The 115,343-nt window shown below is 44.7% G+C and carries 106 protein-coding genes, 3 tRNA genes and 1 pseudogene (1 of these 110 running past the window's edge); 51 read left to right on the top strand and 59 right to left on the bottom strand.

The features are described 5' to 3' along the window. Window positions 1-2: 2 nt before the first annotated feature. The 3 genes from OPS25_RS09515 to dnaQ form a co-directional block, all read right to left on the bottom strand. Window positions 3-79 (bottom strand) — tRNA-Asp (locus OPS25_RS09515). Window positions 80-245: 166 nt separating this feature from the next. Further along, window positions 246-1,700 carry a TIGR03503 family protein gene (locus OPS25_RS09520; protein WP_407080228.1) on the bottom strand — a complete coding sequence of 485 codons (1,455 nt, stop codon included), beginning with the start codon at window positions 1,698-1,700 and terminating at the stop codon, window positions 246-248. Between the two features lie 46 nt (window positions 1,701-1,746). Then, window positions 1,747-2,457: a DNA polymerase III subunit epsilon gene (gene dnaQ, locus OPS25_RS09525; protein WP_265617476.1), complete on the bottom strand. Its 711-nt coding sequence runs from the start codon at window positions 2,455-2,457 to the stop codon at window positions 1,747-1,749. A gap of 87 nt (window positions 2,458-2,544) precedes the next feature. On the opposite strand from dnaQ, the gene rnhA reads away from it, so the two are divergent. After that, entirely contained in the window at window positions 2,545-3,012 is a 468-nt protein-coding gene (gene rnhA, locus OPS25_RS09530; RefSeq protein WP_265617477.1) for a ribonuclease HI, read from the top strand. 223 nt (window positions 3,013-3,235) lie between these two features. On the opposite strand, the gene OPS25_RS09535 is transcribed toward rnhA, so the two are convergent. Then, on the bottom strand, window positions 3,236-4,213 hold the full coding sequence (locus OPS25_RS09535; protein WP_265617478.1) for an NAD(P)H-quinone oxidoreductase: 978 nt from the start codon (window positions 4,211-4,213) through the stop codon (window positions 3,236-3,238). Window positions 4,214-4,343: 130 nt separating this feature from the next. Here OPS25_RS09535 and OPS25_RS09540 point away from each other — a divergent pair, with 130 nt between their 5' ends. After that, window positions 4,344-5,534 carry a class I SAM-dependent rRNA methyltransferase gene (locus tag OPS25_RS09540; protein WP_265617479.1) on the top strand — a complete coding sequence of 397 codons (1,191 nt, stop codon included), beginning with the start codon at window positions 4,344-4,346 and terminating at the stop codon, window positions 5,532-5,534. Window positions 5,535-5,573: 39 nt separating this feature from the next. Here OPS25_RS09540 and OPS25_RS09545 read toward each other — a convergent pair whose 3' ends face one another. From OPS25_RS09545 to OPS25_RS09560, 4 genes are all read right to left on the bottom strand, one after another. Then, window positions 5,574-5,876: a PilZ domain-containing protein gene (locus OPS25_RS09545; RefSeq protein WP_265617587.1), complete on the bottom strand. Its 303-nt coding sequence runs from the start codon at window positions 5,874-5,876 to the stop codon at window positions 5,574-5,576. Between the two features lie 112 nt (window positions 5,877-5,988). Next, window positions 5,989-9,894 carry an ATP-dependent RNA helicase HrpA gene (gene hrpA, locus OPS25_RS09550; protein ID WP_407080232.1) on the bottom strand — a complete coding sequence of 1,302 codons (3,906 nt, stop codon included), beginning with the start codon at window positions 9,892-9,894 and terminating at the stop codon, window positions 5,989-5,991. Window positions 9,895-10,014: 120 nt separating this feature from the next. Continuing rightward, the gene (locus OPS25_RS09555; RefSeq protein ID WP_265617480.1) at window positions 10,015-10,437 is read right to left on the bottom strand and encodes a CBS domain-containing protein; all 423 of its coding nucleotides are present in this window, start codon (window positions 10,435-10,437) and stop codon (window positions 10,015-10,017) included. 251 nt (window positions 10,438-10,688) lie between these two features. Then, window positions 10,689-11,726: an isoaspartyl peptidase/L-asparaginase family protein gene (locus OPS25_RS09560; RefSeq protein WP_265617481.1), complete on the bottom strand. Its 1,038-nt coding sequence runs from the start codon at window positions 11,724-11,726 to the stop codon at window positions 10,689-10,691. An 84-nt stretch (window positions 11,727-11,810) separates the two neighbouring features. Here OPS25_RS09560 and sbcB point away from each other — a divergent pair, with 84 nt between their 5' ends. Further along, complete coding sequence (gene sbcB / locus OPS25_RS09565) at window positions 11,811-13,295, top strand: exodeoxyribonuclease I (RefSeq protein ID WP_265617589.1); 1,485 nt, start codon at window positions 11,811-11,813, stop codon at window positions 13,293-13,295. Window positions 13,296-13,385: 90 nt separating this feature from the next. Beyond that, on the top strand, window positions 13,386-15,041 hold the full coding sequence (locus OPS25_RS09570) for a FapA family protein (RefSeq protein WP_265617482.1): 1,656 nt from the start codon (window positions 13,386-13,388) through the stop codon (window positions 15,039-15,041). Here OPS25_RS09570 and OPS25_RS09575 read toward each other — a convergent pair. Together OPS25_RS09575 and OPS25_RS09580 are read right to left on the bottom strand one after the other, a co-directional pair. Then, window positions 15,038-16,405: a diguanylate cyclase domain-containing protein gene (locus tag OPS25_RS09575; RefSeq protein ID WP_265617483.1), complete on the bottom strand. Its 1,368-nt coding sequence runs from the start codon at window positions 16,403-16,405 to the stop codon at window positions 15,038-15,040. The two genes, OPS25_RS09570 and OPS25_RS09575, sit on opposite strands and share 4 nt — an antisense overlap. Window positions 16,406-16,711: 306 nt before the next feature. Then, window positions 16,712-17,887, bottom strand: coding sequence for a thiolase family protein (locus tag OPS25_RS09580; RefSeq protein WP_265617484.1), 1,176 nt, complete (start codon window positions 17,885-17,887; stop codon window positions 16,712-16,714). Between the two features lie 280 nt (window positions 17,888-18,167). Here OPS25_RS09580 and OPS25_RS09585 point away from each other — a divergent pair, with 280 nt between their 5' ends. From OPS25_RS09585 to OPS25_RS09610, 6 genes are all read left to right on the top strand, one after another. Then, window positions 18,168-18,575: a MerR family transcriptional regulator gene (locus OPS25_RS09585; protein WP_265617485.1), complete on the top strand. Its 408-nt coding sequence runs from the start codon at window positions 18,168-18,170 to the stop codon at window positions 18,573-18,575. Then, window positions 18,572-19,741, top strand: a complete 1,170-nt coding sequence (locus OPS25_RS09590; RefSeq protein ID WP_265617486.1) for an isovaleryl-CoA dehydrogenase — start codon at window positions 18,572-18,574, stop codon at window positions 19,739-19,741. Before OPS25_RS09585 ends, OPS25_RS09590 begins: the two co-directional genes overlap by 4 nt. An 80-nt stretch (window positions 19,742-19,821) precedes the next feature. Beyond that, a complete protein-coding gene (locus OPS25_RS09595) occupies window positions 19,822-21,429 on the top strand; it encodes a carboxyl transferase domain-containing protein (protein ID WP_265617487.1) in 1,608 nt (535 codons plus the stop codon). A gap of 16 nt (window positions 21,430-21,445) precedes the next feature. Further along, complete coding sequence (locus OPS25_RS09600; protein ID WP_265617488.1) at window positions 21,446-22,246, top strand: enoyl-CoA hydratase/isomerase family protein; 801 nt, start codon at window positions 21,446-21,448, stop codon at window positions 22,244-22,246. Window positions 22,247-22,248: 2 nt separating this feature from the next. Then, window positions 22,249-24,261: an acetyl/propionyl/methylcrotonyl-CoA carboxylase subunit alpha gene (locus tag OPS25_RS09605; RefSeq protein WP_265617489.1), complete on the top strand. Its 2,013-nt coding sequence runs from the start codon at window positions 22,249-22,251 to the stop codon at window positions 24,259-24,261. Then, window positions 24,254-25,156: a hydroxymethylglutaryl-CoA lyase gene (locus OPS25_RS09610; protein ID WP_265617490.1), complete on the top strand. Its 903-nt coding sequence runs from the start codon at window positions 24,254-24,256 to the stop codon at window positions 25,154-25,156. The genes OPS25_RS09605 and OPS25_RS09610 overlap by 8 nt, the downstream gene beginning before the upstream one ends. 52 nt (window positions 25,157-25,208) lie before the next feature. Here OPS25_RS09610 and OPS25_RS09615 read toward each other — a convergent pair whose 3' ends face one another. Then, complete coding sequence (locus OPS25_RS09615; RefSeq protein ID WP_265617491.1) at window positions 25,209-25,745, bottom strand: SRPBCC family protein; 537 nt, start codon at window positions 25,743-25,745, stop codon at window positions 25,209-25,211. A gap of 46 nt (window positions 25,746-25,791) precedes the next feature. Then, the gene (locus OPS25_RS09620) at window positions 25,792-26,775 is read right to left on the bottom strand and encodes a nucleoside hydrolase (protein ID WP_265617492.1); all 984 of its coding nucleotides are present in this window, start codon (window positions 26,773-26,775) and stop codon (window positions 25,792-25,794) included. A 104-nt stretch (window positions 26,776-26,879) separates the two neighbouring features. Here OPS25_RS09620 and glgC point away from each other — a divergent pair, with 104 nt between their 5' ends. Next, entirely contained in the window at window positions 26,880-28,157 is a 1,278-nt protein-coding gene (gene glgC, locus OPS25_RS09625) for a glucose-1-phosphate adenylyltransferase (protein ID WP_265617493.1), read from the top strand. Here the strand turns inward: glgC and OPS25_RS09630 are convergent. Next, window positions 28,141-28,971, bottom strand: coding sequence for an alpha/beta fold hydrolase (locus OPS25_RS09630; RefSeq protein ID WP_265617494.1), 831 nt, complete (start codon window positions 28,969-28,971; stop codon window positions 28,141-28,143). The two genes, glgC and OPS25_RS09630, sit on opposite strands and share 17 nt — an antisense overlap. An 86-nt stretch (window positions 28,972-29,057) precedes the next feature. Here OPS25_RS09630 and OPS25_RS09635 point away from each other — a divergent pair, with 86 nt between their 5' ends. Further along, entirely contained in the window at window positions 29,058-29,876 is an 819-nt protein-coding gene (locus OPS25_RS09635) for a thioesterase family protein (RefSeq protein ID WP_265617495.1), read from the top strand. Here OPS25_RS09635 and OPS25_RS09640 read toward each other — a convergent pair. Then, window positions 29,873-30,718 carry an HDOD domain-containing protein gene (locus OPS25_RS09640; protein ID WP_265617590.1) on the bottom strand — a complete coding sequence of 282 codons (846 nt, stop codon included), beginning with the start codon at window positions 30,716-30,718 and terminating at the stop codon, window positions 29,873-29,875. The two genes, OPS25_RS09635 and OPS25_RS09640, sit on opposite strands and share 4 nt — an antisense overlap. A 156-nt stretch (window positions 30,719-30,874) precedes the next feature. After that, complete coding sequence (locus OPS25_RS09645) at window positions 30,875-31,912, bottom strand: 2-dehydropantoate 2-reductase (RefSeq protein WP_265617496.1); 1,038 nt, start codon at window positions 31,910-31,912, stop codon at window positions 30,875-30,877. A 65-nt stretch (window positions 31,913-31,977) separates the two neighbouring features. On the opposite strand from OPS25_RS09645, the gene OPS25_RS15920 reads away from it, so the two are divergent. Next, window positions 31,978-33,210, top strand: a complete 1,233-nt coding sequence (locus tag OPS25_RS15920; protein ID WP_265617497.1) for a glycosyltransferase — start codon at window positions 31,978-31,980, stop codon at window positions 33,208-33,210. Window position 33,211: 1 nt separating this feature from the next. Here the strand turns inward: OPS25_RS15920 and OPS25_RS09655 are convergent, their stop codons facing one another. After that, on the bottom strand, window positions 33,212-33,619 hold the full coding sequence (locus OPS25_RS09655) for a SufE family protein (protein ID WP_265617498.1): 408 nt from the start codon (window positions 33,617-33,619) through the stop codon (window positions 33,212-33,214). A 12-nt stretch (window positions 33,620-33,631) separates the two neighbouring features. Next, complete coding sequence (locus OPS25_RS09660; RefSeq protein WP_265617499.1) at window positions 33,632-34,030, bottom strand: DUF2750 domain-containing protein; 399 nt, start codon at window positions 34,028-34,030, stop codon at window positions 33,632-33,634. A 465-nt stretch (window positions 34,031-34,495) separates the two neighbouring features. Here OPS25_RS09660 and OPS25_RS09665 point away from each other — a divergent pair, with 465 nt between their 5' ends. Next, a complete protein-coding gene (locus OPS25_RS09665) occupies window positions 34,496-35,347 on the top strand; it encodes a hypothetical protein (RefSeq protein WP_265617500.1) in 852 nt (283 codons plus the stop codon). Between the two features lie 3 nt (window positions 35,348-35,350). Next, the gene (locus OPS25_RS09670) at window positions 35,351-35,812 is read left to right on the top strand and encodes a hypothetical protein (protein ID WP_265617501.1); all 462 of its coding nucleotides are present in this window, start codon (window positions 35,351-35,353) and stop codon (window positions 35,810-35,812) included. Between the two features lie 4 nt (window positions 35,813-35,816). Here OPS25_RS09670 and OPS25_RS09675 read toward each other — a convergent pair whose 3' ends face one another. Both OPS25_RS09675 and OPS25_RS09680 read right to left on the bottom strand, forming a co-directional pair. Beyond that, window positions 35,817-38,177, bottom strand: coding sequence for a two-component system response regulator (locus tag OPS25_RS09675; RefSeq protein WP_265617502.1), 2,361 nt, complete (start codon window positions 38,175-38,177; stop codon window positions 35,817-35,819). A gap of 9 nt (window positions 38,178-38,186) precedes the next feature. Then, complete coding sequence (locus OPS25_RS09680) at window positions 38,187-40,754, bottom strand: HWE histidine kinase domain-containing protein (RefSeq protein ID WP_265617503.1); 2,568 nt, start codon at window positions 40,752-40,754, stop codon at window positions 38,187-38,189. A 149-nt stretch (window positions 40,755-40,903) separates the two neighbouring features. Here OPS25_RS09680 and OPS25_RS09685 point away from each other — a divergent pair, with 149 nt between their 5' ends. From OPS25_RS09685 to OPS25_RS09695, 3 genes are all read left to right on the top strand, one after another. Continuing rightward, window positions 40,904-41,455, top strand: coding sequence for a heme oxygenase-like domain-containing protein (locus tag OPS25_RS09685; RefSeq protein WP_265617504.1), 552 nt, complete (start codon window positions 40,904-40,906; stop codon window positions 41,453-41,455). Between the two features lie 64 nt (window positions 41,456-41,519). Beyond that, on the top strand, window positions 41,520-42,329 hold the full coding sequence (gene xthA / locus OPS25_RS09690; protein ID WP_265617505.1) for an exodeoxyribonuclease III: 810 nt from the start codon (window positions 41,520-41,522) through the stop codon (window positions 42,327-42,329). A gap of 13 nt (window positions 42,330-42,342) precedes the next feature. Next, window positions 42,343-42,987: an energy-coupling factor ABC transporter permease gene (locus OPS25_RS09695; RefSeq protein ID WP_265617506.1), complete on the top strand. Its 645-nt coding sequence runs from the start codon at window positions 42,343-42,345 to the stop codon at window positions 42,985-42,987. A gap of 13 nt (window positions 42,988-43,000) precedes the next feature. Here OPS25_RS09695 and OPS25_RS09700 read toward each other — a convergent pair whose 3' ends face one another. Next, window positions 43,001-43,564, bottom strand: coding sequence for a phosphoribosyltransferase (locus OPS25_RS09700; RefSeq protein ID WP_265617507.1), 564 nt, complete (start codon window positions 43,562-43,564; stop codon window positions 43,001-43,003). Between the two features lie 89 nt (window positions 43,565-43,653). Continuing rightward, the gene (locus OPS25_RS09705) at window positions 43,654-44,859 is read right to left on the bottom strand and encodes a lipoprotein-releasing ABC transporter permease subunit (RefSeq protein ID WP_265617508.1); all 1,206 of its coding nucleotides are present in this window, start codon (window positions 44,857-44,859) and stop codon (window positions 43,654-43,656) included. Between the two features lie 166 nt (window positions 44,860-45,025). On the opposite strand from OPS25_RS09705, the gene OPS25_RS09710 reads away from it, so the two are divergent. From OPS25_RS09710 to OPS25_RS09735, 6 genes are all read left to right on the top strand, one after another. After that, a complete protein-coding gene (locus tag OPS25_RS09710; protein WP_265617509.1) occupies window positions 45,026-45,622 on the top strand; it encodes a PilZ domain-containing protein in 597 nt (198 codons plus the stop codon). A gap of 58 nt (window positions 45,623-45,680) precedes the next feature. Beyond that, window positions 45,681-49,178: a transcription-repair coupling factor gene (mfd, locus tag OPS25_RS09715; protein WP_265617510.1), complete on the top strand. Its 3,498-nt coding sequence runs from the start codon at window positions 45,681-45,683 to the stop codon at window positions 49,176-49,178. After that, window positions 49,175-50,539 carry a CsiV family protein gene (locus tag OPS25_RS09720; RefSeq protein WP_265617511.1) on the top strand — a complete coding sequence of 455 codons (1,365 nt, stop codon included), beginning with the start codon at window positions 49,175-49,177 and terminating at the stop codon, window positions 50,537-50,539. Before mfd ends, OPS25_RS09720 begins: the two co-directional genes overlap by 4 nt. A gap of 2 nt (window positions 50,540-50,541) precedes the next feature. Further along, the gene (locus tag OPS25_RS09725) at window positions 50,542-51,066 is read left to right on the top strand and encodes a cob(I)yrinic acid a,c-diamide adenosyltransferase (protein WP_265617512.1); all 525 of its coding nucleotides are present in this window, start codon (window positions 50,542-50,544) and stop codon (window positions 51,064-51,066) included. Next, window positions 51,044-51,532: a DUF6265 family protein gene (locus OPS25_RS09730; RefSeq protein ID WP_265617513.1), complete on the top strand. Its 489-nt coding sequence runs from the start codon at window positions 51,044-51,046 to the stop codon at window positions 51,530-51,532. The genes OPS25_RS09725 and OPS25_RS09730 overlap by 23 nt, the downstream gene beginning before the upstream one ends. A 359-nt stretch (window positions 51,533-51,891) precedes the next feature. Next, window positions 51,892-52,446 (top strand): hypothetical protein, encoded by a 555-nt coding sequence (locus OPS25_RS09735; RefSeq protein ID WP_265617514.1) that lies wholly within the window; start codon window positions 51,892-51,894, stop codon window positions 52,444-52,446. A gap of 63 nt (window positions 52,447-52,509) precedes the next feature. On the opposite strand, the gene nagZ is transcribed toward OPS25_RS09735, so the two are convergent. Then, entirely contained in the window at window positions 52,510-53,505 is a 996-nt protein-coding gene (gene nagZ, locus OPS25_RS09740; RefSeq protein WP_265617591.1) for a beta-N-acetylhexosaminidase, read from the bottom strand. 88 nt (window positions 53,506-53,593) lie between these two features. On the opposite strand from nagZ, the gene OPS25_RS09745 reads away from it, so the two are divergent. After that, window positions 53,594-55,867, top strand: a complete 2,274-nt coding sequence (locus tag OPS25_RS09745) for a penicillin acylase family protein (RefSeq protein WP_265617515.1) — start codon at window positions 53,594-53,596, stop codon at window positions 55,865-55,867. A gap of 40 nt (window positions 55,868-55,907) precedes the next feature. Here OPS25_RS09745 and OPS25_RS09750 read toward each other — a convergent pair whose 3' ends face one another. From OPS25_RS09750 to thrS, 8 genes are all read right to left on the bottom strand, one after another. Next, window positions 55,908-56,480, bottom strand: a complete 573-nt coding sequence (locus OPS25_RS09750) for a hypothetical protein (protein ID WP_265617516.1) — start codon at window positions 56,478-56,480, stop codon at window positions 55,908-55,910. A 483-nt stretch (window positions 56,481-56,963) separates the two neighbouring features. After that, a complete protein-coding gene (ihfA, locus tag OPS25_RS09755; protein ID WP_265617517.1) occupies window positions 56,964-57,260 on the bottom strand; it encodes an integration host factor subunit alpha in 297 nt (98 codons plus the stop codon). A 3-nt stretch (window positions 57,261-57,263) separates the two neighbouring features. Continuing rightward, window positions 57,264-59,651, bottom strand: a complete 2,388-nt coding sequence (pheT, locus tag OPS25_RS09760) for a phenylalanine--tRNA ligase subunit beta (RefSeq protein ID WP_265617518.1) — start codon at window positions 59,649-59,651, stop codon at window positions 57,264-57,266. A 12-nt stretch (window positions 59,652-59,663) separates the two neighbouring features. Beyond that, on the bottom strand, window positions 59,664-60,644 hold the full coding sequence (gene pheS / locus OPS25_RS09765; RefSeq protein WP_265617519.1) for a phenylalanine--tRNA ligase subunit alpha: 981 nt from the start codon (window positions 60,642-60,644) through the stop codon (window positions 59,664-59,666). A gap of 211 nt (window positions 60,645-60,855) precedes the next feature. Further along, complete coding sequence (rplT, locus tag OPS25_RS09770; RefSeq protein WP_169209315.1) at window positions 60,856-61,212, bottom strand: 50S ribosomal protein L20; 357 nt, start codon at window positions 61,210-61,212, stop codon at window positions 60,856-60,858. Between the two features lie 17 nt (window positions 61,213-61,229). Continuing rightward, complete coding sequence (rpmI, locus tag OPS25_RS09775) at window positions 61,230-61,427, bottom strand: 50S ribosomal protein L35 (RefSeq protein WP_018981376.1); 198 nt, start codon at window positions 61,425-61,427, stop codon at window positions 61,230-61,232. Window positions 61,428-61,543: 116 nt separating this feature from the next. Then, window positions 61,544-62,083, bottom strand: a complete 540-nt coding sequence (gene infC / locus OPS25_RS09780; protein ID WP_265617592.1) for a translation initiation factor IF-3 — start codon at window positions 62,081-62,083, stop codon at window positions 61,544-61,546. A gap of 115 nt (window positions 62,084-62,198) precedes the next feature. Further along, on the bottom strand, window positions 62,199-64,112 hold the full coding sequence (gene thrS / locus OPS25_RS09785) for a threonine--tRNA ligase (protein WP_265617520.1): 1,914 nt from the start codon (window positions 64,110-64,112) through the stop codon (window positions 62,199-62,201). Between the two features lie 247 nt (window positions 64,113-64,359). Between thrS and OPS25_RS09790 the strand changes: the two genes are divergently transcribed. From OPS25_RS09790 to OPS25_RS09800, 3 genes are read left to right on the top strand one after another with little or no spacing between them, the layout of a single operon-like run. Then, the gene (locus tag OPS25_RS09790; protein WP_265617521.1) at window positions 64,360-65,241 is read left to right on the top strand and encodes a fructosamine kinase family protein; all 882 of its coding nucleotides are present in this window, start codon (window positions 64,360-64,362) and stop codon (window positions 65,239-65,241) included. An 8-nt stretch (window positions 65,242-65,249) separates the two neighbouring features. Beyond that, window positions 65,250-65,996, top strand: coding sequence for a pteridine reductase (locus OPS25_RS09795; protein WP_265617522.1), 747 nt, complete (start codon window positions 65,250-65,252; stop codon window positions 65,994-65,996). A 53-nt stretch (window positions 65,997-66,049) separates the two neighbouring features. Next, window positions 66,050-67,033: a DUF3080 family protein gene (locus tag OPS25_RS09800; protein ID WP_265617523.1), complete on the top strand. Its 984-nt coding sequence runs from the start codon at window positions 66,050-66,052 to the stop codon at window positions 67,031-67,033. Window positions 67,034-67,225: 192 nt separating this feature from the next. On the opposite strand, the gene OPS25_RS09805 is transcribed toward OPS25_RS09800, so the two are convergent. Beyond that, the gene (locus tag OPS25_RS09805; RefSeq protein ID WP_265617524.1) at window positions 67,226-68,299 is read right to left on the bottom strand and encodes a mechanosensitive ion channel family protein; all 1,074 of its coding nucleotides are present in this window, start codon (window positions 68,297-68,299) and stop codon (window positions 67,226-67,228) included. A 350-nt stretch (window positions 68,300-68,649) separates the two neighbouring features. Here OPS25_RS09805 and OPS25_RS09810 point away from each other — a divergent pair, with 350 nt between their 5' ends. Beyond that, on the top strand, window positions 68,650-69,216 hold the full coding sequence (locus OPS25_RS09810; protein ID WP_265617525.1) for a DUF924 family protein: 567 nt from the start codon (window positions 68,650-68,652) through the stop codon (window positions 69,214-69,216). Window positions 69,217-69,234: 18 nt separating this feature from the next. On the opposite strand, the gene OPS25_RS09815 is transcribed toward OPS25_RS09810, so the two are convergent. Then, window positions 69,235-69,648 carry a rhodanese-like domain-containing protein gene (locus OPS25_RS09815; protein WP_265617526.1) on the bottom strand — a complete coding sequence of 138 codons (414 nt, stop codon included), beginning with the start codon at window positions 69,646-69,648 and terminating at the stop codon, window positions 69,235-69,237. A gap of 272 nt (window positions 69,649-69,920) precedes the next feature. Here OPS25_RS09815 and OPS25_RS09820 point away from each other — a divergent pair, with 272 nt between their 5' ends. The 3 genes from OPS25_RS09820 (at window position 69,921) to OPS25_RS09830 (ending at window position 72,237) form a co-directional block, all read left to right on the top strand. Next, a complete protein-coding gene (locus tag OPS25_RS09820) occupies window positions 69,921-70,493 on the top strand; it encodes a hypothetical protein (RefSeq protein ID WP_265617527.1) in 573 nt (190 codons plus the stop codon). 227 nt (window positions 70,494-70,720) lie between these two features. Continuing rightward, a complete protein-coding gene (locus OPS25_RS09825; protein WP_265617528.1) occupies window positions 70,721-71,479 on the top strand; it encodes a DUF2034 domain-containing protein in 759 nt (252 codons plus the stop codon). A 17-nt stretch (window positions 71,480-71,496) separates the two neighbouring features. Then, a complete protein-coding gene (locus OPS25_RS09830; RefSeq protein WP_265617529.1) occupies window positions 71,497-72,237 on the top strand; it encodes an NYN domain-containing protein in 741 nt (246 codons plus the stop codon). Window positions 72,238-72,351: 114 nt separating this feature from the next. Here the strand turns inward: OPS25_RS09830 and OPS25_RS09835 are convergent. The 4 genes and pseudogenes from OPS25_RS09835 to OPS25_RS09850 all read right to left on the bottom strand — a co-directional run. Then, window positions 72,352-72,767, bottom strand: a pseudogene (locus OPS25_RS09835) (DDE-type integrase/transposase/recombinase); the annotation flags it as partial. A 142-nt stretch (window positions 72,768-72,909) separates the two neighbouring features. Further along, window positions 72,910-72,986 (bottom strand) — tRNA-Val (locus OPS25_RS09840). Window positions 72,987-73,097: 111 nt separating this feature from the next. Then, window positions 73,098-74,207 carry a patatin-like phospholipase domain-containing protein gene (locus OPS25_RS09845; protein WP_265617530.1) on the bottom strand — a complete coding sequence of 370 codons (1,110 nt, stop codon included), beginning with the start codon at window positions 74,205-74,207 and terminating at the stop codon, window positions 73,098-73,100. 79 nt (window positions 74,208-74,286) lie between these two features. Further along, the gene (locus OPS25_RS09850) at window positions 74,287-74,655 is read right to left on the bottom strand and encodes a VOC family protein (protein WP_265617531.1); all 369 of its coding nucleotides are present in this window, start codon (window positions 74,653-74,655) and stop codon (window positions 74,287-74,289) included. Between the two features lie 286 nt (window positions 74,656-74,941). Here OPS25_RS09850 and OPS25_RS09855 point away from each other — a divergent pair, with 286 nt between their 5' ends. Together OPS25_RS09855 and OPS25_RS09860 are read left to right on the top strand one after the other, a co-directional pair. Continuing rightward, the gene (locus OPS25_RS09855) at window positions 74,942-75,328 is read left to right on the top strand and encodes an ACT domain-containing protein (RefSeq protein ID WP_265617532.1); all 387 of its coding nucleotides are present in this window, start codon (window positions 74,942-74,944) and stop codon (window positions 75,326-75,328) included. A gap of 75 nt (window positions 75,329-75,403) precedes the next feature. Continuing rightward, window positions 75,404-75,847, top strand: coding sequence for a PTS sugar transporter subunit IIA (locus OPS25_RS09860; protein WP_265617533.1), 444 nt, complete (start codon window positions 75,404-75,406; stop codon window positions 75,845-75,847). 3 nt (window positions 75,848-75,850) lie between these two features. Here the strand turns inward: OPS25_RS09860 and OPS25_RS09865 are convergent, their stop codons facing one another. Further along, on the bottom strand, window positions 75,851-76,282 hold the full coding sequence (locus OPS25_RS09865; protein WP_265617534.1) for an OsmC family protein: 432 nt from the start codon (window positions 76,280-76,282) through the stop codon (window positions 75,851-75,853). A gap of 556 nt (window positions 76,283-76,838) precedes the next feature. Here OPS25_RS09865 and OPS25_RS09870 point away from each other — a divergent pair. Genes OPS25_RS09870 through OPS25_RS09885 form a run of 4 tightly spaced genes read left to right on the top strand, consistent with a single transcriptional unit; the run spans window position 76,839 to window position 79,133 of the window. Further along, on the top strand, window positions 76,839-77,186 hold the full coding sequence (locus tag OPS25_RS09870; protein WP_265617593.1) for an ArsC family reductase: 348 nt from the start codon (window positions 76,839-76,841) through the stop codon (window positions 77,184-77,186). Further along, on the top strand, window positions 77,183-78,310 hold the full coding sequence (dapE, locus tag OPS25_RS09875) for a succinyl-diaminopimelate desuccinylase (protein ID WP_265617535.1): 1,128 nt from the start codon (window positions 77,183-77,185) through the stop codon (window positions 78,308-78,310). Before OPS25_RS09870 ends, dapE begins: the two co-directional genes overlap by 4 nt. Beyond that, window positions 78,307-78,984 (top strand): M15 family metallopeptidase, encoded by a 678-nt coding sequence (locus OPS25_RS09880; protein WP_265617536.1) that lies wholly within the window; start codon window positions 78,307-78,309, stop codon window positions 78,982-78,984. The genes dapE and OPS25_RS09880 overlap by 4 nt, the downstream gene beginning before the upstream one ends. After that, window positions 78,981-79,133, top strand: coding sequence for a DUF2897 family protein (locus OPS25_RS09885; protein WP_265617537.1), 153 nt, complete (start codon window positions 78,981-78,983; stop codon window positions 79,131-79,133). Before OPS25_RS09880 ends, OPS25_RS09885 begins: the two co-directional genes overlap by 4 nt. 17 nt (window positions 79,134-79,150) lie before the next feature. Here the strand turns inward: OPS25_RS09885 and OPS25_RS09890 are convergent, their stop codons facing one another. The 8 genes from OPS25_RS09890 to seqA form a co-directional block, all read right to left on the bottom strand. Continuing rightward, entirely contained in the window at window positions 79,151-79,477 is a 327-nt protein-coding gene (locus OPS25_RS09890) for a heavy metal-binding domain-containing protein (protein ID WP_265617538.1), read from the bottom strand. Window positions 79,478-79,481: 4 nt separating this feature from the next. Beyond that, a complete protein-coding gene (locus tag OPS25_RS09895) occupies window positions 79,482-79,892 on the bottom strand; it encodes an HIT domain-containing protein (protein ID WP_265617539.1) in 411 nt (136 codons plus the stop codon). Next, window positions 79,885-80,925 carry a succinylglutamate desuccinylase gene (astE, locus tag OPS25_RS09900; protein WP_265617540.1) on the bottom strand — a complete coding sequence of 347 codons (1,041 nt, stop codon included), beginning with the start codon at window positions 80,923-80,925 and terminating at the stop codon, window positions 79,885-79,887. The genes OPS25_RS09895 and astE overlap by 8 nt, the downstream gene beginning before the upstream one ends. Before the next feature lie 102 nt (window positions 80,926-81,027). Further along, window positions 81,028-82,338 carry a putative bifunctional diguanylate cyclase/phosphodiesterase gene (locus OPS25_RS09905; protein ID WP_265617541.1) on the bottom strand — a complete coding sequence of 437 codons (1,311 nt, stop codon included), beginning with the start codon at window positions 82,336-82,338 and terminating at the stop codon, window positions 81,028-81,030. Window positions 82,339-82,661: 323 nt separating this feature from the next. Continuing rightward, window positions 82,662-84,638 (bottom strand): hypothetical protein, encoded by a 1,977-nt coding sequence (locus OPS25_RS09910; RefSeq protein WP_265617542.1) that lies wholly within the window; start codon window positions 84,636-84,638, stop codon window positions 82,662-82,664. A 207-nt stretch (window positions 84,639-84,845) separates the two neighbouring features. Beyond that, window positions 84,846-87,326: a glycogen/starch/alpha-glucan phosphorylase gene (locus tag OPS25_RS09915; RefSeq protein WP_265617543.1), complete on the bottom strand. Its 2,481-nt coding sequence runs from the start codon at window positions 87,324-87,326 to the stop codon at window positions 84,846-84,848. A 208-nt stretch (window positions 87,327-87,534) separates the two neighbouring features. Then, window positions 87,535-89,187, bottom strand: coding sequence for a phosphoglucomutase (alpha-D-glucose-1,6-bisphosphate-dependent) (gene pgm, locus OPS25_RS09920; protein WP_265617544.1), 1,653 nt, complete (start codon window positions 89,185-89,187; stop codon window positions 87,535-87,537). 28 nt (window positions 89,188-89,215) lie between these two features. Next, complete coding sequence (gene seqA, locus OPS25_RS09925; RefSeq protein WP_265617545.1) at window positions 89,216-89,776, bottom strand: replication initiation negative regulator SeqA; 561 nt, start codon at window positions 89,774-89,776, stop codon at window positions 89,216-89,218. Window positions 89,777-90,113: 337 nt separating this feature from the next. Between seqA and OPS25_RS09930 the strand changes: the two genes are divergently transcribed. The 3 genes from OPS25_RS09930 to OPS25_RS09940 are packed head-to-tail and all read left to right on the top strand — an operon-like array spanning window position 90,114 to window position 94,063. Then, a complete protein-coding gene (locus OPS25_RS09930) occupies window positions 90,114-91,031 on the top strand; it encodes an AAA family ATPase (protein ID WP_265617546.1) in 918 nt (305 codons plus the stop codon). A gap of 9 nt (window positions 91,032-91,040) precedes the next feature. After that, on the top strand, window positions 91,041-92,018 hold the full coding sequence (locus OPS25_RS09935) for a DUF58 domain-containing protein (protein ID WP_265617547.1): 978 nt from the start codon (window positions 91,041-91,043) through the stop codon (window positions 92,016-92,018). Then, entirely contained in the window at window positions 92,015-94,063 is a 2,049-nt protein-coding gene (locus OPS25_RS09940) for a transglutaminase family protein (RefSeq protein WP_265617548.1), read from the top strand. The genes OPS25_RS09935 and OPS25_RS09940 overlap by 4 nt, the downstream gene beginning before the upstream one ends. On the opposite strand, the gene OPS25_RS09945 is transcribed toward OPS25_RS09940, so the two are convergent. The 6 genes from OPS25_RS09945 to OPS25_RS09970 all read right to left on the bottom strand — a co-directional run bounded on the left by OPS25_RS09945 (window position 94,050) and on the right by OPS25_RS09970 (window position 99,774). Then, window positions 94,050-94,274 (bottom strand): hypothetical protein, encoded by a 225-nt coding sequence (locus tag OPS25_RS09945; protein WP_265617549.1) that lies wholly within the window; start codon window positions 94,272-94,274, stop codon window positions 94,050-94,052. The genes OPS25_RS09940 and OPS25_RS09945 overlap by 14 nt on opposite strands. A 262-nt stretch (window positions 94,275-94,536) precedes the next feature. Further along, window positions 94,537-96,621 (bottom strand): elongation factor G, encoded by a 2,085-nt coding sequence (fusA, locus tag OPS25_RS09950; protein ID WP_265617550.1) that lies wholly within the window; start codon window positions 96,619-96,621, stop codon window positions 94,537-94,539. 185 nt (window positions 96,622-96,806) lie between these two features. Continuing rightward, on the bottom strand, window positions 96,807-97,877 hold the full coding sequence (gene rlmM, locus OPS25_RS09955; protein WP_265617551.1) for a 23S rRNA (cytidine(2498)-2'-O)-methyltransferase RlmM: 1,071 nt from the start codon (window positions 97,875-97,877) through the stop codon (window positions 96,807-96,809). Further along, window positions 97,870-98,247: a DUF423 domain-containing protein gene (locus tag OPS25_RS09960; RefSeq protein WP_265617552.1), complete on the bottom strand. Its 378-nt coding sequence runs from the start codon at window positions 98,245-98,247 to the stop codon at window positions 97,870-97,872. The genes rlmM and OPS25_RS09960 overlap by 8 nt, the downstream gene beginning before the upstream one ends. Beyond that, complete coding sequence (locus OPS25_RS09965; protein WP_265617553.1) at window positions 98,244-98,885, bottom strand: alpha/beta family hydrolase; 642 nt, start codon at window positions 98,883-98,885, stop codon at window positions 98,244-98,246. Before OPS25_RS09965 ends, OPS25_RS09960 begins: the two co-directional genes overlap by 4 nt. Then, window positions 98,875-99,774, bottom strand: coding sequence for a transcriptional regulator GcvA (locus OPS25_RS09970; RefSeq protein ID WP_265617554.1), 900 nt, complete (start codon window positions 99,772-99,774; stop codon window positions 98,875-98,877). The genes OPS25_RS09965 and OPS25_RS09970 overlap by 11 nt, the downstream gene beginning before the upstream one ends. Window positions 99,775-99,990: 216 nt before the next feature. Between OPS25_RS09970 and OPS25_RS09975 the strand changes: the two genes are divergently transcribed. After that, window positions 99,991-100,275 (top strand): hypothetical protein, encoded by a 285-nt coding sequence (locus OPS25_RS09975; RefSeq protein ID WP_265617555.1) that lies wholly within the window; start codon window positions 99,991-99,993, stop codon window positions 100,273-100,275. A 60-nt stretch (window positions 100,276-100,335) separates the two neighbouring features. Here the strand turns inward: OPS25_RS09975 and kdsA are convergent, their stop codons facing one another. Genes kdsA through hemA form a run of 6 tightly spaced genes read right to left on the bottom strand, consistent with a single transcriptional unit; the run spans window position 100,336 to window position 106,459 of the window. Continuing rightward, the gene (gene kdsA / locus OPS25_RS09980) at window positions 100,336-101,202 is read right to left on the bottom strand and encodes a 3-deoxy-8-phosphooctulonate synthase (protein ID WP_265617556.1); all 867 of its coding nucleotides are present in this window, start codon (window positions 101,200-101,202) and stop codon (window positions 100,336-100,338) included. A 17-nt stretch (window positions 101,203-101,219) separates the two neighbouring features. Continuing rightward, a complete protein-coding gene (locus OPS25_RS09985) occupies window positions 101,220-101,594 on the bottom strand; it encodes a SirB2 family protein (protein WP_265617557.1) in 375 nt (124 codons plus the stop codon). A gap of 10 nt (window positions 101,595-101,604) precedes the next feature. After that, on the bottom strand, window positions 101,605-103,161 hold the full coding sequence (locus OPS25_RS09990) for a response regulator (protein ID WP_265617558.1): 1,557 nt from the start codon (window positions 103,159-103,161) through the stop codon (window positions 101,605-101,607). A gap of 53 nt (window positions 103,162-103,214) precedes the next feature. Further along, window positions 103,215-104,054, bottom strand: coding sequence for a peptide chain release factor N(5)-glutamine methyltransferase (prmC, locus tag OPS25_RS09995; RefSeq protein ID WP_265617559.1), 840 nt, complete (start codon window positions 104,052-104,054; stop codon window positions 103,215-103,217). Window positions 104,055-104,060: 6 nt separating this feature from the next. Next, window positions 104,061-105,146 (bottom strand): peptide chain release factor 1, encoded by a 1,086-nt coding sequence (gene prfA, locus OPS25_RS10000; protein ID WP_265617560.1) that lies wholly within the window; start codon window positions 105,144-105,146, stop codon window positions 104,061-104,063. 38 nt (window positions 105,147-105,184) lie between these two features. After that, a complete protein-coding gene (gene hemA / locus OPS25_RS10005; protein ID WP_265617561.1) occupies window positions 105,185-106,459 on the bottom strand; it encodes a glutamyl-tRNA reductase in 1,275 nt (424 codons plus the stop codon). A 119-nt stretch (window positions 106,460-106,578) separates the two neighbouring features. Between hemA and lolB the strand changes: the two genes are divergently transcribed. The 5 genes from lolB to OPS25_RS10030 all read left to right on the top strand — a co-directional run bounded on the left by lolB (window position 106,579) and on the right by OPS25_RS10030 (window position 109,652). Further along, complete coding sequence (gene lolB / locus OPS25_RS10010; protein WP_265617562.1) at window positions 106,579-107,187, top strand: lipoprotein insertase outer membrane protein LolB; 609 nt, start codon at window positions 106,579-106,581, stop codon at window positions 107,185-107,187. Beyond that, window positions 107,172-108,041 (top strand): 4-(cytidine 5'-diphospho)-2-C-methyl-D-erythritol kinase, encoded by an 870-nt coding sequence (gene ispE, locus OPS25_RS10015; protein ID WP_265617563.1) that lies wholly within the window; start codon window positions 107,172-107,174, stop codon window positions 108,039-108,041. Before lolB ends, ispE begins: the two co-directional genes overlap by 16 nt. A gap of 11 nt (window positions 108,042-108,052) precedes the next feature. Beyond that, window positions 108,053-108,128, top strand: a tRNA-Gln gene (locus OPS25_RS10020). Window positions 108,129-108,160: 32 nt separating this feature from the next. Beyond that, window positions 108,161-109,108, top strand: a complete 948-nt coding sequence (locus OPS25_RS10025) for a ribose-phosphate pyrophosphokinase (protein WP_265617564.1) — start codon at window positions 108,161-108,163, stop codon at window positions 109,106-109,108. A gap of 124 nt (window positions 109,109-109,232) precedes the next feature. Next, a complete protein-coding gene (locus OPS25_RS10030; protein ID WP_265617565.1) occupies window positions 109,233-109,652 on the top strand; it encodes a hypothetical protein in 420 nt (139 codons plus the stop codon). Between the two features lie 32 nt (window positions 109,653-109,684). Here OPS25_RS10030 and OPS25_RS10035 read toward each other — a convergent pair whose 3' ends face one another. Both OPS25_RS10035 and OPS25_RS10040 read right to left on the bottom strand, forming a co-directional pair. Beyond that, window positions 109,685-110,275 carry a hypothetical protein gene (locus tag OPS25_RS10035; RefSeq protein WP_265617566.1) on the bottom strand — a complete coding sequence of 197 codons (591 nt, stop codon included), beginning with the start codon at window positions 110,273-110,275 and terminating at the stop codon, window positions 109,685-109,687. A 56-nt stretch (window positions 110,276-110,331) separates the two neighbouring features. Further along, entirely contained in the window at window positions 110,332-111,708 is a 1,377-nt protein-coding gene (locus OPS25_RS10040; RefSeq protein WP_265617567.1) for an amidohydrolase family protein, read from the bottom strand. 211 nt (window positions 111,709-111,919) lie between these two features. Here OPS25_RS10040 and OPS25_RS10045 point away from each other — a divergent pair, with 211 nt between their 5' ends. The 4 genes from OPS25_RS10045 to OPS25_RS10060 all read left to right on the top strand — a co-directional run. Next, window positions 111,920-112,585 (top strand): 50S ribosomal protein L25/general stress protein Ctc, encoded by a 666-nt coding sequence (locus OPS25_RS10045; protein ID WP_265617568.1) that lies wholly within the window; start codon window positions 111,920-111,922, stop codon window positions 112,583-112,585. Window positions 112,586-112,590: 5 nt separating this feature from the next. Then, window positions 112,591-113,181 carry an aminoacyl-tRNA hydrolase gene (gene pth / locus OPS25_RS10050; protein ID WP_265617569.1) on the top strand — a complete coding sequence of 197 codons (591 nt, stop codon included), beginning with the start codon at window positions 112,591-112,593 and terminating at the stop codon, window positions 113,179-113,181. A 27-nt stretch (window positions 113,182-113,208) separates the two neighbouring features. Then, entirely contained in the window at window positions 113,209-114,300 is a 1,092-nt protein-coding gene (gene ychF, locus OPS25_RS10055) for a redox-regulated ATPase YchF (RefSeq protein WP_265617570.1), read from the top strand. Between the two features lie 414 nt (window positions 114,301-114,714). After that, window positions 114,715-115,343, top strand: partial view of a peptidylprolyl isomerase gene (locus OPS25_RS10060; protein ID WP_265617571.1) — the 5' portion only. It continues 211 nt past the right edge of the window; the window shows 629 of its 840 coding nt (coding positions 1-629); it begins with the start codon at window positions 114,715-114,717; its stop codon lies beyond the right edge, outside the window.

Raw genomic sequence — 115,343 nt, forward strand, 5'->3', positions numbered from 1 at the left:
AGTGGCGGAGCGGACGGGACTCGAACCCGCGACCCCCGGCGTGACAGGCCGGTATTCTAACCAACTGAACTACCGCTCCAGTTACTTTAATAATTTCAGCGAGTTACAGAATTTGCTAAAAACCCCTGCCCTCACTGCGGCGCAGATAATAAAGTTTCACCCCGGTAGAGTCAATGGTTTTTTTACAGAAACTTTATTGCATGGGTTTGTTTGGCTGAATAATCATCATACTGCTCAGAGATTATTCAGTCAGGCTTTTTGTCGTCGCCTTTTTCTTTCGTCTTTTTGTTCAGCGCTGCCGCTATTTTTTGTTTAGTGGCTGCGAGCTTCTCTTCAAAATTAAATTTGGTCAGCCATCCCTCAGCAGATTTACCTGAGGCATTAACCTGACGACGCTTCATGACCACAAAAACCAATGCTCCACCGCCAAAAAGTAAAATTGCCCCATTGACCAGTAAAACCGTCAGTAACACATTTTCTTCTTGTGCAGGAGGCGAATGCTCCACTGCTTGTTGCATGGAAAGAGGATTGCTATCGATGGCAGCAGGCTGCAGGAGAGGCTCCCCATCTACACCCACTATAGGAGGCTCGACAATTTCAGGTTCAACTTCAAAATTATATTCAGGTACATCTAATATGAAATCGCGCCCATCCACGGTCGTGCCATATACGGTCAGCTTAACGCGGAATAAACCATCTTCGAAGGCGACAATTTTATAGCGACGGGTGTCACTGGTGGTTTCGGTTAATGAAAAGTTTTGAATATCACCATTGGGATAACGTACTCTGCCATCCACCAACAAAGAATTTATATCAACGAGTTCCCGTTCAACATCCACCAATAAATTATGGTAGCCCCGTTGCCCGTCATCAAGCTCCATCTCTAACTTTACCGGATTACGATGTAATACAATTAACGGATGAGTCTGTTCACGGCTATACATGGGAGTAACTACCCTGAATACAGGCTGCCATTCACCCGCGGGGATCATAAGATTGAATTGGCCGGTAAAAACGCCATCCATAGGCGTTTCATCCATCCCCATGCCATTGTCCTGAAATGTTGCAATCAATTGATCATCCGCGCCAAAATTATCGTAATTGGGGTTATTGGTGCTGAGTAATTCAATAGTCAGGTCAACTGCGTCTCTGAATTCTTTGTACTTAATAGGCTCATCGCCATTCGTCAATCTAGCAGTTAACTTTAGAATTTCACCTGAAAATAATAATTCAGGCAATGGTTCTGCATGCAATTTGACTTCGGATAAAATCATCACTCGGCTGTCAGGCAAGACCTGTCCCACCGCTTGCCAAGGGCCTGGAACTGGGTTAGACAGCTTAATCATGTCGTACGTAGCGGTATCGTGCCACTCAACATTTTGATCTTCCGCCTGGCTCTGAAAAATCTTAGAACCATCGGGTTTCACCAGCACCACAGGTGTGGAACCATATTCGCGAAAAAACACCAAGGTGATTTCATTTACATGATGATCAACGCGAAAGCGATTACGTAATAGCTCAATGGAGTTCTGGTAATTATCCCCAAGGGCAGAAATGGGAGAAGACTTGTTAGAAGATGACTGGGATGGCTCAGCTGACTGTGCGTTCCCCATTAATGGCACCAACGTTAGCAGCAGTAAACACATATAAAAATGCTTAGGATAGACTAACAATACATGCTGTATATGGTAACTGCGCAAAAAAATTCCTGTTAGCAAATGCTTCATATATGGGCTTTAACGTATTTTAATTGTTTCGCCACAGACATTGACCACCACTGTTTTGAACAATATCCAGACGCGCTTCATGTTGTTTTAACTCATCGGCCGTTGCATGAATAATCTTTAATTTATTTGCACCACGCTGGACTCTACGGATCTGCTCCGACTGGTTGCCACTGCCATCGCCTTGCTTACCCGCCAAATTAAGTTTGGTCTGGCCGCCAGTCATCATCAGATATACGTCAGCGAGGATCTCCGCATCCAACAATGCACCGTGAAGCTCCCGATGACTGTTATCAATACCATAACGTTTACACAATGCGTCCAGATTATTTTTTTGTCCGGGATGCATTTGGCGCGCTAACACCAGGGTATCCAGCACGTCACAGACGTCTTTCGTGACTACCCGCGTCGAAGCCGGCCCCATGGCAAATTCATGATCCATAAACCCTACATCGAAAGGCGCATTATGAATAACTAACTGTGCGCCCTTAATAAAGGCAAGAAAATCCTCCGCGATATCAGCGAACTTAGGTTTGTCGACAAGAAACTCATTAGTAATACCGTGTACCTCAATCGCTTCCTGTTCTATTTCGCGCTGAGGATTGATATAGACGTGAAAATGATTGCCGGTGAGTTTACGGTTAACAACCTCAACGCACCCGATTTCAATGATTCGGTGGCCTTCTTTTGGCTCAATACCTGTAGTTTCTGTATCCAATACTATCTGGCGCATGTATTTTTGCTCTTTGGCTGACGTTTTTCTGATAGTATATCAGGCTGCTGCATTGAAGCCATGACGAGTTAAAAAAAAGGGTCTTACGTGTCAAAAAAGTCAGTCAGAATCTATACCGATGGGTCTTGTTTGGGCAACCCAGGGCCAGGAGGTTACGGCGCGGTATTACTTTACAAAAATCATCGCAAAGAATTAGCCGATGGCTTCGCGCACACTACCAATAACCGAATGGAATTGTTAGCCGCGATAAAAGCTCTGGAAAGTTTGAGTGAGTCGTGTCATATCACGCTGACTACCGACAGCCAGTATGTAAAAAACGGAATTAACCAATGGATCCATAACTGGCGCAAAAATGGCTGGAAAACAAAAGACAGAAAGCCGGTAAAAAATGCAGATTTATGGCAACAACTTGATGAAGCGGTAAACCGCCATGACATTGACTGGAAATGGGTAAAGGGTCACTCTGGCCATCCAGAAAATGAACGCTGTGATGAACTGGCAAGAGAAGCCGCCACCGCTAATCCGACAAAGGTTGATACAGGGTTTGCTGACTGACATTGGCGCTGATTTAATGCTATGCCTATTCAGGTACAATCCGTCCATCGACAAAGGGGGTAATGTGTTTCTCAGCCATTGACGTTTTTGAGCACAATTTTCGTTCCTGCCACGTTGGCAGACTATGAACCGGTCTGTGCATTGTTAAAAATTCATCCTCGTACCTGGATCACACCCGAATTTCAGTCTTTTCATTGGAGGCGCAACTTCCTTCTTGACGATTTTACCAAGTAATAATCAACTTACCTTTGGTATCGTTGCTCTCAATACGTTGATGGGCTAGGCCGATGTTCGATACACTATATATGGTGTCGATATTGCTGGTTAATTTTTTATTCCTGAACGCGGGTAAGCAGTTCTCACTGAAGTTCGCTATCAATTCGCTCTTGTATTCATCGCTGCGATTACGCAACGTAGAGGCAGATAATGTAGCGCGTTTTTTAAGCATCATGCCTATATCCAGCTTATCGGTAAAACGCCCGGCCAGCATCGCTAATTGCACGACCATGCCATCATACGCCAACACGTTCAAATTACGGTTTACGTATTCTCCACCCACAAAATCTAAAATGAAATTTATTCCCTGATTAAAGTGCGTCTTCAGTTCATCTACAAAATTCTGCTCTTTATAATTGATCTGCACACAGGCGCCCATTTTTTTGCACAGCTCTAATTTGGCAGAGGAGGAGGCAGTCACTGCCACATTTCCCCCCTTCATCTTCGCAAGCTGGATTGCAGCTAAGCCAACGCCACTTGCCCCAGCATGAACTAATACATTATCACCTTCTGTTACATTCCCTACTACAAACAGACTCTGATAGGCGGTAAGGAATACCTCGGCGATACCGGCGGCATCAGTAAATGATAATCCTGCCGGAATGTGCATTACGTGATCGGCATTTACCACCACCTGCTCCGCGTAACCTCCTCCTGGGACCAGCGCAAAAACGCATTCTCCCGGGAGCCACTGCGAAACGGCACTTCCTATTTCATCCACTTCACCGGCTACTTCTAAACCAAGAATTGGGCTTTCCCCCGCTGGTGCCGGATATTTACCCAGACGTTGCAGCGTATCCGCACGATTAACCCCAAAAGCGTGTACCTTGATTCTAATTTGATGGGGAGCAACATCGGGAGCAGCACAGTCATCCACAAACATTTCGTCGGAATTAGCGCCTGAGTTGAAATTAATAAATTTCATAACATGACTTGATCCAAAGGTTTTATCTCAGCCTATCACGGGTGAACAGCGTATCAAATTAAACTCAGGGTGCATTCGCTGATTAATTCGCTATACTTCGCGGCCATCCAAGTTAATTATTTTAGCCATTATGTCAGCAACAGCAATTCTCGCTCCGCAAAGAGAAAAATCTTTGCTTCGTCGTCACCCCTGGGTATTCGCCAGCGCCATAGAGAAAATTCAAGGGCGTTGCAATAGAGGCGATACAATCGATGTGGTAGATAGCACAGGAAAATGGCTAGGTAGAGGGGCTTACTCCCCTGATTCCCAAATTCGCATTCGGATGTGGACATTTGAAAAAGATGAAAGCATTGATAATGTGTTTTTCGTGCGCCGCATCGAGCAGGCTTTGCGCCTGAGACAACGCCTTTTTGACCCAAACATCACTAACGCTTATCGACTGATTGCTTCAGAATCTGACGGATTGCCCGGCGTGACAATTGATATATACGCTAATATTGCAGTGTTGCAATTACTCAGCGCAGGCGCAGATAAGCACCGCGACAAGCTTGTCTGGGCATTACAAAAACTGCTTCCGGGGACAAAATTATACGAACGCAGTGATGTGGACGTTCGTTTGAAAGAAGGGCTGGAACCCCTTGTCCAGCCGCTTAGTGAGGATGTGCCGGAATCGGTTGATATAATCGAAAATGGGATTAGCATCCGGGTAGATGTGGCAACGGGCCATAAAACCGGATTTTATTTAGATCAACGGGATAGCCGACTGGCGGCCATGCGTTACGCCAACAATGCGACAGTACTAAATTGTTTTAGCTATACCGGGACATTTGCCTGCTATGCGCTAAAAGGTGGGGCTAAGCATGTAACCAATGTTGATGTTTCGCAACCTGCACTAGTACGCGCAAGCGAACACTTGGTTCTAAACCATTTGGATGAAAGCAAGTGCACTATGGTAAACGATGATGTATTCAACGTCTTACGCAACTATCACCGGGATCAACAACAGTTTGATATGGTGATTTTAGATCCCCCAAAATTCGTTGACAGTAAAGCATCGTTAAACCGTGCCGCCAGAGGGTATAAGGATATTAACATGTACGGTATTCATGCGGTAAAACCGGGTGGATTGTTACTCACATTCAGTTGTTCAGGCTTAATGAGCGCTGATTTATTTCAAAAAATTGTTGCAGATGCCGCTCTGGATGCAGGAAAAAATATTAAAATTATCGAAAGGCTGGCGCAAGCGACGGACCATCCCGTTTTGGGCGCATTCCCTGAAGGGTATTACCTTAAAGGGTTAGTATGCGAGGTAACTGACTGATGTAGTCGATCAGTTTGGCAGGCCCAAACTGATCATCTCTTATTTCATTTCTGAAATTTCAACACCAATAATGCAACTGTTCTCAGACTCTGGTACACAACGCACTACAGTTGCCATTGCCGACAATGAGGGGATTTGAGAACTATTTGAGTCGATAGACACTTCCACATGTGTCCCCACTTCCACAGATGTTTCGGCTACTTCCAACGACATCCCTGTTGCACTGATATCCTTACATACCGCATGCAAAGTACGGCTAGACTCTTCGTCATTCACCTGCAGCTGGCATGGGGAATTTACCATCATGCGAAAAAAGTTACGCTTATCATCGTATCCCAACATCTTTACCTCTCCCGACTCTACCTGATGTTTAATTGGTATAAACAAACGCTAATTACACCGTTATAGGGTGCTAGCTCCTGCTTGTCAATGTGAAATTAGCTTTAACAAAACTTTAAAATTCTGCTAGTACATTTTGAATACGCTTTGCCGACACAGGGTATGCTGCTTTAAGTTGCTGTGCAAAAAGCGAAACGCGTAACTCTTCCAGCATCCACCTGACTTCTCGCAGCGGCTGCGGTACTTTTTCCTGTGGATATTTCTTCAAAACCAGATGGTAAGCATGGGTTACTTTTTCTACTTCTAATTGCGCCAACCTATCTTTATTTGGGTCAACTGGTAATTTTTCTAATCGCCTGGCCAGCGCTTTCAAGTATCGATTCCAGTCACTTAACTTCTCTGCACCGATAGAAAATACAAAGCCCGGGTAGACTAAGCCATTTAATTGCTGTTTAACGTCGCTAAGTGCGTTTATCATAGTAAGGGGTACGTTTCCTTTCATCTTTTTCTGACACTCATGCGCCACAGTCAGACCAGCTTCAACCTGCTGGGCAATTGCTAGCACGGTGTCATTGATACGCCCTCGAACGTATTCAACGCAGCGCTCAAATGTCTGCTTATCTCTTATCTGATCGTTTCTACCCTCGCTAAACTCGGAAACCAGCTGGTCAATCCCAGCAAGAATACAATCATCGATAAGCGCATTCACCTGACCAAATGGGTTAAAGTACAATCCTAATTTTGCTTTATTGGGCAATTTATTTTGCAAATAGCTCAGTGGCGAAGGCATGGCTTTTTTTATCAGATGAGCCAACCCTTCCCGGTGCTTTCGTTGCGCTTTATCTTTATCGTCAATTAATTCGATATTGATTTTGTTATGCTTGACCACCAACGCTGGGAAAGCCTGAATTTCAAAACCGGCTAAACTTTGCGTAAAAGTTTCAGGTAATTTTTCAAAGTCCCACTGTTCAATATCTTTGCGTTCCAACTCATCCGTGGCAGCCGCTTCAAAGGTTTGCTTGACCTGCCCCTGGCAATCGCGTTTAAGCGTCGGGAGGTCATCACCTGTTTCGATAACGGCACCCTTTTCGTTAACTACGGCGAAGTGCATTTTCAGATGTTGTTCGAGCTGAACTTCCTGCCAGTCTTCTTCTGTCACCTGAATGCCGGTCATCCGTCTTAGTTTGTCCGACAAAGCAAGGGTAAGCGCTACCGGATTCCCTTTCTTATCCTGCATACTGATATCGGCAATACACGCTTGTGCATAATTCGGCGCTGGCACAAAATTCTTTCTTAGGCGTTTAGGAAGCCCTTTGATCAGTGCCACTATTTTTGCTTGTCGAAGTCCGGGTACTTGCCAGTCAAAACCAACATTCTCTACCTGATTTAACACCGGCAGCGGAATATTAACCGTGACTCCATCTACCGCTGAATTAGGTTCGAAATGGTAAGTGAGAGGCAATGTTAACCGGCCTTGCTGCCACTCATCGGGGAACGCATTAGCGATGCATGTATCCGCTTGTTCGGTGAGTACATCGGCTTCTGTCAGCAGTAAATCAATTTGCTGATTATGTTTATACCATTTTTTAAATGCAGCCTCATTGTTGACATGCGCGGGTATGCGTTGCGCATAAAAATCTATCAATGTCTGCTCTTCAACAACGAGATCGCGGCGCCGTGTTTTTTGCTCAAGCTCGTCCGCTTGTTCCAGCAGGGCCATATTTTCACTTAAAAAATCCGCCTTTAGTTGCGTTTGCCCGTTAATCAAAGCTTCTTGAATAAACAACTGATGACACAGCGCTGGATCTATTTGGCTATATACCACCGCACGTTTTGGCACTATGGGTAAACCAAACAGCGTGACCTTTTCATACGCAATAACAGCCCCCCGTTTTTTTGACCAGTGAGGCTCTGAGTAAGACGACTTGGTTAAATGTTTTGCTAACGGTTCGAGCCACTGTGGTTCGATGCGCGCATTGAGGCGCGCAAATAGTTTGGAAGTTTCCACCAGCTCTGCTGCCATTACCCACTTTGGCTGGCTTTTGGCTAAGCCTGACCCCGGGAAGATGGCAAAGCGGGTATTGCGTGCCCCCAAGTATTCCCGCTCTTTATCTTTTAAACCAATATGAGAAAGCAAACCGGAGCAGATGGCGCGGTGTATGCTGTCGAAATCGGCTTCATGTTTGGCAATACCTAAACCGATATCCGCCAAAGATTTTTTCAACTGGCTGACGATATCTTGCCATTCACGCATCCGCAGGTAGTTAATAAAGTACGCTTTGCACCATTTACGTAGCTGGTTGTTAGTCAGCGCTTTTTGTTGGGCACTGAACATATTCCACAAATTGAGTAAACTGATAAAGTCCGAGGCTTTATCATGAAATTCGCTGTGCTTTTCCTCGGCCTGCTGACGTTTATCCTGTGGCCGCTCTCGCGGATCTTGAATAGATAACCCTGCTGCAATTATCATGACTTCTCGCACGGCATTAGTAGATTTTGCTTCGATAACCATTCGTGCGTAGCGTGGGTCAATTGGCAGGCGCGCCACGTGTCGGCCCAACTGAGTCAGCACATGTTTACCATGATGCCGAGTGGTCGCTTGTATTTCTTCAAGTAGTCTGAAGCCATCGTTTATATTCCTATCCTCGGGGGGCTGCACAAACGGGAACTTGCTAATTTCCCCCAAGCCCAGTGCCAGCATCTGCAAGATAACTGAGGCTAAATTCGTACGCAGAATTTCTGGATCAGTAAACTCGGGCCTTCCCAAATAATCTTCTTCACTGTAAAGACGAATACATATACCGTCAGAAACCCTCCCGCATCGCCCTGCTCGCTGGTTCGCGGAGGCTTGCGATATAGGTTCGATGGGTAAGCGTTGTACTTTACTGCGCGCACTATAACGTGAGATCCGCGCCATTCCAGGATCAATTACGTACTTGATGCCGGGGACAGTTAGAGAGGTTTCTGCCACGTTAGTGGCCAGCACGATACGACGACCGCTATGGGATTGGAAAATACGATTCTGTTCTACTGCGGATAAGCGTGCATACAGCGGCACGACTTCGGTATGCCTGTACTGTCGTTTCTGCAAGGCCTCCTGTACGTCGCGTATTTCCCGCTCACCACTCAAAAAGACCAGAATGTCACCCGGCGGTTCGTGACCTAATTCGTCCACCGCTTGCATGATAGAATCAGCTAAATCGGGAGTTTCCTCTTGCTCAGTTGGGTCTCGGTAACGAATTTCAACCGGATACGTACGGCCACTTACCTCAATAATTGGTGCGTCATTAAAATGCCGGGAAAAACGCTCAGGATCAATGGTGGCCGACGTGATAATAAGTTTTAGTTCGGGACGCTTTGCCAGTAATTGTCTAAGATACCCCAGCAAAAAGTCGATGTTCAGACTTCTTTCATGTGCTTCATCGATAATGATTGTATCGTATTGGTTTAAAAACCTGTCCTGCTGCATTTCAGCCAATAAAATACCGTCAGTCATTAATTTGATGTACGTACTTTCACTGACCTGATCAGAAAAACGAATTTTGAAACCCACCTTTTCGCCCATTGGCGTATTCATTTCCTCGGCGATACGGCTCGCCACGCTTCGCGCTGCGAGTCGGCGTGGCTGTGTATGCCCAATAAGGCCAGCTACCCCTCGTCCCAATTCAAGACAGATTTTAGGCAGCTGGGTAGTTTTACCTGAGCCGGTTTCGCCAGCAATGATCACTACCTGGTGTTGGCTGATCGCCTGCTTAATGTCTTCCCGTTTGTCGCTAACGGGTAAAGAAGGATAATCTATGGTGGGAATATTTTTCTCACGTTCACTTCGTCTAAGCTGAGATTGCTGTATGTCTCGGGCCAATTTTTCCAGCTGTTCATTTTCGTCACTTCGCTTTTGGTTTGACGCAATCTGGCGGAGGCGTCGTTGAAAAGCAAACTGGTCGATAATCATGCATTTATTGATAGCACGTTTTAACTGTTTAATTGAAGTTGGCGATGATGATATTTCAGGCAAATCCAGGCTCCTTATGCTTAGCGCAGCGATCCTAGAAGATGCGGATAAGGAATACCAGAAAAGATTAAAGCAGCACAAACATTATAGCTGCTTACAAAATTAGTCAGGCAAAATTCAAGAATGAAGTTAACTGGCCATTTTTTGATAACCAGAACGCAATTGCAGGTCAATCGCCCGCAAGACCGCCGCACGGTTGATGGTTCCAACCAGCACACCATCATCATCAACGACCGGATAGATGCGAGGCCGAGCCTGCAATAACATCTGCGCCAGTTCAAGCACAGAAGAATAGGGTTTGACCGTCAATGCTGGTGTCGTCATCACTTCCTTCACACGGCACACCTGTTCACGGTAGTAGCTTGATTCAATCATGCGTTGCAGGCAGTCCTGTTCTGAAACGAACCCGACGACCTTACCTTTTACATCGATCACTGGGCCCCCGGTCTGGCCACTTTGAAGTAACCTTTCAACAGCTTCAGCCACAGGCATTTCTTCACCCAGCTTCACTGGGTGAGTATTCATGTAGTCGCTTACTTTTAAAGATTCCATGTTGTTTCCCCTTAGATTTCATCGCATCATCGTGAAATCTTGCGCTTGTAATTATCATTACTGCTAAATTATCAGACAGGATTATTAGCGAACGCAAAATCTTGTCTGTTTATACACAACAGTAAGCCAAACTACACAACAGGCTGAGAGAACATTTCTTTTTTCATGCAATTTTCAGGGAGCCTGTTCAGGCTAGACCGTGCTAACGTAAGTTTAGTTGATAGACACGTACCCAGCCATCTATAAACTGATTATTTTTCCGTTTTTTGCCAGTCGTGTTGTAGCTGCCACGTTTGGTAAATGCCTACAGCCATTTGTCCATCAGCATCAATGCGCGCACGGTACATTCCAGCCGAATTAAACGGCATAGATATATTACCTTTACTGTCTATGGCAATAACACCCCCTTCCCCTTTCGCCTGCGCCAGCACAGAATTGATCACTTCATCTGCGGCATCCTGTAAACTCACTTTTTGATATTTAACCCGCGCGCAAATATCCGCTGCAACGTGATAGCGAATAAAGAATTCACCATGCCCGGTAGCGGAGACTGCACAACTTTCGTTTTCGGCGTACGTTCCGGCACCGATAATGGGTGAGTCACCTATGCGACCGTAGCGCTTTGCGGTCATTCCACCAGTAGAGGTACCGGCAACCAGATTGCCTTCGCGATCCAGCACCACTGCCCCCACTGTGCCAAATCGTTCATTTCCTTGCTGAGCACTATCATACACGCCTGCCTTTGCCATTCTGGCTTTCACTTTTTCCAGTGCCTTTAGGCGATGCGGCGTATCAAATACTTTGTTATCAACCAATTCAAGCCCTTGCTCTTTAGCAAATTCTTCTGCGCCCGTGGCAGACAACATGACATGAGAAGAGTTATTCATTACTGCTTGCGCAAGTGAGATGGGACTTAACACCGTTTTAATGCCTGCCACCGCACCCGCATTTTTAGTTCCACCGTGCATAATGGAAGCATCCAGTTCATGTTCGCCATCAAATGTATAGACAGCCCCGATCCCTGCATTGAATAAAGGCGAAGATTCCAGAATTTTAATGGTTTCCACCACGGCCTCTTCCCCAGGTTTACCTGCCTTTAACAGTGCATATCCATGCTTCACGGCTCGAGAGAGCGTTAGGGTAAAATCGGCTTCCATTTCTGGTGTCATGTTTTCCTTTACGATGGTCCCCGCACCACCATGAATTGCGATGGCGACAGGAGCGGGCTTCTCAGTAGCATGCGCCACGAGACTACATAATAATGCGAGAGTACAAAGCGATAATTTCATTAAAAACTAGCCTTAAATGTTATTGTTTCAACATAGGTTAGCATGAATTTATCAAAGCTGGTCATTGGTATAGATTTAGGAAAGATGTACACTGCCGGCTTTAGATTTTTCAATGGCATTGAGGGACAGGTGAACACGCAGGCGCCAAGTTTATTATTTCACGACTATGAAACATTCGGTACCAGTCCTCAAAAGGATTTACCCTGCCAGTTTGCAGCTATCCGTACCGATTTGGATTTGAATATTATTGCCAAGCCCATCAATATCATGTGTCAAATCGCAAATGATTATCTACCTCACCCACAGGCTTGCCTAGTGACCGGCATAACACCTCAACAAACGTTACGGGATGGGATGGTGGAAGCCGAATTTGCACGTAAAATTCAGCAATACATGAGTACGTCCAATACGTGTGTAGTGGGCTATAACAGCATTAGATTCGACGATGAAGTCAGCCGTTACCTTTTTTATCGAAATTTTTACGACCCGTATGCCAGAGAATGGCAGAATGGTAACAGTCGCTGGGATATTATCGATTTAACTCGTGCATGCTATGCGTTGCGACCCGAAGGTATAAACTGGCCAACGCGGGAAGACGGTTTCCCAACCTTTAAACTGGAAGAACTGAGCGCCGCCAATAATCTTGACCACGGACAGGCTCATGACGCTTTATCTGATGTGTACGCCACTATCGCACTAGCCAAACTGATAAAAGCCAAACAGCCTAAATTATTTAATTGGTATTACTCGCTTAGGCAGAAGCATAACGTACTCAAACAGTTTAATTTTACCGACTCAAAAGTATTGGTTCATGTATCTTCGCGGATCCCTGCCCGTCAGGGGGGCTGCACCTGGATCTTGCCAATTGCTATGCACCCTCATCAGCCAAATAGCATCATTGCGATTGATCTAAATAAGTCGCTTTCTCCATTAGAAAATAACGATGCCGAACGCGTTCGTAATATGCTTTATACCCCAACCGCTGAACTTGGCGATGGGTTGCGGCCTGGTATCAAACTCATTCATATCAATCGCTCCCCGTTTATCGCCCCTGCGAGCGCGTTGACAGATAAACGCGCATTGCACCTCGGCATAGACAAAGAGTTATGTGCCAAAAACTATAAATTACTAACAAGTGACAATGCTCTAAGAGAAAAAATCATTGATGTGTACAGAGATGAATCAGGTCGTCCCGATGAACACGTAGATGCGGATCACGCTTTGTATAGTGGCGGCTTTTTAACTAATGAGGAAAGAAACTGGTGTCAACGTGTCCGTGAAACCAACCCAGACCAATTGGTGCTTTTGCAAGATGATATGCAAAATCCGAAATTAAAAACCCTTTTGTTCCGTTACCGAGCCAGAAATTATCCACACACTCTGAGTGACAGCGAATTGCACCAGTGGCAAGCCCATCGTCGGGATCGCTTAACAGACCCGCTTTCAGGTGGTTCGATCACCTTAGAGTCGTATTTATTTGAGATTGAACAATTGGCTACACAACACCGAGATAACCCGGAGCGTACTGCCATTTTGCGGGCTTTGTATCAATATGCAGAAAACCTTTGACCTAAAGATCGCCTTCACTATAAAGTATCGCTAAAGAAAGTGGGCGTACCTACCGTTAAAAGAATACCCCCTGTTTAGCAGGAATTACTCATGCAAGGCGTAACTGTCTCATTAGACGACACAAAGAATCATATTGATTTAAAGCTTGAACCGACGCTTTTCAATAAAGAAGCGGACATGCGCGATATCATGGCCGCAATTAGCGACAGTGAGTTTTCCGAGTTCTATATCTCAGAAAGCACATTAAAATCAGCGATTGATAAAGCGAATCATTACTTTAAAAACAAAGAAGAAACAGTTGTTAGTGAACGAATTGGCGAAAAGCGCAATGCGGAAGTTGAATTTCGTTTCGAAAACGAAAATATGCTAGCCACGCTGGTTCTGGTCACACCATACGGCGGTAAAATTCCTTCATTACAGACACTTAAAACTCTTGCGCAGAAATATAATGTGCGTAAAGGTTTCAGCATCAAAGCACTCAAAGCTGTTATCAAACAAGCTCGCGAAGTAAAGCCGGGTACAGTAATAGAAAAAGTATGTGCAAAGGGGTTGCCCCCTCGAGAGGGTAAAAACTCCCGCTTTATTCCCCTCGTTCCAAACGCCCTGGAGCGCGTATTGAGGCCGCAAAATAGTGATGGCAGTCGTGTTGACATGCGTAACTTGGGTGAAGTCATCTGTGTAAAAGCGCAGACAGAGGTGCTTAGGCGCACGCCGCCCACCTCAGGACGAAAAGGGTTTGATGTAAAGGGCAATGTATTAGAGGCAACGTCTGGAGAATGGCAAGACTTTAAAATGGGTGATAATACGGCAGTCAGCGAAAAAGACGAAAACGTACTGGTTGCCACCATTGGCGGCATGCCGAAATGGCGTGATATGGTCATGAATATCGATGATACCTACATATGTAACGGCGTTAATGTGGGGACTGGCCATATAAATTATGACGGCGCAGTATTGGTCAATGGCGACGTGACCGAGAAAATGATTATAAAAGCGTCCGGTGATGTCACCATAAACGGTTTTGTAGAATCAGCGCAGATTGAATCAGGTGGAGACATCATTATCACTGAAGGCGCGATGGGTAAGGTGAATGACAGCGCGTCATCCTATTCCTGCCAGTTAACTGCTGCCGGTAGCATTCATGTCCAACATGGACAAGGGCTGGATTTACAGTGTACTGGTGATATTACTGTTGGACGTCAGCTAGCGTATAGTCGCCTGAAGTGTGGCGGTTCCGTTATTGTCGGACAACTTGATAATCCGCAAGGAAACTTATTTGCGTGTGACGTGGTCAGCCAAAATAAAGTTATCGCGGGAACACTGGGGGCAGTATCTGGCAGTACGCTTAAGGTTGATTTCAGTCCTGGCTTTAATTTATTGCTTGAACGTAAAGATTCCTTAGATGAGCTCTTACGACAAATCAAAGAGAATAATCTTCGTCATAAAGAAAAGCTAGATTTCATTAAAAAGAAACTTATCCCTACCGATCTTAAATCAAAAGTGGATGAAGCCTTGGAGTTACTTAAAAACGAAGAGGCATTATTGCATTGGATCGAAGCAAAGGCTTCAATGATGAAAGAATCGAAAGACAAGTATCAGAGTGAAATCAGGCTTATCGCCAACAAACGGCTATATGCTGGTGTATCTGTAAAGCTAAATAACCGAAACTGGCGTTCGGAGCGTGAATATGATCGTTCTCAAGTGAAATACGAAGGCCATCAGTGGCATTATGAGCCGATTGTTTAATCGGCTAAACACACCACGTTAAAGCCTTTTCGTCTGGAGTGATACAGCGCTTTAGCCGCTCTGTCATACCATTCGATAAATGTTTCATTACCGTGCAATGAGGCCACACCCACCGCAATTTGCAACCTTTCCTCGTCTACAGATGACTGGTTTCTTAACTCATTCATCAGCCTGTCAGCGAGCGCTTTGGCTTCTGAAATCGTTGTTTGCGGACACAGTATTATAAATTGTTCTTCGCTCCATCTGGCTGCAATATCAACCTCTCGCACTGTGGCCAGGCAGATTCCTGCGACAAATTTCAGCTTATTTTCGAATTCATTCGATCGTTGTGAATGGCTGCCTCTGCTGTTTTTCACCACTTCGACGGCGATTAAACTTGTGGCAGAATGAAAACGTTGAAATCTTGAAATTTCTTCCTGTGCTTTATGCATCATATGAGTTCGGTTGTACAGCCCGGTAACCGTATCGTGATTGGATAAAAACTCCAGCGTCCGATCTTTTTCAAGAAGTATAGACTGCAGACTTTCCACTTCAGCAGTCTTATTATTCAGTTGTGATAGCCATTTGTGTTTGGTATTTCGATACCAGATCATCAAAAATAAACTCAGCCCTCCCACAGCGATAGTAGCCAGCACCGTCATAGATGAGGATTCGTTATGAACCAACGTGGTGTTCCAACGCTTATAAATTTCTACTTTTCGAGACTCAGGAATAGCATTTAGGGCGGCATTTAGACGCTCTAGGGTGGTAGTGAAATTTTTGTTTACCCCAAAACGCAACGAGTCAAATGGCTCAGCGTACCCCACCACCTTTAAGCTGTGTGCTCCCAACGCATTAATATTAACATTTACGCTTAACAGCGCTCCAACCATAACGTCAATACTGCCATCTGCTACTTTCTGTAAGCCTTCTTTTTCGCTACTGACATACTCAACCTGAACAGACGGATAGTAGCGAGCCAGATATTCAGCATGTCGATACCCTTCTACAATCCCCAACACACGATTACCTACTCCGGAATATCCTTGGATAACGGGGGTCCCTTCTTGTGCGATTAAGACGTTTGGCGCTTCTAAGTAAGGATAGGAAAACGTAAGAAACTGCTTGTTGGTAGGGGTTGAGTTGATCAAGGTCACCATCATACAGGCACCATGTTTTACAAAATCTACTGATTGCTGCCAGCTTTCGGTTTGAATAAATTCAAATCTTATGTCGGTCAACTCGGTGATAAGAGCGAGATAATCAGCAGACATGCCTATATGTGCGCCGTTCCTTAACGCCTCATACGGCATCCAATCAGGATCGATACAATAAGTGATAATATCTTTTTCCTGCGCTTGTATGGTAATTGACCATACAGCCATCAGGCTACAAAAACAGTATTGTAAAAGTAAACGCACAGTGATGAAGGACTCAATTCAACTAAATGCTAAACGAGGAACAAAGTTCGCCGGTGAAAAGAAGTAAGTATATCGTATTGAAGCAATTATTGAACTGAGCTAAACAAAGGTTTTCTAAAGAAAAAGCTCTTTTAACGAAAAGGGCTTTGAATATAAGAGGTGTGAATCTTATTTTTGTACGCGACGGCGGCCGAACCTATGTTGAAGCCACTCACAACTAAATCCTGCATGGGTTAATAGCGCAACATCCTCTGTCGCGCCCACAAACGGTTAAATGGCTTCTACTGCTAAGGCAACAGCTTCGCCGCCACCGATACATAATGTCGCAATACCTTTCGACAGCCCCTTCGCTTTTAGCGCATGCAGTAAAGTAACCAGGATACGCGCGCCCGATGCGCCGATCGGATGCCCTAATGCACAAGCACCACCGTGTATATTGACTTTCTCGTTATCCAGGCCTAGTTTGCTAATAGCCAACATGGTCACCATTGCAAATGCTTCGTTAATTTCGAACAGATCCACGTCGTCTTTGTTCCAACCCGCTTTTTGTAGGACTTTTTCTACTGCGCCCACAGGTGCCACGGTAAAGTTTTCTGGTTCGATGGAATGCGTGGCATGTGCCACTACTCTGGCAATGGGTTGCATGCCTAACGTTTTTGCTTTTGCTTCACTCATCACGAGTAATGCAGCCGCACCATCCGAAATAGAACTGGAGTTCGCTGCGGTGACGGTCCCATCTTTTTTAAAGGCGGGGCGCAACTGGGGGATTTTGTCAGGTCGTGCTGAGCCGGGGCCTTCATCGGTGTCAACCACAACGTCACCTTTACGGGAAGCCACTGTGACAGCGCAGATTTCATTCTCGAACGCACCAGATTCGATTGCCGCACTAGCTTTGGAGAGAGAGCTAAGGGCGAACTCATCCATTTTTTCTCGTGTGATACCTTCATCATCAGCGGTGGCTTGAGCGAAACATCCCATGGCTTGCCCATCGTAAGCATTCTCGAGCCCATCCAGCATCATATGATCTAGTACCTGCCCATGTCCCATACGGTAACCTGAACGTGCTTTAGGCAACATATAGGGGGCGTTCGACATGCTTTCCATCCCCCCCGCTAAAACCACCTCTGCACTGCCCGCTTTAATCAGATCGTTAGCCATCATGACTGCTTTTAAACCTGACCCACACACTTTATTAATGGTGGTTACCCCCGCTCCTAGCGGCAGCCCTGCTTTAAGGGACGACTGACGGGCAGGAGATTGTCCCAATCCAGCAGGCAATACACACCCCATGATAACTTCATCGACAATATTAACATCGACCCCATCACACGCTGCGCCTATCGCTGCGGCGCCTAAATCTGTCGCTGACACGGATGACAAGCTGCCATTGAAGCTTCCCATTGGTGTTCTTTTTGCCGCTACTATTACTACTGAATCGGTATTCATACCCTCTCCCCTTCATCTAATATTGAATAAATGTACTACGGGTCCAGAAGCTAGCCCAAAGTACATAAGGTTGGTTTGTCGTAACGCTATGTTGCCAGATATTGACGAATAATTCGCGTTACTTTACCTTAACGTTAATTGCAATTTACGTTAACGTAAACCTGAAGTTTCTGCGTGTCAATTTCACCGTTAGCAGTTTGAAGCAGAACTGTGCGAAAAGCTTTACAAGAAAATCGCAGAATTTATGAAAAGCATCCTATTATTGATGAGGTAGTCAGGCATGAGTAGCCACCAACAGGAGCCAACTTTTACGATTGGCGAACTGGCGCGGGATTACGACATCACCCCTCGTTCCATCAGGTTTTACGAGGAACAAGGTTTGATGAGTCCTGAACGCACCGGCCAGAACCGCATATATACCGGTAAAGATCGCGTCAGGCTAAAACTGATACTCAGAGGCAAAAGACTGGGATTTTCATTAGCAGAAATAAAAAACTTATTCGAATTATATGATTCAAATCCAAACTCGGCGGTGCAGCTGGAAACCATGCTGGCGCTGACAGAACAAAAACGCGCTGTGCTTCGACAACAGTTACACGATATTCAAATGTTAATGAATGAACTAGATGACGTTGAAGGCCGCTGTCGCGAAGAACTCACAGAATTAAAAAGAGGAAATATTGTATGAATGCCCCTTACCCTACACTGAATTTTGACTTGGGCGAAGACATCGACATGTTGCGCGATCACGTTTACCAGTTTGCGCAAAAAGAAATCGCCCCGTTAGCCGAAAAAGCCGATGAAGCGAACGCGTTCCCCAATGAGTTGTGGCCTAAATTAGGGGATATGGGCTTATTGGGCGTAACAGTTTCTGAACAGTATGGTGGTTCCGATATGGGGTACCTCGCCCATACCGTCGCCATGGAAGAAGTCAGTCGCGCTTCGGCTGGTATCGGATTAAGTTACGGCGCGCATTCCAATCTATGCGTAAACCAGATATTTCGCAACGGTAACGAAGCTCAGCGTGAAAAGTATCTGCCTAAATTAGTTTCTGGTGAACATATAGGTGCATTAGCGATGAGTGAGCCGAATGCAGGCTCAGATGTGGTCAGCATGAAATTGCGCGCAGAAAAAAAAGGCGACAAGTATATTTTGAACGGAAATAAGATGTGGATCACAAATGGGCCGGATGCGCATACATTTGTTATTTACGCTAAAACAGATCCTGCGGCTGGGCCAAAAGGTATCACTGCTTTTATTGTAGAGCGTGGCTTCGCTGGTTTTAGTCAGGCCCAAAAACTCGACAAGCTAGGTATGCGTTCGTCCAATACGTGTGAGTTAGTGTTCGAAGATTGTGAAGTGCCAGCAGAAAATGTATTGGGTAACATCGGCGAAGGTGTTCGGGTTTTAATGAGTGGACTGGATTACGAGCGTCTTGTGCTTTCAGGTGGTCCGCTTGGCATCATGCAGGCGTGTATGGATGCCGTGGTGCCTTATATACACGACCGCGAACAGTTTGGTCAGTCTATTGGCCAGTTCCAGTTGGTTCAGGGTAAAGTAGCCGATATGTATACGCAGATGAATGCGGCCCGAGCCTATGTGTATGCAGTGGCAAAAGCGTGTGATCGCGGTGAAACCACCCGTAAAGACGCCGCAGGGGCAATTTTATACTCCGCTGAATTGGCCACCAAGATGGCATTAGATGCAATCCAATTACTGGGGGGTAACGGCTACATCAACGAATATCCCACTGGACGTTTGCTTCGAGATGCCAAGCTGTATGAAATTGGTGCGGGTACATCAGAGATTCGTCGCATGCTTATCGGTCGCGAATTGTTTAAAGAATCAGAATAAAGATCACACAGTGCAAATTTACGCTGCGAATACTGCATAGAGTGTTCGCGGCTTTTTTAGGATCAAAAGGAGGGTAACTCGTGCCCATTCTCCGTACTGCGGTAAATGCAAAATCTGAAGCGTTCATAGAAAACGCCTCGCATATGCAAAAGCAGGTAGATGACCTGCAGGAAAAGATTGCTCAAATCAAACAAGGAGGCGGTGAAAAGTCAAATCAACGCCATGAATCCAGAGGTAAATTACTACCTCGAGATAGAATTAATGCTCTTTTGGATAAAGGCTCACCTTTCTTAGAGATTGGCCAATTGGCTGCATGGGAAGTTTATGAGGATTATGTACCAAGCGCCGGTGTGATCGCGGGTATTGGTCGGGTCTCCGGTGTTGAATGCATGATTGTCGCCAATGACGCAACAGTAAAGGGTGGCACTTATTACCCCTTGACGGTAAAAAAACATTTACGTGCGCAGGCCATTGCGGAAGAAAATCATCTGCCCTGTATTTATTTAGTCGATTCAGGAGGGGCAAATTTACCCCGACAAGACGAAGTGTTTCCCGATAAAGAACATTTTGGTCGCATATTTTTCAACCAGGCCAATATGTCGGCGAAGAATATTCCACAAATCGCCGTGGTGATGGGCTCTTGCACGGCAGGCGGCGCCTACGTTCCTGCCATGGCAGATGTCTCCATTATTGTTAAAGAACAGGGTACCATTTTCTTAGGTGGACCGCCCTTAGTTAAAGCCGCCACTGGCGAGGTCGTATCGGCCGAAGAGTTAGGCGGTGGCGATGTGCATACGCGAACGTCGGGCGTGGCGGACCAATTGGCAAACAATGATCACCATGCATTACAGTTAGCAAGAGATGCCGTCGCCAGACTCAACCGCACTAAAAATATCGAAATGGATATTAAACCCAGCTGTGATCCCCTATATGAGAGCAGTGAGATTTACGGCATCGTACCAAAAGACACCCGTAAAACGTTTGATGTCAGAGAAATTATTGCGCGTATTGTGGATGGGTCAGAATTTGATGAATTTAAGCCTCTGTATGGCACCACATTAGTCTGCGGTTTCGCGAGAATTTTTGGCTATCCTGTAGGTATTGTGGCTAACAATGGGATTCTATTTGGTGAAAGTGCATTAAAAGGAGCTCATTTTATTGAGCTTTGCGCAACGCGCAAGATCCCTTTGGTATTTCTGCAAAATATCACTGGCTTCATGGTTGGAAAGCAATACGAATCTGGCGGCATTGCCAAGCATGGCGCGAAAATGGTCACTGCAGTGGCATGCGCCCAGGTACCGAAGTTGACCGTACTCATTGGCGGCAGTTTTGGGGCCGGTAATTACGGCATGTGTGGGCGTGCTTACGATCCGCGATTTTTATTCATGTGGCCCAATGCCAGAATATCAGTCATGGGTGGGGAACAGGCCGCAGGCGTGCTCGCCCAGGTGAAGCGCGATCAAAAATCCCGCGTAAATGAAAGTTGGTCGGAAGAAGAAGAAAAAGCATTTAAGCAACCCATTATAGATACGTATGAGTCGCAAGGGCATCCTTATTATGCTTCTGCTCGGTTATGGGATGATGGGGTTATTGACCCGGCCGATACCCGCATGGTGCTAGGGCTTTCCTTATCTGCAGCATTAAACAAACCCATTGAAGACACCCGTTTTGGTGTGTTTCGCATGTAACGCGAGAGGAGTTGAAATGGAAAATACAACAGAGAAACCGATTCTTTACCGCGTTGATGATCGTGGTGTGGCCTTTGTAACCTTGAATAAACCTGCCAAACATAACGCATTTGACGACCATATGATTGGCTTACTCACCGATGCGTTCAAGCGTGCTGGAGAAGATGACCAAGTGCGAGCTGTCGTGCTTGAGGCAAAGGGAAAAAGCTTTAGTGCTGGCGCTGATTTAAGCTGGATGCAGCGAATGGCAGGTTACAGCCATGCTGAAAATGAAAAAGACGCGATGGCGCTGGCGACCATGCTGCAAACGCTTTATACCCTTCCCAAAACCACCATTGCACGCGTTCAGGGAGCCGCCTTCGGTGGTGCAGTGGGCTTAGTAGCCTGTTGTGATATTGCCATCGGAAGTAAGTTAAGTAAGTTTTGCTTAAGCGAAGTAAAGATAGGGTTGATACCAGCGACTATCAGTCCTTACGTTATCGAGGCCATGGGCCAACGTATTTGTCGCCGTTACTTTCAAACAGCAGAAGTGTTTTCGGCTCAACGCGCTAGACGACTGGGTTTATTAAGTGAGTCAGTGACCGAGGAAGAACTGGATATCACTATTGACCAGCTAATTGAACAAATCGTTAAAAATGGCCCCAATGCAGTGGCCCAAGCTAAGCGACTTGTGCGAGAAGTGGCATATCAACCGATCACTTCAAAGTTAATGCAACAAACCAGCAAAATGATTGCAGATATCCGGGTCTCAGACGAAGGTCAGGAAGGTTTGCACGCATTTTTAGAAAAGCGTCCCGCAAAATGGCAGGAGAGCTAACGATGATTAAAAAAATTCTTATTGCTAACCGCGGAGAAATTGCTTGCCGGGTAATTAAAACAGCCCGCCGCATGGGTATTGCCACAGTCGCGGTATATTCCGACGCAGACGCAAATGCATTGCATGTTCACAAAGCAGATGAGTCTATACACATTGGTGCGGCACCATCGAAAGAAAGCTATCTGATGGCGGATCGAATTATCGACGCAGCGAAAAAACTGAATGTTGATGCGATACACCCTGGCTACGGCTTTTTATCTGAAAACGCCGCTTTTGCAGAAAAGTGTAAGCAAAATGACATCATCTTCATCGGTCCCCCTACCAGTGCAATAGAGGCAATGGGTTCCAAATCGGCTGCAAAACACATCATGGAAAAGGCTGGTGTGCCATTGGTGCCTGGCTATCACGGCAATGATCAAAGCGAAAGTGTACTGAAAAAATCTGCTGATGACATGGGTTACCCAGTGTTGTTAAAAGCCGCCGCTGGTGGAGGTGGTAAAGGCATGCGTTTAGTTAACTCAGAAAGTGAGTTTAAAGACGCACTAGGGGCAGCAAAACGAGAAGCCAGTGCCAGTTTCGGTGACGACACTATGCTGGTTGAAAAGTACCTCACCCAGCCACGCCATGTAGAGATTCAGGTTTTTTGTGATGAACATGGTAACGGTGTTTATTTGTTCGAGCGGGACTGTTCCGTTCAGAGACGCCACCAAAAGGTGATTGAAGAAGCGCCCGCGCCAGGGTTATCAGATGATATTCGCCAACAAATGGGTGAAGCTGCGTTAAAAGCCGCGCAAGCCATTAATTATGTGGGGGCCGGTACAGTTGAATTTCTGTACGATAAAGACGGCAGTTTCTATTTTATGGAAATGAATACGCGTCTTCAGGTGGAGCATCCGGTCACTGAATATATTACGGGTGAAGATTTGGTGGAATGGCAGATTAATGTTGCCCAGGGCCACACCCTGCCGAAAAATCAGACTGAACTGACCATGCATGGTCATGCCTTTGAGGCGCGTATTTACGCTGAAGATCCTGATAACGATTTTCTACCTTCTACCGGTCGACTTAAATTACTACAACCCCCTCAGGAAGATAAGCATGTACGCGTAGATACGGGTGTACTTGAAGGCGATGAGGTGTCAGTTTATTACGATCCTATGATAGCCAAATTAGTGGTGTGGGACGAAGATCGTGACAAAGCATTGCAGCGATTACTTAAAGCCTTACGAGAGTACTATATTGATGGCGTGGCGACTAATATCGAGTTTTTATATAACGTTGCCGCTAGTCAGCCATTTCGTAAACAGGAATTAGTCACTACTTTTATTGAAAAAAATAAACACCTTCTTTTTGCAAAAGAAGTGGCTCCAGATATAGAAAAGCTTCCCGTAATGGCAGCATTAATGTTGCTCAGTGAACAACAGCGCAGCCGCAAATCCACCGGCGACCCCACTTCGCCCTGGTCATTACCCACTTCATGGCGGGCCAATGAGCTACACGAGCAAACCCTCACCTTGCATTATGCTGGCAAGGAGTTCGCGCTTAAGGTCAGTGTTTTAAATGACAGACAAACCGGTTTAACCACTAACGCCTGGAAGGTAAGTTATGAAACCAGTCGATGGGTGGTAACTGGTGAGCTTGTAGAGCACGGTTTAACAGTTAATTTGGATGGCCATCGCCAACGCTTTACCTGGTCTCAACAGGACAACCAGTTTGTTCTATTCGCGGCGGACGAAGCCTATCACTTCACCCACCAGCTTCCTGATTTAGGGGTAGAAGATGATAATAACAGTGCTCAGGGGTTCAATGCTCCAATGAATGGCACAGTGGTTGAGTTATTGGTAACGCCAAATGAAACCGTTGAAAAAGGTACCACACTTATGGTGATGGAAGCCATGAAAATGGAGCACAGCATCAAAGCGCCCGCAACAGGCAAAGTGACGTCATTTTTCTATCGAGCCGGTGAATTGGTCGACGGTGGTGCACCACTACTGGAGTTTGAAGAAGATGAATAGACGATCCTACCCTGCACAGGTCAGTATCGTGGAAGTGGGCCCGCGGGACGGTCTTCAGAACGAAAAAACGCCCGTCTCTACACAAAGTAAAGTGGAACTAGTTCACAATCTGGTGAACGCAGGGTTGAAGCGCATTGAAACCGGTAGCTTTGTGTCACCTAAATGGGTACCGCAAATGGCTGACTCCTCGGACGTATTTACGCGTATCAAGCGTCACAAAGGTGTCACATATTCGGCCCTAACGCCAAATATGAAGGGCTTCGAGGCAGCCCTGCAAGCCGGAGCAGACGAGGTGGCGGTATTTGGTGCCGCTTCAGAAAGCTTTTCTCAGCGCAATATTAATTGTTCGATTGAGGACAGCTTAAATCGTTTTGCGCCTGTGGTCGAAGCAGCTCAAACAGCCGGTATCAAGGTGCGAGGTTACGTCTCTTGCGTACTTGGTTGTCCTTATGAAGGTGAGATTTCGCCCACTGCGGTTGCCGAGGTGAGTAAACGATTGCTGGATATGGGTTGTTACGAAATTTCACTGGGTGACACGATTGGAACTGGGACTCCAGTGAAAACCGCTGCCATGTTGGAAGAAGTGCTAAATTGGATCCCTGTCAATCAGGTAGCGGCTCATTTCCACGACACCTACGGCCAGGCGTTGGCAAACTTAACCATTGCCTTGCAATACGGCGTTGCCACTATTGACAGCGCAGTGGCTGGTTTAGGGGGATGCCCTTATGCCAGGGGAGCGAGTGGGAACGTGGCGACAGAAGATGTGGTTTACATGCTTAATGGTATGGGAATTAAAACAGGCATCGATCTGCATAAACTATTACATGCGGCTCGTGGGATAAGTAATGTGATAAAACGCCCTCCGTCTTCAAAGGTGGCCAACGCGTTAGCCTAGATACACAAAAATAGCGCCTTAAGGCGCTATTTTTTTATCACGATAACCCTTATCAACTTTGGTTTTCCGAGACTGTTTTTAAATTCTCCAGCCCTTTTTCAAAATCCGGACCTATCATATCGTCCATCATGAGAACGAAGTAACGTTCAACCGGATTGTTACCGACTTTCCCCTTGTCAATCCAGGTAACACGAGTACCTTCATCGCCAATTGGTTCAAGTTCAAATAAACCTGTCGAGCCCATTTCAAATTCAGGAAAATACAAGCTATAGACCACTTTTTTGTTATGTTCTAACTCAGTAATCTCCATTTGGCCACTTCCTTCACTTTCGCTTACCCACTCAGAGCGCATTCCGATAGCTCGGTCAGGGCCCTTATAGGTAACCTCCATTGCAGGATCACGTTTAAACCACACTCCCCACTTAGGCCACGATTTCAAATCCACCACATTCGAATAAATCGTTTGCGCGGGGGCCTTGATGACAATGCTGCGTTTAACTTCATATTCTTTTGGTAGGGTGAAGCCCACGGCCACCGCAATAATCAACAGTGCGACCACTGCTACCAATATTTTCTTTAACGCTGACATGATTCTCTCCATGGGGATGTTAACCAAACAACTTTATAACATTTTATTAACACTTGTTAGTAAAAAATGTATTGAAACCGCGACTAAATTTATCTATGACATATTCGCGCACTTGCTTTTCATCTATCGCACTTAGCCACGTCACATTATACCCAGCGTGGTCATCGCAAGTAATAGCACCGGCACGCGGAGGCTCGATATCAACCACAACAGTCGCTGTAGACACTTGCCAGCTAGGTTTCGGAAGACCTAACAACGCTGTCGCAAGAATATCCCACATAAAATAGGTAAATTCATAACTGGGAATGGATGTGGTAGTAGCAGCCCAGAATTGGCCCGCCAGTTCAGATAACTCGCTGTTGACGTTGGACAATTGAGTTAGAAACTGCCGATCGATAGGCAATGCATTCGTAACATCTAACGGCACCAGACATAGGTTTACCCCAGATTCAATCAGCGTTTTGGTCGCCAAGGGATCCCAGTACGCATTCCATTCTTGCGACCCATCGCTATCGTGCATGGCGACATTACCTTTCACCTGGATGGCACCTGCCATCCAGATAACCTGCTCAATCTTGGATCGGAGGTCGGCTCGCCGATGTATGACCTTCGCAAGATTCGTGGCAGGACCTGTCATGAGTATAGTGACGGGTTCGTCTGCAAGCGAAAGATACTCTGCTAACCAGGAATGCGCGTCTTTTTTGCTCACATTGTCTCTTACCTCTTTAGTACGCAGCATTACTGGTAAAGCATGGCAGAATTTAGGTTGCGCCCGCCAATCTGGTGGAAACGGATTAAGTCCAGCTAAGGTACCCACCGCGACTGGTACAGACGCATTATTGGTTAGAGTGAGAATTTTTAGTGTGGAGAGCAAGGCGTCATCAGGGTAACAATCTGCAGGTGTGATCAATACGCCTACAAGCTCTACTTCCTCCATGGTTACCAACAGCAACAATGAGAGTAAATCATCTATGCCACCATCGTGATCAAAAATGACCTTTTTCTTTTTATTCGAATCTTTGCTTTGCATTAGGTGTTTACTGGCTAATTTTAAGTTAGTGTGTAAGATAATTAAATTAACATGAATAAAGTCACGACACAGCGGTAATGTGTCACTTACAAGGAGCGCCGCCAATGGTGGATAAAAGTTCACGTTATATCAGTAATTTGACCCGCGACACCTATGCTTTGATACTGGCAGGGGGCAAAGGGTCTCGGTTGCATGAGCTTACCAATTGGCGCGCTAAACCGGCACTGTACTTTGGTGGTAAATTCCGCATTATTGATTTCCCCTTATCCAATTGTGTCAACTCTGGTATTCGTAGAATAGGTGTGGTCACACAATATAAATCGCATTCGCTGATTCGACATTTAGTGCGCGGCTGGGGACACTTTAAGAAGGAGCTGGGTGAGTCGGTTGAGATATTACCCGCTTCGCAACGATTTTCCGAAAGCTGGTATGAAGGTACCGCCGATGCGGTGTTTCAGAATATTGATATTATTCGTGACGAATTACCCAAGTATGTAATGATTTTGTCAGGTGACCATATTTATCGCATGGATTACGGACAAATGTTGGCACACCATGTGGAAAATAAAGCAAAAATGACCGTCTCCTGTATGTCAGTGCCCATCCAGGAAGCTGCCGGAGCCTTTGGGGTAATGTCTGTTGATGAGCATTACCGCATCCACGGATTTGAGGAAAAGCCCGCGAGACCTACCCCATTGCCGAATGACCCGGATCGCTGCCTGGCTTCAATGGGAAATTATGTTTTTGATACGGAGTTTTTATTCGATCAACTCCTTCGTGACGCGCAAACCTCGGGTTCAGAGCGAGATTTTGGCAAAGATATCATACCCGCCATCATCAAAGACCATGATGTGTTTGCCTACCCTTTTGAAAAATCCGCAGGTGGCAACGTGTACTGGCGGGATGTCGGCACCATTGATTCATTTTGGGAAGCCAATATGGAAATGGTCGCTCCGGTACCTCAACTTAATCTGTATGACCATAAATGGCCTATCTGGACTTATCAGGAACAATTGCCGCCAGCAAAATTTGTCTGGGAAGAACAGGATCGTCGCGGAGAAGCAATTAATTCGGTGGTCTCTGGAGGCTGCATCATCTCCGGCTCGACTTTACGCAGAAGCTTAGTTTTTTCCAATGTTCGCGTGCATTCATACGGGCTAATTGAAGAAGCGGTGATTTTGCCAGATGTGGAAATCATGCGTCACTGTAAATTAAAAAAGGTGGTGATCGATCGAGGATGTGTGGTCCCAGAAGGAACCACAATAGGTTATGACCATGAACACGATCGTGCCAGGGGATTCCGAGTATCTGACAAAGGGGTCGTTCTGGTTACCCGGGAAATGCTTAATCAACCTGTTGGCGGACTTAATCCCGCTTCCTAGTACCGTTCTGCCAGCGAAACAATGTGTGCTCAATAAGGGAAGCTGTAGATTCCGGGTACTCTAAGGGAAACATATGCCCGCCTGACATAATTACATGTTCAAGGCTATTTTGTTTTATAAAAAGATCTCGCATATAGGGCATACATACAGTGGAATCTTTTCCTGTAACCAGCAACCCCGGGCACTGAAGCTTACCTGCAAAAGTATTTAAATTGTCGGGAACGTTCCGAAAAATAGCGGCCTCAATGTCATGTCGAAAAGTGAGTCGAATGGCATTTTGTTCTCTTTTGGTCGCGCTATGTACGTAATCTTCCACACAGCGCCTATCCATTTCAGCAAAAAGGGCCTTATTGGAAAAATACTCGACCATGTCCATAGAGCCAGTCCATTGGGTATTGCGTGTTTTCGCTAGACCAGCTGGCGTGATCTTATCAATTAAAGGGGTTTTCTTAAGCACTTTGACTAGATGACTACGCCAGCCAGTGACCAACGGTGGGTCCAACATGATTAGTCCTGCCACTTTTGCTGGCGCTAAGCACGCGGCCATATATGAAACCACGGCACCAAACGAATGACCGACCAGAAACACACGCTCATCTGACTCACTGTGTAACTGAAGATAGTTTAACAACTCCTGGACAATATATGACCAGTTATCACTTACAGGCCAATGGGGATCGTGACCTAACTTTTCTTTCCCCGATATCCGAAAGTGTGAGGGAAGTGCTTCTACTAACGTGCGGTAGCTCCCAAAAGGAAAACCGTTAGCATGGGCAAAATGTAAACAAATTTTCTGTTCCGGCTGAAACGTCATGATATTAAAATGCATCCCTCAGGTATTGGCGCTCACCCATTATTTCGTTATGATGCACTCTACCCTAACTCATCTGACCAGATCAAATGTTTGTAGACGACTTACTTAATTTATCTCAGCCATCAGTCCTCAATGATACAGTCAGTGAATTCACTGCACTGACTATTCCGAAAGACTGGTCTCAGGGGCGTACTGCATTTGGCGGTATTTCTGCTGCTATTGTTTACACTGCAATAAAGCAAATGGTAAACGATGACACCCGACTCTTACGCTCGTTTACCACTAACTTTGTCGGACCTTTAGCCTTAGATACTGAATTCACAGTCAGAGTTACCAAACTGCGCGCAGGAAAAAATGTTTCTCAATATACCGGTGAAGTTATTCAAAATGGCCACGTGTGTGTATTTTCGCAAGCGTGTTTTGCGCTTGCGCGCAAGTCAAAAATAGCGGTTGAAAACAGTCAACGGCATTCTATGCCAGCACCCACAAAAGCTAAATTTATCCCACAGATCCCTAAAATAACCCCGAAATTTATTCAGCATTTTGATTTATCAATCGATCAGGGTGGAATACCTTTTACAGGGAAGAAAACAGCTAGTTATCATGGATATATGCGGTTTTCTAATCCGCCAGAAAAAATTCATGATGCCCATGTTATTGCCCTGATTGATGCCTGGCCGCCCACTCTACTACAAATGCTTAGATGGCCGGCTCCTGCCAGTACAGGAAGTTGGAATATTGAATTCATCCACCCGCATAGAGAAGTGTCGGGCGAAGATTGGTTTGCTTATCAGGCCCACACTCGTCAGGCAGCTGATGGCTATGGACATGTCGAAGCAACAATTTGGGACAAATATAATCAGGTGATAGCACTTAGTCGTCAAACCGTTGCCGTTTTCGATTAATAAAGCATAAAGGCGCTGGGGTTAAATAAGGAAATTACACTTAAACACTGTAGATTAGTGATATCCAGCGCATCTTCTAAATCGTCCATCTCCAACGCGAGGGATTCGTGAAGGTGTGGTTCTAAGTTACTGTAACTTGGATAAATTTCAGGATTAACATTATCTAATGCTAATACATAACTTAGCTGTAAAATACGTTCATCTTCAACGGTGCGTTCATCAAATACCTGATGGACTTGGTTTATGGGTCGATATATCCCTTCAGGAATACCCCACTGCTTTACCAGCTCAGCTGACAACTCAGCGTATGTGAAGCCCAGTATAGCCTGCTGTAGTTCAGCGGGGCTAACACGCTCATTAAAGGCTAAGCAGCGTTCCGCCTGTTTAGGTTGTGCTTGTGAGATGACGAGTTCGCCAATGTTGTGTAACAGGCCGGCCACGAATAATCGTTCTGGCTCTCTAATTCCTCTTTGCTCAGCAATAAACTTAGCTAATAAGCCACACGAAACGCTTTGTTCCCAAAATTTGTCCAGATCAATGACAGTTCCATCTACTTCACTAAATGCGTGCGTAACACCATAAGCCAGCGCCAAGTCGTACGCAGAGCGGGTACCAATAACCTGAAGCGCTTTCCCAATAGTTTCGATTTTATTGGGGAAGCGATATAGTGCACTGTTTGACACTTTAAGGATTTGTGATGCCAGCGCAGGATCAAACGAAATAATCTCGGCTATATCGTCAATTGACGCAGCATTATCGTCGAGACACTCTTTTAACCGGGCGACCGCATCCGGTAAGACGTATATGTCTTTAGCATTTGCGGCAATATCTTTTACGCTCATTGAATAGCAACTCCGAAAGCCATCCTGCAAATCAAAGGATCGCATACTTCAGTTCCGTTGATAATTGAGGTTATCCTAACTAGTACGTATAGGCCATTTAACCCATCAGTTCCACCTATTTTACTGAGTTTTTTAAAAATAATCTTCAACAATTCCTTAATCAGGCCGAGCTTTTTTCACTTCTTTCATTAATTTATTTAATAGGTCAATACCTGCAATCCCTTCGTATTCTCCTGTCACAGCGCTGTGCTGCTCGCCTTTTTTAATTTCATTTAGCAAAAAAATGTTAACGGGACAGGGAATATTATGCTGCATTCCTGCAGCCACCACGGCACCATTCAGGTAATCAATTTCAGTTGGCTTACCGGCCTGAATATCCCACCACATGGAAGTTTTGACGTTATTGTCAATTGCTAACATCTGCTTTGCTACCCGTTTGAAAAGCCAGTCAGGCGTGCGTAGAACAAATGGCAAATAGCGGCCATGTATTTTGGTTATTTTAGGCAGGGAAATTCCCATACAATCTACCACAGTGAGCAGTTCTTCCATCGCTAGCGCTATAATTTGACGATAACTGCGTTGTTCTAACATCGCCCTGACTGGGAGATTGGCCAACGCATTAACACTATTGCCGAGATTGAGTTGCAATTTGGCCCATTGCAAGGCATCCATATTAGCGGTTGATTGTACTTGCATAATGGGGTGGCTTGCGGCCAAAACACGACGTTCAACTTCAGCCTGTTTTTGTGGCAATGTTTCAAGCGTCAGTGAACCCTCTGAGCCTTTATGAAATATATTTGGCGCTCTATAAATGACGTTAAAGGGCACCATCGCCCGTGCGACGCAAATAGTGGGAAAATAGTGTTGCACAAGTTTATGTGCCCCTACACCGTTTTGGCAACAGATGATAACCGTATCCTCATGAACGATTTTTTTAAGCAAATTGAGTGAAGAAGCTAATGCTGTACATTTAGTGGTTAACCAGATGACATCTGCTTTTTGACCTGCTTCAAGCAAAGGAGAAGGTAATGCCATATTGACGCGATTACCTTCATAATCGGTCAACACAATGTCGTGTGTTAACCTAACCTGCCATTGTCCCCGGGCAACAAATTTCACTTCAATCCCTTGCCGGGCTAATGCAGTCCCCAAAAAGCAACCAACCAGTCCGGCGCCGAAAACTACGTGTAACACTGTGCTCCCCTTAAACGATAATTTGATACAATTCTGTCTCATATTATCGTTGTGCGGAAGTAGTCGTGAAAAAGAGTGCATTAATTATCGGATTTGTCTGGCCTGAACCCAACTCCTCTGCAGCCGGCCAGAACATGATGGGTATTATCCACGCACTTGTTCAAGGTGGATGGGAAGTACGTTTTGCCAGCGCCGCCACCGACAGTCAGCACAAAGCAGATTTTAGCGCAGTGGGAATTACTCTCGATTGCATTACCTTGAATGACAGTAGCTTTGACCATTATGTAGCAGAACTCGATCCTTCGATTGTCATATTCGACCGGTTTATGACAGAAGAGCAATTCTCATGGCGGGTAAGACACGTTTGTCCGCATGCGCTTCGCATTATTAATTCAGAAGATTTGCATAGCCTGAGACATACTCGACATCAAGCGATCAAGTCTAATCAGCCCGTACCACAAACATGCGATATCTATAGTGAAATTACTCAACGAGAAATTGCGGCGATATTACGAAGCGATTTAACCTTGGTGATTTCTGAACATGAGCAGTGGATACTGAATAACCAGTTCGGTATTCCTGCGCAACAATTAATGCATTTACCCTTGTTAGAAACAGAGTTTAAGTGTACTTCCCCTGCTTTTTCTCAACGGAAGGACTTTGTCTGGATAGGCAATTTTAGACACGCGCCAAACTGGGATGCCACATTACAATTAAAACAGCATATTTGGCCCCGAATTAAACAGAAGCTGCCAGATGTTCGCTTATCTGTGATGGGTGCCTACCCCCCTAAAAAAGCAACGCAGTTAGAAGATCACAAAAGTGGGTTTGTAGTGAATGGTTGGGTAGAAGATATCGCTAAATCGTTACCCTCCTATCGTGTGATGTTGGCCCCAATCAGGTTTGGAGCGGGTGTGAAAGGAAAATTGCTCGCTGCCATGCAAGCCAGAATGCCTAGCGTGACAACAGCAGTGGGAGCAGAGGGGATTGCCCCCTCCTCCAAATGGCCAGGAGCAGTGGCGGATAACTGGCAGGATTTTGTTGATCATGCGGTAAAGCTGTATCTCGATGAAGCGTATTGGTGTGAACAGCAAGCCAGGATTGAAGAGGTGTTAAAACCAAAATTCGACTCTAAAACAAACAAACGGGCATTGCTCATGCGAATCACCCATCTTTGTGAAGACGTGGAAACGCATAGAGCATCTTTACCAATGCAATTTGTAGTTTGGCAGCAGACATTGCGGTGCACGCAATACATGTCTCAGTGGATCGAAGAGAAAAACAAACCAAGAATTTAAGTTAAGTGGTAGCAAGCTTCTGAATGCGAGAAACAACCTGCCGCAAACCGTTACCTCTGGATTGACTTAAAAAACGAGATAATGCAATTCGCTCACTAAAATCGTCAAAATCAAAGGTTTTCAATGAATCTGTGGAGACGGCGTGGGCCTGCTCTAAGATCACTGCCAGTACCCCCCGAATGACTTTACTTGGTGAATATGCAACGAATTTTAACGTGGGGGTTGAATCATCACGATCCAGCCATACCTCGCTGTCACACCCTTTTACTAAATTCTCACTGGTTCGACGATCTGCATCAAGAATGGGTAACTGTTTGGAGGCTAGCACCAACGCCCGCATCTTATTGTCCCACCCTTTGGCATTAAGTACACTCAGAGCAAGCGGTTGATAATCAACAGAAGAGGACATAGCCACACCTTATTAGCCAGTTTCACTAAGGCTTAGTTTAAACGCTTCAGCTGTCACAATAATTGCTGCCTCATTTTCAGCAGCGGGAAAGATCGCCAGCGTAGTATTATTTTTATCCAGACCAGGAAGCCATGTCTGCAAAAATTCTTCTATCCCAATGGATTTAGCGCTAGCTTCGCTTTTTTGTGATTGATGCCAGCAGGAAACTAATTGCTGGTGAGGCCAGACAGGCAAACAGTGCCCTTCCAACGTTTCCATCATAACGTAGCCGTTTTCCCCTAATAAAACCCACACCTCACCTGCTTTGTCCACATATTGTAAAAATAATTCCAGCCGTTCTTCCGCCGATAAAGCAGCCGCCTGTTTGATGATAGCGTCAGGTAAAGATTCAGTAATGGTATTGGGAAACACTTTCTCGCTCCGGTTTTAAAACGCAGTGGATTATAAAATTATACGCTTCGAATAACCACCTTAATTCCAGAGGCTATGCAAGATGCTCTGGCTAGCATACTTTCCTCTTCAGCCAGTGCAATACTATTGATCTTTATACGACGCTTCGTCTGTCCAAAACTTCTCCTTTACCGAGCCGCTAAGCGATCGTATTCCCGGGGGACTAGATCGAACATAACTGGCGCGGTTCAACGGTGCAACTGCGCCGCCCCGAAAAAGGGGGATGGATTGACTCAACTATCCTTGCATAGATTAGAAATTTCGACCATCACTCGGTATTAGTGAGTCTTAATAAGATCGACTTTTAATCGACGAATTCATCCCGCCTTAATACGATTTTGAATAAAACCGTAATCGAATTGTAGTAATTTAGTTTCATTTAAAAGCGTGTTAATCTGTTTTAAGTATTTGACGTAGCCTTGAACAATGGATTCAGAATTTTTTATCGTGTCGCGCAAGCAGGATGTCCGACTTGCGTTAACCCAAGAACAGTTTAAAGAACTTAAACGAGCACGTAAAAGACTCTCGTCCGCCTATGCGATCTCGCATAAGCATCGCTTGGTTTTATCCAATTACGAACTGATCCTGGAAGCGATGCGTGCGTTGGGCGAGCAATATGTAAGACAGGAAAACATTCAAGCAATTGAAAATGGCAAAGCTCGCCTTAACGCCAATATTAATAACTATGTGCTAAGCGCCCGCATATTTACCAGCCAGTTAAAGCGTCACGTGCAAGGTTGTGTGCCACAGGATCGCGATTTAGTGAATGTGCTTTCAAGAAAAATGGAAAGTGAGTACAAGCGCTCATTTGCTTATCGTTTTATTGATTCGTTGTATGATTATGTGGCGCACTATGGTTTAAGTATCCATACCATAAAAATCACGAGTGAAATGAAACCCAATGATGTCCAACAGTATGAGCGACATTTTTTTGTGAATGCTTATATAGAGAAAGATTACATCGGTGGGCCGGCTGAATTTAGAGCTTCAGTTTTCAATGAAGTATCAGGAACCCTCGATTTAATTGATATGCTTACCTCATTCAATGAGAGCCTTACTCGTTTGCATGATCAGGCAATGGACTTGGTTAGGCCTGTCTTTGTTAAAGCTAATGAACTGGTAAACGAATTCATTAGTGTATTCGTAAGCGAGCATGGTAATAAGCATGCTAACTTGTTTGTCGTACATGGTACGCCCATGGCGAATGACAAAGTATACGACAAATTTCCCATTTCAATGTATGTCAATAATCATAATTTCGGTAAAGAATACGTTTAGACCATGCAACTACACAATGTAAAAACGCAGTTTATTCTCCCCGCTCGGTTTGACAGTCGTGACATAGTTAGCATCAACTTCAGACATTTTATCCTATATTTGCGCAGTGACATTGCATCTGAAATTGAAGGCGATATCGTCGAAGTACGTTTCTTATGGACAGAAGAAGCCATTGCGCAGAATCACGCCATGCGATTAAATAACTTTCCACGCCATGCGCTGAGTATGCTTGAATTAATTGAAGACCGGATCGAACAGTTGCCGTGCACGGTTGCGGTGTGCGAAACCTCTAAATCTGGCTGCAATATTGCCATCGCCACGCAATCACCGCAGCTCATTTATACCATGATAAATGAAATGATTTGCCCGAACAAATTTACCATGCCAGTACTATACGAACACAATTGTTCATCTAAACAGTTTATCGACCAACGTTTGCGCAGCACTGAAGGGAAAGATGAATAAAATCTTATTCCTGCTGGATAAAAGAAATAGCATCAGTGAGGGTTAAGGGCTCTGAAAAATAGAATCCCTGCATATAGTGACAACCAGCTTGACGAGCAAAATCAGCCTGCTTTTGCGTTTCAATCCCTTCTAGCAAAATAGCCTTATTCAATCGTTGGCATAGCTGTATTATACTTTCTGCAATGATATTTTTCTGGCTTGATTTATCTTCCCCGGGAGCAAGAGACTTATCCAATTTTATTATCGATGTATAGGATTCACCCAGTTCAGAAACCGACGCATAACCCGCACCAAAATCGTCCAACGCTATACTGAAGCCCGATTTAGCCAGTTCGCGTAATACCTTTCGCGTGCCAACGTCATGCATGGCTGATTCAGTCACTTCCAACACAAGCGCCTCTGGCTTTACATCAAAATCTTCTAGGTACTCTAAAAATTGGCTGACCATTAATTTCGAGTTAAGCTGCAGAATAGACACGTTTACATGAAACTTTATCTGTCCAAGTCCAGCTTCCCTTAACGTCACGCAGGCAATACATACCTCCTTCAGCATTTTTAAGCCTACTGCGTTAATCATCCCCGTCTCTTCAGCGATGGGGATGAAACTTTCAGGATGAATATCACCAATATCCTGACTGTGCCAACGACACAGCGCCTCCAATGCCACCACACGATTTTCCGTGTCGACGATAGGTTGGAAGCGAGCGTGCAAGTCTTTATTTTCTATCGCATTAAATAAACCTTGTTCGACATATAAACGGTATTCAATCGCATCATTTTGTTCGCCAGAAAAGAATACTACTTGGTTCTTACCTTTACGTTTTGCCTCATACATGGCGATATCAGCATGTTTCAATAGATTTTCAGGCTCGACGCTTTCGTCCATCTGGGCGATGCCGATACTGGCGCTAATTCTCAGTTCAGTGTCACTGACATCGAAAACATCAGAAAATACTTCCAATAGTCGGTTACCCAATTGAGTCAGGTCACCCTCTTCCTGTACCAGGATGACAAACTCATCCCCGCCATGACGAATGAAGGTATCTTCGTTTCGGATCACAGAACGGATGCGGGTGGCGCACTGAGATAACAATTCATCGCCAACATTATGCCCATAGGTATCATTGACCAGTTTAAAGCCATCTAAATCAAGAAACACTAATGCCTGTATGGCTTGGGCATAGGACGCTTCGTTGAGAATAAGTTTGAGGTAATTTCTGTTACCGGCCCCGGTGAGCTGATCAGTAAAGGCAAGCGATTCCAGCTTTCTTTCCGCTTTATTCAGATCGGTAATATCTGAAAAAGTTGCCACATAGCATATCTGCTCATGACGCGGCGCAATTTCTGAGATGGTAACAAAAGCGGGAAACTCCACCCCGTCAGCGGTGAGCAGAATGGATTTACGGCGTACAATTTGTAAAGTATTAAGGGCCTTTTTCAGCTCCGAGGCATCCAGTCCGAACTGGAATATATCACAATGATGCAGGCTATTGAGGTCAAGTCGCAGTAGTGTTGAGAGTGCTCTGTTACATTCGATAATGCTAAATTTTTCGTCTAACAGTGCCACCCCTTCTACCAGTTGATCCAGGATTATGTTAGACAGTCGTAATTGTTTTATCTGGCGTTGCTTGTCGGTGACGTCAATTACCGCACCAATGATCACATCGTCATTGTGAAAATCAACTTCACTGAAAACGATATCAAGGTATTTTCTTCCCGCTCCCTGCTCTTCTAATACAATAGTTTTTCTAAGACTGGCACGTTTTTCAAGCGTATGAACAATCTCTTTACGTTCGCTTTCAGGAAATAACGCTAAAAAATCCTCCCGCGCGATTTGAGTTCCTGCCCCCAGTCGATTTTGAAGGCTTTTCGCCCCATCGAACGAAAAGGTTTTTCCTTTACCATCTAATTCTACCACGCCAAATTGTGCCGCTTCGGCGGCGACTTTAAAGCGTTTCTCCGAATTAATGACTTTTTGTTCAAGGGCGAATCGGTGAAGTGCAGTTTCGCAGGTAACTTTAATCGTCTTAGTGTCAAACGGCTTTACAATATAGCCATAAGGGGATGCTTTTAGCGCACGATTAACCGTATTATCGTCAGAATAAGCGGTTGTAAAGATGATTGGAATGGCAAATTGAGACGAGATCTTTTCTGCTGCCGCAATTCCATCGCTACCATCAGCCAGGTGAATATCCATGAGAATAAGCTCTGGCATTTCGGCTTTTGTCTTTTCAACAGCCTGTTCTTCTGAACGAGCGAGACCCACCACTTCTGCGCCTAACTGAGTCATCTCTCGCGCCAGATAGGTAGCGGCTATGGTTGTATCTTCAACAATTAAGACACGGCACTTTTCAATTAACGTCATCACCAAAACCTATTTATCATCCTGAAACATGGCTTTCAATTGCTGTCTCAGTTCATTATCTAATACGGGCTTGGTCAAAACAGGAATAGATCCAAATTCCTTAGGAAGTTGTAACTGATCGCCGTATCCGCTCATTATCATACAGGGTATGTTGTCAGCAAGTACACTCTGAATAAGGCCAAGTGAAGTGTCTTTACCCAGGTGGATATCAAATACCACAAAGTCAAAACTTTCATTTTCGTAGAGTTGTCTTGCCGTTTTAATATTGCCTACCACTGCTACCTGTTCTACGCCTATATCTTTTAACTTGTTTTGGATGTCCATAGCTATCACTAAATTATCTTCTACCACCAAAGCTGACCGAGGTAGAGCGGACACTTGGGTTTCGCTTAGTTTTTCACTAAACTCCGGTTTCGATTCATTTCCCTTCACTTCAGTGAAGAAACGTTTGGGAATACTGAAGCGTGCCTGCAAGCCATGCCGCGCAAGTTCAATATCAGTTGAACCTTGAAGTTCATGGGGTATCACCGATTGAATCAGCATCATTCCAAAACCTTCGCGTATTGAGGGCGCAACCGGCGGCCCGCCTGTTTCCCGCCATTCTATTATTAACTGTTGATCACTGGATAACTGCCAATGAATTTCCACTTTGCCACGTCCCGAATTGGACAGAGCGCCATATTTGGCCGCATTAGTGAAAAGCTCATGCACCACCAGCACAATTGGCGTGGCCGCTTCTGAATGTAAGTTAACTTTAGGGCCTGAGCGCGTTATGCGGCTATCGACATCGACATACGCTTGAATTTCGTTTTCGAGTAATTCATTCAATGAGATCTCTGTCCACTCGGACGCGGTTAGTTGGTCATGAGCCGATGCCAGCGCGGTTAACCGCCCCGTAAGAACTTTAACAAATTCTTCAGTATTTCGGTCGGTTTGGTCGGTCTGCAATACTATTGCATTGACCAGATTAAGAATGTTACGGACGCGGTGATTAAGTTCTGATATTAATATTTCATGCTTGCGGCTTGCATTTCGTACAATAGAGTCCCGTTCTTGCATGTGTCGAAGCACGACTTCAAGTAACGTAATCCGTAATGACTCTCCGATGATTTGCTCCTGATCAGTCCACTCATGACACAGATCTTCATGAGTCTCTTGCCATTGGTTGAAACTACCCCGGGGGAGCAATCTTGATCCGTTAGGCCCGAGCGAAACAGGCTTTTGTGGAGTGCCAGCCCAATTAATTGTTTTCGTTTGTGCCTCTCGGTAAAACAACAGATAATCACGGGGAGATTTTGAGATAGGAATGGCGAGTAATCCAGCAATGCCGTGGGTCTTCGTAGCATACTGTGGAAAAACCTTTGCCATTGAAACTAACGTATTGACCTGCCTGGGGGGCTGACTGTTTAGATATCGCACTACGCGTCTTAGTACCTCATCAGGTAAGGATTTACCTGTACTACTGACCTGCCCCTCAATAATTACAGTAATCCCATCGTTTTCAATCAACTCATCCAGCTTTCCAAACTGATTTGTAATGATATCTACCAATGCCCCGTCGGAAGCAATGGTCGACATGATTTTGTCATGAACTTTGCGCACACGGAGGCTTTCAGCTTCACGATCTTTTGCTAGCCGCGAAGAAAGCTCAAGGGCAAAAACTTCTGCAAATAGCTCAAGTTCAGTACGTTGGAAGTAAGAAGGGACTTTGGGAGAGTAGTGATGACATGCTATGAGCCCCCACAACTTGCCATTTACAATAAGTGATACAGAAAGTGATGCCACCACCCCCATATTTTTTAAGTATTCAATATGCATGGGTGACACAGCACGAAGGGTAGACAATGACAAATCTATTGCTTCATCCGGGTACCGACAGATGGGGAGTATCGGGTGAATCTCCTCATTCACATTTCCAATGATTCTTAACAGGTTTTTAAGGTAAAGTGCGCGGGCTTGCTTGGGAATATCCGACGCTGGAAAACGTAAGCCCAAAAACGCTTCTTGTTTGTGAGATTTGGCTTCAGCTATCACCTCACCCGAGCCATCAGATAAAAATTTATAGATCATTACACGGTCGAAGGACGTAATTAACCGCAGCTGTTCTGCCACCGATACGATGAGTGCTTCGGTATCATCTGCTCGACAAAATTGACTCAATAATGAACGAACGAAATGTTCTGACGTATCATGCTCTTTGGCTACAGGTTCGAATTCGATGATGATGAATTCACCATTGTGGTGGACTGACACATCTACTTCAATATTGGTTGCATCGATAAACTGATTGAATATACGCTCGTTACAGCCTGTGATCATGGATGACTGTAAGCCTGATCGAATATGATGCAAGGTATCTTTGTCGAGCCAATTTTTAATCGGTTCGCCGATAATTTTTTCGGCAGAGGTGCCAAAATAACGTTCGCTATTTTTTGAGCAATAGGCAACTGACCAATCGGATTGCAGTGCAATGAGACAACCATGACTTTGAATACTCCCGATCAAATGAATGGGTTCGCGATCACAGTTGGATAAATCGACTTTTTCAGGGTACGCTGGAGATGCAAATGATGGCATGACTTCTTCATCTATAATGATGTACGTTAGTACGTACTTAGTTTACCTCCATTTTTAAACATAAGATCAATATAGTTAGTATGATTAATACGTGTTTTTTTGACCACATTAAGCGCATAACGGCACCTTCTCACAAACGCTTGGAGAAAATGTATCCGTTCTCAACATTAATGTGTCCGCAGCGTTTCGATGAGCAAAGTTACCAGCACATTCTGCACACGATGGCAGCTTTTCATCTAAGCATTACCTCGTTAGGCGCCAGCGAAACTAAAACTGAATTGAAAACTCTGTTAGAGCCCCATTCGATCTCGACTGCTATCTATCAAGATTTGTCTCAACTGGATACCCATTTCGATATTTCTCAGGTGCAACCCCTATCGGTTGGCTCGGATGATATTCATTCGCTACTTGCCTTAGCTTATGTATGGGCGGGCTCAAGCATGGGGGCACAAATTTTATTAAAGTGGTTGCGAAGAAATGAAGCGTCGTTACCGAACGCTTATTACCAGAAAATGGCGCAACAGTCTGGAAAGTGGTTACAGGTCAAGCTGTTTATTAGCCAACAATTACAAAACGATGAGATCCAAGCTGAAACAATCATTAGATATGCAAATAAATGGTTTGAGGCAATTATACATGAGACCCAGCATACGTGTGTCTCTGTCCCGACTGACACTCGGAAACATGCCGCACCGCTTTGAATCATGAACATATCTGGTAGTATGCTGCCATTGCACAATGAATTCTGACTAAAGAACACAATAGATGAAAGTTATTTCCTTCAACATCAACGGTATCCGCGCCCGCCTGCATCAGCTAAAAGCACTCATTGATAAACATCAACCAGATGTTATCGGCTTGCAGGAAATCAAAGTACACAACGACCAGTTTCCACTTGAAGCAGTCCAAGAGTTGGGCTACCACGTTTTTTATCATGGTCAAAAAAGTCACTACGGAGTGGCTATGCTGACAAAAGATAAACCAGATAACGTGGTTATGGGATTCCCTACCGATGAAGAAGATGCCCAACGCCGAATGATTATGGTTACGCTTAAAGGAGCTTCTGATAAGCCTGTGACAATTTTAAATGGTTATTTCCCGCAAGGGGAGAACCGCGATCATGAGACAAAATTCCCTGCCAAGCGCAAGTTCTATCAAGATCTTATGCGATACCTTAATTCGTCTCACCAACCTGATGAGAATATCATCGTTATGGGCGATTTAAATATCTCACCTACAGACAATGATATAGGTATTGGCGAAGAAAATAAAAAACGCTGGTTGCGCACAGGAAAATGCAGTTTTTTGCCAGAGGAGCGTGAATGGTTAAATACGGTATACCAGTGGGGATTGAAAGACAGTTTCCGTGACTTACACCCGCACACTGACGACAAATTCAGCTGGTTTGATTATCGCTCAAAAGGGTTTAATGACAACCGCGGATTGAGAATTGATTTGATCCTAAGCACCTTGCCCGTGCACGAAACGCTGCAGAGTGCGGGCATCGATTATGAACTGCGCGGAATAGAAAAACCGTCGGATCACGCCCCTGTCTGGGCGGAATACGACCTTTAACTGAGTGCACTCGTTGACTATTCTTCAAATTATCTGTCTGGTCGCTTTCATTATTGTTATCGGCCTGACAATTAAAAATATCCCGTTCGCCCAATTTCGTGCGGATAGTCGCCGCCAGCATATTGTTTTTGGGGCGGCGGCCTCGGTATTCTTCCTGTGGATTTTCAGGGCAGGCATATTTCCGGGGCTGGATGTCCATTTTCTATGGCTTCCCGCGCTAGCCTTAATATTGGGATTTCGCTTTGCTATTTTAGCAGCCAGCTTCGCCTTGGCTGGTACGACGGTGATTGGTTTAGATTCGTGGTCTATGTTTGGGGTGAATGGCTTGTTAGGTATTTGTGCCCCTATCGCCTTAACGTATGTTATTTACATCATTTCCTTTCACCGCATTCCCAGAAACTTATTCGTGTACATTTTTGTCTGTGCCTTTTTTCCCGGCGCGGCTATGATAGCCATAAAGATGGGTTTACTAGGAGGCTACTACTTTATAGATGGAATGTATGAATGGGAGGTGATAAAAGATAACTATTTGATTTTAATTCCACTGCTCCTCTTCCCTGAGGGCATGCTAAATGGAATGACCTTAACACTTTTGACAATTTATAAACCTGAGTGGATTTATACGTTTCATGACAAATTTTATATCGATAATAAATAAACTACATCAAGCGTTACTTTTTAAATAGTATATCCATCACACTACTTAATTCGGTTTTACCCTCGCGAATTTCTTCTTCACTCAAGCCTGTAATTTCATGAGGAAACACTAGCCATTCTTCGCTGCTATTAATGTAATAATCTGGTTCGATATCCGTTTTATTGTTAGCAGGTTTAAACCAGGGGCAAGCAATGCGAATGTCTTGAGGTACGTTTAAACGCATTAGTTTTTTAATCTGTTTGATCAACGCATCCACGCTACGCCCTGAATCAAAAACATCATCGACGATTAGCAATGAATCACCCGCATTGGCATTTTCCACCAGATAATGCAGGCCATGCACGCGGATTTCTTTTGACTGCTGATTAATCCCGTAATAAGAAGAGGTGCGAACCGCTATATGATCGGTAGGCGTATTTCTGAATTCAAAAAACTCTTGTACCGCAATGCCGATGGGCGCCCCACCCCGCCAGATCCCAATGATAAAATCAGGACGAAATCCATCGTCATACACCTTCGCAGCTAGGCGAAAGCTATCCTCTAATAAAGACTGGGAGGTAATATAATGCTTTTTCATACTGACTTCTGCGTAATGATTAAAAGACCGGGAGTATAGTGAATTCGGACTTGTTTTGCACGGTCTAAACGTAATCTCACTTGCTAAATCTACTCATTTTGTAATGCGCTGGCAGGTTGTACAGACATCGCTTTGAACGCTGGATACAAACTTGCGATCACACACAAAATTAAAGAAAAGGCCATTACCAGGGCTATCTGTGACCAGCGTAAGTCGATAGGTACGCCAAGTCCGTTTTCTGCAAAAGCGATGGGGACATTCAATAAAGTTAAGAGGTTGTTAAGTTGTGTTGAGAGCAATATTCCTAAGACGCCACCGATTAAGGCACCTTTCATGCCGTTAAACACACCATTAAAAATAAAAATACTCATTATCTGGCTACGCGGCATTCCTTGCGTGCGCAGAATGGCGATATCGCCTTGTTTCTCGGTTACCACCATTACCAGGGAGGAGACAATGTTAAATGCCGCTACGGCTATGATCAGCAATAGCATCATCGACATCATATTTTTTTCCATTTTCACTGCGTCGAATAATGGCCCTTGGCGAGTCCGCCAATTCTCACTGGCCACTTGCAAATCATCCAAAGCCTGCACCACTTGCTGGTATTTAAACGCATCTTCTAAAAATAGGCGGCGATCACGTGGTGCTGAGGACGGCATTCTGAGTAACTTCTGCAGATCCTCAACATGTAAAAAAATTGCTTTATCGTCTAATTGGGAGCCCACATCATAAATGCCGCCAACCGTTACCAATCTTTGCGCGGGCATGCGGCCAAACGGGGTATATATGCTAGCTCCCGCAACCAATAGGCGCAGCCGGTCACCCACGTCAAGATCGAGTTGCACGGCCAGGGCTCTGCCTATCACAACATGATACTTGCCACGTTTGAGGTGGTTAAACTGCCCAGCCAGTAGCTTTGACTGCACGATACTGTGTTCTTGCATGATGTGCGGGTCGACACCCTGTAATTGAACACCTCGTAACCCGCTGCGCGACTGCACCACGCCTTCCGATTCGAGAAAATCCATTGCCGCGACCACGCCAGGAAAAGTAGATAAATCCTCAATTGCTTTTGAATCGTTCGCTTTAATGACAACATGCGGCGCAATACCTAATACCCTTTCCTTCAACTGCCCTTCAAATCCATTCATTACTGACACCACCACTATTAGCGCCATGACGCCTAGCGCAATGCCTGCGACTGAAAAACGATTAATAAACGCCACAAAGCTTTTATGCTTCCCTGACGTTGAATAGCGAAGAGCGATAAATGCAGGTAATGAATTTAACATAGTGTACGAAATGATCACTTTCTTAAGTCAATGCCTATACTTATATAAATTATACAGCCTATTAATATGGCAGTACTCGCGCACAGGCAACAATAGTAAACTCGTTATAGTACGTGTAAGCTAGCGCACTAACAAGTTGAGAAGTGAGAAGTATCAGGTAGATTAGATGGACAACTTAACGCTGGAACAAAAAAAGGCGCAATTCGATGAATTTTTCATGATTGCCCATCCAATAAAAATCAATATCAATTTGTTGACCGACGACTTTGTGTTGCCAGAACTGGAAAAGTTTGACGATGTCATGCCTTTTGCTTTTCGAGTCGCGAGTGAGATGTCAACGGTCCATTCACAATCACTACGACCATTACGTGGGTTAAGTGAACATGCCAGTGACTTAGTGGACTATCTTAATTTACAGTCGCGTAAAATAGATCTAATGATGTCTTACATCCTGCAACAACAGGACGAGCCAGAAGCCCGCTTTGAAACGGTGAAATTTGGTGGTGGTGGATTAGTTGTGCACCATGATGCTGAAATCCCCATTGGAACTAAAGCTGAATTGAAGCTTTTTTTAACTGAAGAGGCTGCCGCTATTTTTTGCTATGGTGAAGTTATTACTTGTCAGCCGGCTGAAGATGAATACCATATAGCGTTCATTTTTAATCGTATCCGGGAAGAAGACCAGGAATTACTTGTGCGGGCGAGTTTGCATTTGCAAACGCAGCAATTGCGTAAACGTTCGCAAAAGCGCCGTGAGCTATAGACTTGCGCACAAAGTACACTTCTTATTAAACGATACCACTAACTTGTGACAGGGTGATATGACTGCCTCACGTTCATCGCTTCCTTTACCAAAAATAAAGTCTCACGCCAAGGTTGGCGATCATCAGCAATGGGGGCAGCTCACCAGTAGCGCTCGAGCAATGGTTGTTAGCCAAGCCTATACGCAGCACGACGGGCCATTGCTTGTATTAACTACCGACACCCCGTCGGCCATGAAGCTTGAGCGTGAACTACATTTCTTTTTGAATGATGACAAGGCCACCGTTACCCTCTTTCCTGATTGGGAGACATTACCTTACGACGCCTTTTCCCCTCATCAGGATATTGTTTCGCAACGCCTTGAAACACTTTATTACTTGTCGAATAAAGCCAAAGGTATCTTTATTGTTCCGGTTAATACGTTGATGCAGCGCCTTGCACCGACCGATTATCTGAATAAATACCTGTTAATGTTACATAAGGGCGAAACGCTTGATCGAGATAATTTCAGGCGCAGGCTGGAACAAGCGGGTTATCTGCATGTAAATCAAGTGATGAGTCACAGCGAGTTTTCAATACGCGGCAGCATTATTGATTTGTTTCCTATGGGTAGTAATAAGCCTTACCGTATTGATTTATTTGATGACGAAATTGATTCCATCCGGTTCTTTGACCCTGATAACCAACGTTCGAGCGACGAAGTTACGGAGATTCGTTTACTGCCGGCAAGGGAATTTCCTACCGATAAAGATGCGCTGTCCCTGTTCAGACAGCAATTTTTAACTAAATTTGATGCCAGTAATGCGCGCGAATCAATCTTCTATCAGGTCAACAAAGGCACCTTACCCAGTGGCATTGAATATTACTTGCCTTTATTTTTTGAAAGCACCGCCACCCTGTTTGACTACCTTCACCCGGAGTTCGTGGTTCTCTTAAACGGCGATATTTTTCACGCAAGTGAAACCCATTGGAAGGACATTGCGGAACGTTATGAACAACTGCGGTATGATTTAACCCGCCCGTTATTGCCTCCGGAAGAGGTTTTTTTACCGGTAACAGAGTTATTTGAAGAAATAAAAAAGTGGCCGCGCGTCACCTTACAAAGTGAGACATTGCCTGAGAAAGTCGGGCACTTTAATGCAGGCTTTACCCCTTTATCTGACATTGCATTTGAACCGCAAAAGAAACATCCGGCAGAGCGACTTAAAAAATTACTCAAAGAGGCTAAATCACAACAAGATCGCGTACTGTTTTGCGCTGAATCGCAAGGCAGAAGAGAAAATCTGTTAGCGTTACTGAGTAAATCAGGTATTCGTCCTGCTGCATCGGCAGGGTTTAACGCTTTTTTAACCAGCGATGAAACAGTAGGGATCACGGTAGGCCAGGTAGAAAACAGCTTTATATGGCAAACGCCCACCGAGCGTATTGTAGTCATTACCGAGTCAGAACTGCTTGGACATAAAATAAGCCAGCGACGTTTACGTGAGAAACGTGCTGCTACCGATGAAAATGCCGTCATTCGAAACTTGGCAGAACTATCTATCGGGCAACCCGTGGTGCATTTGGACCATGGGGTTGGGCGATATCTAGGACTGCAAACGTTGGATGCGGGAGGCGTTACCACTGAATACTTGTGCATCGAATATTCGAAACAAGCCAAGTTGTATGTGCCTGTATCATCGCTCCACTTAATTGCCCGTTATACCGGTGGAGATGCTGAACACGCCCCGCTCAATGCTTTGGGCTCTGATGCCTGGACAAAGGCCAAGCAAAAGGCAGCCGAGAAAGTACGCGATGTGGCAGCAGAGCTGCTCGACGTCTATGCAAAACGGGCCTCAAAGCCTGGCTATGCATATCCGATAAATTGGGAAGAGTATAATGCCTTTGCCGACAGTTTTCCTTTTGAGGAAACCCCCGATCAGCAGCAAGCCATCACTTCCGTAATTCAAGATATGGGTAGCCCACAGGCCATGGACAGACTGGTATGTGGTGATGTCGGCTTTGGTAAAACTGAAGTTGCCATGCGTGCGGCGTTTTTAGCGGCCAATCAGGGTAAGCAGGTTGCGATACTGGTACCAACTACCCTACTCGCCCAGCAGCATTATGAAAACTTTGTTGATCGCTTTGCTAACTGGCCGTTCAATATTCAGGTAATGAGTCGCTTTGTTAGTAGCAAAAGTCAAAAAGAGATCATTGGTAATATTGAACAGGGTAAAGTTGATATTGTGGTGGGCACCCATAAGTTGTTACAAAACGATATCAAGTTTGCCGACCTTGGTTTGGTCATCATTGATGAAGAACATCGTTTTGGCGTTCGTCAAAAGGAAAAATTTAAATCCCTGCGAGCAGATGTGGATATACTAACGCTCACCGCGACACCTATTCCACGTACGCTGAATATGGCCCTCTCGGGCATGCGCGATTTATCCATTATCGCCACGCCGCCCGCTAAGCGCTTGTCGATAAAAACCTTTGTGCAACAAAGAAATAAAGCCACTATTCGTGAAGCTATCATGCGTGAAATATTACGTGGTGGACAAGTTTATTTCTTGCATAATGAAGTGGACACCATTGCTAAGACCGCCGAGGAAATTGCCGAAATTGTTCCCGAAGCACGGGTTGCTATCGGTCACGGCCAAATGCGTGAGCGTGAGCTTGAACAAGTGATGAGTGATTTCTATCATCAACGTCACAATGTACTCGTTTGTACCACAATCATTGAAACAGGAATAGACGTACCCACTGCGAATACCATTATTATGGATCGTGCGGACCATCTTGGCCTTGCCCAACTTCATCAGCTTCGTGGGCGCGTTGGCCGCTCCCATCATCAGGCATACGCATATTTGCTTACGCCGCACCCTAAGCGAATGACCAAAGATGCCGCCAAACGTCTGGAGGCGATTGCCGCACTGGAAGACTTAGGCGCCGGTTTCGCCCTGGCCACCCATGATTTAGAGATCCGCGGTGCAGGGGAATTATTAGGAGAAGGTCAGTCAGGCCAGATTACCAGTATTGGTTTCAGCTTATACATGGACATGTTGGATCAAGCGGTGACTGCATTGAAAGAGGGTCGCGAACCAACGTTAAATGATACGCTTGCAAATCAAACGGAGATTGAGTTGCGAATTCCTGCGTTGTTACCTGAAGACTATATTGCAGACGTAAACACGCGCCTATCTTTATATAAGCAACTGGCAAGCTGCGCTACAAAGGCTGAAATTGATGAATTCCAGATTGAATGTATCGATCGTTTTGGTTTACTACCCGATGCGGCTAAGAACTTGACCGCTGTGGCTGAATTGAAACTCATGGCAAAAGATTTGGGCATCCTTAAGCTGGATATGACCAGTGCAGGTGGTACTATTGAATTCAGCGAAAATGCAAAAGTCGACCCAGGATTCATCATCCAACTGGTGCAAACCCAATCTAATACATTCAAATTCGAGGGAAGCCAAAAATTGAGAGTTGTCAAACAAACCGATTCGGCCAAGGCACGCCTAACGTTTGTCAGCGAATTGCTAGCCGCGTTTGCAAAAGGAACGATTAAAAAATGAATTTTCGATGTTTATTCGCTTTACTATTTATCTCGGATTTAGCGCGAGCTCAAGCCGATGATAAATGGTGGTTCGACGTAGAGGTTATTTTATTTGATCGTGCCGTTGCCCTCACAGAACTTGATGAACAATTCCCCTTTGCTGATAACTTACGTCCCGTGGACGCTGATCTGGACCTAATAACCAACTTGCTGCAACCGGATATAACCCACTTAAAACAAAGCCTTCCTGAATGTGGAAAAGACCATGTGCTGCAGCTTACTTCGCCACCATCAGTTGAGTCCATTTTGCGTGAGCATGAAAAATGGAAGGTACGTCAAGATGGTAAAAATAATAGAATTAACGATGTTTCAAATTCGCTACAAAACGAATTACCCGCTGACGTTGCATCAGATGCTGCTTACGCTATAGAACCTGCGGCGCGCCCAGCTCAACCTAATGCAGACAGTAACATTCAGGCTTCAGGTGTAGCAGACCCGGTCACGGCCCAAAGGATTGCTCAACTATGGATGGATAATGCGTTGCCGCCCCTTCCACCACGTCCGAGTGTGCCAAGGATGCAATTTTGCCGTGAGATAACACCTTGGCTTACATGGGAACATGGTAAGTGGACATGGCATCGAGAAGATAATTCCATACCCTATCCAGATGAGATTAAAATCGAGCTAAATGGGGATGATAATCCTGCTGCTAACTATCCACGCATATTGCCTGATTCCGCCCGTGAATTGACAAAGCTGTCACAACAGATACGGCAGGCAAGAGGCCTCAACAGGCTTCTCCACATGACCTGGCGACAACAGGTAAAGTTTGGTCAAGATAAAGCAGACAAAGTCAGGTTATTCGCGGGAAATGACTACTCGAATCAGTTCACGCTCACTGGCGATGAAAAAAGCGATGAAGTGATTGAATTAACACTTGCTAAAGAAGGGGTGGCAGACGCCACTCAAGACGAGTTTTTTAATGATTTGTATCGTCAGTTAGCTGAACCTCAGGAAGTTCCCTTCGCCAGCATGATGGCTGCGATAAAAGATGATGAGCGTAAGGCTAAACAAGGTTCGACGACGGAAACGAATTTCGCCCGTATTCCGATTTGGAAGCTTGATGGATACATGAAAGTGTATTTGAAATACATCAATCGCGTGCCCTACTTGCATATCGAAAGTGAACTATTTTATCGTCAGCCGATCCCACTGACAGCTAAGCAAAATGACCAGGAAGATTTGCAATACCGCCTAGTGTCCATTCCTTTTCAGCAAATGCGAAGAGTGATTAGTAAGCAAATTCATTACTTTGATCACCCGTTATTTGGAATGGTAGTGCAGATCAGAAGGCATCAGTTACCTATGGATGAGAATTAGCCATGGCAAAAATTTATACAAAAAAAGGGGACACCGGGCACACTCAGGTTTATCTTGAAAAAACAGAACGCTTAATTAAGTCGGATGAGATTTTGACGGTATACGGTGACCTGGATGAACTCAACTCCAACATAGGATTATTAATAAGTGTCAGTAAACCACCGAACCCTTTGTTATCAACGATACAAAATGCGTTGTTTGAAGTTGGCTTTGCCATCTCGGCGACAACCTCGTTAACCATAGAAGACGTAGCGGCTATCGAAGATGAAATCGATCGTCTCAGCACGAAACTTCCTCCACAGCGAGCATTCATTTTACCCGGAGGCACCGTGAGTGCGTCGCACTCTCATATTTGTCGGGCAGTGTGCAGACGAGCTGAGCGCTCGCTCGTTGCGTTATCAGAAAAACACCAAATCCCAGCCGTTATAATGCAGTTTATAAACCGGCTATCAGACTATTTCTTTATTTTAGCTCGTTATGAAAATGCGACGAATGGGGTTGAAGATGTTGAGAAAATATCTCGTTAAACCCACCCTGTTATGTATCTTTCCACTGTGTTGGTTGCCCTTCGCATCACCACAAGCTTCTGACCTCCCTTCGTTACAGTGGCTATCTGGTTGCTGGAAGCATGAGTCCGCAGAAAAGAAAACGGTGGAGCGTTGGCTACCCTTAGAGGGAAACATAATGTTTGGGGTGGGATTTACGGTGGCGAATGGTGTCACCACCCAATATGAATTTCTTGAAATCAAAACCAACGCGGATACATTGACATACATTGCTTCGCCCGCTAACCAGACACGTACAACCTTTGCGCTATTAGAGCAGTCAACAAACCAGGTTATATTTGAAAATCCTTCGCATGACTTTCCCCAGCTTATTTCGTATCAGCGAAAACATAAGCAATTAACCATTTCTCTTCGCGGTGTGATAGACACAAATCAGCAAGAATTTACCTATCAGTTAACCAGATACCCCTGTAATGATTCCACTTAGTTGGCACGAGGGATCACTCATTACATAATTCTTCTGATTTTGGATGCGTACTCTGCGTCACGGTCGTGAAAGCCTATCCGGGTTGACATAGCGCAGCACTAACATGAAGGCCCCACATTCATAACAAGAAAAAGTAGCAAAAATACTCCACGCTACATTGCAGTGAACGAATAAATTAGCGGCCTCGTTGCGTATTTTTCACCAATGAAGCGGGCGTGGATACATACTTTTTATCATTAAGCTGTTCCACATTATTCAGGTCGTCTAACAAAAACAAAAATTTATTCCGCTCGCACAACTTTTCTTCACATGACTGCGACTTAGTCAATAACTTAACGAAAATCTTACAGGATCACATCATGATAAAGTTAACCAAAGTTGCAATTATTGCCTCAGGAATGGTCGCATTCACCACTCATTTGTCTTTGGCCAACCCCAGTGAATATCGTTTAATTGCCTTTGATAACTGTGAAGTAGTAACTGAACATGAATTAAACGCATCGCAAATCGAAGCTTATAGGGCACTTAAATCTTCAGAAAATAGAATGGAATCGATTTCACAACCTATTCATCTCATTCAAGATGACATTGATAGCTATTCAGAGCAAATAGGCGAATTAACCGAGCGTGCGGTCAAAGAAGAAGGCGATATGCTTTTCATTAATAAAGCACTTCTTAATGAACAAAAAGCACTAACGGAAAAACTGGAAACCCTAATCAAGGCGCATGAAGCTGACTTTTCCGCTTTAGAAAAGGAGGGACGCCGGATTGAAGTGAGAGCCAGGGAATTCGAAAAACAAGTTCACCCGCTGTTAGAAAATATTAGCTACGACTTCATACGCATCATCGGACCTGAAAATAAAGATGATCCGTATAGTTGTAACAGTAAAAATATCGCCATGTTTAACCTCTAATTGCATAAAAAGGGGTCGGAGTCATTTAACTAACTTAATTGACTCCGACCCTTTTTGGGCTTTTCACTGGATGGCTTGCTGCAGGACACTTAATGCAGCCTGATACAACGCCTTGCTTTCTTTAGGTAATTTATGGTGGATTAGCTGACTCAGCCGCGGATTACCAATATGCGTTTGCGACAGATTATCGAGAATATGAGCGGCGCCAGCTGGATTATTACAGGCCAGAATCATGTCGCATCCAGCGTGCATTGCAGCCTCCCCTCTCTGACAATAGTTGCCAGCGACTGTAGCTCCTTCCATGGACAAATCATCTGAAAAAATTACTCCTGAAAAGCCGAATTGTTGCCTGAGCATGGTTTGTAACCAATACGACGAGAAACCAGCCGGCTCCGGATCTACCGCAGAATAAACGACATGCGCAGGCATAATGGCATCAAGCAGGCCTTCTTCAATACATGCTTTAAATACGTCCGTATCCTGCTTCAATATTGCATTTAGCGGACGATCATCTACTGGCAGCGCTATATGGGAATCCGCTTCAACACTTCCGTGTCCTGGAAAATGTTTACCGGTCGTCGGCATATTCATATGCCGCATACCCGTTAAGAATTCTTTCGCTAAAAAGGTCACATTATCAACGTTATCAGCAAAGGCACGATCGCCAATAACATTCGACACACCGTTTATGTCCAACACTGGTGCAAAACTTAAATCAATATCCATCAATTTAAGTTCGTAGGCCATAATAATCCCGCACGCTTGAGCAAGCTTCCCTGCCGCCTCCATTGAGCTAGCGTATTCTATGAGACTTCCCATGGCTGGTAAATGCGTAAACTCATGCCTGAAGCGTTGTACCCGGCCACCTTCGTGGTCCACGGCGATAATTAAGGGCGAGGTACTCGCTTTACGAATTTGCTGTATTAGCTCCTGCAGTTGAGATCTATCATGATAATTCCGCGCAAATAAAATTATCCCGCCAACCAATGGATGACCAATCATCTCTCGCTCTTGCGCCGTTAATAATTCTGCGGAACAGTCCATCATCAAGGGACCCATCACATACCTCTTAAAAAGTAACTTCTCTTCACTCAACGTGTTGGTTAGGATAGACGAAAAAGCTGGAGTTTAACACGTGATTCACTGGATGAAATGGCTGATTATTGGAATATTGAGCATTGTCTTAGCTACCTCCGTTACGTTGATCATCATTCTTAGATTGAGCCTTCCAACGCTTGATGGTTCACTCACCTCGCCTAACATCAGTACACAAGGTTCGTTATCGCGGGATACATTAGGGCAGGCTATTATTTCCGCCGAAAACCGCAATGACGCGGCCTATCTACTGGGTCTCGCCCACGCCCAGGACAGATTAACGCAGATGGACTTGCAACGCCGGGTGGCAGCAGGTGAATTAGCTCAGTGGTTGGGTAGTAACTTAATTGAGATTGATAAAGAAGCCCGTTTTCATCAATTTCGTCAACGAGCTGATGCAGTCTTTCGCCAGTTAGATGCTGATAATCAGGCGTTGTTAATCGCTTACTCCAAGGGGGTCAATGAGATAATTGAGAATTTGACTGCCCCGCCGATGGAATATCTATTGACTGGATTCTCGCCTGCCCGCTGGACGCCCCAAGACAGTATTTTGGTTGCCTATTCTATGTATATGGATCTGCAACTTGGGCAGGTAGAACTTGATATGGCCCGAACTGGTGTAATACGCTATTTTGGTACCTCCATGCACAATTTTCTTGCGCAGCCGAGTCCTTATCAGGCTGCACTTGATTCCAGCGTCATCGCTGATACTCACCCCCCCATTCCCGAATTAAATATTCCCGATAACCTTACCTACGCTCCCACCCTCGAACCGCTTGATATAGGCAGTAACAACTGGGCAGTAACAGGTGCGCTAACCCGAACTGGCAGCGGTATGTTAGCGAACGATATGCACTTAGGATTACGCGTGCCCATTATCTGGTACCGCACTCAATTGAACTACCAACGTGACGATAAAAATGTCCAGCTAACTGGCGTCTCTCTGCCTGGATTGCCCGGTGTAGTGGTAGGAACAAATGGCGCAATAGCCTGGGGATTTACCAATTCAAACCTGGATAATGTTGACTGGGTTGAGCTGACCGAATCTACCAAAACAAGTATGTTTGTGGAACGCATTGAGGCAGGCGAGAGCCAACATGATTACGAGTTAGAGATGAGCCCATATGGTCCCGTCAAAAATATCGACGGCAAACGGTATGCATTGACCTGGGTAGCGCATTTTCCCTACGCGGTAAATTTGAATATTACTAATTTAGATCTTGCCCAATCGGTAGATGAAGCCCTTGAGCTGGCTAAAAGCATGGCTATACCAGCGCAAAACTTTGTGGTTGTAGATAAAAATGGCAATACCGCGTGGATGCCTGGTGGTGCCGTCTCAGCGCGTCCCACCCCCTCCTTGAGTGCAATAACTGAAGAACAGTGGCACGAAGGCTGGGCACACAACGAAACACATCTTCCTACGGTGAAAAACCCATTCCACAACAGGATATGGACAGCAAATTCGCGGGTGATATCTGTTGAGCAATTATCACGTTTCGGTGATGGCGGTTATGCATTAGGTGCACGGGCTAAACAAATTAAACAACGTCTATTCGAAAAAGAAGTGTTTGACGAAAGCGACTTTTACGCTATTCAACTAGACAATAAAGCCGAGTTTTTATCCCCCTGGCAGCAACACTTGTTATCGTTGTTGCAAACAGCACCAAATCGATATGCTGAGGATATTCAAGCACTCAAAAATTGGCAGAGCTGCGCGTGTGAATCGTCGGTTGGATACACTTTGGTAAGACGATACCGCTCAGCGGTTATCGATGCAGTGTTCAGCCCCATATTCAGCACGCTGCGTGAGAAGGGAATAGATCCAGCACCATTACATCGAAAAATTGAACCCGCATTGTGGCAACTGATCACGCAACAACCTGGAAGTTGGCTGCCTGCTGAACAAAAGTCATGGAGTACATATTTAATAGCGCAGTATGATGAGGCTAAGCGGAGATTGTTTAAGAAACATAACACCCAGTCACTTGCCGAGTTAAATTGGGGAGAAATAAACGCCTTGCAAGTGAACCATCCTTTCGCAAAACAAATCCCGCCGCTGGCGAATTATTTGAATATGGAGAAAGTAAAAGGGTATGGTGATAGTTACATGCCTGCAGTACAACTTCCAGCGTTTGGGGCGTCCCAACGCTTTTTCGTTCAACCTAAACATCTGGAAAAAGCGATAATGACCATTCCCGGTGGTCAATCGGGCCACCCACTCTCCCCGTATTATAAAACAGGGTTTGATGATTATGCGCAGCATCGCTCTACGCCGCTGTTGCCAGGGGAAATTGAGCATACCCTTATCATCACGCCGAGAAATTAGTAGAAAACGGGCGGCGTATGCCGTCCGTGTAGGTTGCAATCTATTGGGTTAACTCATCGCTTTTTTCGTTCTCGGTCTGCTGCTGGTAACGCTCCATCCACATTGATTTAGCCTTTTTAATCTCAGCTTCGCCAGGCGCGGCGCCATCTGACAGTGTCGAAGCAATGTTCATGACGATTTGATCACGTTTTGCCAGTAGCCGTTCCGCATTGGCAAAAAGATCCCTTGCTTCAGGATACTTTTCCTTTAACGACTCAATGCCCTTTAGGGCGTAAAAGCGCTGTTCGAATTCATCATTAAATAAGCTCCGCTTAGCATTAAACTTGACGTATTCTTTTGCTTGGCGCGAGTCTAAGTAAGCAAGATCGGAGGCTGGCAGTTGCGCCGCTTCAGCGACCTCTTTCGCCTTTTCAAGCCAATATGCGACCTTATCCGGGTCATTTTCTAACACCCCTTGTTTTATGCCTTCCTGCAAATCAGTGGCATGCAAAATATCCATGACCGTAATGACGGGAACAACTTCATCGCTGGCTGATTCTCTCGATAACCATCCAAACCAACCTACAACGGTAATCGTTAACACCAACAAACCGACTAACGCCAAACGCTTCATGTCATCTCCACTATCATAAAAATTTATTTGGCAATTTAGCATAGTTGAGAGACAAAAATAGTACTGCGGTGAATATTTGGACGGGTAAATTGGTTTAATAGTCGAATTATTATTCCACGCAATCGAGATAACCATTTTACGCTGTTTACTTGACGCCAGAATGAGGCTCCAGTATTTCAATGCATCTTGCTCAAACGCTTTGCTCGTATGAAATAAAACGGAAGCGATATCACTTGAAAGCCACAGATGTAAAAACACGGGATGTTAAACAGGAGTAAGGCAAATCACAGGTTGTGATAAGAAGCGGCGGCTAAAATTGCGCGTGATACTTATTCAGTTGATACATATCTAACGCTCAAATCAGGTATTAGCCGAACGCACATGTATGTAAACTGCAAATCCATTTGGTTAGCCCTTGCATAAAAAAACAGTCGAATTTACGTCGACTGTTTTTTATATTAATGATAGAGAAACTAAACGGTATTACTCATTGGGTTTGGAGTTTTCAACCCGGCTTTTTAATTTTTGTCCGGGTCTGAAGGTTACCACCCTTCTGGCTTTAATGGGGATATCTTCACCAGTCTTAGGATTTCGACCAGGGCGTTCATTTTTATCCCTCAGATCAAAGTTACCAAAACCTGATAGTTTCACTTGTTCACCTGATTCAAGTGCCGCTTTTATTTCCTCAAAAAAAGCTTCTACTAAATCTTTTGCATCACGCTTGTTTATGCCTAATTTTTCGAATAAGTGTTCAGCCATCTCGGCTTTGGTCAATGCCATAGTCTACTCTCTTAACGCTGCCTCAAACTCTGACTCCAGTCCTGAAATAACCGCATTAACGGCTTGTTGTATTTCAGATTCTTCTAAAGTTTTGTCTGTATCCTGCAAAATAAGCGTCATTGCCAGGCTTTTGTAGCCGGGTTCAATTCCACTACCTTTATATACGTCGAACAAGTTTAGGCCAACTAGTTGATTTACGCCAATTTTTTCTACGAATTTTAGTATATCCCCTACCGCGATGTCATCTTTAACTGTAATGGCGATATCACGACGGTTTGCGGGATAGCGAGAAATGGGTTTTGCTTGTGGCAAATTACGCGTATTAATCTCGCTAAGATCAAGTTCAAATACAAAAACCCGACCATTTAATCCAAGCAACTTCATGAATTGTGGATGAATTGCGCCAATCACGCCAACTTTTTTACCATTAAATTCTATATCCGCGGCCATGCCAGGGTGAAACGTAGATTGCGAAGATGAAACGAACGTGAATTCAGAACCCTTGCCTGTCTGTGCTAATAAGGCTTCGACATCACCTTTGATATCATAAAAATCAAATGCGTTATCATCTAAATCCCAATGTTCTACATTACGTTTGCCCACAATCAAACCACCTATCACGGGCGTTTGTATAACACCATTAGGGGCGGCCTCATCAGCGACGAATTTTAATCCCGTTTCGAAAAAGCGAATGCGTGATTGTTGACGCTTTTGATTGTAAGCAGCGGCACCGAGCAAGCCTGGGATAACACTGACTCGCATGACTGACATGTCAGAAGATATCGGATGCGGGAGTGTCAGCGAAGCGATATCTGGGTAAAGTGTTTGCTGTATTTTAGGGTCTACGAAGGAATAGGTAATGGCTTCCTGGTAACCTCGCTGTAATAATACGGATTTTAATTGGGCGTCAGATAATTGCGCCTCCTTTGCCGGCAACATTTGTAAGTGTGCCGTTGGCGCTACATCAGGAATATTGTTGTATCCATAAATACGCGCAACTTCTTCAATTAAGTCTTCTTCAATAGCGATATCGAAACGGTAGCTAGGAACAATGGTATTCCATTTTTCATTCGCATAGGTGGTGGCCAAACCCAATCGAGAAAGTAACTGCGTGACTTTTGCTGGGTCAATTTCTATTCCTAAAACCCGATTCAACCTGTCTTGGCGTAAGGTCACTGCATTTACTTGCGGCAACAAAGTTTCCTCCACCGCTTCCACCACAGGACCGGCCTCTCCTCCGCAGATTTGCAAGATTAATGCAGTGGCTCGTTCCATGGCTCTATGCTGGAGTTGGGGATCTACACCGCGTTCATAGCGATGTGACGCATCGGTATGTAAACCGTACTGGCGCGCCCGACCCATAATGACATCACGACTGAAAAATGCACTTTCCAACAGGATATCTTTCGTGTCAGATGAGACGCCAGAATCTAAACCGCCAAACACACCCGCCATTGCCAAGGCTTTGTTATCATCTGCAATGACTAACGTGTTATCAGACAATTCAACGGTAGTCTCATCTAACAGCGTTAATGATTCACCCTGTTTTGCCATTCTAACCTGGACGCCACCTTCAATTTTATTTAAATCAAAGGCGTGCATGGGTTGCCCCAGCTCTAACAAGACAAAATTCGTTACATCAACTATGGGATCTATGCTACGTACACCACATCGGCGTAGTTTTTCGGTTAACCATAGTGGCGATGAGGCCGTAACGTTAACGTTTTTCACTACTCGGCCAAGGTAGCGCGGACACCCCTTAGGCGCATTCAGTGCTACTGATAACTTGGCCTCGATTGCAGGTTCAACAGCCGGTACTTCGGGTTCATTCACATCAAGTTCATTAAGTACTGCAACTTCACGTGCCACACCTCGAATGCTCAGGCAGTCTGCCCGATTCGGTGTCAAATCTACTTCTATCGTTAAATCATCGAGATTTAAATAATCACGGATATCCCGACCAATAGGGGCATCAGCAGGCAATTCGATGATACCTGAATGATCGTCACTGATTCCCAATTCAGAAAAACTGCATAACATGCCCATTGAAGGTTCGCCACGCAATTTGGCCTTTTTGATCTTAAAATCGCCCGGTAGTACAGCTCCCACAACCGCTACGGCGACCATCAAACCTTCACGGCAGTTGGGTGCTCCACAAACAATATCGAGCAGATCGCCTTCACCAACATCCACTTTTGTAACGCGAAGCTTATCGGCATTCGGATGTTGGCCGCACTCTACGACCTTACCTACTTTTACGCCCTCAAACTCACCCGCGACCGGTTCTACACCATCTACTTCAAGGCCCGCCATACTAAGTTGCTCAGACAACGTTGCAGTTGGCACTGCCGGGTTAACCCACTCTCTTAACCATTTTTCACTGAACTTCATTAGTCACTTGCCTTAATTGAATTGCTTGAGGAAACGTAAATCATTTTCGAAGAAGGCGCGCAAGTCGTTAACGCCATAGCGAAGCATAGTCAAGCGCTCCACGCCCATCCCGAACGCAAACCCGGTGTATTCTTCTGGATCAATGTTGACCGCCTTTAGTACATTTGGATGGACCATTCCACAACCCAGTACCTCTAACCATTGACCGTTTTTACCCATCACATCCACTTCCGCTGATGGCTCAGTGAACGGAAAATAGGAAGGTCTGAAGCGAATCTGTAAGGACTCTTCAAAGAAGTGATGTAGGAAATCATGCAGAATGCCTTTTAACTCGGTAAAGCTGACATGCTTATCCACCATCAACCCTTCCACCTGATGGAACATTGGGGTATGTGTTTGGTCGTAATCGTTACGATATACTCTGCCAGGTGAGATAATGCGTAGAGGTGGTTTTTCCACTTCCATTGTTCGAATTTGCACACCCGACGTTTGCGTGCGTAGCATGACATCCGGGTTAAAGTAGAACGTATCGTGATCAGCACGCGCTGGGTGATTAGCGGGTATGTTTAAAGCGTCAAAATTATGAAAGCCGTCTTCCACCTCTGGACCGCTTTTCACTGCAAAGCCAAGTTGTGAAAAGAAAGATTCGATGCGCTCTATCGTGCGGCTTACAGGATGCAGGTTTCCTGCAACTTCACCCCTACCCGGTAACGTAACGTCAATGGCTTCTTCAGCGAGCTTTTTATTCATTTCTGCGGTGCGCAGCGCATCGCCTTTGGCGCTGATAGCTTGTTGAATTTCCTGCTTGGCCAGATTGATTTTCTGACCCGCAGCCGGACGTTCTTCAGCCGATAAACGACCTAATCCTTTCAACAGATCCGTAAGCTTACCCTTTTTACCCATAAACTCGACCCTGACCTGGTCAAGTGATGCTGCATCATTTGCAGTCTCAATCTGCGCCTTGGCCTGATTGATAATTGCTTCAAGCTCCATGATTTCCCCGATTGGCATGATGACTGGTTAACAGTCAGCCTAAAAATTCAAAAAGCGTAGTTTACACGACAGGCTGTTCCCATCGCTACCTGTTCACGCAGATAATCAAAAATTTTATGCATATTATAGAAATTTCGGCCCTACAACGAAAAACGGCGAACCATCCTGGTTCGCCGTTTTCCGAAAGAACTTAAACTTAATTAGTTAATAATTAAGCTAACGCGCCTTTAGCCGCTTCGACTAATGCGCTAAATGCTGCTTTGTCATGTACTGCGATGTCGGCAAGGATCTTACGATCAATTTCGACAGACGCTTTCTTCAAACCGTTTATGAAACGGCTATATGACATACCATTATGACGAGCTGCCGCGTTGATACGTGCAATCCACAATTGACGGAATTGACGTTTACGCTGACGACGGTCACGATAAGCATACTGACCAGCTTTAGTTACAGCCTGTACAGCTACGCGATATACGCGACTACGAGCGCCGTAATAACCTTTAGCTTGCTTTAGAACTTTTTTATGACGGGCACGTGCGATAGTACCGCGTTTTACTCTAGCCATTATTCAGTCTCCTCGTCTTAAACGTATGGCAACATACGCTGTACCAATTTGGTATCAGCATCATGAACCAGTTTTTTGCCACGTAAGTGACGTTTACGCTTAGTACTCTTCTTAGTCAGAATGTGACGTAAGTGAGACTGTTTACTTTTGAAGCGACCAGAGCCAGTCTTTTTAAAGCGCTTGGCTGCTCCACTGTTAGATTTCATTTTAGGCATTGCTAAAACTCCGCATTGTTTAATATCGGCTTATGTGATGTGCAGTCATCATATCACCGGTTACATTTGCAGCAGGGTGTTTCGGGGTGCAGAATCCTGAAAACTTTAGACCACTACTACTTCTTAATTGGGGCGAGCACCATGATCATCTGTCTGCCTTCCACCCTTCTGGGGAAAGACTCACAGTTAGCAATGTCTTCCAATTCGGTTTTAACCCGATTCAGTAAGTCGATGCCAATATCCTGATGCGCCATTTCACGACCGCGGAAGCGGATTGTGACCTTGGCTTTGTCACCACCTTCCAGAAAGCGACGCAGGTTGCGCAGTTTTACCTGGTAATCGCCTTCATCAGTGCCAGGGCGAAATTTAATCTCCTTGACCTGAATTTGCTTTTGCTTTTTCTTTTGCTCTTTCTGAGCCTTGCTTTTTTCAAAGAGGAATTTGCCATAGTCCATAACCTTACAGACTGGCGGCTCAGCATTCGGACTAATTTCGACCAGATCCAGATTTACTTCTTCTGCTTTTTTCAAAGCTTCTGAAATCGGTACTACCCCAATCTGTTCACCTTCTACACCAATGAGTCGAACTTCATTGACTTTGATTTCATCGTTAATGCGGGCTTTATCGCCCTGAGCCTTATTATTAGCGCCTTTAATGTGCTATTCCTCCAAAAATTAAAATCCAACGCCCAAAACCATTCCATTGTGGTCGGGGCACCGTCGTGGCACAGCGAGTATACCACTAATCTTAATCTGATATCAGATTAAGATATTAAATCAATTTATCAGCGATTTCCTGCTGAATTTTATCCATAAATGCATCGAGTGACATTTTACCAAGATCGTCGCCTTTGCGGGTTCGTACCGCAACTTCACCGGCTTCCACTTCTTTATCACCAATGACAAGCATATATGGTACTCTTTTAAGAGTGTGCTCGCGAATTTTAAAGCCAATCTTTTCATTTCTCAAGTCAGACTTTGCTCTAAATCCAGATTCTTGCAACTTTTGTACACATTCAGTGACAAATTCAGACTGTTTATCGGTAATATTCATCACCGTCACTTGTTGGGGAGCAAGCCAAAGCGGAAACCACCCAGCAAATTCTTCAGTCAAAATACCAATGAAACGCTCCAGCGAGCCTAAAATTGCGCGGTGGATCATTACCGGAACCCGACGTTCGCCATCTTCCGCCACGTAAGTGGAGCCAAGACGGTTAGGCATGGAGAAATCTAATTGCACAGTTCCACACTGCCATGCTCTGTCAAGACAGTCGTACAAGGTGAATTCAATCTTAGGACCGTAAAAGGCACCTTCACCTGGTAAGTAAGCAAACTCGATGTTTTTATCTTTTAACACATCTGCTAATGCTTTTTCTGACTTATCCCAGATTTCGTCGCTGCCTACACGTTTTTCCGGACGTGTGGACAATTTAACCGCCACCTTTTTGAAACCAAAGGTTTCATAGGCTTCGTAAACCATATCAATACAGCTACCCACTTCTGCTTCGATTTGTTCTTCAGTGCAGAAAACATGGGCATCATCCTGGGTGAAGCCCCGTACGCGCATTAACCCATGCAGCGCGCCGGAAGGCTCGTTCCGGTGACAACAACCAAACTCAGCCATTCTAATAGGCAGGTCGCGATAAGATTTAAGGCCTTGATTGAAAATCTGTACGTGGCCAGGACAGTTCATCGGCTTAATCGCATATTCGCGTTTTTCCGATTCAGTAGTGAACATGTTCTCAGCGTATTTGTCCCAGTGTCCGGATTTTTCCCATAATGAGCGGTCCATCATCAATGGCCCCTTAACCTCATCATAGTGATATTTACGCAATAAGCCTCGAATAAACTTTTCCAGCTCGGTATAAATACTCCAGCCGTCATTGTGCCAAAATACCATACCAGGCGCTTCTTCTTGCCAGTGAAATAAATCTAACGACTTACCTATTTTACGGTGATCGCGTTTCTCAGCTTCTTCGAGACGATTCAGGTAAGCTTTCAACTGTTTCTTGTCCGCCCAGGCGGTACCATAAATACGTTGAAGCATTTTATTTTCGCTGTCACCACGCCAGTATGCACCAGCTACCTTCATTAGTTTAAAGTGGTGACAAAAACGCATGTTGGGAACGTGAGGCCCCCGACACATATCCACATATTCTTCATGGTGATATAACCCAGGACGATCATCCTGACTAATATTTTCGTCTAGAATTTCAATTTTATAGCTTTCGCCTCGCTGGGCAAATACTTCACGGGCTTCCGCCCAGCTCACCCTTTTCTTCACTACATCATAATTGGTTTTTGCCAACTCAAGCATGCGTTTTTCCAACGTCTGCAGATCTTCCTGAGTCAGGCTATGGGACATATCCACATCATAATAAAAGCCGTTATCAATGGTAGGGCCAATTGCCATCTTAGCGTCTGGCCAAAGCTGTTTAATGGCATGACCAATCAAGTGAGCGCAGCTATGGCGAATAATTTCCAGGCCGTCTTCATCTTTCGCAGTGATAATTTGTACATTCGCATCGTGCTCGATGATATCAACCGCATCCACACGTTCACCATTGACTTTCCCGGCAATGGTTGCCTTAGCTAGGCCGGGACCAATATCCTGAGCGATATCTAAAACTGAAACTGGGTGGTCGAAAACGCGTTGACTTCCGTCTGGGAGTGTAATTACAGGCATGAAAATTCCTTAACAGTGGTGACACCTACTCTGTGCCACTTGTATTTTATCTATTTGATTTACCGCTAACTGCGAATCGTGAGGGCGACAACGCCCGGAACCAACGGATTATAACGGTAAGCTTTCGTTATGCAACGGTATTTCCTTAATATCCTAATATTCGACGAAAGAAAGGTGGGCCTTTCTGGAAATGCACTGATTCTTTGTCATACTTTCGTATTATCTTGCTTAACAACAAACCCAAACTATGTGGCATTTCATCAGCGAACATATCAGTGAACAAGCGCAGATTGATTTTGTTGTCCAAAACTACCATCGTGTGGCTGGGGGAGACACGCATGACTGCTTTATCGTCAAAGACGATACACATAGATATTTCGTTAAAACTTCAACGGTACTCCCTCTCTCTGCATTTACCCAGGAAGCAGAAGGACTGGCTGCAATCCGCGCCACGAGCACGCTGGGGTGTCCGAGCGTAGTTTGTTGGGGGCAAATTACTACAAATGAAAAGCCGGTGAGCTATCTGGTCCTGCAGCACATTAAGTTTCAATCCAGTTCAGACAACGCTTGGTCCGAATTGGGTGAGAAACTTGCCGCAATGCACCAATTTCCTCCACCTGACAATCAATTTGGCTGGCAGCAATCCAATTACCTTGGCGCAACCGTCCAAACCAATACCCCTTCGCAAAGCTGGGCACATTTTTTTGCCGAACAACGAATCGGCGCGATGTTAGAAATGCTTGCACATAAAAATATTCGCATGATAAACCCCGATCAACTGGTCGAACGCGTACTCATTTTTCTTTCAGATCACAAACCGCGGCCTTCTCTAGTGCATGGAGATTTATGGTCAGGCAACATAGGCTTCAGTAAACACGGGCCGGTTATTTTCGATCCCGCCATTTACATTGGCGATGCCGAAACCGACATCGCCATGACTGAATTATTTGGCAGATTTAACGGCAATTTTTATCGCGCTTATTATGAAAGCATTCCGCTCAACCCGGGTTACGAAGCCCGCAAACAGGTCTATCAATTGTATCACTTACTTAATCATGCCCTTTTATTTGGCGGCGATTATGTGTCATCCTCCCAATCTATTATTCAGCAATTTCTTCATCAGTATTAGGGATTTCTATGACCGATTCACCCGTGGCGTTAATTACTGGGGCGGCCAAACGCATAGGAAAGACGCTGGCAACAAGCTTGCACCAAAATGGATATCGCGTAATTGTACATTATCACCATTCGGAAAAGGCGGCTTTAACGTTTAAACAGCAGCTTAATGCTCAGCGAGCTGATTCAGCTGAGATTGTTCAGGCAAACCTTTGCAATATTAATGAAGTGGAAAAAATGGCTGATGAGGCGCTGCAGGCTTTTGGCAGAATCGATGTATTGGTCAATAATGCTTCAGCTTTTTACCCTACCCCATTAGGAGAAATTACTTCTACGGTTTGGGATGAATTAGTAGGTAGTAACGTCAAGGGTGCGTTATTTCTAGCGCAAGCGCTAAAAGTTTCATTACAAAAACAACGAGGCTGCATCATCAATCTTACTGATATGCATATTGACAGGCCGCTTCCGTCCCATTCAGTATATTGTCTAGCAAAATCTGCGTTGAGTTCGCTAACACGATCTTTAGCCGGCGAACTAGCTCCTGCCGTGCGCGTCAACGCCATCGCGCCGGGTCCAATTTTATGGCCAGAAAGGGAAATGAGTAATGATGAAAAAGCGCAGTTAATTTCTACTGTCCCGCTAAAACGCTTAGGTACGCCAGAGGCAATAGCCCATGCCATGCAGTTTCTCCTCATCGCAGACTATGTAACCGGACAGACGCTGTATGTAGATGGGGGTAGAAGTATTCAGTCCAATGCTATCGCATGATGCTTAAGTTTCTTTACCGGTCAAGGTTGCGCTGTATATGGGTTGTATTTACTGTGAGTCTGCTGTCATGCAGTTACCAACCCACATTAGAAACCACCTTGGATGACTACCAGCAGCGCCTTCAACGTGTGCTGAATATTGAGGTGGTAACACCGGTTCGCAGTCCCGAGCTTCACTTACCAGACCTGCCGGACAACCCTGAGGCGATTCAACAACTCAACATCAACCTGATTGACTTTAATCGCCTGAACGAATGTGAAGTGTCATCACTCATCGCGGAACGAAATACTACTCTTGGTAAAGTACAGCCGCTGTCTCAACGATTTATTTATGAAGCTAAATTACTCACCCTGCTAGAGCGTTGCGAACTGTCTCTTGCACTAACGGATGCTGGACTATCGAAACGTGTGGGAGAGATATTTCGCATCAAACAGGCGCAATTTTCTGCGTTATGGGCGTTATTAATTCAGAAGAGTGATGAAATGAAAGTTGCTTTAAGTGTCAGTAACGCATCGTTAGTTACCAGGTCTACCCACAGCGAAATGAATTCAGTGGTTGCGCTGTCGTATTTAGATTCTCTAAAAGACAAACCATTAGAAGTCGTCAATAAAGAGGTAGAAGCCAGTTTGGCAACCCTGTACCTTTCCAGACTGCCGGCAAAACTTTGGCGCACACAAATGGTGCTCACGCGTCAGCTAACCAATATTACTCAACTTGTGTCCACCGAGCTCGAGGAATTGGACTGTAGTAAGACCACAGACTTCAGTAAAGCCGAAATATTACGGAATGTCTTTCAGCTATTTTTTATCCAACAAATTCAGCCCATTGGCAGTGAATTAAATCATTATCAATACCAACTTTTGCCTATATGGGAACGTTGGATCACCGATAAACACTTAAGCCCTCCGTTTAAACAGTACCTTCGCAAACACACTCAGGATGGTTTTTCTCACTACAAAACTGCCATGCATGAGCATGTCCTGATGTGGCAAAATTTTTTCAAACAATGCGGCATGGAAGTCTCTGCGAACAGGTAGGTAAACGCATTGCCAATGAGTAAGGTTGGCTCAGCATGAGTGTATTTAATATCAACCCTTAGCTGAACCCGTTCTGAGAATGACAACGAAAAATAGAATCAGCAAGGCCCCGTACAGACGCCATGCAAACCATGCATGTCTGGAGATAGACAGCCTCTTTAGAAAACGCGTTCCACCCCTTTGCAAATAGGGTTAAAGAATATTTTCACCACTTTTTGGGTCGGTTGTCTGCGCCGCTTGCTGACGAATGGATTGCGCTTCACTGCTTACATCATCATCTGCACTTTTCGCCACATCCGACTCACGCGCAGGTGAATTCGCTTTCAATTTTGCTGACAGTTCAGTTTTCTGCTCATGTCCACCTGACGCGGCCTGGGTGACCCTTATGCCTTCAGGAAAAATGATTTCACGGGCATCATCCGGCATGCTGATCCCATTACTATCAAATAGTGCGACAATATCGCGCATGAGTACTGATGACATTTTCAAAACGCTTACTACTTCAACATTTATCCAGAAATAAACTTTTAAATTCATTGTGGATGAACCCAGGTTATCCACTAGCACCTGAGGTTCGGGTTCGTCCAGTACATGGGGGTGTTCAGCCAGTAATCGGGTGGCTAGTTGTTGCGCTAATTTGGCATTATTGTCATAGCCGATACCAATGACAAAGCTTCCCCGCATTCTATGATTGGTCGTATAGTTCTTTACCACCCCCTTATAGATAATGGCGTTGGGAATTTGTATATGGTTACCATCGAAATCCACCAGGGTGGTCGCCCTGGTGGTGACCTTCTGTACCACTCCCGTATATTCGTTCACATTGATAATGTCACCCAGTTTGAAGGGTCGCTGTACAGTGAGAAGCAAACTTGAAATAAAATTTTCTGCAATGTCTCTAAATGCGAAACCAAGAATAAGTCCAAGTACCCCAGTGCCACTTATGATCGCGACTGCAAATTCAGTTAAGCCGGCAAGCTTTAAAAACAGATAACACCCCAATAGAATGATCAGTAAGGAGACTGCCCGTCTCGATACCGAACGAATGAGATCACTTTGGGTAACATAATTAAATGGTTTAAGAATTACGCGGGACAGTGGTGATGCAAGAAGAATAAGAGCAAGCAGCAGTACCGCGCCTAAGGCGAGACTGGGAATACGTTCTAAAAATGAAATACTGACTTCATAGATGCTCGATTTAATGCTGACAAGTGCCTCACTGAATGGAGTACTTTGCCCTTTAATATACCCTGTCAGATTCTCCAAACCACGTCCTTCAAAGCTGGTTACACACAAAGAAAGTTACGGTGAAATAAGCAGATAAGATCCTAATTTCACGTTAAATACACCTCTTCTTCTTCTCATGGATTTACCCTGACAAAGAGTGAAGATTACTTGTGCCTATATCAAAACGAAAAGATTGTCTTAGCGCATATTGCACTTACTCCGTCTACCACCTGAGTCGTGATCTCTTTTCCGAGTTTTACAGGCTAACGCCCCCCCACTTCATCTGGCAGAATTTTATGATCTAATTAATCTTCAATTACTTACAAATAAAAGTAGGGTAAAAAACCAGCATTGCTAACGAAATAGCCAGTGGGGCCAAGAGCAAGGTAATGGTAGAGAAAGTAAGTGTTTCCATTGAAGAAGCGTCGGACGTAATTGCTTTTTGGTTTGATGAGCTGGGTCCACAACAATGGTTTAAAAAAGATCCTAACTTGGACAAACTGATTGCATCTCGCTATGCACACTTACATGATGCGGCCACAAGATGTGAACTTTGGCCCTGGCGCGTTACCTCGGAAGGTCGGCTAGCAGAGATTATTGTTCTTGATCAGTTTTCCCGAAATATTTACCGGCAGAGCGCACTAGCTTTCGCCAATGATAGCCTTGCCTTGGCATTATCTCAGGAAGCCATCAGTATAGGCGCGGATAAAATGCTAACTATTGATCAGCGAGCTTTTCTCTACATGCCTTTTATGCATAGCGAGTCACTTCCCATGCATGATATCGCGATGGAACTGTTCTCAATCAATGGGCTTGAAATGAATTTGAAATTCGAAAAACAACACCGGGATATTATTCAGCGATTTGGACGTTATCCACACAGAAACCTGATTTTAGGTCGAGCATCCACGCATGATGAAAATGCTTTTTTGAAGCAGCCTGACAGTGCATTTTAAATTAGAATCTAGTGTTCTTTAGCTTAGCACTAATGCCTCTTTTGCCACTGGCTCAACAGGATAACCGCTCGCTTTCCAGCCATTAAATCCACCTTTAAGATAATTGACTGAGGTGAGCCCCATTTCCGCTAAAGTAGCTGCCGCCAGCGTTGCCCGCCAACCCGAGTCACAATAGATAATAAAGGATTTGTCCTTACCAAAAATAGGCTTGAAATAGGGACTTTCCGGATCCACCCAAAACTCTATCATTCCACGAGGAGCATGGAATGCGCCTGGTATTTGTCCGCTTTTTTCCAGTTCCCGAATATCACGAATATCAACCAGCACCACGTCGGGATTATACATTCCATGACTGGCCTGATCCGGCGTAACAGCAGATACGCAGTTCTCCGCTTTTGATAACAGATCGCGATACCCCATTGATAATGCCATAAGTCTCTCCGCCTTTCCCGTTGAGTTACTCACACTACTGTCTACAAAACAACCAAACAAATTCATCCTGAAAATACTCGATATATCCACGGCTAGTGATTGCTTCGAAATACCAAAAAATAATTTAACAACAAAAAATTTAATTATCTTTTTTTAATGCGGCTTGTGTAGACTGGTCAGGCAGTACCGACTTTTTACAATCTCAAAAAAATATTAACAAAAGCCTATTTTAGTATTCAGCATATTTATTTGTTTTAAAAAAAGGATTTACTATGAAAGCTCTGATTACGTTGCTTGTTCTTTTTATTTCGCTCTCATCCCACGCCACCGTAGTGAGATATAATTTAGACCAGTTACTAGGAGAAACCCTGTATAAGTCAGATGATGGAGAAGGGGCGAACTATCTCTTGTTAGATATTGAAAACTCACCAATAAGAGTGATACAGGAAGCGCGAATTGTCATTAATTTTGAAAGGGTAAACTTAGCTTCTATGGGTCGGGTTGTATTTCGAGTTTTCGGGGAAGAAACTGCGAGCCACGCCATTAGTGCCGACCATCAAAGTCTGACCATGGCATACCAAGGTGAATTTGATCCCCTCGTGAACGTTGATCCATACCTGGAAGTTGGTTTCTGGGAATTCCAGTTCACTCTCGATTCCTACTATTTAATAAACGCGACCACGTTTCCCCCGCTAGAAGAGTATGTCATTTTTGGCCCGAATAGTTATCTGGAAATGTCCGACACCAATGGAGAGTTGTTTACTTCTGAGGTGCCTGAACCTTTGATTGCAAGCGTGGTGGCAATAACTGGTTTCGGATTATTCCGACGGAGAAAAGTGTGCTGAAGCCGGGGCATATATCTTCAGGCTGGGGCCGTCCACTTTACACCAAGGCTAGGACGCGTCTAGATTAGTAGTGGTGGTGCAATATATCACGCCCCTACTTAGTGAAACACTTTTTATATTTCGTGGTGGTGGGATGCTTTAGCTTAATACCACACGATAAAGATATATACCCTATTCTTAGTAGCATTTGAGTACACTTTAGGTAATTTAAACAAGGATGTTTGTGAATGCCGAGAATCAAAACCATCTTTATTGACCTGCTGGCAGAATTACCATGGTGGGTGTCGGTACTGGTATCCGCCACGGCCTATGTGGTGATGGTGCATGTGTTGCCATCCATTCAAACCGATAACCAAATCTCCGCAATGGCATTTAAAGCCTTTGTGATCCCCGCGCCTTATCTCGCATGCCTGATGTTGTTAGCTGCCCCCCTTGCGTTTTTTAATTCTCGCCGTAAGGCCAAACAGTTAAATGCCCAGCGTAATTTACAAACCGTGCGCGATTTGCACTGGCGCAATTTTGAAGAGCTGGTTGCAGAAGCCTTTCGCAGACAGGGATATCGAGTAACAGAAGGTGGTTTTGGTGCCGACGGTGGGATTGACCTGGAGTTAAGGAAAAGCGATGAGCTAGTGCTTGTACAGTGCAAGCAGTGGAGAGCGCAAAAAGTTGGTGTGAGTGTAGTGCGGGAAATGTTCGGCGTGCTAACTGCCGGTAATGCTAACCAAGCTATTATCGTCTGTTCAGGCAAGTTTACCCAACAAGCTGTGGAGTTTGCTTCTGATAAACCAATCGAGTTACTAAATGGAAACCAATTGCTTTCGCTCGTTAAAGATGTACAAACTGACTCAGCATTAGCAACGGATAGACAGATATCGTGTCCCAGATGTGGCAGTGCCCTTGTGGAACGACAAGCGAAGCGCGGCCCCAATAAAGGCAGTAGCTTTTTAGGATGCACTCACTTTCCCAAATGTCGCTATACTCAATAGAGATTAAAGGAGGAATAATGAAAGACTTGGATGTCCACAAAAAAGTCGCTGTACTTATCGATGCAGACAATGCCCAACTTTTAAAATTATCCGCGATATTGGATGAAATATCCGCTCACGGCGATGTATTAATCAAACGTGCCTATGGTGACTGGTCCGTTGATGCCTTAAAGAATTGGAAAACGTCACTCAACGAACTAGCTATCCAGCCCATTCAACAATTCGCTTACACGACAGGCAAAAACTCTACAGATGCATCGATGATTATTGATGCTATGGATTTACTCTATTCAGAAAGAATAGATGCATTCGCGCTTGTATCAAGTGATAGTGACTTTACTAAGTTAGCCTCGCGGTTGAGAGAGTCAGAAAAGTTTGTGTTTGGTGTAGGTGAAAAGAAAACACCCATCTCGTTTAGGAACGCCTGTGACGATTTCATTTTTACTGAAAACCTAGAGGCCGGACAGGTATCAAAGTCAGACAAATCAAAGCAAACAGGAACTAATACATTAAATGGAGTAGAAGAGTTGATACCTGCACTTCTTAAAGCGTGGGAGCTTTACCAAAACGATGACGGTTGGGTGAATGTTGGTCCTGCTGGAAGCTTTCTAAAAAGAGCCAAACCCGACTTTGACCCACGAACCTATGGCTCCACAAAAGTAACAGATGTAATAGCTAAGCTTTCCACTGTCTTTGATATGGCTCGTCAAAAAGGAAAAGGGACGACACAGATAATTCTGTATCGCCCGAAAAGCTGAACTCGTATATTCCCATATGTTTTCTGATCTTAGTATATTGGATCTTTGTGTCTTTACTCATTCTTCATCTAAATGTGAATCGCATCGGTAAATTAGGAGGCAAATTTATTTGAGTCATGCTGCCGCATCTTCGACTAGTTGTCGATGATAGCTTTCCTCATATTCAACAGGTCGAATGTAGCCAAAGAGTTCTAGCAGCCGTTTTATGTTAAACCAGTTAGCCCAGTCTAGCGTGACAAGTCCAACCTGCTCCAATTCTTTCCAAGGTCCATCTTTATAGATGACTTCGGTTTTAAATAAACATTGCTAGTCTCTACCAGTGCGTTGTCAGATGAATCATCGACACTACCAGCAGAAGCGTTAAAGCCCGCGTCAGATAATCGTTCAGAGTACCGAATGGATAGGTATTGACTGCCGCGGTCGCTATGATGAATAACGCTTTTTGGCTTACCGTGTGCCCACAAGGCTTGCTCCAGCGCATCCAATATCAACTGCATTTGCGGCGACTTCATCACGCGCCAAACCACCAAAAATTGTTCAACACTACAATCGACACTGCAATAAATTATGAGTTTTAACAATCCCAGCTGAACGCTAATGAACTAAAATATTATATAAGCCAATGATTTGTAGAGATTAAAGATTGCTATTGAATTTAAGCGAAAAATAAGATGGTGCGTCTACCCTGACTCGAACAGGGGACCTCTACCATGTCAAGGTAGCGCTCTAACCAACTGAGCTATAGACGCAATATAAGAAGTTGCTGCCGTTCCTAACGTGGAAGTCGTTGGAACGGCGCGTATAATAACGATGCTCCCGCTGTGACGCAAGCACAATTTCAACTCAAACCGATTAACTGTCTAAACGGTAGTCAGTTTAGTCTCTTTCACTAAGGGTAAGCAGTTAAACGGCAGCGGTTTGATCAAATCGACTATCGACTGATCTTCCGTAATTTTCATAAAATACTCCCCTAGCCTGTCTGATTCCTGGATGACCGTTTCCCAGTAGGTAATCCGCGTTTGATCATTCATCTTTTTGAAATCACTGCGATCAGGAATTTTATTGAATGGTAGCGCATTAACAAAATCAGCGGAGGGTACTAACATAACAGTATTATCGTAACTATTTGCATGGGGCCACCTTCCTTTCAACCCCTTGTCGAACCAACCGGTCACAGGGCGCGGGTAAAAGTGGGGATAGAGCACCAGCCCAGGTTCAGGCCCGAAATGAAGATCAAAATGATAATCGATAATCCCACCATCGCGGTATACGCCAGCCGGTGCGTCTTGTATATGCTCAACGCCTTGCATAATAATGGGAATAGAGCCTGAAGCTAATAGCACGTCTTTGACATTGTTCTCACTAAATTCGAGGTGCTCTGTCTTCAGATCGTAGGGATCGGTTATATCAAACTTGCTATGGGGGGCAGAAAAAATGAATCGGCTGAATTGTTGTTGCAGATAGCGACGGTGAATCGCATTTCCACTGGCCGCCATGGTGAGCCCCCCAAGTTGCGCCAGCCGACCGTGATTTTTCATCATTCCGTGACACTTGGCGACAAAAACGTGTAACTTGAAGCGCTCATTTGTCAACACGTTCATGACCCCTTCAGGCCCCAGCATGTCGTGAATTATTTGCTTGGCGCTGCGGGAAACGTCGGATTCGTTTGTTTTTTTCGGATAGGTCGTATTAGCATAAATATGGGCCAGCCGATTAATGGCCGCGAGCGGATTATCCTGTACAAAGCAAGCAGCCCGAAACGCACCGGCAGAAGAGCCAATTACCTGAACCTGCCCTCCTCGGCGCTGAAACCATGCGGGAAAGATTACGCGATCCAGGCCAGTTAATACGAACCACTTAGGCCCACCTGAGGCACCAAGAAAATATTTAAAAAGTAAGGGATAAAAGCCATGCTGCTTCAACGCAGCCATTGCCGAAGGTCCGGCATAGATATCCAATGGTGCTGCCAACGTTATCCTTCCCGTTATTTAATACATTGGGGAGGCTAATTTAGCAGGTCGTTTAGACAATTCAACACTTGATTTAAAATTAAGCCGCCTGATAAAGAGCGCAATATGCCCCGCTAGGATCTTTGATTACACAAAATTGTGCGTCACCATGTGAACGAACATCGCCTATCTGCTCCCCACCGCTGCGCAAAACCTCTTTCAATGACTTGGTCAAGTCAGCTACCGTAAAATACTGGATCCAACCTGTTGGATAAGATTCATTAGCCCCCTTAGCATGACATATTCCGCCCACCACATTTCCTTTGCTGTCCTTCATAACGTAATCGTCGTAATCTCCCATATTATAAGGTTCGGCCGACCACCCCATCACTATTTTATAAAAATTCGCGAGGGCTTCAGCGTCTTCTACCGTAATATCACACCATGAGGAGCTTGAATCTGTGGACATGAATTTATTCCTTTTTTCTAGTAAGTTGAGTCACAATAACCTGCAAAACTAAAAAAACTCTACAATAATTATAGACATTCAACAAAAAAAATGATTGAAATGTATAATCGACTTGCATTGAACAATGAATAATCAGCACATTTATTTGAAGTATTTCAGCAAGTTACAAATCCACCCCACGCTACTTAACAAACTTATCCACAGAATAAGTGGATAACTGGTGATAACTGGGAAGGGCTTAATAACTGTGATTAACATTTTTTAATTCATTAAAGAAAGGAATGGTATGTCGAAACAGACACTGGCGGTTTTACCTATGGAATTTACGATTCACAGTTTAGAGTCGAGTACGAAAATTCCTGACGAGGTGCTATCTAGCCCGCTTTTTTTCTTAGGTAAAACCAGAGAAGAGCTATCCATTGTCGTTCCCTCGAATGTTTCTGTAGATTCGCTTGATTCTGACCTGGAATGGCGGGCACTTGAACTTATCGGTCCACTGGCGCTATCGATGGTAGGAATTATGGCGCAGATTGGTGATGTACTGGCCAAAGCAAAAATTAGTATTTTCATCGTTTCTACTTTTGAAACAGATTTTTTTCTGGTAAAAAACAGTAAATTGGCTGATGCTATTGGCGCTTTACGCAAAGCGGGTTATACCGTAATTGAAGAGTAACCAATAAGTAAAGGTATCATTATTTTTCCCTTACCAAGCGCGCCTCCGAGCAATTTTACCTATCACCTTGCGATCTTGTCTCCGGCTACAGGATCCAGAGTAGCTAAAAAAAAGGCCGCCGATGCGTTATTTGCCTGCGGCGCGATGGGTGATGGTAGCGCTATTCGCGTCACGGGTAGTACATTGTACGCTCCTCTTGACGCGCGTATTGAAGCAATTCCAGAAACAGGTTATGAAATAATGTTGCGCTCAGCTGCAGGGCTAAAGTTGTGGATCAGGATAGGCGCTTCTACACATCATTTGATGGGGGAAAAGTGTCAACGATTAGTCTGTGTCGGCGACGAAGTTGCGGCAGGTTCACCCTTGATGAATATTAATCCTATATGGCTGAAATCTAAAGGTATCGAACCAATATGTATGGTAACAGTGCGCAATACAAAAAGCCTCCGTGCTTTGGTTCCGGCTAACAATATGCGCTTGGTAGCGCTGGAAGATCCATTATACGACGTCTACTGGTAAAAATTAACTTTGAAAACTGTATTCCAATGTGACCTCGGCATTGAGTAACTTAGAGATAGGACAATTGTCCTTAGCATCGTTGGCAACCGTTTCAAATTCCTTTTCATCCATTCCATCGACTTTTGCGTTTAGAACTAAAGCTGATTGCGTTACGCTAAAGCCGTCGCCATCTTTTTCCAATGTGACCGCAGCATCAACATTCACTTTACCCCTCTCATAACCTGCTTCAGCTAACGCAAAAGACAATGCCATTGCGTAACAGCTGGCGTGTGCTGCTGCGATTAACTCCTCAGGATTGGTACCCGGTTTATCATCAAAACGTGTATTGAAACCATAAGGCTGTTCGGACATTACACCACTTCCTAACGAAACCTGACCTTGGCCATTTTTTCCTAAGGGCTGGTATTGTGCGTTTGCAGTTCTGACCATCGACATAATTTATCCTTTCATAAAATTGATGTGCTTATATCCTGTGCAGAGTTCGTGCCTTGTTTATATTCTTTCTATTAATGCGGAAAAAACTACTCACGCGATGTATCCCATGTTCTTCTATGGTGTGCATATTTTGTCAACGCAGATCTTAGCGCTTCAAACAAAATAAACTTACTACTCACGTTAATTACACAAACGCATATTCAGGTGAGCGGCGGGCCAGCGTAGTTTATCGCAGAAAGTGGCAACGATGGCGGGATTCAGACAAGGGGAGTACTTCTGGCTAGAGAGGATCTGTCTAAGCGGGTTCTTTGTTAATCAGGTGGCAAGTGGGAAATTGACAACTTATTTGTTGTGAAAACCGACTCAGCGAAACCCTCCCAACCGATTCAATTTTTTTTTCCAAGCATATCTCTTCGCTTAACGTGTTCTTTCTGACAGCAGGATTAGGGTAACAGTTATGTAACGCTTGCAGGGTAAATTGCAGTTTTTGCAACAAGAAGGCCGGCAGGATAAACTGATGCTCACCCATTTCAATCTAGATATTTACTGCATTACTATGACCACTATCTTTGGCATTCCTAATTGCGACACGATTAAAAAAGCAAAAAAATGGCTTAACGAGCATCAAATTGACTATGATTTTCATGACTATCGAAAAGATGGCGTAACGATAGACTGGTTAAACTCAGTTGAACCACATTTAGGATGGGAAGTGATGTTAAATAAGCGAGGCACCACGTTCCGCCAGTTGGAAGAAGAAGACAAGCAAAATATGGATAAGGAAAAAGCGTTGTTGCTACTCGCGAAATATCCCGCCATGATCAAACGCCCCATCGTCGAGCATACCGGCCACTACCATATCGGCTTCTCCCCTTCGCAATTTAAGGAAGTATTCAATAAATGAGTGAAGTTATTGAGCTCACAAAAGAACTGATCAACAAACCTTCGGTCACACCTGATGATGCGGGCTGTCAGTTGTTAATGCAAAACTGGTTAAGTGAGTTGGGATTTGTCAATGAGACAATGATATTTGATGACACCACCAACTTGTGGTCTCGAAAAGGGCAGTTTTCCCCAGTTTTCTGCTTTGCGGGTCATACTGACGTAGTCCCGACCGGCCCTGAAGCAGCATGGGATACCCCTCCTTTCGTTGCAACCGAAAAAAATGGCTATATACATGGCCGCGGCGCTGCTGATATGAAAGGAAGTCTAGCAGCTATGATGGTGGCGACAAGAGACTTTGTTCGCGATTACCCAGATCACAAAGGCAGCCTTGCATTTTTAATTACCAGTGACGAAGAAGGCCCATTTATTAATGGGACGACCCGCGTTATTGATACACTCGAAGCGCGCAATGAAAAAATTGACTGGTGCCTGGTAGGCGAGCCTTCAAGCACCCATTTTGTTGGAGATGTGATTAAAAACGGACGCAGAGGTTCGCTAACAGGCGATTTAATTGTCAAAGGTATCCAAGGCCATGTGGCCTATCCTCATCTGGCCGAAAATCCCGTACACCTTGCAACCCCTGCGCTCTCAGAACTCGTTTCGATGACCTGGGATGAAGGAAACGCTCACTTCCCCCCTACCAGCTTTCAAATTTCTAATATTCACGCCGGTACCGGTGCCGGCAATGTTATTCCTGGCGAGTTACATGTTTGCTTTAATTTCCGTTTTTCTACCGAAGTTACCGACAGTGAGTTGATAAAACGGGTTACTGACGTATTAGACAAACATAAGCTGGATTACGCGATTAAGTGGACTCATAACGGTCAACCCTTTCTAACGGGCAAGGGTGAATTAGTAGAATCGGCGCAAGCTGCCATTACTAAGGTAACCGGAAAGAAAACGCAGTTAAGTACAGCTGGAGGCACGTCTGATGGCCGTTTCATCGCACCGACAGGCGCGCAGGTAATTGAATTGGGCCCCGTAAACGCGACTATTCACAAAGTCAATGAACACGTGAAGGTCACCGATCTGGAATTACTCGCTCAAATGTATTATCACATTTTGGTCAGGTTATTGGCATGATTAGCAATGAAGAATGGTTAGGAATATCACATTCACAATTAATCCCCCTAGATGAACGCCATCAACTTCATCATGCCGTGATAACGCCTTTTAAAACGATGCAGATCGCTGCTAAAAGTGATGGAATTGATTGTCAGTTGGTAAGCAGTTATCGAAGTTTTGAACGCCAGTTAAGTATATGGAATCGAAAATGGGCGGGTGAGACGACTTTATACGATGCGCGGGGTAATCGCCTAAACCATACTGAGTTGACAGCGGATGAGAAAATAGAAGCTATTCTCTCATGGTCAGCGTTACCCGGTGGGAGCAGGCACCACTGGGGTACAGATTTCGATGTTTATGACAGGCACGGCGTGGAAAATCGCAACTGGAATTTTGAACTCATTGTACCAGAGTACGAACAAAACGGGCCGTGTTATGAACTGGCGTGCTGGTTGAATGAGAATGCTGGCAAGTATGGGTTTATCAGACCATTTAAACAATATACCGGGGGGGTAGCAAAAGAGCCTTGGCATTTAAGCCATTCTCCCACCGCCTCACGCTACGAAGAAGCCAGGAATATCCATGCGCTTAAAAAAGTGCTCACGGAAAGTGACATTTCAGGAAAAGATGCCATTCTAATACGATTAGAAGAATTGTATGACCGTTACGTATTGAATCGAGGAAAACTATGAGTTTTGGGTGGATAATTGTTATCGTACTACTGGTCTTTGGCGTGGTGCTCGGCAATGTCATGCTGTTACGCTATAGTTCTCGATTTAAAATACCAAAAGACTTCAAATCTAAACCACCAAAAGACAAGGATGAAGACGACACCTGGTAGGTGCCGTCTTCACCAATTTAAGCATCTACCACTTTAACCGCTGTACCGCTAATACTCACCATCAGCATACTGCCCTTATCGCCTAAGACCTCGTAATCAATATCAACGCCCACCACGGCGTTTGCCCCCATTGCACGCGCTTCGTTGGACAGTTCGGTAAAGGCAATCTGGCGCGCTTTGGTCAATTCGTCTTCATACGAACCAGAACGCCCCCCCACAATATCCCGAATAGAAGCAAAAATATCTTTAACGATATTGGCTCCCATCACTGCTTCACCAACCACGATACCGTAGTAGTGCTCGATTTTTTTACCATCCAGGCTTGGGGTTGTAGTAATGATCATGCGCTTACTTCTCCATGTTAAGTTTGTTACGCAACCGTTTTAATTGTACAGATGCTTGTTCAGCTGAATAATTCATGGCAGGCTGCTTACCCCATACGGGCTGAGGCCATGCCACGTCATTTGTATAGCGAGCGACATGGTGTAAATGTAACTGTTTAACCATATTACCAAGCGCAGCGATATTTAACTTATCTGGCGCAAATAGTGCCATCATCGCTTCACTCACCTGATGAGACTCTTGCCAAAACTGTAATCTGTCCTTAGCGTTAAGCTGACAGATCTCAACTGCGTTTTCTATCCTAGGCACAAGAATCAGCCAGGGGAACTGACTATCATTCATTAACAATACACAACAAAGTGGGAGCTCCCCGACTACATAGGTGTCTCGTTCCAGCCGCGGATCTAATTTAAACATCCAGTATATCCAGCTTAGTGGGTACCACCGTTAACAAAGCTCGTTGCCCTAGCGCAACGTTTGCATTAGGAAACACTATGGCTTCTCCGTCCATCTCGGCTACATAGGTGTGATCGGGATCTGAAGCCAGCACCGTTCCTTTAGCGTAATCCGTAAAGTTAGGCGTGTCATCGTCAAAATGTAACTGAAAATTTTCATGCTCGCGGTTGATGACCTGATTCACCCGATAGATCAACATGTCATTTTCTTGATACTCAGGTGAAAAATCAGCGTCTGAAATAAGCTTTGTCAGTGCAGTTTTTGCTTGTTCAAAACGACTCATATCGTTTTCACCAAACGGCCTGACTTTACCTAACTCCACCGTAAATGCATGTGCATGGTGGGTATGAGAGGAATAATAACTGAAAGTAGTAGTAGGACTTTCAGACAGCAAAATTGTTTTTACTCCGCACGCTGCCAGAAAGGCGAGTTGTGATTTGCTATGGATGCGCTCGTGCAAGTAGGGATATACCGCAAACTTTTCATTTTTCGAGTCGCGTATGGCTGTATGTAAATCATAGTGAATCCGTGTTGCTCCCTTTTCTGCGCTGGCGAAAAACGCCGTGATGGAGTCTTCTAGCAATTTAGCTCGCCTGCGTTCAGCGTTTATCAGTCCGGGCCCTTGTGAATGGGCACCGCTAAATAGACGATTCATATTCTCTTCAACGAACCGTTCGGCAATATCCATTGCTGCTAGATTACCAAACAGAAACAAGACACGATGCTTGAGCACTAACTGCCCAGTAAGAATGCGCTGAACCAGTTCGTCGCATATCTCAATGGGTGCAGTCTCGTTACCATGGACACCACATGACAATACAATATGTTTTAAAGTAACGCTCTCATTCTGAGGCGGCGCAAATTGGATAATTCCAGGTGCAACAACCTGCACAGTGGTTTCATTGTCGAGTGTAAAAGGAGGAATATTATTGAGAAGTTGAGGTTCGCGGCGGGAGATTTCAAGAAAATCTCCTGTTTCAATCAAACGTTGCATCGTTAATCCATCTAAAACGTTAATGCCGATAGTTTAACGGTAAGCAGAAAGAATTTCCAAAACGAAAGAAAAAGAAAAGGATAAGAGGTTAAGAATTATTCGTTACATCAGTCGTTTTCTTAAGGGCGAGTCACCAACAATAATTTCCTGATTCGTTAAACTGACAAATTCGTTCAATGGAATGGCTTTCGAGAACAAATAGCCCTGCCCCATCGTCAATCCCACTTCACGAAGAATGTGCAACTGCTCGAGGGTTTCGATACCTTCGGCAATGACATCACACTGCTTCGCTTTCCCTATTACCCGTGCCGCCTCGATAATGGCTTTATTGATTGGATTATCGCTCAGTTCAAGCACGAAGCTTTTATCGATTTTTAAGGCGTTGATATCCAGATCGCGTATATAAGCTAAATTTGAATAGCCCTTACCAAAATCGTCAACCGATATCCCTATTCCTAACTCTCGAATTTGCGAGAGTTGTTTCTTGACCATGAGTGAATTAGTCAGCGCGATATCTTCAGTTAATTCAAGCTCGATCCTTTTTAAATCAACTGCATAGCAATGACTTAAATATTTCAGATGACTAATAAGTTTGCTGTCATATAGCTGCGTAGGGGAAATATTGACTGACATCATGATATCAATGCCTCTGGAATTCAGCTCAGCGACACTGTAAAAGGCTCTGTCAAATGTCCAGTAAGCCAGCTCTTGCATCATATTGTAAGATTCAGCAGCTTCGATCAGCGGACCAGGAAAAAGCACTCCGTCTAAGGGATGATTCCAGCGTAACAAACATTCCGCACCGATTATCTTTAGCGTATTTAAATCCACCTGCGGCTGGAAATACAGTTCTAGTTCGTTATTTTGCAAGGCACGTTTCAGATCGGCTTTTAGCGCTAGGCTCCTGCCAGTGGCGGGTTTTTCATGGCCGTTAATAAAAAAATAATTTTCGTACTTATTTTCTTTAGCTTGTTTTAAAGCCGCTTCCGCGCGAGACACAAAAGCCGTTAAATTAAAGCCTTGTGTGGAGGCGCTTGTCACACCAACGTTAAAGTCGGCGATAAATGCGTGGTTATCATAGTGCATTGGCGTTTTAAAATGCTCTACCAAATGCTCAAATTTTGCTCGTAATTGCTTGTGACTTTTTTCGCCAGAAAAAACCACGCCAAAAACATCCCCACTAATACGTCCTATCTCCACGTCATTACCAAACAAAAAGCGTATACGATTGGCAATTTCGAGCAAGAAACGATCGCCAACTTTCATACCTAAACTGGTTGTAACATCAGAGAAACGCACAATATCTATGAGCATTAATGAAATATGCGAACCGACAGAAGCGCAGCGGTCAACCGTATCGATAAACGCGTATCGATTAGGAATGGTGGCGAGCGATGTATGCAAACTACTCATTGACCGAAAACTTCCTGCGCAACAAATTGCACTTCTAATATTAGCTATAGCTTATCAAAACACGGGGATATGGAATAGAGCAACTTAATGAAAGTATAATGCTGCATACGCAGGTATATAATTTCTACATCAGCGCAATGACTTTTAAATTCGCTGCCCAGTTTAAAAACTGGATGAATTTTACCCTTTCCCACTTAACTAAACAATCTTCAGGTGTGAGTAAGAAAAAAAAGAGAAAAGCTTTTTTCATGAAAGCAGTTCTCTTCTTTCGTATTTCAGCCATTTCGCCCCCGAACTTACAGCGCGAGAGAGATGACCTAATGTTAAAGATGAGATAGATCGACAGGCACTCCTGAGGTCTTATACAAACGCCTTAAGTCCCATAGGATGTAATCGGGTACGTTTTCGCCAAACTCACCATATACATTCTGAAAATAAAAATGCCCATTATGAAAAAGATAGAACTCGTCATCCTGGCGATTAATTAGTTCCATTGAACGTTCATGAAAAAGTAAGCACTCTTCCTGGGTGGAAAGCACACCTGGGGTGCGACACTCTGAATTGCTGGCCCCATTTCGTAACATGGTTCGCGAAATTTGAAGCGAATTTTCTTCAACCGTCCAAGTACCATAAAACCGGGTGACTTCATCTAGCGTGAGTTCTCCATCGCCGTTTTCATCATCCGTGGAGATAGTGTCGGCATCCCCATTTTCATGCAAAATAAAGTAGAACTGATTCAACGCAGACCCATCAAGGTCAAACTCAAAGGCATAAATGCCTGGTATTTCTTCCTTGTCCCAGGTTTTAGACTTTTCACTTAAATTGGCTTGATACACGTTTGCAAATGTTTCAACACCATTCGCATCACTCAAATTCACCTGTACTTTGTCGACAAAATTATCGCTTGAAACTTTACGCATTGCCATAGAGGTAAACGGGAAAACGTAATCACTGAGCCAGGATTGCGTGCTGCTTACATACTCTAATATCAGTGCATCGTTTTCAAACAGCCAATTCGCAGTAATACCGGTGATTTCGCCAACCGCCGTCCCATCCGCATTGAAGGTAAACTTATCAGCTCTTACATTAAAGTCGACCGCATCACTGTTGAGAGTCAACCCTTTACGGTTGCCCTGGTCCGCCAGGGGAATGTGCAGCGTTGTAGGTGTAGCAAACGAAATGAGGTATGTATCCATCGTGGCGGTAACTAACTCAGACGTTTCGACGACCTCATTTTCGCGTTCTGGATCATCAGGGAATAAAGTTTCGTGCGTATAGCGAACTGCTAAGCCAAGGGTGTCATCGGATTCACTCACCATCCTCAGGTTAACTTTCTGCAAGCCGTGTAAACGGCGCACACTTTGTTGAGGCTCACCTTCAAATGAAAAGCTCTCAGTGTAGCTTTCTTTGGCAAACTGAATGTCCAGGCTGCTACCTGAATGTTTCCAAGAAAAATCTACATTTTGATATTTCCCAGTATTGTCGGCGTTAAATTTAAACGCGTGATTTGCCATCTCGGTTCCGGCGAAATCGAGAAAATACAATTCAAAAGATGTGGGAAACGTCAAAGCACTGTCATAGATAGTGGGATCATCCAGGGTTTCTTTTTGCGCAGCGGTAAACTCTTCGGTAAGGAGAACCGAATTGACATATTCGTGCATGACTTCGCTATATCGCATAAGCTCGAGTGTATCGTCGAAGCCAGGCGGCAGAGCGAGTTCTGCATTATCTACAGCTTTATCAATCGCCACTTTTATCGCGGTAGCCAGGGTAAGAATATCTTGCTGAGATATATTTTCAGAAAGTCTTTCTACCACCGCTTGGGAATGAACTTCTTCACTTTCATTGGCTTCAATCAGTAAGCCATATTTCGCAGTAGTGAGATGGCTGACAATCACACCAAAATTTTCACTTGCCACTAAAACCTTGTCGTCGCCAGCGTCTTCAACCAGTTCATTTAATTCGCCCACCAGGGAGATTAAACCGGCCGTGATCTGACTTCCTGTTCCCATTGCTTTTATGGTGACAAATTTATCTAAGTCGCTGTCTACGAATTCAAGTTGAAAGGAATAGTGGCCATCGTTATCGGTGGTGGTGGTATGATCGGTCTCTACACCATCCAACATTAATGTGACATCGGCACCAGCGAGCGGCGCATCAGTAGCTATGCCATTAATCGTTAATCTGATTTTTTCTTCTACGGGAGGAGATTGAGTAACAGTTTGAGAGGAAGAACCCCCGCCACCACATCCCAACAGCGAGAGGGATAGTGCGCAGAGCACAACAGTAAATCGTTTCATATTTTATCCTTAGGTACTACTTGTCCAGACCAACCCACTCAATGAACAGCCAGACGCATCGACTAACGTTTATAAATAATGACTACACAGTCGGCGAAGGGATTCTAGAAGGATTGAGGGGGTGGGTAAAGGGAATTTTTTAAACGAAAGTAAATATAGATTATGACGAGGGTGCAGTTGGGAGATATAACTCCCAACTGCTTAAGTTTATTTCACTTCGCAGGCACGAAGCTTCCAAATTTTATCCACATAATCCTGAATAGAACGGTCTGAAGTAAACTTACCCATCTTAGCGGTGTTAATAATGGCCATTTTGGCCCAACGCGTTTTATCGCGATACGCCTCATCAACCTTGATTTGGGCGTCAGAGTAAGCGCGAAAATCCGCTAACACCATGTAAGCATCACCTTCATCTAGCAAACTTTGTTTGATTGATACCAATGCGCCTGGTTGACCCGGGGTAAAATAATCGGTTTCAAGCCAGTCAAGTATTGCCTTGATTTCTGCGTCTCGGTAATAGTAATCAAGGGGGTTATACCCGTCGTTTTTAAGCGCATCAACTTCGTCTACCGTCAGTCCAAAAATAAAAATATTGTCATCACCTACTTCCTCTGCGATTTCAATATTGGCCCCGTCCAGTGTTCCGATTGTCAATGCACCGTTAAGCGCCAACTTCATATTTCCTGTTCCGGACGCTTCTTTTCCTGCGGTACTGATTTGTTCAGATACATCTGAAGCGGGGATCATTTTTTCGGCCAACGAAACCCGATAATTGGGCATAAACACCACTTTAATTTTATTCTTCACCCGCGGGTCGTTATTGATTTTATTACCCACCATATTAATGGCGTAAATAATGTCTTTTGCAAGACGATAGCCTGGTGCGGCTTTCGCGCCAAAGATAAAAACTCGAGGGTGCATATCGTAATCGGGGTTTTCTAAAATACGGCGATATAACGCCATTATATGCAGTAGATTTAAATGTTGACGCTTGTATTCATGTAAACGTTTTATTTGCACGTCAAAAATTGCATTAACGTCAACATCAATATCTAAAGAGTGTTTTATCTCTTTTGCCAGACGTTGTTTATTAGCGTGTTTAACCTGCATAAACTGTTTTTGGAAAGTTTTATTTTCAGCGTGTTTTGACAAACCTTCCAGCTTGTTCAGGTCTAGCGGCCAGTCGTTACCAATTTTCTTGTCGATTAACGCTGATAATGCTGGGTTACAGGCTTTTAACCACCGTCGCGGGGTGATGCCATTTGTCACATTGGTAATTTTACCAGGCCATAACGCTTCGAACTCTGGGAACAAATTCTGTTTAACTAAGTGTGAATGAATTTCCGCCACCCCATTTACGGCGAACGACCCAATTACAGACAAATTGCCCATGCGGACCATTTTCTCGTTGCCTTCTTCGATGATAGAAAGTTTGGCTTTTTTCTCATTGTCTCCTGGCCATTTTTTATCAACTAATGCCATGAAACGATGGTTTATTTCGTAAATGATCTCTAAGTGCCGCGGTAGGATCTTCTCAATCATTCGCGCAGGCCATTTTTCAAGCGCTTCAGGTAACAAGGTATGGTTTGTATAAGCGAATACCTGTGTACAGATGTTCCAGGCTTTATCCCAATCAAGCTCAGCGCGATCAACCAGGATACGCATTAGTTCCGGGATCGCGATGGCAGGATGCGTGTCATTCAGTTGTATCACGACCTGTTCGACAAAGCGGCTCCAATCATCGCCATGGGCACGCTTATAGCGACGAATAATATCTTTTAACGAACATGAACAGAAAAAGTATTGTTGGACGAGACGCAACTCTTTACCCGCTTCCGTTTCGTCATTAGGGTAAAGAACTTTGGATATAGTTTCTGCGTGTACGTTTTCCCGTTGCGCATCCACATACCCACCAGCGTTAAACACGTCCCAGTTAAAATAATCCGACGCTTCGCTCTGCCACAAGCGTAACACGTTGACGGTTTTACCTTCATAGCCCACGACAGGAATGTCCCACGGCACACCTTTCACCGTCACCCCCGGGTGCCATTCTTTTTGAATGCGCCCATTTTCCCCATACTTTGTTTCTACATATCCATACAGCGAGACCTCCTGAATAGATTCAGGACGACAAATCTCCCATGGATTACCGTAGTCACGCCAGCTATCAGGCCGCTCAATCTGGGCACCGCTTTTAATTTCCTGCCTAAAAAGGCCATGTTCATAGTGAATACCATAACCAATAGCAGGCAGTTCCATGGTAGCCAGTGAATCAATAAAACAGGCGGCAAGACGCCCTAACCCACCGTTCCCCAATGCCATATCAGGCTCTTCTTCCATGATATCTGTCAGCTCAACTCCAAGCTCCTTTAACGCTTCTTGCGCCGTATCAAACAGACCCAGGTTATGCATATTATTTGAAAGTAATCGACCCATCAGAAATTCAGCGGAAAAATAGTGCACGGCTCGAGTATCATTCAGATAATGCGTTTTCTGCGTTTTACGTAACCCTTCTAATACATTCTCCTGGATGGCGGCGCAGGTGGCTTTCCACCATGCATGATTATTTGCTTTATTTTCATCAGTACCCAAGGTGCAGTGAAGGTGACGTATTACTGCCTCTTTGAAATCGATTTTATTGATGGCCTCAGAGGCCGTTGTAGACGGAGCTTTTGCTTTGCGACTCATGGGATGATTCTCACCGTGTTAGTTACCACAGGCATAAGGTGGTAATTAAGTTACGAAAACTGTTGAATGAAAACCAATATAGCAGCGTTTTAAGCAGCAATGTGTTAACAAAGTGTTAAATTATGCATTATTTTTCATGAAAACGTATGCAAGCCAACAAATCTTAACGCTTTGTTAACAATAAGATTGAAAGTTTATTACATTTTCATTAGTGGATGATGCTATTGACTAATTTTTGCGCTTCGTCCAGCAATAGTTGTAAGTGAGATTGACCTTTGAAGCTTTCAGCATAGATCTTATAAATTTGCTCGGTCCCGGAAGGGCGAGCGGCGAACCATCCATTTTCAGTAACTACTTTAACCCCACCTATCGCTGCACCATTCCCAGGCGCATGAGTTTGTACGGCAACAATCGGTTCACCTGCTAAAGAGTCATCTTTGATCACACTGGCATCCATCTGTAAAAGCTTTTTCTTTTGCACTAACGTAGCAGCTACGTCCTTCCTGATATAAACCGGCTCTCCAAAATGTGCGGTGAGTGCTTGGTAATGTAGACCAGGATCACTGCCTGTCACCGCCAGGATTTCAGCAGCCAGCAAGCACATAATAAATCCGTCTTTATCTGTTGCCCATGTTTCTCCATCGCGCTGTAAGAAAATGCCACCCGCACTTTCTTCACCTGCAAAGCCAATTTCTTTATTAGCCAGCCCCTGTACAAACCATTTAAAACCCACTGGCATTTCAGCCAGTTGCTTATCCAACCGTCCCACCACACGGTTAACCATACTACTGGAAACTAACGTCTTTCCTACTTTCAAAGTCGCAGGCCACTGTTTACGATGGCGGTATAAATAATCAATAGCCACCGCCAAGTAATGATTGGGATTCATCAGCCCAACGCTTTTGCACACAATTCCGTGGCGATCAAAATCAGGATCATTTCCCCACGCGAGGTCAAACTTGTCTTTAAGCTCAATTAAGCCGGCCATAGCACATGCAGATGAGCAATCCATGCGTAACTTGCCATCTTTATCACGGCGCATAAAGGCGAAACGCTGGTCAACGTTTTTGTTAACCACTGTGATATTAAGACCATATTTTTCTGCGATACGCTCCCAGTAACCGATTCCGGCTCCGCCAAGGGGATCGGTGCCAAGCTTTAAATTTGCTTTTGCAATGGCTTCCATATCAATGACCTGGTACAGATCATCGATGTAAGGTTCCATAAAATCTTCTTCTTTGACAAATCCTGATAGCCAGGCTTGTTCCAAAGATAACATTTTCACATTTCGATTCTGTTCAGCAATTAAAGCATTAGCCCGAACCTCGATGGCCTTGGTGACATCACTATCAGCGGGTCCGCCATGAGGGGGATTGTATTTAAAACCGCCATCTTCTGGTGGATTATGGGAAGGCGTAATTACCACACCATCAGCGCTAACAAGCTCATTAGCAAGGTTATGGCGAATAATGGTACGCGAAATTACGGGTGTAGGCGTGAAGCCTTGGCTCGCATTGTCCTTTAACTGTATTACCACATTCACCTTATTGGCGGCTAGTACCTGAATAGCGGTAAGCATTGCCGGTTCGGATAACGCATGGGTATCTTTACCAATAAATAAGGGACCGGTTATAGTGTTTGCTTTGCGATATTCTGCCAAGGCTTGACAGATTGCGGCGATATGCATTTCATTGAAAGTACGCTTCGCAGCACTACCACGGTGACCTGATGTGCCAAAGCTCACTGCCTGGGCGGGATCGGAGGGGTCTGGCGTCAATGTATAATACTGACTAACTAATTCAGCAACATTTATCAGTTGATCAGAAGCGGCTGGCTGGCCCGCTTGTTCGTGTAGTGCCATTGAAGGTCCTTAATTCAATTACTAAAATCTATTTTTCTACGGTCTCTGGTGCGAAGCGACCAGTAATCTCATCAATAATTTCCGAACTGTAGCCAAGCGTTTCCAACACTTCCTTTAACATGGCTACTTTCTTCGCAGAATTGTTGTTGGTGACCACCCAAAATGGACTATCCGGAATAGATTTGGGATTGGTACTAGAACCGTTTTCAAGTAATGCTTCTTTGCTTTGCGCGAAATAGATTCGGTTCTTTCCTCGAATCTGCTCAACTTTACCAAAGTCATTACCATGTAGTTGAAACAGTTGCGCTAACACGAAAAGGAACTGATCCACGCGTTTGCTAAACCTTGCCAGTTCCGCTTCAGAAACCCTTTCTAAGATGTCATGGCTTTCAGCTGAACAATCAGTTCGCGTAGTTTGCATTGGGGGTTTAACTTTTTCAATCGTGTCGTTCGGTGCTTGTTTGCCAGCCGGGGCCGGGGTTTCAGGCATGAGTAAGCGCCGCAAAATGTCAGAGGCGCTTTCCCCAATGTGCTTTGTCTGCCCAGCAATAAATGCGTATAAATCTTCATCAATATCAATTGTTTTCATAATTACTTCCTATTGAGAACGACTCATTATAGACAACCTGACTCGATGCTGCAGTAGTTAAAACCGTCAAAATCACCCTGTTTACCAATTTAGCGACCAAAGTAGCTTCTTTGTGCAAGCATTGGTCGAAAATGTATCTCGTACATTGACATGGAGGAGATATATTTTTAAACAGAGATCTTTAAGCGTAGCCACTGAACTTCTGATTTTATGCATTAAAAGGAATCTTCATCACTTTTAGTACACGTACCCTATACTTAAGTATCAGAGCACTCACCTATTCTTGCAAACAACTTGCTAGGATGTGGCACATGGGAGTTGATGTCAGGATATGAACATGAATGCACGATTTCACGCTGTGGTAAAAGCTTTGGGCCAGCATATTATTGGTAAGCAGGAACAAATTAAACTCGCCATTACGTGTCTGATAGCGAATGGCCATTTACTTATCGAAGATTTGCCTGGGATGGGTAAAACCACACTTTCACATGGGTTAGCTAGTGCCTTTGGCTTAAATTTCTCGCGCATACAGTTCACCTCAGATTTGTTACCCGCAGATATGCTGGGAGTCAATATTTTTGACAGTCAACAACACGAATTTACGTTTAAACCTGGGCCACTGTTTAACCAATTGGTGTTAGCAGATGAAATTAATCGCGCCAGTCCAAAAACACAGAGTGCGTTGTTAGAGGCTATGGAAGAACATCAGGTAAGTGTAGATGGAACAACTTACGCGCTTCCCCGCCCCTTTTTTGTTATTGGCACGCAAAATCCAAGTTACCAATCGGGTACATACCCTCTGCCTGAATCACAGCTTGACCGATTTCTAATGCGCATTTCTCTGGGTTACCCGAGCTGGGAAGCAGAAACAGCCATGTTGCAAGGGGGAGGCAACAGGCAGCAGTTCACAATGCCGGAAGTTATTTCCACCGCAGACTTGCTTGTCTATCAGCAGGAAGTCAATCAAATTCACTGTAGCGATAATGTGATCAGTTATATTTTGCGCTTAGTTACGCAAAGCAGAGAAGAAGGTGTCTACCCAAACGCCTTATCACCAAGAGCGAGTAAAGCGTTACTTCAAGCGGCCAAGGCTTGGGCTTATCTGCATGCGCGCGAGTTTGTCGTGCCGGAAGATATTCAGGCTGTATTTGTGGCAGTTGCCGAACATAGATTGCGCTCAGAACGTGATGACCCTCGCGAACAAAAAGTCCTTAGTGAACGCCTGTTAGAAAGTGTTGATCCCATTGCAGCGTGAGGCATAAGAATGCTCAATTATGTCAAACAAAGTTGGCAAGGTCGGGTAAATCAATGGCTGAATAAACGGATCCCAGCGGCCTCAAAACAGCGCCTGAATTTACGTTCGATATTTATTTTCCCTACCTGGTTCGGATTAGGTTACCTCGTTACCTGTGCAGGGTTATTCATTTTAGGAACCAATTACCAGAATAACTTAATGCTATTGCTTTTCGATTTGCTCCTTGGCTTATTTTTACTTAATCTGTTCGCCAGTTATATGAACTTTTCACGCCTGCAAATTCATGCCCTTCCCATTCAACCTGTGTTTGCTGGGGGTCACGCTTCATTAGCTATTCACCTGCAGCCCACCGATGAGGATGCACTTGCGCACGGCATGGTAAATGCCTGTTGGTGGAACGATAACACCGTACAATGTGTAGATTTGGACTCAGGGTACACGCGGATAAGCTTGCCCTACTTTACGCCCAAGCGGGGCATCTACTCATTACCCAGGGTGACACTTTTCAGTGAGTACCCCTTTGGCCTTTACCGCTGTTGGACCCACCTTAACCTGGATCAACATGTAATGGTATATCCAGCCCCGCATGCATCTAAAGTTCAATTACAGTTTAAACCTGGAAATGGTGAACAATATTCCACGCAACAAGAAGGACATGACGACTTTTACGCCTTACGTCCCTACCAGCAAGGTGAACCGCTTCATCGAGTAGCTTGGAAAAACGTGGCGAAAGGCGGTGAATGGGTAAGTAAATCATTTAGTCATGTACAGTCGCAGGCGGGTTATCTCGAGCTCATCACACCATGTTCCGATACAGAGCTTGAGTTAAGCCGCCTGTGTTACCAAATATTAACGCTTTCTGAGAATAACATATTGTTCGGTTTGAAACTGGGTAATGCGACAATCGAACCGTCTCAAGGAGAGCAACATAAGCACCGTTGTCTAGCTGCCTTAGCACACTACCCCACGACAGGCGAAATAGTGTGACTGCCGGTCGCCTACCCATCGAGGGTCACACGGCGAGTATGAGCATCGCCGTTTTTATCTGTGTGCTGTCACTAAGTCTGTTTGATCCCCTCATGATATGGGTAATCATGCTGTCTCTTTGCACTCTTTTTGTGCGGATTTCACTCTACCTGGGGTGGTATCAACACGCTCCCAGCCAACGAACGATAAATCTGCTAGCCATTTTAACTTCTCTGGCATTAACATGGTTTAGTTTTGATTTGGGCCTGTTACTCTCGATGATCAATCTTTTGGTAGCTGCGTGTTCATTAAAGCTAATAACACTCAGTAAACGAAAAGATTTTTTGCAACTATTTGCTTGCGGACTATTTTTAATTGGGTGTGGATTTATTTACCAGCAAAGCATTCTAAGTGCGCTTTTCTATTTTGCGACGTTATTATTTTTATTATTCGCTTTGCTCAGCTTCTTTACTCCTCAGTTGGCGTGGCAGAAAAGAATTAAGATAATTAGCTTCCAACTTCTGCAAGCATTGCCTATCGCGATAATTTTATTTTTGGTCATGCCTCATTTAAGTCCACTATGGAAGATGCCTACCAGTCAGACATCCAAGACTGGCCTGGCTGAAAAAGTCACGCCAGGAGACATTGCTAATTTAACTCAATCAGATGAACTGGTTTTTCACGCAACCTTCGACGGTAAGGTTCCTCCTCGCCAGGACAGATATTGGCGTGCGCTTACCTTGGAAGCTTTCGATGGTAGAACATGGGAAATCAGCCCTCACCGGGAACGGTTTCGGCAACGAAATCAGCGATTTAATAATGTATTTTCACCACTCACATCTACGCCATCTTATGATTATCAAGTTATCGCAGAGGCAAGTGGGCGTTCATGGTTATATGCTATCGACATTGCGGTTCCCGCAACCCGTGCAGATAACGAGCAGATATGGGTTTCAAGGGATTATCAACTAATCGCCAACCAACCATTGATGAGCAAACGTGCATATAATGTTAAATCTTATCCGGCAGCTCTTCTTCCCTCTCCCGACCTGGCGCTGGAAAGCCAACTTAATTTGATGGTTCCCAGCCAGGGTAATGAGAAAACCAGAAAATGGGTGACACAGCTACGACAAACGCACCCAGACAATCACCAATTCGTTGCAGCAGTAATGCACTACTTTGCACAACATCCGTTTGTCTACACACTTTCGCCGCCCCCCATGCGGCAGAACTTTGCTGATACGTTTCTGTTTGATAAAAGAGCGGGCTTTTGTTCACATTACGCCAGTGCTATGGCATACGTACTGCGACTTGCCGGTATTCCCGCACGCATGGTTACTGGCTATCAGGGAGGGGAACGGTTTAAAGATCAGGTGATTAGCGTTTATCAATATGATGCCCATGCCTGGGTGGAAGCTATCGTTAGTGACGCAGGATGGACGCGCTACGATCCTACGGCCGTTGTTGCTCCATCCCGCTTAAATGCAGGATTAAGAGAAGTATTAGAGACCTCCGGAGAGTTACAGCAGCACAACTTTTTTTCAGGTATCGGACAGGCTGGTGTAGTAAAGGAAATCAGGTTAATCGTTGCCCACTTAAATTATTTCTGGGGCAGATGGGTATTGGGGTTCGACCACCACCAGCAGGTCAATCTATTTACCTTATTATTCGGACAGCTTACCCCGCTTAAAATTACCTTTCTGATGCTGGGATGTATGTTGGCGATTAGTGGCTTTCTCGCTTTATATTTCTTGCCACGATGGAAGCGTAAATCGATTGATCCAGTTACCCAGCTTTATCTTCGCGCAGTTCAAATTATTAGCTCCGCATATGGGATTGCGCGTCATAATCAACCACCTCTGACATTTTTACAAGAGGCTGCAAACCTGCTCCCCGACGAAGCGAAAAGTCATTTTTATGAGATTACTCATACCTTTGTTGCTTATCACTACCAATATCCTCCCCTTGATGACAAAGCGTTTAACGCTGCATTATCGAAAATGCGTAAAGACCTCAAAGCGTTACAGAAAAAGGTGGTGAAGGTACCGGGTACTAATCGCGATTAACGATCTGCGCCATAGGAAAGCGTTTTTTTGCCTTTATGGCCAATCGGCGTACCCACCGCGAGGGCACAATAAGCGTAATAATATTAAAGGGGCCAGATTTAAAGCTTACTGCCTGAGGTTGACACACAATAGTTGTCACCATGCTAACGGAAATGGCTATGGCTCTGAATTCACCAGGCGTAACGACATTTAACGGACGTATAATGACCACCTTGTGTTTTGCACCTTTTTGACCTGCAAGTAAGGTATGGAACAGACTACACCGCCACCAACAGTATCCACTGACACAAAATAACACTGTTTCTATTAGAATTTGGAAACTGATGGGCAAGGGTGTACTCGCACTGTAAGACTATAATCAATAAGTGCAATCGATTTTCATACACCCTTGTCAATATGCCAAGACCAGCTTTCGATCAGGTAAAAAAAAGCCCGCTAACATTTAGCGGGCTTTTTCAAAAGACTTGAAGATATTACTTTTTCTCTCGACGAGCTTTAGCTTCTTCAATAACTTTGTCAGCTACGTTTTGTGGACATGCACTGTAGTGGCTGAATTCCATAGAGAATTGACCACGACCCGATGTCATTGTACGTAGGTGTCCGATATAACCGAACATTTCTGAAAGCGGAACGTCTGCTTTAATACGCACACCTGTTACACCTGCTTCCTGATCTTTGATCATGCCGCGACGACGGTTAAGGTCGCCGATAACATCACCTACGTGATCTTCCGGAGTAAACACGTCAACTTTCATGATCGGCTCAAGTAATTGAGGACCAGCTTTAGGCATTGACTGACGGAATGCGCCTTTCGCAGCGATTTCAAACGCGATAGCTGATGAGTCAACAGCGTGGAAAGCACCGTCATACAGTTCAACTTCAACGTCAAGAACCGGATAACCCGCAACAGGACCAATTTCCATCATGCTCTTGAAGCCTTTTTCGATGGCCGGGAAGAATTCCTTCGGTACGTTTCCGCCAACTACCGTTGACTTGAACGTAAAGCCAGAATTCTGTTCACCTGGGCGGATACGGTAATCAATTTTACCGAACTGACCAGAACCACCAGATTGCTTCTTATGCGTGTAGCTGTCTTCAACTTGCTGCGTGATCGTTTCACGGTATGCAACCTGAGGTTGACCTACAATCAGTTCTACTCCATAGGTACGCTTTAGAATGTCCACTTTAATATCTAAGTGAAGTTCACCCATACCTTTAAGAATCGTCTCACCAGAATCTTCATCAGTTTCTACGCGGAAAGACGGATCTTCTGCAACCATTTTACCGATTGCGATACCCATTTTCTCAGAGCCACCTTTATCTTTTGGTGCAACTGCAATTGAGATTACAGGCTCAGGGAAGACCATTGCTTCAAGCGTACAAGGATGCTTCACGTCACATAGTGTGTGACCGGTTTGAACATTCTTCATACCAACAATTGCAATGATGTCGCCAGCGTGTGCGGAAGTCAGTTCATTACGCTCATCAGCCTGCATTTCTACCATTCGGCCAACACGTTCAGTTTTACCTGTCGCCGAATTTAAAATGGTGTCACCTTTGTTGATTTTACCCGAATAAATACGCACAAACGTAAGCGCACCGAAACGGTCATCCATAATTTTAAACGCTAATGCTTTTAATGGCTCGTCAACAGATACGGTAGCCACTTCGCCAGTCTCGTTACCCTCTTCATCGGTAAGAGGCTGTGGTTCAACTTCTGTCGGAGACGGTAAATAATCAACAACGGCATCCAATACTAGCTGCATACCTTTATTTTTAAATGCCGAGCCACAGAATGTTGGGAAGAAAGCAAGATCGCGCGTACCTTTACGGATACAACGCTTAATGTCTTCAATCGAAGGCTCTTCGCCATCCATATAAGCCATCATCAGCTCGTCATCCTGCTCTACCGCAGTTTCGATGAGCGCTTCATGGTATTCATTGACTTTATCAACCATGTCTGCAGGCACATCTTGAATCGAGTAGTTCTCAGGAAGACCAGTGTCGTCCCAAACGTACGCTTTTTTCGTAAGCACATCTACGACACCGATGAAATCATCTTCAATGCCGATAGGTAGTGTCATTACAAGTGGCGTTGCACCAAGTACTTTCTTCACTTGGCCAACTACACGATAAAAATCAGCGCCCATACGGTCAAGTTTGTTGACGAAAATAATGCGCGAAACTTCTGATTCGTTCGCATAGCGCCAGTTGGTTTCTGATTGTGGTTCAACACCACCAGAACCACAGAAAACGCCGATCCCGCCATCAAGTACTTTCAAAGAGCGATATACTTCTACGGTAAAGTCAACGTGTCCGGGAGTGTCAATTACGTTTAAACGGTGATCCTTCCAGAAGCAACTAACCGCAGCTGACTGAATGGTAATACCACGTTCAGCTTCCTGCTCCATGAAGTCAGTTGTTGACTCACCGTCGTGTACTTCACCAGTTTTATGGATTTTACCGGTAAGTTTCAAAATACGTTCTGTAGTGGTAGTTTTACCCGCGTCTACGTGGGCGAAAATACCTATGTTTCTGTAATGAGATAAGTCTGCCATTGGTTCACTTTCGTTGGTTCAGTGTAAAAAAACGGCGGGATTATAAAGGATCTTGCTACCACATTTATACCTTTTTCAGCAGAAAGGTTAATTTCTGCTCGCAAAAACCGCCGCAACATTGGAATTAATCTATATATATCAACACGTTAATCGAAATAAATAAAATTTACTGATTTTATAAAAATTTAGCTTTGCCGAACGACTGTTACTGTAACTTCATCCCGGTCATGATAAAGGTGTCTAGCCTTCACGCTAAATTGATCATCTAATTTTACTAATCGTGATTTTAGGGACAACAACGCCTGTGAAACTGTTTCGTAACGCTGCTTCATTGGAAGTTTCAAATTAAATATAGCGTGTAGAGAGCGGCCCGTCACTAACCAGTCACCCATTAATTTTGCAACCCGATCAGGCTGTTCAATCATATCACACACCAGCAAATCTACTTTATGATGTTGTGGTCTATAGGTGAAGCCATCTGCAGCAAAATGGGCTACCTGTCCCGTTGCCATCAATTTTTCATCAATTAAACCATTATCTACCGCTTCAACATACATCTCCCGAGTGACCAGCTGGTATGTCCAACCACCGGGACAGGCGCCCAAATCAACTGCTCGCGCCCCAGCTCTGAATACTAATCTGCGCTCACTGTCATTCAACATAGTCAAAATGGCCTCTTCCAGTTTCAACGTAGACCGACTCGGCGCTGATGAAGGAAACTTTAATCGGCAGACCCCCAGTTCAAATGGGCTGCGTGTATGGGGGTAACTGATCGCTAGTTTACAAGTATTAAAGTCAGTGAAAAACACATGCAACACAGGATACAGTAATTTCTCCTGCTTGGTTAGGTAATTCTCCTTGCGGAGTGCCTGTCGCAACGGCACGGCGAATTTTCGGCAAAATTTGGCCAGGCCTTTACCTTCGTCGGTATCAGGATATTCCACCCACACTGCTCCAAACTTGTCCGCGTGTTTCGTCACTTCATTTAGAATGGGAGAAATTCGGTCTGAAGGTTCCAGATCCGATAACACAGCTATAACCCAAATCAGTTGACGGGGAAAAATCGTATTTTTCACATCGAATTCATTGGAAATAAACGTTTCTGACGGGGGTTCATAAAACGGGAATTCTACAAACCCCTGATTAGGTCGAAAAATTGGATATCCGTAAATATTCTGCTGGGCGGTTCGTTCTGCGAGCTCTTTAGCTGTATCAGATTCGTACCCGCTGCGGCAGTATGCTATCAAACTAGTCATTATTGAATCCCCGTAAACTTGCTGCAAACAGGCACAACCAGCCAATTATGAAAGCCACTCCACCGACAGGTGTAATAGGGCCGAAAACAGGCTGCCCCGTGGTCGCCAACAGGTACAAGCTACCACTAAATAACAAACTCCCAATGAGGAAAGCCCAGCCCGCCCGTTTGAGCCAGCGATGATGACCAAATGCTGATAAGGCGGGCAATAACAGCATTGCCAGTGCATGATACATTTGATAACGCACCCCCGTTTCAAACACCTTCAACGCGTCTGCACTTAACGAATCCTTTAATTCGTGGGCCGCAAATGCACCTAAAACCACTGCTAAAAATGCACTTAACGCGCCCGCGACAAAAAATAATCTCATGCAATACACCGTTCTTTTATAAAATGGATGGTCTTTTCAATTGCGGTCTGGAGGTTGTCCTCTAGAGACAAGCCACTCGCTTTTCGTGGCTTGAAACTATGGTCACCATCCCCAACGATTGATGTTTGAATACTCTGACTTAGGGAATATTGTTTTATCTCATCGGCTGTACCAAAAGGGTCTCGCTCACCCTGCAAAATCAGAAAGGGAGTTTGTAAGTCAGCTAAATGAGAAGTTCGTGTTTTTTCTGGCTTTCCAGGAGGATGAAACGGATAACCAAACACCACTCCTCCTTTTATCCTGCACTTATCGGCGATTAACGTCGCCACCCTTCCTCCCATGGATTTTCCACCTATGAAAGTTGGCATGGAGTTTTGGTTTTGCATACTTTGCGTGATGATCTCATGAAAATGCGTTTCTAACAGGGGCATCTTGTCTGGAGGACGTCGTGTACCAGTCTGCTGAATACGTTGCATATAGGGAAAATCAAAAAGCAAAACCTCTACATCCCGCTGCGCTATTTCATTTGCTATTGTCTGCATAAAGTCTGATGATTTCCCTGCACCAGCCCCATGAGCAAGAATTATTCTGGCGATAGGGGAACTACGCGCCTTTTTCATCTCAATACTAAAGGACATCTTGTTCTTCCTCTACCTGAGTTAACACCCAGCTGCGAAAAGCGGCGATTTTACCTAACTCTGCCTGAGTTTCGTCACACACTAAATAAAACGCATCCCGACTCTCTACTTTTTCTTCAAAAGGTATCACCAACCGACCAGCATCAAGCTCAGGCCGTGCAAGCACGGTATTTCCCAATGCGATCCCCTGCCCCAACGCAGCGGCCTGTAGCACCAGCATTGAATGGCTGAACACAGGTCCCTGATTGACATTCACCCCCTGAACCCCCACGTTTTTTAGCCAGTCCTTCCAAGCAGCCCGGCTCGAATCATGTAAAAGAACATGGTGCTTTAAATCTGATAGATTATTCAGTGGTTTAGGCCCGTTAAACAACATTGGAGAACACAAAGGTGTAAGGAACTCTGTATGTAATTTATCGGCATTCACGCCACTCCAGCGCCCTTTACCGTAGTAAATAGCGACATCAACGTCATCATCCAAAAAACCTTCATCAAAATCGACTGCTTTGATTCTGACATCTATATCAGGATGGGCCTGACTAAACTTGCTGATTCGTGGCACCAGCCATTGACTGGCAAAACTGGGTGGCATTGCCACGGTAACGGCGCCTTTGGAGCCCTTAGCGAGTAATTTTTCGGTGGCTTCCTGAAGATTTTTAAAGATGTCCTTCAGTTCAAGAAAGTAAGCCTGCCCTTCTTCAGTAAGTAATAATGTCCGATTACGGCGAAGAAAAAGTTTCATGGATAAGTAATCTTCAAGCGCCTTGATTTGATGACTCACTGCAGCCTGCGTCACAAACAGCTCGTCAGCAGCACGGGTAAAACTTAAGTGGCGCGCCGCAGCTTCAAAGGCCTTGAGTGCGTTTAGAGGAGGTAATCTTCGATACATCTGGTTAATTCAACATAGTGAAATAAGGGCTACATTAGCATTAGTTTTTTTAATGCACATACCATACTTTAACTCGTTTTCAAGTTTACGAAAAGTTGTTTATTATTTCCTCGCAGTAAAAAATACTCTTTTTATTTCATGGAGTAAGACTGTAACGACTTGTTAAAAATTTAACATTTCAGCAACCAAGATTAAATTACTTATATTAGGTGTGGTATGAAAAAATTACTTTTAGCTTCTATTTCTGTTGTCGCCTTTGCGTCAGCAGCCGTCAATGCGACTGAAAAACATCCTGACATCCATTATCAAAACTTAAATACTATGGCTTACCAAGCCATTGATTTAGGTTCAATTAAGCCAGTCATTGAATTGACAGAAACAATTCAAGTTCAGGTGGACAAGGCCTTTGCCGCTGAAATGAGTCCTGTAAATAAAGACGCTTTGCTAGTGAAAAATGCCTCACGCAAAATGCGCAAAATTACGAGAATACGTAGCGAGTAATACCCTATACACACCTGATAAGCAGCTGGCGGTATATGCCGCCAGTGATGCTTACTCATCCTATTGATGCGATTTACTTTCGCTTGTATCTAATTCGGCAAATCCTTTTACCAAATCATCAAGTGCTTTCATCTGTTCCAGATACGCTTGCAACTTATCTAATGGCAATGCACAGGGCCCATCACACTTTGCTTGCTCCGGATCAGGATGAGCTTCAATAAACAGCCCTGCCAACCCTAAAGCCATACCGCTACGAGCTAACTGAGCCGCTTGTGCTCGCCGGCCATCAGCAGAACTTTCTCGGCCGCCCGGTTTTTGCAACGCATGCGTCGCATCAAAGATTACAGGCGCATACTCTTTCATCGCGTCCATGCCTAACATGTCCACTACAAGGTTGTTATAACCGAAACAACTTCCTCGCTCACACAGAATAATTTTATCATTCCCCGCTTCAGCAAACTTGTTGATAATATGCTTCATTTCATGCGGTGCTAAAAATTGCGGTTTCTTTACATTGATTACCGCATTGGTTTTTGCCATGGCAACCACCAGATCCGTTTGTCGTGCCAGGAAAGCCGGTAATTGGATGACATCAACTATTTCAGCTACCGGTGCCGCTTGATGGGGCTCGTGTACATCCGTAATTAATGGTACAGAGAAGGTATTTTTAATTTCTTCAAAAATCTTAAGCCCTTCTTCCATGCCCGGCCCCCGAAAAGAATGCACAGAAGATCGGTTTGCTTTATCGAATGACGCCTTAAAAACATAAGGAATACCTAACTTTTCCGTCACCCTGACATAGTGCTCGGCGATGCGCATGGCTAGATCCCGTGACTCCAATACGTTCATGCCGCCAAAAAGCACAAACGGTGATGAGTTAGCCACCTGTATATTATTGATTGAAACCACAGATTTGGATTCATTCATAAGCAATGATTACTCTCCTAAAAAAACATGGGCTGTTTGGTGATGGCGACATTGGCAATCAAAACTACCCAGATAATCGCACCAATAAAGCCAATCCAACGCATAGGTGCATTTCTTCCCCACTTTAATGCGAACATGCCCAGTAAAATGTAGGCAATTAAACCTACTACCTTAAACGTTACCCAATCGTGCACAAATGGATACTGCGAAATAATAATGCATAGCCATAGGGCACTAAGTAACAGAATTGTATCGATAACGTGAGGAACGATTTTCACCCATTTCTTCTGCAAAAATGTGGGATTAAATTGTGCCCATATAAATCGTATGACAAATAAAAGTACACTTAATGCTATAGCGGTTAAGTGGATATGCTTTGCAGCTGCATACATGGTAGTTACCTTATTGTTGTTCTAAATCGGCGTAATCATGTTGTACCTGCATGAATAAATCAATGTTTTCAAGCAAGTAAGAAACTAAACGAGGATCGAAATGTTTACCCGACTCCTCTTTTAGCGTGTTCTTCACTTTATCCACCGGCCATCCGTTTTTGTAAGGCCGTTTATTAAGTAAGGCGTCAAATACATCGACTAAAGCAGCGATTCTGCTCTCAAGTGCAATTTCCTTCTCTTTTAACCCATCCGGATAACCCGTTCCGTCCCACCGCTCGTGATGTTGCTTGGCCAAGGTGGCGGCAAGCTGAATCGTTGGCTTGTCTGAATCTTTAAGGATTTGATAACCAAACTCAGCGTGTCGACGAATTTGAAACATTTCGGTCTCGGTAAGCGGATCTGTTTTGTGTAATATAGCGGGTGAAATCAGCGCATTGCCTACATCGTGCAATGGAATGGCCAACATCAGCGTTTTCACCCGCCGTTCTTCCATTTTAAGGCCTCTGGCAAATAGCTCTGCCATTTTCACCATTCTTTCAATATGCCGGTTACCCTGCGGTTCATGATCAAGCGCTTTACTTAAACGTTCGATCACTTCGCGTTGCGTGTCTTCTATTTCGTTGGTTAACAACAGGTTTTCAAATGCTATTTGCACATTGTCGGAAAACAGCTTCACCAGACGTTTATCCGTTTCCCCTACTTTCCTGGACAGGCCTGTCAGATAGAGTAAGGAACCATTTCGATTTTTACTGTCACAATACGCCACCACGTAATCTTCGCCGTAAACAATCTGCTTGGTACGCAATGCTTCTTTACACAACGCATACACATTTTCATCCACCGCAGCCTTTAACTTCAGGCCTTCCTTGTCTGCATACTCACCGTTTCCCGCGAAAACATAGAGATCGTCAGTTGTATGTTTACCAAATGGCTTGGGTAGCACCACGGCAGTGGTAATATAGGCCGCATCTTTGGCACACCCTAATATTGATGAGAGTTGCTGAATAAGGCCTTGGATAAATTTTTCAAGTGAATAGGTGGCAAATAAATCCGTCGAGGCATCGATGATTTTTTCAAGACCTGCACGATTCTCTTCAATCGAAATAATGTCGCGATACGAGCGCAATGCAGCGATGATCACGGTAAATAATTTTTGCGCGGTAAGTTCAGTTTTGGATTTATAGTCATTAATGTCGTAATTGATAATGACATGCTTTTCCGGGGCCTGACCAGGTTGGCCAGTACGTAAAATGATTCGGGTAAAGTGGTTATCTAATTCATCTCTGACAAACTGGGTAACTTCAAGCCCCGCTTCATCCGTCTCCATGACAACATCCAACAGGACGACAGCGATATCATCATGTTCCCGGAACAACTTTTTTGCTTCAGCTCCTGAATACGCACTGATAAATTTGAGGCGTTTTCCATTTAAAATAAAATCACTCAAAGCCAACTTAGTGACCGCATGAACTTCCGGTTCATCGTCAACTACTAACACCTTCCAAAAACCTAATTCTTCGATGGGGGGTTCGTCGGTATCTTCAGCGAATAACAGGTCATCATTCATGTTATTTATACTCTTTTTACCGCTTTGCTATTTGCATACTACTGCAAGTTCAATTATTCGCAAGTGCACCAGCGTCCAAAGGTGACGCGGTCGAGCAAATTTATGTCTTTAATAGTGGTGACATCGCTAAAGCCATGTCGGGCAAATATTTCTCTCACAGCAACTCCCTGTTCGAAACCATGTTCCATCAACAATATACCGTTGTCGGTCAAATGGGCGGAGGCACCAGCGAGGATCTGATGTATATCATCCAATCCATCTTCACCTGCGGTTAATGCAGAGGTGGGTTCGAAGCGCACATCACCTTGCGCTAAATACTCACTTGCTGATTCTACATAAGGGGGATTACTGACGATGACATTGAAGGTTTGATTCCTAAGTGCAGAAAACCAATCACTTTGCATAAAGGTAACATTGGAAATTTGATTTAGTAAGGCATTTGATTTTGCCAACGCGATGGCATCTGGCACCTTATCCACTCCGATCACGTCAGCATCTGGCAGTTCACTTGCTAACGCAATAGCGATAGCACCTGTTCCGGTACCTAAATCCAGAATCACTGGGTTATCGATATTATTTAGCGCAAGGGTCTTTTCTACAATTAACTCGGTTTCCGGGCGTGGAATTAAGGTGGCGGCAGAAACGTTAAATGTAAGCGACCAAAATTCCTGATATCCGCGCAAATAAGCAATGGGTTTGCCTTGTTTGCGTTGCGCAACCAATTCCATGAAACGCTCAAGATGTGATGCAGTAATTTCTCGCTCAGGCCAGGTATAAAGATAACTTTGGGATTCCCCCAGACAGTGACAGAGCAGAGCCCGTGAATCAATCGAGGGAGACTCTGTCCCCACGAGCTCTTGTTGTGCCCACCGTAGCGCCTGTTCGATGCGCATCACAATCTATTCGTCTGAGAGCGAGGCAAGTAAATCAGCCTGATGTTCCTGCCTGATAGGCTCTACCAGCGCAGCCAGATCGCCTTCCACTACTTCATCCAGCTTGTACAATGTCAGGTTGATGCGGTGATCCGTGACCCTGCCCTGAGGGAAGTTATACGTCCGAATGCGCTCAGAACGGTCGCCACTCCCTACCAGATTGCGTCGTGTAGTGGCTTCTTCTTTCGCCCGCTTTTCTTCTTCAATTTGGTTCAACCGTGCCTGTAAAACAGACATCGCCTTGGCGCGATTCTTATGCTGAGAACGCTCATCCTGACACTCTACTACTAAGCCAGTAGGCAAATGCGTGATACGAATAGCAGAGTCAGTTTTGTTAACGTGCTGTCCCCCGGCTCCGGAGGCTCGGAAAGTGTCAACTCTCAGTTCTGCCGGATTGATCTCAATGGCTTGTGACTCGGGAATCTCGGGCAACACCGCCACTGTGCATGCTGATGTATGAATTCGCCCCTGAGATTCTGTTTCAGGCACCCGTTGAACACGGTGACCGCCAGACTCAAATTTCATTACCCCATAAACGCCTTCACCTGAAAGATTGGCGATAACCTCTTTAAATCCACCATGCTCGCCTTCATTTGCACTTACCAATTCGACTTTCCAACCACGGGATTCAGCATAACGGCTATACATTCTGAACAAGTCCCCAGCGAAAATAGCCGCTTCATCCCCCCCGGCTCCTGCACGAATTTCTAAAAAGCAGTTATGATCGTCGTTAGGATCCTTTGGCAGAAGTAATATTTGCAATTCGCTTTCAAGGCTTTCTAATTGTGCTTTCGCTTCTTTTATCTCTTCCTGCGCCATCTCACGCATTTCAGCATCATCTTCATTTAACATTTCTTGGGCTGATTCAAGATTTTTTTGCGCTTGCTGATAAGCGTTAAAGCCGGCCACTACATCCTCTAACTGGCTGAACTCCTTTGATAAATTCCTGAATTTATCTTGATTTCCAATCACCTCCGGATCGCCAAGCAGCGCTTGCACTTCATCAAAACGTTCTACCAGATTTTCGAGTTTTCTAATGACCGATTCTTTCATACGTAAGTACTAAACCTTTCACAAATAGTGATAATAATTTATTTTTCGTTCTGATTGATATCAGAAGACAGTTCCAGTGCTTGTTCCAGCCACTGCGTGATATTGGTGTTATTCTCTGCTGCCGCCTCGCGCAGCACACGAGTGGGCCCATGCATCAATGCATTGGTTAATTTGTAAGCCAGCTCCTGCATGACATCGTCGGCAGCCTTGCCTTCCTGTAACTGATTTACCGCGCGAGATACCAACTGATCGCGTTGCGCTAAACTGCGTTGCCGATATTGTTTTACCAAATCTATAGATTGCTGTGATAGTTGCCAGTTAAGGAAATTATCTACGTACAACGCGATAATTTTTTCAGCTTCCTGGGCTGCCATTTCTCGTGATGCGAGATTCTTTTCCACAATATGCTGAAGATCATCGACGGTATACAAATACGCGTCACCTAGCTCATTCACCTGTGCTTCAATGTCGCGAGGCACGGCTAAATCTACTAAGAAGATAGGTCGGTTTCGACGCTGTTTCAACGCATCTTCAACCATTCCTTTACCAATCAACGGCAACTGACTGGCGGTAGAACTTATTACAATATCATACTCTTTTAACTGCGCCGGAAGCTGAGAAAGTGTTAACACTTTAGCCCCTAGTTTATCTGCCAGATTCTGGGCCCGTGCCACGGTGCGATTTGCCACGGCAATCTGAACAACGCCCTGCTCTTTTAAATGCTGCGCAACCAGTTCAATTGTTTCTCCAGCACCCACCAATAATACTGCACGCTTTGGTAATGCGGAAAAAATATGTTTGGCGAGTTGAACGGCGGCAAAGGCTACCGACACTGCATTAGCACCAATATCCGTATCTGTGCGCACTTTTTTCGCTACAGCAAAGGTTTGCTGGAAGAGCTTTTCAAACCCCGAACCGACCATTCCTGAATGCTTCGCGTCAGTATAGGCTTGCTTAACCTGACCTAAAATCTGCGGTTCGCCTAATATTAACGAATCCAGACCACTGGCAACGCGCATGACATGCTGGACAGCATGTTGATCAAGATAGCAGTAACTATGTGAGATGATCTCTTGATGAGATAATCGATGAAAAGACGCTAACCACTCGCTCACTGATTCCATTGCCAGTTGCGGTGCTTCTACGTAAATTTCGGTTCGATTACAGGTCGAAACGATCACCGCTTCCTGCACTCCAGGCAATGCCTTCAGAGATGCCAGCGCTGCCACCATCGAGTCTGGCGTAAACGCCACTTTCTCGCGTAGTTCAACAGGTGCAGTTGTGTGATTAATTCCGAGGGCTAGTAAGGTCATTCAATTTCATACTGACAGAGTCGGAGCGCATTGTACGAAAAACGCAAATTGATTGAAAGTACAGATGCATTTGTGTTCCTATAACCACCATAAAAACACACGTAAATCGAAAATTTTTTATGCAATTTTATTTGCGATACATTTTAGTGTTCTCACTACTCACCCTGTACGGATGTTCATCCTTACCTGAGGGACCTAAGGAAGCGGTAAACCTGCCAAAGCAAGTTGCTGCGTTGGAAAAAGTGACCGCCTGGCAACTAAAAGGGAAAATGGCCATTCGAAACCACCAAGAGGCAGTAAGTGCCAATGTCAGATGGGATGTTCAGCGCAACAACTTTCATTTTACGCTGACAAATTTTTTAGGTATTACCTTGGTAGATATGGTGGCACAGCCCGGATTAGCTACGCTGACCGCGAATGATACTGAATATACTCATCATAATGCCAGTGAGCTAATTGCCCAGGTTACCGGATGGGATATACCCCTTGCGGATTTATTGGCCTGGGTAAAAGGTCTACCTAAGCATAAAGATTATTATACCCTGTCTGAACATGGTCTGTTACGTTCCCTTGCGCCTGCATGCAATCGGTGTCATGACTGGCAAATCGTTTACGATAATTACGCTAAAATCGGCGAGGTGTGGCTTCCGCATAGCCTTGTTATGACCCGCGCTGATGACCCTAAACAATTTATTAAAATTCGGATTTCTGAATGGATAATCTATTAGACGATTGGTGGCCAAGCCCGGCGAAACTTAATCTTTTCTTACATATTCTTGGACGAAATCAAAAGGGTTACCATCTGTTACAAACCCTGTTTCAGATGTTGGATGTTGGGGACCGACTCGCATTTAAGCTTACAAATGATGCAAAAATCAGCTTATCTACCCCCCTAAAGGGTGTCCCTGAGGAGGAAAATCTCATCATTCGGGCAGCCAAGCTGCTGCAGTCTACCTGTGGCATTAGCAAAGGTGTGACCATTACACTGGATAAACACCTTCCGATGGGAGGGGGTATTGGGGGCGGCTCCTCGAATGCTGCAACCACCCTGGTTGCATTGAACGAGCTTTGGAACTGTAAACTAAACAACACACAGTTGGCGGAACTTGGCTTAGCTTTGGGTGCCGACGTGCCTATATTTATTCATGGCCAGACCGCATTCGCCAGTGGTGTGGGTGAACAAATTTTTCCCATACAGTTGCCGTCACAATGGTATCTGGTGGCTAATCCTGGAATTCATGTGAGTACCGCTGAAGTCTTTGCCGCGCCTGAGCTTCCCCGAAATGCCAGCCCTATTCGCTGGGATAACTATAAATTTGAAGAAACGCGAAACGATTGCCAAACTTTCGTTACAAACAGGCATCCCGAAGTTGCAAAATTATTACAGTGGTTGGTACACTACGCACCGTCGCGGATGACGGGCACGGGAGCGTGTGTGTTCGCCACCTTTGCAACTGAAGCGCAGGCCATGGAAATTCAGGCCAAATTACCTGAGAAATGGACCAGTTTTATTGCTAAAGGTGTGGAGCAATCGCCACTAAAAATAAAACAACAAGCAGTGCGCGCCGCATCAGACATGTAGTTTTTTACAATTGGGGTATAGCCAAGTTGGTAAGGCAGCGGGTTTTGATCCCGCCATTCGTAGGTTCGAGTCCTGCTACCCCAGCCACCTCTTCTCAAAAACGCACTGAGGAATAACTTGTGCCAGACATGAAGCTCTTTGCAGGTAATGCAGTACCAGAACTTGCCCAGAAGGTCGCTGACCGCCTTTATACTAAACTGGGTAAAGCCAGTGTTGGCAGATTCAGCGACGGTGAAATCAGCGTCGAAATACATGAGAACGTCCGTGGATCGGACGTTTTTATTATTCAGTCTACCTGCGCACCGACGAACGATAACCTGATGGAGCTGATCGTGATGATTGATGCCTTGCGTCGAGCATCGGCCGGAAGGATCACCGCGGTTATTCCTTATTTTGGCTATGCCAGACAAGACCGCCGGGTGCGTTCCGCTCGGGTCCCCATTACCGCTAAGGTAGTGGCTGACTTCCTATCCAATGTGGGTGTTGATCGTGTTTTAACTATCGACTTACATGCTGAACAGATTCAGGGCTTCTTTGATGTACCGGTTGATAACGCGTTCGGCACCCCTATCCTGATGGCTGATATGATGAAACGGGATTTCGTTGACCCTGTCGTTGTATCGCCTGATATTGGCGGGGTGGTTAGAGCGCGCGCAACCGCAAAACTGTTAAACGATACAGACTTGGCCATTATCGATAAACGTCGTCCGAAAGCCAACGTCGCGCAGGTGATGAACATTATCGGTGATGTTAAGGACCGCGACTGTATTATTGTAGATGATATGATAGATACAGGTGGTACCTTAGCAAAAGCCGCGGAAGCACTAAAAAACCACGGCGCCCGTAAAGTCTATGCTTACGCAACTCACGCTATATTCTCGGGGAATGCGGCAAAGAATCTGAAAGATTCTATGATTGATGAGATCATTGTTACCGATAGCATTCCATTACAAGATGATATGCGCGCGATTGACAAAGTGAAGCAATTAACGCTGTCAGAAATGCTGGCGGAGACCATTCGTCGTATCAGTAATGAAGAATCAATCTCGGCAATGTTCGAATATTAATTATTTGGCCATCGGTATGCTGCCGATGGCCTTTTCTCGTTGCACCAACCCTGCTATCACTTGATTTCCCCTCTCCCCTCTGCCTAAGATAAGATATTCTCTTTTACCGGCAGTAAAACGCGTTATGACTAAACCACTATTTACTTTTGCAATAGGCTTAACCTTACTAGGTTGTTCCCCTGAGCTTTCATCAAATAATACTCCGCCTGTTGCCGTCGAAGAAGCCAGCGTTCAGCCCCAGGAGGTAAAAATGAAAGCACCGAAACAGGAAAAAAGCGATAAAGGCATAATGCAAAGTATGACGGGCACTGTTGTATATAAAAATCTTGAAGGGGGTTTTTATGGTTTCATCAATGAAAACAATGAAAAATTCACCTTCCAAAAATTGCCTCAGGAATTTAACAAGCACGGTCTAAAAATCAAAGTGTGGGGTAAGCCGCGTAAAGATGTGATGACATTTACCCAGTATGGGACTGTGTTTGAAGTGGAAAAAGCCGAAATCATTGACGATTCGCAAGTAAAACCAATTAACGACCGTCACTAAACTCTTCAGGCGGCTTTGGCACTTTGCCGTGCCTAGTTGTTGACTTGCCGAAGCTCGACACGTTGTATTTCATCGCCTACAAATGTGTAAAGCTCTGGCGAAAGCGAGTGAGTGTCTCCAAATCCGATTTCGTTGATGATACTGATCAAAGTACGTAGGTGTTCGGGGTTATCCTTGCGTGCGCATAACACAAAATTCTTATGCGTAAAGTTTATCACCACCTGGCCCCCCATTTGTTGTTCAACCCCGTGCCAGAAACTGGGATACAAGATAGTGCACGCGGCCATTTCATCAAGACGTATCTCCCACACGGCTTCGCTGGCAATAACCTGACTATTTTGAATAGCTGCAAAACCTGTGTCCAGGCCTCGATCCCACATTTGTTCTTCGCTGATATTATGTTTAGCCATCAGCAACGGGCTTAGCGAAAGGTAATTCTCACCATCATCAATGGCAAATGTGAGTAACAAATCATGGGTCAATACTTTATAAAACGGCATTGAGTCCGGTGATTGCTTGTGGATAGGTTCCAATTCTTTTAAATATTTACGGTTTTTAATTCGTGGATAAATCACCACGTCCGCACTTTTTCTATTAAGTTGTTTTTTTATATATGACAGCATCGGTTTGTCTTAGATTCGGCTTGCTTTGCTTTTAGTAAAGTATAGAGCAATGTAGGTTAGTTGTTTGGAATCGTGCTTTCAATGACTTGCCCGTTTTGTTTATAAATGACACCGGCTTTCATGACTAAATCCACGTGTTGTAATAAATTGATATAACGCAGGACATCACCCTTTACACCGATGATATCTGCACTTTTTCCTTCGCTAACTGAGCCAAAACTATCGCTCACCCCCATCATTACCGCTGGCCACCAGGTCGCAGCGCGCAGCGTTTCCATCGGGGTCATAGCAAATTCTTCAACCCAAATCGCTAGTTCGTTCCAGGTGCTCTGACAATGAAATTTGGTGGGTATACCACTGTCCGTTCCTGTTAAGAGCACCACTCCAGCTTCTTTCAATTGGGCAAATTTTCGTTTTAAGGTAGGTTTGCGTAGTGGGGTAAGCTGCATATAGGCAAGTGTTCCTGGCGCTTTCAACGACTGCCGGATGTCTTCTATAGTGTCGTCTCTAAGCCCGCGATGCCAACAGTTATTGTCTAACTTTTCCGGATTGGCTACGGTCAGCTCATAATTCCATAACCCTTCGATGGTGGGCGTCCAAAATAACGGCCCGCCTGCCACTCTTCCTGTTGCGGTTCTGGCGCGTAATGCCTGGATAATATCTTCATCATATTCAGGCGCTGTTGTGAGTCCAGTATGTTCAAAGTTATCCACGCCGATTTTCAGGCCGACTTTAATTTCTTCAGGACGGTGAGAATGTGCAACAACTTTGAGGCCTCGCGCATGAGCTTGTTCGACAATCGTTTTAGCCGCGTTCAGCGGCATTTTGTCCTGATCCACTAGTTTTATGATATCTACGCCAGCATCGGCCAATTGATTGACTTTCTGTTTTGCTTCTTGGACTGTCTTTACTCCCCAGCGGTAGTGCTGAGTGCCGGGGTAAGGTTCGGCTTGTAAAAAAGGACCTGAAACATACAAGTGAGGGCCTGCCAGCTTCCCAGTTTCAATTTTATTTTTAAGGGTGATAGATTCTTCAAGTGGGGCACCGAGATCCCGTGCACTGGTGACCCCCGCCAATAATAATTGTAAAGCGCTGGCTGGCATGATTTCATCTTTTAAGCGGTTGCGATAGGTAGGATGCCAGTGTTCATAATCGGCATGGCCATTTAACATCAGGTGCGCGTGGTTCTCCCACAGCCCTGGCAGCAGATCCATGCCTTCAGTGCTGACAACCTTATACTCTGAGGGTACGTCTAGGGTGTTAATAGTACCTACCGCTTCGATAGTGTCATTATTTATTAGTATCACACTATTATGTAGGGGTTGGTGCCCAAAGCCATCTATGAGCCTGCCCCCCACTAACGCGGTTTTTGCCGCCATTGCTGAAAAAGACACGCATGCAATAAAAACCAACCCAGCTACTTTAAGAAACATATTATTTTTTCCGTTTTCTTTATTCAATTAACGGTATGCTAAAAAAACGTCCCTGCAAACCTTAATCCGCTACCTATCCTTTTTACTGCATAATAATTGTATCTTATACGCCTAGGTGGTAGAATTCGCCGCCCTCAAAACATGAGGGTTCTTCATGCGGATTTTGGTCGCAAAAATCCGTGCTTATTAATTTATTTTCTGGAGACATTCAATGTCTGATGCAATTTTTAATCTGGATGCGCAAGTTCGCACAGATATGGGGAAAGGTGCGAGCCGCCGCCTACGTCGTGCTGATAAAGTACCTGCGATCCTTTACGGTGGTGAAGAAGCACCTGTTGCGCTTACTTTAGATCACAACAAATTGAACAATGCTGCTGACTTTGAAGCGTTTTACTCGCACGTTTTAACGTTAAATATTGACGGTAAAAACGTTGAAGCATTAGTAAAAGATATGCAACGCCACCCTTTCAAGCCTAAGATCACTCACATCGATTTTCAACGTGTAATCGCAGGTCAGGAAGTTCACACTCACGTTCCTCTACACTTTGTTAATGAAGACAAGTGTGCAGCCGTGAAGAACGAGGGCGGTATTGCTGAGCACCATGTGAATGAGATCGAAATCACGTGTTTGCCAAAAGATCTGCCTGAGTTCGTTGAAGTAGATATGTCAGCTGTTGAAATGGGACAAACCGTTCACCTTTCAGATCTTACATTGCCCAAAGGCGTATCGTCTGTAGAGCTGGCACGCGGTGACGAAGATCATAACTTAGCTGTTGTGACAATTAAGCCTGCTCCAAAGACTCCAGTTATTGATGCTGAAGAAGCAGAGCAAGCAGCGGCTAAAGCTGCTAAGCAAGAAGAAGCCGATAAGGAATAATCAGCTTGGCTGATATTCGTCTTATTGTGGGCCTGGGTAATCCAGGCCCACAATACGAACACACCCGTCATAATGCCGGCGCATGGTTTCTAAACCAGTTCGCTGCAGCGCATAACACCTCGCTTACACCCGATACAAAATTCTCAGGACACACAGCCAGAATTAATATTGGTGGGCAAGATATTCGCTTACTTTACCCTACCACCTTTATGAATCGTAGTGGTCAATCGGTAGCAGCCCTGGCTAATTTTTATAAAATTGACCCTGAGCAAATATTAGTAGCCTTTGATGAGCTGGATATGCCGCCCGGAATCGCCAAATTTAAGGTGGGTGGGAGTTCAAGCCAAAATGGTGTGCGAGACATTGTCGCGCGCATGGCGAACAACAAAAATTTTTTACGCCTGCGGATAGGCATTGGTCATCCAGGGCATAAAAGTAAGGTCACTGGCCACGTGCTGGGAAAACCTTCAACAGCTGAAAAACAAGCCATTGATGAAGTTATCGATGAAGCGGTTCGCTGTACAGAATTGCTTATCAAGCATGACTTGAAACAAGCACAAAACAGATTACATTCCTTCTCAGCAACCGTTGCCTGAGACTGACGATACATAAGGATTCATCCCATGGGTTTTAAATGTGGCATTGTAGGGTTGCCAAATGTTGGAAAATCGACCCTTTTTAATGCATTAACTAAAGCAGGCATCGAAGCGGCTAACTTCCCTTTCTGTACTATTGAGCCTAACACTGGGGTGGTACCTGTTCCTGATCCACGCTTAGATAAGTTAGCCGCAATCGTAAATCCCCAACGCGTAATTGCCACGACTATGGAGTTTGTGGATATTGCTGGCCTAGTTGAGGGGGCGTCAAAAGGTGAAGGGTTGGGAAATAAATTCTTGGCCAATATTCGTGAAACGGATGCCATCGGCCATGTAGTCCGCTGTTTTGACAATGACAACATTGTCCACGTTGCAGGTAAGGTCAGCCCTCAGGATGATATAGACGTCATTAACACAGAGCTTGCCCTTAGCGATTTAGAAACCACCGAAAAAGCGCTTATCCGAGTAGGTAAAAGAGCCAAAGGGGGTGACGCCGATGCTAAGTACGAATTAAAAGTGCTCGAAAAAATAAAGCCTCATCTTGATGAGGGTAACTTATTGCGTTCACTGACGTTGAGTAAAGAAGAACTCGCCGCCATCAGTTACATGAACATGTTGACCTTAAAACCCACCATGTATATTGCCAATGTAAATGACGATGGGTTTGAGAACAATCCATACCTTGATCAGGTAAAAGCGATTGCAGAAAAAGAAAATGCAGTAGTGGTTGCAGTATGTGCGGCAATTGAATCTGAAATTGCAGAGTTAGATGACGACGAAAAAGCGGAATTTATGGAAGATATGGGTCTGGAAGAGCCGGGCCTGAATCGCGTGATTCGCGCCGGTTATAACCTGCTAACATTGCAAACTTACTTTACCGCGGGCGTTAAAGAAGTGCGCGCCTGGACCTTCCCGGAAGGATCCACTGCTCCGCAAGCAGCTGGCAAAATTCATACTGATTTTGAAAAAGGTTTTATCCGCGCAGAGGTTATTGGTTATGATAACTTCGTTGAATTCAACGGCGAACAAGGCGCTAAGGATGCAGGTAAATGGCGGCTTGAAGGTAAAGACTATATCGTTAAAGATGGTGATGTGATTCACTTCCGCTTTAATGTGTAACCCAGCTGTGCTAAATGAGCACACACCATAGCTAGCTCGTAATACATTTCGCCCCGCTACTGCGGGGCTTTTTTATTCCCTTTCGCGTCTGATATAACCTGCTCTTGATTATGCTTATCTGCATTGAAGTCTATCCGGTCAGCACTTAAGCTTGCCAACTTGTTGGCAAGCTGGATTGAGAAACTTATTGTAAAACTACAACAAAGATTATTGACCTAGTTCAGCGAAAGAAAAAGTTGCATGCGAAACGTAGTAGAGGTAAACGTGTTCATTACTACAGTGACTTTAAAAGTCATCAACCCTTGCTTAATTGTTAGGAAGGCGTTTAGATTTGATGCCTTCCGTTTTCTGCGCTATTCATACATCAACGCCAATTAAAATTATTCACTCACTGCCTTAGGAAGAGATAAAAGCATGTTTAAGTTCGTTTTTTTTATTGCGTTGTTAGGGGCTACGGCGGTTAGCGCTCAGAACGATCTGCACTGGTATACCCCCAAACAATCAGAATTAGTATATATACATTTGCCCCATGGCCTGGTTATTGTCGCGTTAACTGACAGTATTGCCCCTAACCATGTTGCACGTTTTAAGCAATTAGCCAAAAGTCGCTTTTACGATAACCAATCCTTTTACCGGGTAATCGATGGGTTTGTGGCGCAGGGCGGTAGCAATGGCGATCATGAGTTAACAGATATTACCTCACCGCTAAAAGCAGAATTCACGCGCCCATCCGTTGAAGGCTTTTATGAAGTTGAACGCCCGGATATGTTCGCACCAGCAAGTGGGTTCATTAATGGCTTTCCTGCCGCCACTACGCTGCAGCGAGATAGCTATTGGCTAATGCATTGTCCCGGTATGCTGGCTATGGCCCGTGATAACAAAAAAGATACTGCCACCACTGAATTTTATGTAGTACTTGGTCAAGCTCCTCGTCATTTGGACAGAAACATGTCCGTTTTCGGTCGGGTGGTGGCGGGATTAGATGTTTTGCAGAAGCTCCCGAGGAGCGGATACATGAATTCTAATGTTCCAGCTTCCACGAA

This window comes from Alteromonas aquimaris, assembly GCF_026183695.1.
Taxonomy (GTDB): domain Bacteria; phylum Pseudomonadota; class Gammaproteobacteria; order Enterobacterales; family Alteromonadaceae; genus Alteromonas; species Alteromonas aquimaris.

Bases quoted from the DNA above. Each gene is read 5' to 3' on its own strand.
- rplT (WP_169209315.1), bottom strand. From the start codon at position 61,212: ATGGCTAGAGTAAAACGCGGTACTATCGCACGTGCCCGTCATAAAAAA.
- OPS25_RS10035 (WP_265617566.1), bottom strand. From the start codon at position 110,275: ATGCTGTCATATATAAAAAAACAACTTAATAGAAAAAGTGCGGACGTG.
- prfA (WP_265617560.1), bottom strand. From the start codon at position 105,146: ATGAAAGAATCGGTCATTAGAAAACTCGAAAATCTGGTAGAACGTTTT.
- OPS25_RS09685 (WP_265617504.1), top strand. From the start codon at position 40,904: ATGTATCCGTTCTCAACATTAATGTGTCCGCAGCGTTTCGATGAGCAA.
- OPS25_RS09725 (WP_265617512.1), top strand. From the start codon at position 50,542: ATGGCAAAAATTTATACAAAAAAAGGGGACACCGGGCACACTCAGGTT.
- OPS25_RS09745 (WP_265617515.1), top strand. From the start codon at position 53,594: ATGAAATGGCTGATTATTGGAATATTGAGCATTGTCTTAGCTACCTCC.
- OPS25_RS09795 (WP_265617522.1), top strand. From the start codon at position 65,250: ATGACCGATTCACCCGTGGCGTTAATTACTGGGGCGGCCAAACGCATA.
- OPS25_RS10030 (WP_265617565.1), top strand. From the start codon at position 109,233: ATGACTAAACCACTATTTACTTTTGCAATAGGCTTAACCTTACTAGGT.
- OPS25_RS09675 (WP_265617502.1), bottom strand. From the start codon at position 38,177: ATGACGTTAATTGAAAAGTGCCGTGTCTTAATTGTTGAAGATACAACC.
- dnaQ (WP_265617476.1), bottom strand. From the start codon at position 2,457: ATGCGCCAGATAGTATTGGATACAGAAACTACAGGTATTGAGCCAAAA.
- OPS25_RS09810 (WP_265617525.1), top strand. From the start codon at position 68,650: ATGGTAGAGAAAGTAAGTGTTTCCATTGAAGAAGCGTCGGACGTAATT.
- OPS25_RS09605 (WP_265617489.1), top strand. From the start codon at position 22,249: ATGATTAAAAAAATTCTTATTGCTAACCGCGGAGAAATTGCTTGCCGG.
- astE (WP_265617540.1), bottom strand. From the start codon at position 80,925: ATGCAACGTTTGATTGAAACAGGAGATTTTCTTGAAATCTCCCGCCGC.
- prmC (WP_265617559.1), bottom strand. From the start codon at position 104,054: ATGCGCATCGAACAGGCGCTACGGTGGGCACAACAAGAGCTCGTGGGG.
- OPS25_RS09600 (WP_265617488.1), top strand. From the start codon at position 21,446: ATGGAAAATACAACAGAGAAACCGATTCTTTACCGCGTTGATGATCGT.
- OPS25_RS09665 (WP_265617500.1), top strand. From the start codon at position 34,496: ATGGATTCAGAATTTTTTATCGTGTCGCGCAAGCAGGATGTCCGACTT.
- thrS (WP_265617520.1), bottom strand. From the start codon at position 64,112: ATGCCTGTAATTACACTCCCAGACGGAAGTCAACGCGTTTTCGACCAC.
- OPS25_RS09935 (WP_265617547.1), top strand. From the start codon at position 91,041: ATGCTCAATTATGTCAAACAAAGTTGGCAAGGTCGGGTAAATCAATGG.
- OPS25_RS09535 (WP_265617478.1), bottom strand. From the start codon at position 4,213: ATGAAATTTATTAATTTCAACTCAGGCGCTAATTCCGACGAAATGTTT.
- OPS25_RS09970 (WP_265617554.1), bottom strand. From the start codon at position 99,774: ATGTATCGAAGATTACCTCCTCTAAACGCACTCAAGGCCTTTGAAGCT.
- OPS25_RS09930 (WP_265617546.1), top strand. From the start codon at position 90,114: ATGAATGCACGATTTCACGCTGTGGTAAAAGCTTTGGGCCAGCATATT.
- OPS25_RS09985 (WP_265617557.1), bottom strand. From the start codon at position 101,594: ATGTATGCAGCTGCAAAGCATATCCACTTAACCGCTATAGCATTAAGT.
- pheT (WP_265617518.1), bottom strand. From the start codon at position 59,651: ATGAAGTTCAGTGAAAAATGGTTAAGAGAGTGGGTTAACCCGGCAGTG.
- xthA (WP_265617505.1), top strand. From the start codon at position 41,520: ATGAAAGTTATTTCCTTCAACATCAACGGTATCCGCGCCCGCCTGCAT.
- OPS25_RS09790 (WP_265617521.1), top strand. From the start codon at position 64,360: ATGTGGCATTTCATCAGCGAACATATCAGTGAACAAGCGCAGATTGAT.
- pheS (WP_265617519.1), bottom strand. From the start codon at position 60,644: ATGGAGCTTGAAGCAATTATCAATCAGGCCAAGGCGCAGATTGAGACT.
- OPS25_RS09710 (WP_265617509.1), top strand. From the start codon at position 45,026: ATGGACAACTTAACGCTGGAACAAAAAAAGGCGCAATTCGATGAATTT.
- rlmM (WP_265617551.1), bottom strand. From the start codon at position 97,877: ATGACTAGTTTGATAGCATACTGCCGCAGCGGGTACGAATCTGATACA.
- OPS25_RS09895 (WP_265617539.1), bottom strand. From the start codon at position 79,892: ATGTTTAAATTAGATCCGCGGCTGGAACGAGACACCTATGTAGTCGGG.
- OPS25_RS09560 (WP_265617481.1), bottom strand. From the start codon at position 11,726: ATGAAATTATCGCTTTGTACTCTCGCATTATTATGTAGTCTCGTGGCG.
- OPS25_RS09585 (WP_265617485.1), top strand. From the start codon at position 18,168: ATGAGTAGCCACCAACAGGAGCCAACTTTTACGATTGGCGAACTGGCG.
- OPS25_RS09960 (WP_265617552.1), bottom strand. From the start codon at position 98,247: ATGAGATTATTTTTTGTCGCGGGCGCGTTAAGTGCATTTTTAGCAGTG.
- OPS25_RS09905 (WP_265617541.1), bottom strand. From the start codon at position 82,338: ATGAGTAGTTTGCATACATCGCTCGCCACCATTCCTAATCGATACGCG.
- OPS25_RS09915 (WP_265617543.1), bottom strand. From the start codon at position 87,326: ATGAGTCGCAAAGCAAAAGCTCCGTCTACAACGGCCTCTGAGGCCATC.
- OPS25_RS09870 (WP_265617593.1), top strand. From the start codon at position 76,839: ATGACCACTATCTTTGGCATTCCTAATTGCGACACGATTAAAAAAGCA.
- OPS25_RS09820 (WP_265617527.1), top strand. From the start codon at position 69,921: ATGAAAGCTCTGATTACGTTGCTTGTTCTTTTTATTTCGCTCTCATCC.
- OPS25_RS09975 (WP_265617555.1), top strand. From the start codon at position 99,991: ATGAAAAAATTACTTTTAGCTTCTATTTCTGTTGTCGCCTTTGCGTCA.
- OPS25_RS09825 (WP_265617528.1), top strand. From the start codon at position 70,721: ATGCCGAGAATCAAAACCATCTTTATTGACCTGCTGGCAGAATTACCA.
- nagZ (WP_265617591.1), bottom strand. From the start codon at position 53,505: ATGGGTCCCTTGATGATGGACTGTTCCGCAGAATTATTAACGGCGCAA.
- OPS25_RS09830 (WP_265617529.1), top strand. From the start codon at position 71,497: ATGAAAGACTTGGATGTCCACAAAAAAGTCGCTGTACTTATCGATGCA.
- OPS25_RS09815 (WP_265617526.1), bottom strand. From the start codon at position 69,648: ATGGCATTATCAATGGGGTATCGCGATCTGTTATCAAAAGCGGAGAAC.
- OPS25_RS09615 (WP_265617491.1), bottom strand. From the start codon at position 25,745: ATGTCAGCGTTAAAGAAAATATTGGTAGCAGTGGTCGCACTGTTGATT.
- OPS25_RS09630 (WP_265617494.1), bottom strand. From the start codon at position 28,971: ATGACGTTTCAGCCGGAACAGAAAATTTGTTTACATTTTGCCCATGCT.
- lolB (WP_265617562.1), top strand. From the start codon at position 106,579: ATGCAATTTTATTTGCGATACATTTTAGTGTTCTCACTACTCACCCTG.
- OPS25_RS10045 (WP_265617568.1), top strand. From the start codon at position 111,920: ATGTCTGATGCAATTTTTAATCTGGATGCGCAAGTTCGCACAGATATG.
- OPS25_RS09865 (WP_265617534.1), bottom strand. From the start codon at position 76,282: ATGTCGATGGTCAGAACTGCAAACGCACAATACCAGCCCTTAGGAAAA.
- OPS25_RS09730 (WP_265617513.1), top strand. From the start codon at position 51,044: ATGTTGAGAAAATATCTCGTTAAACCCACCCTGTTATGTATCTTTCCA.
- OPS25_RS09655 (WP_265617498.1), bottom strand. From the start codon at position 33,619: ATGTCCTCTTCTGTTGATTATCAACCGCTTGCTCTGAGTGTACTTAAT.
- OPS25_RS09965 (WP_265617553.1), bottom strand. From the start codon at position 98,885: ATGTCCTTTAGTATTGAGATGAAAAAGGCGCGTAGTTCCCCTATCGCC.
- OPS25_RS09670 (WP_265617501.1), top strand. From the start codon at position 35,351: ATGCAACTACACAATGTAAAAACGCAGTTTATTCTCCCCGCTCGGTTT.
- OPS25_RS09680 (WP_265617503.1), bottom strand. From the start codon at position 40,754: ATGCCATCATTTGCATCTCCAGCGTACCCTGAAAAAGTCGATTTATCC.
- OPS25_RS09640 (WP_265617590.1), bottom strand. From the start codon at position 30,718: ATGAGCGTAAAAGATATTGCCGCAAATGCTAAAGACATATACGTCTTA.
- ihfA (WP_265617517.1), bottom strand. From the start codon at position 57,260: ATGGCATTGACCAAAGCCGAGATGGCTGAACACTTATTCGAAAAATTA.
- dapE (WP_265617535.1), top strand. From the start codon at position 77,183: ATGAGTGAAGTTATTGAGCTCACAAAAGAACTGATCAACAAACCTTCG.
- OPS25_RS09590 (WP_265617486.1), top strand. From the start codon at position 18,572: ATGAATGCCCCTTACCCTACACTGAATTTTGACTTGGGCGAAGACATC.
- OPS25_RS09735 (WP_265617514.1), top strand. From the start codon at position 51,892: ATGATAAAGTTAACCAAAGTTGCAATTATTGCCTCAGGAATGGTCGCA.
- OPS25_RS09580 (WP_265617484.1), bottom strand. From the start codon at position 17,887: ATGAATACCGATTCAGTAGTAATAGTAGCGGCAAAAAGAACACCAATG.
- OPS25_RS09885 (WP_265617537.1), top strand. From the start codon at position 78,981: ATGAGTTTTGGGTGGATAATTGTTATCGTACTACTGGTCTTTGGCGTG.
- sbcB (WP_265617589.1), top strand. From the start codon at position 11,811: ATGTACACTGCCGGCTTTAGATTTTTCAATGGCATTGAGGGACAGGTG.
- OPS25_RS09635 (WP_265617495.1), top strand. From the start codon at position 29,058: ATGTTTGTAGACGACTTACTTAATTTATCTCAGCCATCAGTCCTCAAT.
- seqA (WP_265617545.1), bottom strand. From the start codon at position 89,776: ATGAAAACAATTGATATTGATGAAGATTTATACGCATTTATTGCTGGG.
- OPS25_RS09880 (WP_265617536.1), top strand. From the start codon at position 78,307: ATGATTAGCAATGAAGAATGGTTAGGAATATCACATTCACAATTAATC.
- OPS25_RS09850 (WP_265617531.1), bottom strand. From the start codon at position 74,655: ATGTCCACAGATTCAAGCTCCTCATGGTGTGATATTACGGTAGAAGAC.
- OPS25_RS09570 (WP_265617482.1), top strand. From the start codon at position 13,386: ATGCAAGGCGTAACTGTCTCATTAGACGACACAAAGAATCATATTGAT.
- kdsA (WP_265617556.1), bottom strand. From the start codon at position 101,202: ATGAATGAATCCAAATCTGTGGTTTCAATCAATAATATACAGGTGGCT.
- OPS25_RS09720 (WP_265617511.1), top strand. From the start codon at position 49,175: ATGAATTTTCGATGTTTATTCGCTTTACTATTTATCTCGGATTTAGCG.
- OPS25_RS09910 (WP_265617542.1), bottom strand. From the start codon at position 84,638: ATGAAACGATTTACTGTTGTGCTCTGCGCACTATCCCTCTCGCTGTTG.
- OPS25_RS09990 (WP_265617558.1), bottom strand. From the start codon at position 103,161: ATGAATGATGACCTGTTATTCGCTGAAGATACCGACGAACCCCCCATC.
- OPS25_RS09700 (WP_265617507.1), bottom strand. From the start codon at position 43,564: ATGAAAAAGCATTATATTACCTCCCAGTCTTTATTAGAGGATAGCTTT.
- hemA (WP_265617561.1), bottom strand. From the start codon at position 106,459: ATGACCTTACTAGCCCTCGGAATTAATCACACAACTGCACCTGTTGAA.
- OPS25_RS09705 (WP_265617508.1), bottom strand. From the start codon at position 44,859: ATGTTAAATTCATTACCTGCATTTATCGCTCTTCGCTATTCAACGTCA.
- OPS25_RS09855 (WP_265617532.1), top strand. From the start codon at position 74,942: ATGTCGAAACAGACACTGGCGGTTTTACCTATGGAATTTACGATTCAC.
- pgm (WP_265617544.1), bottom strand. From the start codon at position 89,187: ATGGCACTACACGAACAAGCGGGCCAGCCAGCCGCTTCTGATCAACTG.
- OPS25_RS09750 (WP_265617516.1), bottom strand. From the start codon at position 56,480: ATGAAGCGTTTGGCGTTAGTCGGTTTGTTGGTGTTAACGATTACCGTT.
- OPS25_RS09545 (WP_265617587.1), bottom strand. From the start codon at position 5,876: ATGTTGGGATACGATGATAAGCGTAACTTTTTTCGCATGATGGTAAAT.
- fusA (WP_265617550.1), bottom strand. From the start codon at position 96,621: ATGGCAGACTTATCTCATTACAGAAACATAGGTATTTTCGCCCACGTA.
- OPS25_RS09620 (WP_265617492.1), bottom strand. From the start codon at position 26,775: ATGCAAAGCAAAGATTCGAATAAAAAGAAAAAGGTCATTTTTGATCAC.
- OPS25_RS09610 (WP_265617490.1), top strand. From the start codon at position 24,254: ATGAATAGACGATCCTACCCTGCACAGGTCAGTATCGTGGAAGTGGGC.
- OPS25_RS10040 (WP_265617567.1), bottom strand. From the start codon at position 111,708: ATGTTTCTTAAAGTAGCTGGGTTGGTTTTTATTGCATGCGTGTCTTTT.
- OPS25_RS09890 (WP_265617538.1), bottom strand. From the start codon at position 79,477: ATGATCATTACTACAACCCCAAGCCTGGATGGTAAAAAAATCGAGCAC.
- OPS25_RS09575 (WP_265617483.1), bottom strand. From the start codon at position 16,405: ATGGCTGTATGGTCAATTACCATACAAGCGCAGGAAAAAGATATTATC.
- ispE (WP_265617563.1), top strand. From the start codon at position 107,172: ATGGATAATCTATTAGACGATTGGTGGCCAAGCCCGGCGAAACTTAAT.
- OPS25_RS09555 (WP_265617480.1), bottom strand. From the start codon at position 10,437: ATGGAATCTTTAAAAGTAAGCGACTACATGAATACTCACCCAGTGAAG.
- ychF (WP_265617570.1), top strand. From the start codon at position 113,209: ATGGGTTTTAAATGTGGCATTGTAGGGTTGCCAAATGTTGGAAAATCG.
- rpmI (WP_018981376.1), bottom strand. From the start codon at position 61,427: ATGCCTAAAATGAAATCTAACAGTGGAGCAGCCAAGCGCTTTAAAAAG.
- glgC (WP_265617493.1), top strand. From the start codon at position 26,880: ATGGTGGATAAAAGTTCACGTTATATCAGTAATTTGACCCGCGACACC.
- mfd (WP_265617510.1), top strand. From the start codon at position 45,681: ATGACTGCCTCACGTTCATCGCTTCCTTTACCAAAAATAAAGTCTCAC.
- OPS25_RS09540 (WP_265617479.1), top strand. From the start codon at position 4,344: ATGTCAGCAACAGCAATTCTCGCTCCGCAAAGAGAAAAATCTTTGCTT.